The organism is Hominimerdicola intestinalis (assembly GCF_054655215.1).
Genome location: NZ_BAAHNZ010000004.1, coordinates 57672 through 142410 on the forward strand (window position 1 = coordinate 57672; position 84739 = coordinate 142410).

At 41.4% G+C, this 84739-nt stretch carries 82 protein-coding genes, 1 other RNA gene and 1 other annotated feature (1 of these 84 running past the window's edge); of the genes, 49 read left to right on the forward strand and 34 right to left on the reverse strand.

From position 1 onward, the window contains the following. From hydG to ACYQ0H_RS05785, 11 genes are all read right to left on the reverse strand, one after another. Positions 1–364 carry the beginning of a [FeFe] hydrogenase H-cluster radical SAM maturase HydG gene (gene hydG / locus ACYQ0H_RS05735; protein ID WP_459811883.1) on the reverse strand. 1085 nt of this gene lie to the left of the window's left edge, so 364 of the gene's 1449 nt are visible here — the first part of the coding sequence; its start codon is at positions 362–364; its stop codon lies beyond the left edge, outside the window. 78 nt (positions 365–442) lie between these two features. Continuing rightward, positions 443–1519, reverse strand: coding sequence for a [FeFe] hydrogenase H-cluster radical SAM maturase HydE (hydE, locus tag ACYQ0H_RS05740; protein WP_459811884.1), 1077 nt, complete (start codon positions 1517–1519; stop codon positions 443–445). Next, entirely contained in the window at positions 1510–1761 is a 252-nt protein-coding gene (locus tag ACYQ0H_RS05745; RefSeq protein ID WP_459811885.1) for a TM1266 family iron-only hydrogenase system putative regulator, read from the reverse strand. The genes hydE and ACYQ0H_RS05745 overlap by 10 nt, the downstream gene beginning before the upstream one ends. A gap of 246 nt (positions 1762–2007) precedes the next feature. Then, positions 2008–2769 carry a pyruvate formate-lyase-activating protein gene (pflA, locus tag ACYQ0H_RS05750; protein ID WP_459811886.1) on the reverse strand — a complete coding sequence of 254 codons (762 nt, stop codon included), beginning with the start codon at positions 2767–2769 and terminating at the stop codon, positions 2008–2010. A 116-nt stretch (positions 2770–2885) separates the two neighbouring features. Beyond that, entirely contained in the window at positions 2886–3137 is a 252-nt protein-coding gene (grcA3, locus tag ACYQ0H_RS05755; RefSeq protein WP_459811887.1) for an autonomous glycyl radical cofactor GrcA3, read from the reverse strand. Positions 3138–3336: 199 nt separating this feature from the next. Further along, positions 3337–3549 (reverse strand): hypothetical protein, encoded by a 213-nt coding sequence (locus ACYQ0H_RS05760; protein WP_459811888.1) that lies wholly within the window; start codon positions 3547–3549, stop codon positions 3337–3339. Next, positions 3539–5617 carry a formate C-acetyltransferase gene (gene pflB, locus ACYQ0H_RS05765; RefSeq protein ID WP_459811889.1) on the reverse strand — a complete coding sequence of 693 codons (2079 nt, stop codon included), beginning with the start codon at positions 5615–5617 and terminating at the stop codon, positions 3539–3541. The genes ACYQ0H_RS05760 and pflB overlap by 11 nt, the downstream gene beginning before the upstream one ends. Positions 5618–5990: 373 nt before the next feature. Continuing rightward, positions 5991–7274 (reverse strand): phosphopyruvate hydratase, encoded by a 1284-nt coding sequence (eno, locus tag ACYQ0H_RS05770; RefSeq protein ID WP_459811890.1) that lies wholly within the window; start codon positions 7272–7274, stop codon positions 5991–5993. 111 nt (positions 7275–7385) lie between these two features. Further along, positions 7386–8090, reverse strand: a complete 705-nt coding sequence (locus ACYQ0H_RS05775; RefSeq protein WP_459811891.1) for a TVP38/TMEM64 family protein — start codon at positions 8088–8090, stop codon at positions 7386–7388. Between the two features lie 170 nt (positions 8091–8260). Then, on the reverse strand, positions 8261–9505 hold the full coding sequence (gene hflX / locus ACYQ0H_RS05780) for a GTPase HflX (protein ID WP_459811892.1): 1245 nt from the start codon (positions 9503–9505) through the stop codon (positions 8261–8263). A 60-nt stretch (positions 9506–9565) separates the two neighbouring features. After that, positions 9566–10345 carry a methyltransferase domain-containing protein gene (locus ACYQ0H_RS05785; protein ID WP_459811893.1) on the reverse strand — a complete coding sequence of 260 codons (780 nt, stop codon included), beginning with the start codon at positions 10343–10345 and terminating at the stop codon, positions 9566–9568. A 238-nt stretch (positions 10346–10583) separates the two neighbouring features. On the opposite strand from ACYQ0H_RS05785, the gene ACYQ0H_RS05790 reads away from it, so the two are divergent. Further along, complete coding sequence (locus ACYQ0H_RS05790) at positions 10584–11306, forward strand: N-acetylmuramoyl-L-alanine amidase (RefSeq protein WP_459811894.1); 723 nt, start codon at positions 10584–10586, stop codon at positions 11304–11306. A gap of 114 nt (positions 11307–11420) precedes the next feature. Then, entirely contained in the window at positions 11421–12236 is an 816-nt protein-coding gene (locus ACYQ0H_RS05795) for a helix-turn-helix domain-containing protein (protein ID WP_459811895.1), read from the forward strand. A 75-nt stretch (positions 12237–12311) separates the two neighbouring features. Here the strand turns inward: ACYQ0H_RS05795 and ACYQ0H_RS05800 are convergent, their stop codons facing one another. From ACYQ0H_RS05800 to ACYQ0H_RS05815, 4 genes are all read right to left on the reverse strand, one after another. After that, entirely contained in the window at positions 12312–12947 is a 636-nt protein-coding gene (locus tag ACYQ0H_RS05800; protein WP_459811896.1) for a peptidylprolyl isomerase, read from the reverse strand. A gap of 83 nt (positions 12948–13030) precedes the next feature. Further along, positions 13031–14383: a hemolysin family protein gene (locus ACYQ0H_RS05805; RefSeq protein WP_459811897.1), complete on the reverse strand. Its 1353-nt coding sequence runs from the start codon at positions 14381–14383 to the stop codon at positions 13031–13033. Between the two features lie 227 nt (positions 14384–14610). After that, entirely contained in the window at positions 14611–15828 is a 1218-nt protein-coding gene (locus ACYQ0H_RS05810) for a pyridoxal phosphate-dependent aminotransferase (protein WP_459811898.1), read from the reverse strand. A gap of 188 nt (positions 15829–16016) precedes the next feature. After that, the gene (locus tag ACYQ0H_RS05815; RefSeq protein WP_459811899.1) at positions 16017–16565 is read right to left on the reverse strand and encodes a GNAT family N-acetyltransferase; all 549 of its coding nucleotides are present in this window, start codon (positions 16563–16565) and stop codon (positions 16017–16019) included. Between the two features lie 115 nt (positions 16566–16680). Here ACYQ0H_RS05815 and ACYQ0H_RS05820 point away from each other — a divergent pair, with 115 nt between their 5' ends. Next, positions 16681–17154, forward strand: a complete 474-nt coding sequence (locus ACYQ0H_RS05820; RefSeq protein ID WP_459811900.1) for a TspO/MBR family protein — start codon at positions 16681–16683, stop codon at positions 17152–17154. 95 nt (positions 17155–17249) lie between these two features. Here ACYQ0H_RS05820 and mgtE read toward each other — a convergent pair whose 3' ends face one another. Both mgtE and ACYQ0H_RS05830 read right to left on the reverse strand, forming a co-directional pair. After that, entirely contained in the window at positions 17250–18629 is a 1380-nt protein-coding gene (gene mgtE / locus ACYQ0H_RS05825) for a magnesium transporter (protein ID WP_459811901.1), read from the reverse strand. A 448-nt stretch (positions 18630–19077) separates the two neighbouring features. Beyond that, on the reverse strand, positions 19078–19836 hold the full coding sequence (locus ACYQ0H_RS05830) for a phosphotransferase family protein (protein WP_459811902.1): 759 nt from the start codon (positions 19834–19836) through the stop codon (positions 19078–19080). 493 nt (positions 19837–20329) lie between these two features. Between ACYQ0H_RS05830 and adhE the strand changes: the two genes are divergently transcribed. From adhE to recR, 5 genes are all read left to right on the forward strand, one after another. Then, positions 20330–22939 (forward strand): bifunctional acetaldehyde-CoA/alcohol dehydrogenase, encoded by a 2610-nt coding sequence (gene adhE / locus ACYQ0H_RS05835; RefSeq protein WP_459811903.1) that lies wholly within the window; start codon positions 20330–20332, stop codon positions 22937–22939. A gap of 325 nt (positions 22940–23264) precedes the next feature. Further along, an RNA gene (ffs, locus tag ACYQ0H_RS05840) (signal recognition particle sRNA small type) lies at positions 23265–23364 on the forward strand. A 46-nt stretch (positions 23365–23410) separates the two neighbouring features. After that, positions 23411–25024 carry a DNA polymerase III subunit gamma/tau gene (gene dnaX / locus ACYQ0H_RS05845; protein WP_459811904.1) on the forward strand — a complete coding sequence of 538 codons (1614 nt, stop codon included), beginning with the start codon at positions 23411–23413 and terminating at the stop codon, positions 25022–25024. Positions 25025–25039: 15 nt separating this feature from the next. Then, a complete protein-coding gene (locus tag ACYQ0H_RS05850; RefSeq protein ID WP_459811963.1) occupies positions 25040–25393 on the forward strand; it encodes a YbaB/EbfC family nucleoid-associated protein in 354 nt (117 codons plus the stop codon). 4 nt (positions 25394–25397) lie between these two features. Further along, the gene (gene recR / locus ACYQ0H_RS05855; protein WP_459811905.1) at positions 25398–26000 is read left to right on the forward strand and encodes a recombination mediator RecR; all 603 of its coding nucleotides are present in this window, start codon (positions 25398–25400) and stop codon (positions 25998–26000) included. Between the two features lie 24 nt (positions 26001–26024). Here recR and tadA read toward each other — a convergent pair whose 3' ends face one another. The 9 genes from tadA to ACYQ0H_RS05900 all read right to left on the reverse strand — a co-directional run bounded on the left by tadA (position 26025) and on the right by ACYQ0H_RS05900 (position 38571). Next, positions 26025–26516, reverse strand: a complete 492-nt coding sequence (gene tadA / locus ACYQ0H_RS05860; RefSeq protein ID WP_459811906.1) for a tRNA adenosine(34) deaminase TadA — start codon at positions 26514–26516, stop codon at positions 26025–26027. Positions 26517–26535: 19 nt separating this feature from the next. Continuing rightward, positions 26536–27747 (reverse strand): CPBP family intramembrane glutamic endopeptidase, encoded by a 1212-nt coding sequence (locus ACYQ0H_RS05865; protein ID WP_459811907.1) that lies wholly within the window; start codon positions 27745–27747, stop codon positions 26536–26538. Positions 27748–27846: 99 nt separating this feature from the next. Continuing rightward, complete coding sequence (gene tuf, locus ACYQ0H_RS05870; RefSeq protein ID WP_459811908.1) at positions 27847–29046, reverse strand: elongation factor Tu; 1200 nt, start codon at positions 29044–29046, stop codon at positions 27847–27849. 111 nt (positions 29047–29157) lie between these two features. Continuing rightward, on the reverse strand, positions 29158–31236 hold the full coding sequence (gene fusA / locus ACYQ0H_RS05875) for an elongation factor G (RefSeq protein WP_459811909.1): 2079 nt from the start codon (positions 31234–31236) through the stop codon (positions 29158–29160). Positions 31237–31260: 24 nt separating this feature from the next. Beyond that, the gene (gene rpsG, locus ACYQ0H_RS05880; RefSeq protein WP_459811910.1) at positions 31261–31731 is read right to left on the reverse strand and encodes a 30S ribosomal protein S7; all 471 of its coding nucleotides are present in this window, start codon (positions 31729–31731) and stop codon (positions 31261–31263) included. A gap of 212 nt (positions 31732–31943) precedes the next feature. Further along, positions 31944–32369 carry a 30S ribosomal protein S12 gene (rpsL, locus tag ACYQ0H_RS05885; protein ID WP_124101028.1) on the reverse strand — a complete coding sequence of 142 codons (426 nt, stop codon included), beginning with the start codon at positions 32367–32369 and terminating at the stop codon, positions 31944–31946. Positions 32370–32636: 267 nt separating this feature from the next. Next, a complete protein-coding gene (locus ACYQ0H_RS05890) occupies positions 32637–33821 on the reverse strand; it encodes a hypothetical protein (protein ID WP_459811911.1) in 1185 nt (394 codons plus the stop codon). Positions 33822–33832: 11 nt separating this feature from the next. Beyond that, complete coding sequence (locus tag ACYQ0H_RS05895) at positions 33833–34312, reverse strand: RNA polymerase sigma factor (RefSeq protein ID WP_459811912.1); 480 nt, start codon at positions 34310–34312, stop codon at positions 33833–33835. 206 nt (positions 34313–34518) lie between these two features. Continuing rightward, positions 34519–38571: a cellulase family glycosylhydrolase gene (locus ACYQ0H_RS05900; RefSeq protein ID WP_459811913.1), complete on the reverse strand. Its 4053-nt coding sequence runs from the start codon at positions 38569–38571 to the stop codon at positions 34519–34521. Between the two features lie 467 nt (positions 38572–39038). On the opposite strand from ACYQ0H_RS05900, the gene iorA reads away from it, so the two are divergent. The 8 genes from iorA (at position 39039) to ACYQ0H_RS05940 (ending at position 46707) form a co-directional block, all read left to right on the forward strand. Beyond that, on the forward strand, positions 39039–40826 hold the full coding sequence (gene iorA / locus ACYQ0H_RS05905; RefSeq protein WP_459811914.1) for an indolepyruvate ferredoxin oxidoreductase subunit alpha: 1788 nt from the start codon (positions 39039–39041) through the stop codon (positions 40824–40826). Positions 40827–40829: 3 nt separating this feature from the next. Further along, a complete protein-coding gene (locus ACYQ0H_RS05910) occupies positions 40830–41456 on the forward strand; it encodes an alpha/beta fold hydrolase (RefSeq protein WP_459811915.1) in 627 nt (208 codons plus the stop codon). A gap of 30 nt (positions 41457–41486) precedes the next feature. After that, positions 41487–42062 carry an indolepyruvate oxidoreductase subunit beta gene (locus ACYQ0H_RS05915; protein WP_459811916.1) on the forward strand — a complete coding sequence of 192 codons (576 nt, stop codon included), beginning with the start codon at positions 41487–41489 and terminating at the stop codon, positions 42060–42062. Between the two features lie 126 nt (positions 42063–42188). Further along, positions 42189–42426 (forward strand) — a binding site (T-box leader). 66 nt (positions 42427–42492) lie between these two features. Further along, positions 42493–43725 carry a phenylacetate--CoA ligase family protein gene (locus tag ACYQ0H_RS05920; protein ID WP_459811917.1) on the forward strand — a complete coding sequence of 411 codons (1233 nt, stop codon included), beginning with the start codon at positions 42493–42495 and terminating at the stop codon, positions 43723–43725. 280 nt (positions 43726–44005) lie between these two features. Then, a complete protein-coding gene (locus ACYQ0H_RS05925; protein ID WP_459811918.1) occupies positions 44006–44773 on the forward strand; it encodes a TIGR00282 family metallophosphoesterase in 768 nt (255 codons plus the stop codon). A 148-nt stretch (positions 44774–44921) separates the two neighbouring features. Continuing rightward, a complete protein-coding gene (locus ACYQ0H_RS05930) occupies positions 44922–45182 on the forward strand; it encodes a stage V sporulation protein S (RefSeq protein WP_459811919.1) in 261 nt (86 codons plus the stop codon). Between the two features lie 59 nt (positions 45183–45241). Further along, entirely contained in the window at positions 45242–45943 is a 702-nt protein-coding gene (locus ACYQ0H_RS05935; protein WP_459811920.1) for an ABC transporter ATP-binding protein, read from the forward strand. After that, positions 45937–46707: a hypothetical protein gene (locus ACYQ0H_RS05940; RefSeq protein WP_459811921.1), complete on the forward strand. Its 771-nt coding sequence runs from the start codon at positions 45937–45939 to the stop codon at positions 46705–46707. Before ACYQ0H_RS05935 ends, ACYQ0H_RS05940 begins: the two co-directional genes overlap by 7 nt. Before the next feature lie 194 nt (positions 46708–46901). On the opposite strand, the gene ACYQ0H_RS05945 is transcribed toward ACYQ0H_RS05940, so the two are convergent. From ACYQ0H_RS05945 to ACYQ0H_RS05965, 5 genes are all read right to left on the reverse strand, one after another. Continuing rightward, positions 46902–47129, reverse strand: coding sequence for a hypothetical protein (locus ACYQ0H_RS05945; RefSeq protein WP_459811922.1), 228 nt, complete (start codon positions 47127–47129; stop codon positions 46902–46904). Between the two features lie 645 nt (positions 47130–47774). Beyond that, positions 47775–48920: a zinc dependent phospholipase C family protein gene (locus ACYQ0H_RS05950; protein ID WP_459811923.1), complete on the reverse strand. Its 1146-nt coding sequence runs from the start codon at positions 48918–48920 to the stop codon at positions 47775–47777. Then, on the reverse strand, positions 48917–49534 hold the full coding sequence (locus ACYQ0H_RS05955; RefSeq protein ID WP_459811924.1) for a flavin reductase family protein: 618 nt from the start codon (positions 49532–49534) through the stop codon (positions 48917–48919). The genes ACYQ0H_RS05950 and ACYQ0H_RS05955 overlap by 4 nt, the downstream gene beginning before the upstream one ends. A gap of 3 nt (positions 49535–49537) precedes the next feature. Beyond that, positions 49538–49891, reverse strand: a complete 354-nt coding sequence (locus ACYQ0H_RS05960; protein ID WP_459811925.1) for a hypothetical protein — start codon at positions 49889–49891, stop codon at positions 49538–49540. Between the two features lie 63 nt (positions 49892–49954). Beyond that, positions 49955–50233 carry a hypothetical protein gene (locus ACYQ0H_RS05965; protein ID WP_459811926.1) on the reverse strand — a complete coding sequence of 93 codons (279 nt, stop codon included), beginning with the start codon at positions 50231–50233 and terminating at the stop codon, positions 49955–49957. Between the two features lie 446 nt (positions 50234–50679). On the opposite strand from ACYQ0H_RS05965, the gene ACYQ0H_RS05970 reads away from it, so the two are divergent. The 3 genes from ACYQ0H_RS05970 to ACYQ0H_RS05980 all read left to right on the forward strand — a co-directional run bounded on the left by ACYQ0H_RS05970 (position 50680) and on the right by ACYQ0H_RS05980 (position 53861). Then, the gene (locus ACYQ0H_RS05970; protein WP_459811927.1) at positions 50680–51372 is read left to right on the forward strand and encodes an iron-sulfur cluster assembly scaffold protein; all 693 of its coding nucleotides are present in this window, start codon (positions 50680–50682) and stop codon (positions 51370–51372) included. Between the two features lie 14 nt (positions 51373–51386). After that, positions 51387–52388, forward strand: a complete 1002-nt coding sequence (locus tag ACYQ0H_RS05975) for a GGGtGRT protein (protein WP_459811928.1) — start codon at positions 51387–51389, stop codon at positions 52386–52388. A gap of 495 nt (positions 52389–52883) precedes the next feature. Then, positions 52884–53861 carry a helix-turn-helix domain-containing protein gene (locus tag ACYQ0H_RS05980; RefSeq protein WP_459811964.1) on the forward strand — a complete coding sequence of 326 codons (978 nt, stop codon included), beginning with the start codon at positions 52884–52886 and terminating at the stop codon, positions 53859–53861. 128 nt (positions 53862–53989) lie between these two features. Here ACYQ0H_RS05980 and ACYQ0H_RS05985 read toward each other — a convergent pair whose 3' ends face one another. Together ACYQ0H_RS05985 and ACYQ0H_RS05990 are read right to left on the reverse strand one after the other, a co-directional pair. Beyond that, positions 53990–54196: a hypothetical protein gene (locus ACYQ0H_RS05985; RefSeq protein ID WP_459811929.1), complete on the reverse strand. Its 207-nt coding sequence runs from the start codon at positions 54194–54196 to the stop codon at positions 53990–53992. Between the two features lie 68 nt (positions 54197–54264). Beyond that, positions 54265–56028: a L,D-transpeptidase family protein gene (locus ACYQ0H_RS05990; RefSeq protein ID WP_459811930.1), complete on the reverse strand. Its 1764-nt coding sequence runs from the start codon at positions 56026–56028 to the stop codon at positions 54265–54267. A 352-nt stretch (positions 56029–56380) separates the two neighbouring features. Between ACYQ0H_RS05990 and ACYQ0H_RS05995 the strand changes: the two genes are divergently transcribed. The 4 genes from ACYQ0H_RS05995 (at position 56381) to ACYQ0H_RS06010 (ending at position 61717) form a co-directional block, all read left to right on the forward strand. Next, a complete protein-coding gene (locus ACYQ0H_RS05995) occupies positions 56381–59185 on the forward strand; it encodes an ATP-binding cassette domain-containing protein (protein ID WP_459811931.1) in 2805 nt (934 codons plus the stop codon). A 291-nt stretch (positions 59186–59476) separates the two neighbouring features. After that, the gene (locus tag ACYQ0H_RS06000; RefSeq protein ID WP_459811932.1) at positions 59477–60088 is read left to right on the forward strand and encodes a hypothetical protein; all 612 of its coding nucleotides are present in this window, start codon (positions 59477–59479) and stop codon (positions 60086–60088) included. A 112-nt stretch (positions 60089–60200) separates the two neighbouring features. Beyond that, positions 60201–60827 (forward strand): class D sortase, encoded by a 627-nt coding sequence (locus ACYQ0H_RS06005; protein WP_459811933.1) that lies wholly within the window; start codon positions 60201–60203, stop codon positions 60825–60827. Further along, the gene (locus ACYQ0H_RS06010; RefSeq protein WP_459811934.1) at positions 60824–61717 is read left to right on the forward strand and encodes a hypothetical protein; all 894 of its coding nucleotides are present in this window, start codon (positions 60824–60826) and stop codon (positions 61715–61717) included. The genes ACYQ0H_RS06005 and ACYQ0H_RS06010 overlap by 4 nt, the downstream gene beginning before the upstream one ends. 338 nt (positions 61718–62055) lie before the next feature. Here ACYQ0H_RS06010 and ACYQ0H_RS06015 read toward each other — a convergent pair whose 3' ends face one another. After that, a complete protein-coding gene (locus ACYQ0H_RS06015) occupies positions 62056–63198 on the reverse strand; it encodes a hypothetical protein (protein ID WP_459811935.1) in 1143 nt (380 codons plus the stop codon). Between the two features lie 366 nt (positions 63199–63564). Between ACYQ0H_RS06015 and ACYQ0H_RS06020 the strand changes: the two genes are divergently transcribed. The 26 genes from ACYQ0H_RS06020 to ACYQ0H_RS06145 all read left to right on the forward strand — a co-directional run bounded on the left by ACYQ0H_RS06020 (position 63565) and on the right by ACYQ0H_RS06145 (position 84325). Continuing rightward, complete coding sequence (locus tag ACYQ0H_RS06020; RefSeq protein ID WP_459811936.1) at positions 63565–63885, forward strand: PadR family transcriptional regulator; 321 nt, start codon at positions 63565–63567, stop codon at positions 63883–63885. Further along, positions 63882–64529 (forward strand): DUF1700 domain-containing protein, encoded by a 648-nt coding sequence (locus ACYQ0H_RS06025; RefSeq protein ID WP_459811937.1) that lies wholly within the window; start codon positions 63882–63884, stop codon positions 64527–64529. The genes ACYQ0H_RS06020 and ACYQ0H_RS06025 overlap by 4 nt, the downstream gene beginning before the upstream one ends. Continuing rightward, positions 64530–65378 carry a hypothetical protein gene (locus ACYQ0H_RS06030; RefSeq protein ID WP_459811938.1) on the forward strand — a complete coding sequence of 283 codons (849 nt, stop codon included), beginning with the start codon at positions 64530–64532 and terminating at the stop codon, positions 65376–65378. A gap of 19 nt (positions 65379–65397) precedes the next feature. After that, positions 65398–65577 (forward strand): PspC domain-containing protein, encoded by a 180-nt coding sequence (locus ACYQ0H_RS06035; protein ID WP_459811939.1) that lies wholly within the window; start codon positions 65398–65400, stop codon positions 65575–65577. 149 nt (positions 65578–65726) lie between these two features. Then, positions 65727–67028 (forward strand): FAD-dependent oxidoreductase, encoded by a 1302-nt coding sequence (locus ACYQ0H_RS06040; protein ID WP_459811940.1) that lies wholly within the window; start codon positions 65727–65729, stop codon positions 67026–67028. A 453-nt stretch (positions 67029–67481) separates the two neighbouring features. Further along, a complete protein-coding gene (locus ACYQ0H_RS06045) occupies positions 67482–67886 on the forward strand; it encodes a hypothetical protein (RefSeq protein ID WP_459811941.1) in 405 nt (134 codons plus the stop codon). 212 nt (positions 67887–68098) lie between these two features. Next, positions 68099–68941: a ParA family protein gene (locus ACYQ0H_RS06050; RefSeq protein ID WP_459811942.1), complete on the forward strand. Its 843-nt coding sequence runs from the start codon at positions 68099–68101 to the stop codon at positions 68939–68941. Next, positions 68942–69850, forward strand: coding sequence for a ParB/RepB/Spo0J family partition protein (locus ACYQ0H_RS06055; protein ID WP_459811943.1), 909 nt, complete (start codon positions 68942–68944; stop codon positions 69848–69850). Between the two features lie 149 nt (positions 69851–69999). Continuing rightward, positions 70000–70302, forward strand: coding sequence for a type II toxin-antitoxin system RelB/DinJ family antitoxin (locus ACYQ0H_RS06060; protein ID WP_459811944.1), 303 nt, complete (start codon positions 70000–70002; stop codon positions 70300–70302). Then, on the forward strand, positions 70286–70597 hold the full coding sequence (locus ACYQ0H_RS06065; RefSeq protein ID WP_459811945.1) for a type II toxin-antitoxin system RelE/ParE family toxin: 312 nt from the start codon (positions 70286–70288) through the stop codon (positions 70595–70597). Before ACYQ0H_RS06060 ends, ACYQ0H_RS06065 begins: the two co-directional genes overlap by 17 nt. A gap of 65 nt (positions 70598–70662) precedes the next feature. After that, on the forward strand, positions 70663–72648 hold the full coding sequence (locus ACYQ0H_RS06070) for a hypothetical protein (RefSeq protein WP_459811946.1): 1986 nt from the start codon (positions 70663–70665) through the stop codon (positions 72646–72648). A 5-nt stretch (positions 72649–72653) separates the two neighbouring features. Continuing rightward, complete coding sequence (locus tag ACYQ0H_RS06075; protein WP_459811947.1) at positions 72654–73727, forward strand: ParB N-terminal domain-containing protein; 1074 nt, start codon at positions 72654–72656, stop codon at positions 73725–73727. 188 nt (positions 73728–73915) lie between these two features. Then, entirely contained in the window at positions 73916–74119 is a 204-nt protein-coding gene (locus ACYQ0H_RS06080) for a hypothetical protein (RefSeq protein WP_459811948.1), read from the forward strand. A 1-nt stretch (position 74120) separates the two neighbouring features. Beyond that, the gene (locus tag ACYQ0H_RS06085; RefSeq protein ID WP_459811949.1) at positions 74121–75209 is read left to right on the forward strand and encodes an ImmA/IrrE family metallo-endopeptidase; all 1089 of its coding nucleotides are present in this window, start codon (positions 74121–74123) and stop codon (positions 75207–75209) included. 93 nt (positions 75210–75302) lie between these two features. Then, complete coding sequence (locus tag ACYQ0H_RS06090; protein ID WP_459811950.1) at positions 75303–75599, forward strand: hypothetical protein; 297 nt, start codon at positions 75303–75305, stop codon at positions 75597–75599. A gap of 86 nt (positions 75600–75685) precedes the next feature. Beyond that, positions 75686–76081: a type II toxin-antitoxin system PemK/MazF family toxin gene (locus tag ACYQ0H_RS06095; protein WP_459811951.1), complete on the forward strand. Its 396-nt coding sequence runs from the start codon at positions 75686–75688 to the stop codon at positions 76079–76081. Positions 76082–76104: 23 nt separating this feature from the next. Further along, positions 76105–77199, forward strand: a complete 1095-nt coding sequence (locus tag ACYQ0H_RS06100; RefSeq protein WP_459811952.1) for a DUF3991 domain-containing protein — start codon at positions 76105–76107, stop codon at positions 77197–77199. A gap of 226 nt (positions 77200–77425) precedes the next feature. Continuing rightward, a complete protein-coding gene (locus tag ACYQ0H_RS06105) occupies positions 77426–77914 on the forward strand; it encodes a ribbon-helix-helix protein, CopG family (RefSeq protein ID WP_459811953.1) in 489 nt (162 codons plus the stop codon). Further along, the gene (mobP3, locus tag ACYQ0H_RS06110; protein WP_459811954.1) at positions 77907–79145 is read left to right on the forward strand and encodes a MobP3 family relaxase; all 1239 of its coding nucleotides are present in this window, start codon (positions 77907–77909) and stop codon (positions 79143–79145) included. The genes ACYQ0H_RS06105 and mobP3 overlap by 8 nt, the downstream gene beginning before the upstream one ends. Next, the gene (locus ACYQ0H_RS06115; protein ID WP_459811955.1) at positions 79142–81235 is read left to right on the forward strand and encodes a VirD4-like conjugal transfer protein, CD1115 family; all 2094 of its coding nucleotides are present in this window, start codon (positions 79142–79144) and stop codon (positions 81233–81235) included. The genes mobP3 and ACYQ0H_RS06115 overlap by 4 nt, the downstream gene beginning before the upstream one ends. Positions 81236–81248: 13 nt before the next feature. Beyond that, positions 81249–81581, forward strand: coding sequence for a hypothetical protein (locus tag ACYQ0H_RS06120; RefSeq protein ID WP_459811956.1), 333 nt, complete (start codon positions 81249–81251; stop codon positions 81579–81581). Between the two features lie 10 nt (positions 81582–81591). Continuing rightward, positions 81592–82020, forward strand: a complete 429-nt coding sequence (locus ACYQ0H_RS06125) for a septation protein SpoVG family protein (protein WP_459811957.1) — start codon at positions 81592–81594, stop codon at positions 82018–82020. Positions 82021–82025: 5 nt separating this feature from the next. Further along, a complete protein-coding gene (locus ACYQ0H_RS06130; RefSeq protein WP_459811958.1) occupies positions 82026–82931 on the forward strand; it encodes a conjugal transfer protein TrbL family protein in 906 nt (301 codons plus the stop codon). 15 nt (positions 82932–82946) lie between these two features. After that, positions 82947–83153: a hypothetical protein gene (locus ACYQ0H_RS06135; RefSeq protein WP_459811959.1), complete on the forward strand. Its 207-nt coding sequence runs from the start codon at positions 82947–82949 to the stop codon at positions 83151–83153. 40 nt (positions 83154–83193) lie between these two features. Further along, positions 83194–83511 (forward strand): hypothetical protein, encoded by a 318-nt coding sequence (locus ACYQ0H_RS06140; protein ID WP_459811960.1) that lies wholly within the window; start codon positions 83194–83196, stop codon positions 83509–83511. Positions 83512–83515: 4 nt separating this feature from the next. Beyond that, a complete protein-coding gene (locus ACYQ0H_RS06145) occupies positions 83516–84325 on the forward strand; it encodes a hypothetical protein (protein WP_459811961.1) in 810 nt (269 codons plus the stop codon). Positions 84326–84739 lie beyond the last annotated feature (414 nt).

Consider the following 84739-nt stretch of genomic DNA (forward strand, 5'->3'; position numbering starts at 1 on the left):
TTGCAATATGCTTGTTCTTGCAGTGATAAGGACAGTATACGCAGCTGTTTATACAATAGTTTGAAAGATAAAGAGGCGCAAACATAACTATTCTGTTGCCGTAAAAGGCCTGCTTTATCTCCCTTGCAAGCTCATACATTTTCTCAGTCATTTCAGGGATATCGCAGGCAAGCAGAACGCTTGCTTCACGGTGAGTCAGACCTGCGCATTCCACTCCGCGTCCAGTCTTTCTCGGTTTAGCCTTTTCAAGTATTCCCTCAATGAGCTCACGGTTATGCTTGTTTTTTTCAGCATAATCCAACGTTTCGAGAATTTCCTCATGATCAATGAATTCTTCCGCTTTTAATGATTTTGGATCGTACATATCTATTCTTCTTTCTTATAAAATTAATTTACTTAGTTTTTACCGTTATTTGTTTATCTGCCTTAAAACAGAAGCCGGTCAAACAAACCCGACAGCGTCTCCCCTGTCAACAGCTATCCTGTACCCTATGCTTTCAATTCTCTTCTCCAAACATTTCCTGCATTGAGCGGATTCATCTCCGGTACATATTTTGTTGTCGTACAGCAGATATTTTTTCCTTACAGAAACAGGTGATAAATTCGGCATTACTACGTTTGCTCCCGCAAGAATCCCCTTTTCCCTGCCCTCCGGATCAATCGTTCCCAGAGCGGTAGTGGACGGGATCAGCGCCGACGGCAGAGTAAGCCTTATCAATCCCAGCATAAACAGCGTAAGCTCAAGTGAACCTGCTTTTTCGTTTCCGAAAGGAGTATCCTTGTGAGGGATAAACGGGCCTATACCGACCATATGCGGCTGAAGCTGCTTTATAAAAGCCATATCCTGCGCCAGATCTTCTGCCGTCTGATACGGAGAGCCTACCATAAAACCTGTGCCGACCTGATAACCTATTTCCTTCAGATCATTCAGACAGCGCCGGCGGTTTTCGGCAGACAGCTCAGGAGGATGAAGCCTTGAATAGTGAGAATTATCAGCCGTTTCATGCCTGAGAAGGTATCTGTCAGCTCCTGCATCAAAATATGCCTGATAGCTTTCATGTGTTTTTTCCCCAATAGAAAGCGTTACTGCACAGCCGGGGTAAAGCGACTTGATCTCTGAAACAATACCGCATATCATATCGTCTGAATAAAATCCGTCCTCTCCGCCCTGAAGCACAAATGTGCGGAAGCCCAGATTCCAGCCCTCTTTACAGCAGTCCAGAATTTCGGACTTATCAAGGCGGTATCTGTCTGCGGCGCTGTTGCTCCTGCGTATTCCGCAGTAAAAGCAGTCGTTTTTGCAGAAGTTTGTAAATTCTATCAGTCCTCTGATAAAAACGTTCTTCCCGTAATACTTTTCCCGAACCTCTCTTGCAAGAGAAAAAAGATATTCTGCCAAGCTCTCATTACGCTCCCTGATAAGAAAAGCATACTCCTCATTAGTAAGAAAAGAAGTTTTATAAAGCTTATCTATCAGTTCAAAAGACCTGCTTATAATAACTCCCCCTTTTAAGCGCATCCGCTTTTTGAATATATTGTTTTGGTCGATACGCCGTTAAGCTGTCCGAGCTTACCCGAAACTGTACTTATTATATCTGCAGGCGCGTCAAGCACTACGCTGATAACGCTCAGATTTTCCTTAGCGTGAGGAATACCCATTCTTCCGATTATATATTTGCCGTAATCGTGAAGAATCCCGTTTATCTTCAGCGCTGCGGAATTGTCCTCGACCATAATTCCAATAAGTGCGATTCTGTTCATACTTATCCTTTCAAAATAAAAATCCCCGCCGTGAAAAGACAGGGATATACAGACGGACTTCTCCGCCGAATATTCATTTAAAGCCTTTTCCGTCAGAACTGATCTTTCGGTCAGAATAGTTTTAATTTGGTTTACAGTCAGAATACTCTTTCTGCTTACCAATGATTCTAGTATACTACGCTTTCAGCTTAATGTCAAGAAATATTATTAAAACTGCACAAATTATTGATACTTACAGAAAAAAGACTAATTCGCACTTTTATGCGCTTTCAGTCTGTCTTTAAGACCTTCCATTATTATATTCTTAGCTTTCAGCGCAAGAGCCTTATCGGCGGGAGGAGTATCCCCCAGAGGATATTCAAGTCCCAGCTGTTCATACTTAGCCTTTCCCATTGTATGGTACGGCAGAACGTCCAGCGCCTTCAGATTTTTAAGTCCTCCAAGAAACCAACCGAGTTGGTGAAGATATTTCTCGTTGTCTGTAATTCCGGGAACAACCACGTGCCTTACCCAAAGCTCTACCGCCTCGGAACATAAAAACTCAGCGAACGCCAGAATATTTTTATTGCCGTGACCGGTCAGCTTTTTATGCTCTTCATTATCTATATGCTTTATATCCAGCATTACAAGGTCTGTAGCTTTCATAAGCCGCCTGAATTTTTCCACAACCTGTTCGTTTTCAGGCATAAAGGTAATTCCCGAGGTATCAAGACAGGTATGGATCCCACGCCGTTTTGCCTTTTCAAAAAGCTCGGTAACAAAATCAAGCTGTAAAAGCGGTTCTCCTCCCGTACAGGTTATCCCGCCGTTTTTCATAAACTCCTTGTACGATTCATATTCCTCCAGAAGACTTTCTGCAGTCCTGCGCTCTCCCCTTCCGATCTCCCAGGTATCGGGATTATGGCAGTATTTACACCTCATGGGACAGCCCTGCATAAAAATAACGAATCTTATTCCCGGACCGTCTACCGTTCCGAAGCTCTCAGTCGAATGAATATAGCCTTCCAATTATCAGCGCCTCGTTTCATAACCTTTTTATTTTAGTATACCATATTTGCTTAAAAAACACAACTGATAGATTAATATAAAACGGGACGCTTTTACACGTCCCGCATTAAGTTAGGTCATATCTGATTATGGAAAGTCCTTGCAATAATATCGTCCTGCTGTTCTTTTGTCAGCTTTACAAAATTCACCGCATAACCAGATACCCTTACGGTAAGCTGCGGATATTTTTCAGGGTGCTTCTGAGCGTCTATAAGCGTTTCTCTTGTAAATACGTTTACGTTGAGGTGATGTCCGCCTTTTTCTACATATCCGTCAAGCAATTCAACCAGATTTTCAACCTGTTTTTCGTTGGGTTCAACATTTGCCATATATATCTATCCTTTCTGAAGATCATTATTTGAAATAAGATAAGCCAAGAGCTATTCAACGGAAATCAACTTTAAGGTTTGAACAAGTATCAATCAATTTCAGTCTTGCCGAATGCATCAGAGTTACCTTTTGCCCGCCGTACGAATATTTATAAAGATAATTTTATTCTAACTGAAATTTCAATTGATTTCCTTTGAGCTATTCCTCGTCATCTGTCTTTTCGTTCGGCTGACAGCAGGCTCCCTTTGCGCCGCAGTCGTTGGAACGGAAGGTTTTTACCTTTATCCCCTCTTCCGTTTCGTCAGCGTTTATAGTAAGGTGTCCGTCGCCGTTTTCCATAAGAAGATCAATCATTTCTACAAGCTCGTCAAGCTCTCCGTTATCCTCGTCCTTTGTTACGTTATACCCCATCAGAATCCAGCTCCTTTGCAATGCTTTCAATATCAAGATCTCCTACGAATACCTGAGAATCCTTTCCGAGTGCGTCGGGAATAATAGAAAACGTATTTGAGATTCCGTCCTGAGCGTGTCTGAACGGAAGCTTTGCTACAGACGATAACGAAGCCGCAGCGCCGTGAGTATCGCGTCCGTGCATAGGATTGGCTCCCGGAGCAAGCGGAACGCCCATTTTTCTTCCGTCGGGCGTATTTCCGGTTTTTTTGCCGTATACTACATTTGAAGTGATCGTCAGGATAGACATTGTCGGAACTCCGTCGCGGTAGGTATGGTGCTTTCTTATCTTATTCATGAATCTTGTAACAATATCGACCGCAATACTATCCGCTCTGTCATCGTTGTTTCCGTATTTCGGGAAATCTCCCTCAACCTCATAATCTGTAACTATACCGTTTTCATCTCTTACACACTTGACCTTTGCATACTTAATAGCCGAAAGAGAGTCGGCTACAACAGAAAGTCCTGCTATTCCTGTAGCAAAATATCTCTTTACATCTCTGTCGTGAAGCGCCATCTGAAGCTTTTCATAGCAGTATTTATCATGCATATAGTGAATTACATTCAGCGTATTTACATAAAGTCCGGCGAGCCATTCCATCATATCGTCGTACTTTTCCATTACGTCGTCATAATCAAGATAATCTCCCTCAACCGGACGGTACTTAGGTCCGACCTGAATTTTAAGCCTTTCGTCAACTCCGCCGTTTATAGCGTACAGCAGACACTTAGCAAGATTGGCTCTTGCACCGAAGAACTGCATTTCCTTTCCTATCCTCATAGATGAAACACAGCAGGCTATAGCGTAATCATCTCCGTGGGTGACCCTCATCATATCGTCGTTTTCATATTGGATAGACGAAGTCATGATAGACATTTTAGCACAGAACCTCTTAAAATTCTGAGGAAGCTTCTGCGACCACAGAACTGTCATATTAGGCTCAGGCGCCGGTCCGAGATTATCAAGTGTATGCAGATACCTGAAAGACGTTTTAGTCACCATAGGAACGCCGTCAATTGAAACTCCTCCGATCGATTCAGTTACCCATGTTGGGTCACCGGAGAAAAGCTGGTTATATTCAGGAGTCCTTGCAAACTTTACAAGACGAAGCTTCATAATAAAATGATCGATATACTCCTGTGCCTGTTCCTCGGTAATAAGACCCCTGTCAATATCCCTCTGGATATAAATATCAATAAAGGTAGAAGTCCTGCCCAGTGACATTGCGGCGCCGTTCTGCTCCTTTACCGCTGCAAGATAACCGAAGTAGAGCCATTGAATAGCCTCTTTGGCATTCTTCGCCGGACGAGAAATGTCAAAGCCGTAGATCTCTCCCAGCTTCTTCAGATCTTCAAGCGCTCTCAGCTGCTCCGCAAGCTCCTCCCTAAGACGTATATTTTTCGACGTCATTCTTACAAGCGAAGTATCAAGCTGGTTTTTCTTATCCTTTATCAGCAGATCAACTCCGTAAAGAGCAACTCTTCTGTAATCTCCGATAATTCTTCCTCTGCCGTAAGCGTCGGGCAGTCCGGTAATTATGGCGGCGTGTCTTGCCAGCTTCATTTCCGGAGTATATGCGTCAAAAACTCCCTGATTATGAGTTTTTCTATATTCTGTAAATATTTTTACTATCTCAGGATCGACCTCATAGCCGTTTTCCTTACAGGCGTTTACCGCCATTCTGATTCCGCCGAAGGGCTGAAGGGAACGCTTAAAAGGCTTATCAGTCTGAAAACCGACGATCTGCTCCAGCTCTTTATTAAGATAACCCGCTCCGTGCGAAGTGATCGTAGATACTATTTTCGTATCCATATCCAAAACTCCGCCCGCCTCACGCTCTTTTTCAGTCAGATCCATAACCTGCTCCCAAAGCTTTTCTGTAGCTTCGGTAGGGCCTGTCAGAAAACTGTCGTCACCATCATAAGGAGTAAAATTCTTCTGTATAAAGTCACGGACATTTACAGAGGTGCTGCTCCATCTTCCGGGTCTGAAGCCTTCCCATTCCTCTAAAAATTCCTTTGCCATTTAGTAAACCATTCCTTTCAGTGCCTGCCGTACAGCAAGCTGAAAATTAAACAATTTGTACAAATTATATGTTCAGAAATATACATATCAAACATATAACAATCTATATAGCTGATATAAATTAAAATATATCAGCCGTTAAATTCATAATATCACACTTTATAATTCAAGTCAAGGAAAAGCCCGAAAAATTAACACAGGTCAATAAATAACTATACACTTTCGCAATACTTTTGCTTTTTACAAACAAAATATTGAAAATAGTCTTCCATATATGATTTTATTTTACATATATAAGGTATAAAACGTCAACTGGTTGTATCTCCAAAAAAGTGTAATACAACATTTGGTATGTGCTGTTTTAATACAAATATCAGAAGCAGCTTCCGTATCTGTCGTCAGGATTGCAGCAGATACCCTCTTCAATTCTCAAAAGCTGATTATATTTTGCCGTTCTTTCGCTTCTGCTGGGAGCGCCTGTTTTTATCTGTCCAACATTTAGAGCTACAGCAAGATCTGCTATAACTGTACTTTCGGTTTCACCGGAGCGATGTGACATAACGGCGTTATAACCGTGATTTTTTGCTAATTTAACAGCCTCAATAGTTTCAGAAAGAGTTCCTATCTGATTCAGCTTGATAAGGATCGCATTCGCTGCGCCCTCGGAAATACCCTTTGAGAGGCGTTTTGTATTGGTTACAAAAAGATCATCTCCGACAAGCTGTATCCTTTTTCCCAGCCTTGACGTAAGCAGTTTCCAGCCTGCCCAATCCTCCTCGTCAAGTGCATCCTCTATAGACCGTATCGGATACTTTTCGCACAGCATTTCCCAGTGATCTATAAGCTGCTTTGAATCAAACTGCTCTCCGCTTTTCGGAAGCTTATAGCGTCCTTTATCACTGGTTTTCCATTCGCTTGACGCAGCGTCCAGCGCAAGTACAAAATCCTCTGAGGGAGTAAATCCCGCAGACTTTATTGCTTCTGTTATCAGATCGAGAGCCTCAATATCTGAGCTGATCTCAGGCGCAAAGCCTCCCTCATCTCCTACAGATGTTGCAAGACCTTTATTTTTTAATATTTTAGCAAGAGTATGAAATACCTCTGCACACCACTGAAGGCCCTGAGAGAAGTTTTTTGCTCCGACCGGCATTATCATGAATTCCTGAACGTCAAGACCGTTAGAGGAATGAGCTCCTCCGTTTAAAATATTCATCATAGGAACAGGCATTCTTGTAGCTGATACTCCGCCTATGAATCTGTAAAGCGGCATTTTCAGCGATCTCGCCGCTGCGTCCGCACACGCAAGAGAAACCGCCAGAATAGCGTTTGCACCAAGCTTAGACTTATCTTTTGTTCCGTCAAGCGCTATCATTGTTCTGTCGGCCGCATAAATATCAGAAGCGTCGGTCCCGGCTAGTATCGGAGCGATCTTGCTGTTGATATTTTCAACTGCGCTTCTTACGCCCTTTCCCATATAACGGGATTTATCATTGTCCCTCAGCTCGCAGGCCTCGTAAATTCCGGTAGACGCACCGCTGGGAGCCTGACCTCTTCCTGTTGTACCGTCAGCAAGAAAAACCTCTGCTTCAACTGTCGGATTTCCTCTTGAATCAAGTATCTCTCTTCCGTGGATCCTTATAATCTCAGTATTGTTCATAATGCACCCTCCATAAATTCAGGATAAATCTATGGAATTAATTTGCCCGTAAATTCTCTGGTTATACACAAAAAAGCGTATATCCGCATTTGTTCGGATATACGCCGAGGTTCACTCATAAAAATCTTCTTTATCAGTCTGACGTCCCATTTTGCTGACCTTTTTATTCAGTGCAATGCTTACAGCAAGCGTCAGCAGAATAAGTCCTATCATTACCAAAACCGATTTCAGGGTAAGCTGATTAAGCTGCCCGCCGATATAAGTCTGTACCGCCATTTCAGGAAACACTCCGAAAAGAGAACCGATCAGATACGGTCTGTAAGGCATTTTCAGCGCCCCGTGCAGAATACTTACTATATCCCCCGGAACAACGACTACCGCTCTTGAAATATACGACGCAAACAGATTATTATCATGACCGTAATTAATTATCTTGCGGGCCTTCGGATATTTCCGGGATACTGTATCAACTATTCCTGAGCCTGATATTCTTCCCACAAGGTACGGAATCGTAAAGCTGACGCACAAACCGACTATATTTACAAGCATAGCCGCCCAGAACGGATAAAGATGCCCGACCGAAATAAACAATGCCGTAAGGGGAAACACTACAGACATGGATTTCAGACCGTAAAAACCCCAGAATACAGCCGCCGCCAGCCAAAGATTTTCGGGAGTATAGCTAAGTATATCGTCAAAATCATTTCTAACCACAAATACAACGCAGAAAATTATAATCAAAACGCTTAAAACAAACGGAATATATTTCAGAAATTTAACGCCTTTTTCCTTAACGTCAATATTAGTTATATGCACAGCGTCACCAGCTTTTCTGTTATTATTGATATTGCTGTATTTATTATAGCATATAAATATTATTATATTGTGAAAACCGACAAAATTTTACCCGATATAAAAAATTTTATTGTATAAATAGAAATTCCACAGAGAATTTTGTTGATTTTATACAAATATCGACATAACTTTTAAGGCTGCTTATAGACAGCCGCTTTGGGGTATATCTTAACGTCCACCAATGCGTCGCACAGGATTCCGTCAGCGGTATATTCCTCTGAAAAGATCTTTCCGTCAATGCGTATCTCGTTAAGCAGTCCGCCCTCTGAAAACGGAATAAGCAGCTTTGTCCTTACAGCAGACTGCGGCAGAGCTTTTGCAACAGCGTCCAGCAGCCTGTCTATACCCTCTCCGGTTTTAGCGGAGATCTTTACAACGCCCTCCTCATTTCCGATATCGTCTATATAAGGGACCTTATCACACTTGTTTAAAACTGTAACTACAGGTATACCCTCACATCCAAGCTCCCCTAGCAGTTCAAGCGTAACCTTTGCCTGCTCTTTGCAGTCATCGGCGGAAGCGTCGCAGATATGGAGTATAACGTCAGCATTAGCCGCTTCCTCAAGCGTTGACTTGAATGCCTCAACAAGATGATGGGGCAGACGTCTTATCAGCCCTACCGTATCCACCAGCATTACGCTTCGTCCGTCAGGCAGCTCGATAGCTCTTGAGGTCGTTTCAAGCGTTGCAAACAGCTTATTCTCCGCCAAAACTCCGGCTTCCGTCAGGGTATTGAGCAGCGTTGATTTTCCGACATTGGTATAGCCGACTATTGCACAGACAAGAACGCCGTCCTTTTTTCGCCTTGCCCGTTGATGAGTGCGGCGTTTTTCAATTTCCTTAAGTTCTGCACTAAGAGCGGCTATTCTGGTTCTTATATGGCGCTTATCGGTTTCAAGCTTTGATTCTCCCGGGCCTCTCGTACCTATTCCTGCGCCGAGTCTGGAAAGCTTTACTCCCATTCCTGCTAATCTGGGCAGACGGTAGCGGTGCTGAGCTATTTCTACCTGAAGCCTGCCCTCCCTTGTAGTAGCTCTCTGAGCGAAAATGTCCAGAATAAGCATAGTACGGTCTATAGTATGGACCTTACAGACGTCCTCTATATTTCGTATTTGAGTTGCAGTAAGCTCGTGGTCAAAGATTATCTGGTCTATATCATCCCTCTCGCATATCTCCGCCATTTCCTCCAGTCTTCCCGAGCCTATACAAGTCCCGGGTTCAAAAGAGGGCCTTTTCTGAACTATCCGCACTGCCGTTTCCGCCCCTGCGGTACTAGCCAGCTCCTCCAGCTCGTCCAGCGAACGCTCAACGTCATATTCACCGACATCAACCGCGCATAACATTACCCTGGGAATATTGATTTCATTTTCTATCATTTTAACGACCTTTCAGTTTTTAACGAATCTAAAACTGAACCGCTTTTGAAAGCAGTCAGCTTAATTTTTTACCGCGGTAAAGAAAAATCTCGGAAAGCGGAAGATTATCTGTCCGTTTTTCTGTACAGGATAAGCTTTCTTGACCTTTTCAAGCACCTCGTTTTCAAACTCAGCAAGCTCATTCACGTCTTGAAGCTGCTCAAGCCACGGTTTAAGTCCTGTTGCTTTATACCATTCCATAATATCATTATGGCTGTTCATAACGTGAAAATACGTCGTACTCCATAGGCTGAAATCCTTGGAGAGCGAACTTAGAATATCGAAATATTCCTCCTGGGTAAGATTGTAAAATATACGGCTGTGTGCGAAACGGTTTTTCCACCTGCTTTCGCCAACGGTTTCATTTATTATTTTATGAATAGGCTCATCATAATTCATAGGGGTCTGAACTGCAAGCATTCCCCCGCTTTTAAGACAGCTCAGCATATTTCCGAGCAGTACTTCGTGATCGGGTATCCATTGAATACAGGCGTTTGAAAATACAAGATCAAAATCCCTGCCAAGTTCTGAGATATCGTTTTCAGCGTTAAACAAGCAAAAGTCTATGCCGCAGCAGCTGCTTCTTGCTTCGTCTATCATGTTTTCAGAGCTGTCTATTCCTAACACATATGCGTTCGGAAATGCCTTTTTCAGCTCTGCTGAAGAATTTCCCGGTCCGCAGCCTATATCAAGTATTTTACATGGCGAAGCTGAAAGCTTTATCCTGCTTATCAAATCTACCGACGGCAAGGTCCTCTCACTCTTGAATTTCAGATACTGTGATGAATTCCAATCTGCCATAAATAACCACACCCATCCTTTTTTAATATTATAACGTATAACTCTTTTGTTGTCAATTGATCCTTGATTATAAATAAAAACAATAAACTTAAAACAAACAGGTACTGCATAAAAGCCAATCATTTTCTTCTTGTTCAGCCGACGCTTCAATTAAAAAGACAGTGGTATTTTAACAAGGAAAGACGCATATATTGTACAAACTGTAAGTTGTACGATAAGTTCAAAGGAGTGTTTGTTTATGAAGAAAAAACAGATCTGGACGATTATTTGCTTTGCTCTGATACTAGGAATATCTATTGTCGGAGGAAGCCTGACTGAAAAGCGCATTGCGGTCGAAACCGCTTCGGGCAAGATCGGAACTTCCTTGGAGCGTCCGGTTATAGTTATTGACGCAGGACACGGCGGAATGGACGGAGGCTGCGTTTCTATCGACGGAGTTCCCGAAAAAGGAATAAATCTTAACATTGCAATGTCGCTGAAAGATATGCTTACTGTAATGGGCTACCAGCCTGTCTGTACCAGAGAAAGCGATGTATCAATTCATAACGAGGGTATCGAGGGACTTTCTAAGCAGAAAAAATCAGATATGGATAACCGTCTTGCCCTATTCAACAAGTACGACGGAGCGATCGCCGTATCAATTCACCAGAATCAGTTTACAGACAGCAAATACAGCGGTGCGCAAATGTTCTATAGTGAAAAAAGCTCAGACAGCGAAAGACTTGCAGGAATAATGAAAGAGCAGTTTGTTTCGTTTCTTCAGCCTGAAAACGAGCGTGAAACAAAACCTGTAGGCGACGAGCTGTATCTGCTGAACAACGCTTCCTGTCCGGCAGTCATGATCGAGTGCGGATTTTTGTCAAATCAGGAAGAATCACTGAAGCTTCAGGACGAAAATTATCAAAAGCAGATCGCTTTTACGGTTTTTACAGGCATATGCCGCTATAAATCGGAAGCATAGCCGAAACTGAAAATGCGTCTTTACACACCGATGTAAAGGCGCTGTTCCATATTATGAAACTTTGCAGATCAATTTTATTTTGAACTGTCATTGACAAATCGTTTCCTGCGGGTTATGATATATAAAAAAGCTACGGCAAGGAGCGATATAATGTTTTCCGTATACAAGGCGTGCTTTGATTCACGTCACAGCCCGGATTTCAGCGTAAATCGAAGCGTAGGTTATCCCTGTTATCTTCTGCTGTTTGCAAGGACATCAGCTTATTTTACCTTTGAAGAAACAGAAATGCTTATTAAGCCGGGTACAATCATAATTTTCAGCAAACATTCTCCTTATATATGCCGTTCCTGCGGTACCGAATACACAGATGACTGGGTTCAGTTTGACGGAAGCCGTATTTTAATGGACAGCTGGAATATTCCCTTTGACAAACCTGTAGAAACCTCCGGCGTATTCAACGCTTCCGAATATATAAAGCTTATATCCGACAGCCTTAACAGTGACGATTCGTCAAAACTTCAGACCTGTTCTCTGCTGCTGCAGGCGCTGCTGATCAAGCTTTCTGATTTTGTCAATAAAGAGCTTCCCGCATATCCCCACCGCAGGGAGCTTATAGGACTGAGAGAAGAGATTTATGCTTTTCCTGAAAAGGACTGGCGTATTGAAACGCTGAGCGATAGATTGAATCTCAGCCCTGTCTATTTTCAGAAGCTTTATAAAAAGCAGTTCGGGATAACCTGCGGCACAGATATTATAGTAAGCCGTGTAGAGTCGGGAAAAAGATTATTATGCGAAAGCAGTATGAATATATACGAAATAGCGTTCGCCTGCGGCTACAACAGCGACGTTCACTTTTCAAGACAATTCAAACAGGTCACAGGAATTACTCCGTCAGAATACCGCAGGCTCATGAAAAACGGCAGGTACTGAACAAAAACCCTTACGGCAGAAACGAAAGCATTAAAATGCCTGCGTTTCAAGCTGTAAGGGTTTTATTAGGACTTATTATTCACCTACAGAAACATAAAACTTTACTCTATGGTTTCCGTCGCTGTCATCGTCCGTCATCTCAGCCTTAATTATTTTTACAGGCTTAACTGGCGAGGAAACAGCGCCGTCATTCCCGAGCTTTCTTTCAACATCAAGAAAGCTGTCAATAATTTCCATACCCTCGGTCACCTTTCCGAAAGCCGCATACTGACCGTCTAGGAAAGAGCAGCTATCGGAATAGCAGATAAAGAACTGACTGGAAGCGCTGTCATAGCTTTGAGATCTTGCCATTGAAACAACGCCCCTGGTATGAGAGAGCTTGTTATCAACGCCGTTCTGCGAAAACTCGCCCTTTATAGTCTGCCCGCTTCCTCCTGTTCCGTCGCCCTTAGGATCTCCTCCCTGAGCCATAAAATCATCAACTATTCTGTGAAAGGTCAGGCCGTCATAAAACCCGTCCTTTACAAGCTTTTCAAAGTTTTCACAGGTTAACGGAGCGTATTCGGGGTAAAGAGTAATAATAAAGCTTTTATCATTCGGCGCAGCTGCTCCTGTATCAGAGCTATCAGACGTATCGCCGCATGAAGTCATAATTCCTATGGATAAAGCGCCGCATATCAGCAGGGCCAGCCTTTTCATCATTTTTTTCATTACAATATCTCCTTTTCATTATAATTCAATATAATTATAACATATATCCATCTGTTTTACAAGCTTTTGCCCGCAGAAGACTGTTACACCGTCTGACCTTTCTCAGACATCTTCTGCTGCTCATTAGGTATCCTGTTCATTCGCACTATAGCCTTAGAAACACAGTGTCTGCTGACATTCAGCACCTGAATATGCATATCCTCCGTATCAATTTCGGCTTTTGTTCCGTCATGAGGTATCTCCCCGAGCAGTCCTATAACATATCCGCTGAAGGTATCATAATCGTCTACAGGAAGAGCAGTTTCCAGAGCTGCAGCAACGTCGTCAAGCGAAGCAGTTCCTAGAACCTTCCATGTACGGGAATCAAGACGTTCTATTTCCAGCTCCGCTTCCCTAAACTCATCGTCTCCGAAATCGCCTACAAGCTGCTCAACAAGATCGGTAATAGTTATTATACCGCACATTCCGCCGTATTCGTCAAGAACTACCGCAAAATGCGAAGCGTTCTTTTTCATTTTTGTAAAAAGCTTATCCGCCTTCATATTTTCATGAACAAAATACGGCTCCCTTACAGCGTTTTTCATCACGCTTTCACGGGATCTATCCGTAAGACGGAAATAATCCTTGGCGTTCAGGACTCCCACAATATTATCAACGCTGTCTCCGCATATGGGATAAAGAGAATGCCTTGACTGATGGATCGTCTTTTCCCATTCTTCTACGCTTTCGTCAAGCCAGAGTACGGCTACCTCTCGCCTGTGCGTACATATCTCCTCTACCGTCAGATCGTCAAATTCAAACACGTTTTTGATAAGCTCGCTTTCGTCTTCGTCTATCGTTCCGCTTTTATGTCCCTGCTCCGTCATAAGAAGGATCTCCTCCTCAGTAACGGTATCTCCGCCGCTTTCAGGGTCAACTCCCAGAAGCCTTAAAAGTCCGTTGGTCGAAACCGTAAGCAGCCACACTATCGGAGCAAAAAGCTTAGATATAAAACCGATAAGCGCAGACATCCCAAGCGCAAGCTTCTCTGAATTTTTCATAGCAAGACGCTTAGGAACAAGTTCTCCGAAAACCAGTGTAAAATACGAAAGGATAAGCGTAATAACAATTACCGCTATTGTATCGAGAGTCTTTGCGGGGATAGTTACTCCTGTCTTAACAAGAACGCTTACCAGCTTTTCCGAAAAGTTATCCGCAGCGAAAGCCGAGCCTAAAAATCCCGAAAGAGTTATTGCGACCTGTATCGTAGCAAGAAACTTAGCAGGATTCGATTTCAGCTCAAAAAGCCTGACAGCCTTTTTGCTGCCCTCGTCTGCCATTTTCTCCAGCTTGCTATCGTTTACAGATATGACCGCTATCTCAGCGCAGGCAAATACAGCATTAAGTCCTATAAGTACAGCCTGAAGCAGAAGCTGCCAAACTACTGAATTCTCCATAAAATATTCCTCCTTTTCAATTCAAAACACACAAAAAGGCACAGCCATGCACCTGAAAAATGCAGACTATGCCCGTATATTCTCTATGTAATTTATATTCGCATTACAGCAATCGGCGTCATCAGCCATTAAAAAATCTCACCTCCGGATAAATTGAATATATTATATCCTATTATCCCGAGGTTGTCAATAGTCCGGCAATAATTTTTTCGGCAGGATTTCTTATATTAAGACTGCCTGTAATCTCTGAGAAAGTCAGACATTTCATCAGCGGCCTTTCTGAGCATACCTACCTCAGGAAGATAAACGATCCTGAAATGATCCGGCTGTTCCCAATGAAAACCGCCGCCGTGAACAAGAAGTATTTTCTTTTTACGCAGCAGATCAAGAACAAACTTCTCATCATCTGTTATATTGAATTTTCCTGCGTCTATCTTAGGAAAGATATAAAATGCGGCCTGCGGCTTTACGGCTGAAAGTCCGTCAATTTGATTTATGGCGTTGTAAATAAACTCTCTCTGCTCATAAATTCTTCCCCCGGGCAGCAGTAGCTCGTCAGTTTTGTCAAAGTCCTTTAAAGCAGTCTTGATAATAAACTGAGAGGGAACATTTGAACAAAGCCTCATTGACGAGAGCATATTAAGACCCTCAATATAACCTCTGACTCTGCTTTTATCTCCGCTCAGAACCATCCAGCCGCATCGGAAGCCGGCAACCCTATGGGATTTTGATAAACCGTTAAAGGTAATAGTAAATATATCCGGAGCAACCGAGGCTATAGAGGTATGCTTCACTCCGTCCATAAGCAGACGGTCGTAGATCTCGTCAGAAAAAAGGATAAGTTCGTTTTCTCTCGCAAGCTGAGCGATCTGCTCAAGGATCTCCTTTGGATAAACTGCACCTGTAGGATTATTCGGATTTATTATTACTATCGCCTTTGTCTTATCTGTTATCTTTTTTCTCATATCCTCAATGTCCGGATACCAACAGGAGCTTTCATCACATATATAATGAACCGCATTTCCTCCTGCAAGAGTAACGGAAGCCGTCCACAAAGGATAATCCGGCGAGGGAACAAGCACCTCGTCACCGTCGTTTAGAAGCCCCTGCATAACCATAACGATAAGCTCTGAAACGCCGTTTCCGGTATATATATCATCAATACACACGCCGGAAATATTTTTATATTCACAGTAATCCTTTATAGCAGCACGGGCGTCCTCGATCCCTTTAGAGTCCGAGTAACCCTCTGCGCAGCGCAGATTTTCCGTCATATTCTTTATTACAGCATCCGGAGCGCTGAAAGCGAACGGCGCAGGATTTCCTATATTTAATTTAAGTATTTTTTCTCCCTCGGCAATCATTCTGTTCGCCTCATCCATAACCGGGCCTCTTATATCATAGCATACGTTATCAAGCTTTGAGGATTTTGAATAAACTTTCATAAAAAGCTCTCCTTAAACATAAATTCAGATTTTATTATACTACTTTCATTTTTAAAATGCAACAGCAAATTGCACAAAAGCCATAGTTTTTAAACAAGTTAGTTTATATTTAATAATAAATAACGGCACTTCTTAAAATCTGAGATCAAGAAATGCCGCCGTTTTTATTGCAATTTTTATCCGATGTATCATTCAATTATTTTCATAGTTACAAGTCTTTTCAAAAGTCTGCCAGCATATGCGCCTATAAGAAGGTCATATTCCTGTGCCGTTACAGTTCCGCCTATTCCCATCAGTTCGTAAACGACAGAGGCTTCCTTAAGTTTCAGGTCAAGAGCCACAAAGCCGTTCTTTCGGTAAAAACGCTTGCGCTTAACGCGAATATCATAATTTTCTGAATCTTCATCAAGCTGTTCGATCGCAAGAAAGATCCTGCGGTTCTGATACTTTTGCTTTACAGCCTCCAGAACCTTGCTTCCGTAGCCCTTTCCTCTTTCAGAATCCAAAACAGCAAAATAGAAAATATAAGACAAATCAGCATAATTTACTATATAGATAAGCCCGACAAACTTATGAGAATCGTAAATAGCCCAGAAATCTACATTTTCTTTCTTTGCCTTTGCGGACAGCAGCCAAAACGGAGCACGTTCTTCTATAGGAAACGCTTTTTTATACAACTGCTTTAAAAGCTTATGATCCGAAAACCTGCGGGTGACTTTTTTTAATGTAACGTCCATACTTACCTCCTGAATTTTTATTTATGGTCTTTTTTACCGAAGAGCTTAAAATAACACATAAACCTGATAAAACAAGCATAGGATATAGCAAAATGAAATTGAACGGAGTATGTATATGAAAAAAGCAAACGCAACAGAACTACTGATTTTTATAATAGGAACGGAATTAGCAGGTACTTTATCAGCATTGCTTTCCGGAAGCTTCCTGCCTTTTTATTTAAAGCTGCATAAGCCTGCGTTATCCCCTCCGGGATGGGTATTTCCCGTAGTCTGGACCCTGCTGTATGCGCTGATGGGAATCTCAGCTTATCTTATTAAATCTTCTGACTCAGACAGAAAAAAAATAAGATCCGCCCTGTCAATATACATAATACAGCTGTCATTAAATTTTATGTGGAGTATTATATTTTTCAGATTCAGATCTATTGGATCGGCGGCGGCAGTTATCGTTCTTCTGCTGGCCGCAGCAGTATATATGACTTTGCGTTTTTACAGAATAAGACCTTCTGCCGCATACCTGAACCTTCCCTATATTGCATGGATCGCTTTTGCCGTATATCTCAACTTCGGGATACTGTTTTTAAACTGAGCCTGATCTCCCAAAATCAAAAAAGTTAATCAGACGAACCTGTCGGACCCGGATCGGTATATCGCCGAACCGGGTCCTTTTATATATGCCGAAACTTATATATGAATATTGAATATCATCATCGAGATATTAAAGAAAACCAAGGTCGTACAGGTATCTACAATAGTTGTTATAAGCGGAGCAGCCATTATAGCAGGATCAAGCTTCAGCTTTTTTGCCGCCATAGGGAGCATACAGCCTATCAGCTTAGACATTATTACCGTTGATATGATCGCCAGACTTACCGTAACCGCAAGCTTCAGCGGATCTGCATTTGAACCGGAATAAAAATAGGTATAGGTAATATAAATACGTATTCCGTTGACTACCGCAAGAATAACGCTGACGATCAGCGCTATCCTGAACTCTTTGAAAACGACCTTGAAAAAGTCTTTCAGCCTTATCTCTCCCAGCGACATACCTCTGATTATCATAGTCGAAGTCTGAGAGCCGCAGTTTCCTCCTGTTCCCGTAAGCATTGGAATAAACGAAACCAGCAACGGTACAGCCGCAAAAGCCGCTTCGTATTTTGTAATGATTGAACCTGTTATCGTTGCGGACAGCATAAGTATAAGCAGCCACATTATTCTGTTCTTGGCATGGGTTATTACAGGGGTTTTAAAATACGAATCCTCACTGGGCGACATAGCCGCCATACGCGAAAAGTCCTCTGTATTTTCTTCCTGAATAACGTCCATAGCGTCATCGAAGGTCACGATTCCTACAATTCTAAATTCCTTATCCACAACCGGCAGCGCAAGAAAATCATACTTTGCAAACTGCGCCGCAACAAGTTCCTTATCCTCCAACGTATCGACAGTAATAACATTGGTATCCATTATATCCTCGATAAGGTCGCCGTCGTCAGCCGTAAGAATATCCAGCACCGACAAAACGCCTATAAGCCGGCGGTTTTCAGTTACATACAGCGTATATACGGTTTCCTTTACCATTCCTATATGTCGTATCTTCTGAAGAGCCTCGCTTACCGTCATATCCTTATTGAGATAAATATACTCGGTGGTCATGATCGAACCGGCGCTGTCCTTGGGATACTGTAAAATCTGATTGATCTGTTTTCTGGTTTCATTGTCAGCATTTTTTAGGATACGCGAAACAACGTTTGCAGGCATTTCCTCTATAAGATCAACCGTATCGTCGATAAACAGATCGTCGATAACCTCGGCAAGTTCCTTATCTGTAAAGGAATTAATAAGCATCATCTGCATATCGCTGTCCATATACGAAAATACGTCAGCCGCAACATCCTTGGGCAGAAGCCTGAACAAAAGCGGCAGATCCTTTTTATCTACGTCGGAATCGTCGTGAAAATGCTGAAAAATATCGGCGATATCCGCCTCGTTCATATTTAGGAAAATCTCCTTTAGCACCTTGAAATTTCTTTTTTCAAGCAGCTTGATAATTGTGTTGTACATTGTTAAAACCCCCTTTTTGCGCACAAAAAAAGAACGCAAAATCAGCGTGCCAAGCCAACTGTACTATTTTATGTACAGCAGACAGGCGTATAGCTTCACGTCCAGACACAGATCACCCTTTATTCGCTTAAAGTATTAAAGCTAAATAAAAATACAAGCGGGCAAACGCCGCCGTATTCGGGGGGCAATCTTGTTCTGACTGACATCGTCCACTTGTATCTCATCTCCTCAAAAATAAATAGCGTAAAACCGCATTAATAATGATACTACTTTAACGGCGTATTGTCAAGAGAATAAAAGTAAAGAAATTGCACGATCAGGATTTTTTATGTATTTATCATTTGCGGCAAAAATCATTGCATACATATAAATTGACTTTATAAAGACAAGCCGTTTTTATAATGCAAAAGGAATCCCGTATAAAGCGAGATTCCTTTTATAATTAATATTAATCGTAGTCTACAACGTCTATCCACTTCAGGAGGAATTCCTTTTCGGATTCGATTCCCTTATCAAGCTGAGCTGCCGCAACGATAGGCAGCCATGCCTGAACGTATTTCTTTGACGTTCCGCTCTTCATGCAATAGCGGTCTAGATACTTGTCTGCGATCTCGGGTCTGTTCAGACTTAACAGCAGATACGTTTTAGCTACATCGGCAGAAGCGTTGCCCTGTCTTGCAGAACCCCAGTTTATTACATATGTACCCTCATCATTTATAATAATATTTTTCGGCTCAAAGCTGTTATGACACAGCTTTATGTGCTTAGGCATGGAATCAAGTCTGGTAAGAAGCTCATACTTCTTTATCTCGTCGATCTGACCGAGCGACTTTATCTGTCTTGCCATTTTGTCCTTAAGCTTTGAAAGCAGCGGCATATACTGAGCGTGGATCTCGGTCTGTATATCAATAAACTGGTTGAGATATGTATCCATCTTATCGGGATTTTCATTCATAAGCTGCTCAAGCGTTTTTCCCTTGATCCAGTCCATTGAGATCGCCCATTTTCCGTCGATAACTGTGACCTCATGCAGAACCGGCATTTTTATAGCTGAATTTACAAGGGTAGTTTCAACTCTTGCATGCGTCAGCGCAGCGTACAAACATTTTTCCTTATACTCCGGTTTCTTGTATACTCTTATTGCAAGTCCGTCACTTTCGTATACGTCGTAAATATCACTTCCGGCGATAAAATTTTTAAGCTCCATAATTCATTTCTCCTTTTATGAAATAATATTAATTGATACGTTCAAAGCAAAGAAGCTAAATCCTTGGCGTTTTTTGTATAAATTGACGTCTTATATAATTTATTTTCTTTACTGTTTATATTGTACCACATCTTTTAAAAAAGTCAAGTGATTTTCGTAATTTTCACCAATGTTTACTATTGATATATATTGTATTCATTATATATTAATATAAATAGATCTGCACCTCCCATCACAAATTTAAAATGTATAAAGCTTGAAGATTTTCTTTGTGCATTTTGCCGAACACAATTTGTTTATATTACATAAAACAATTTTCATTATTTGTGTATAATGAATAATAATGATGTCAAAAATACTAGAAAAGCTGTAAGAAAAACAGATTGACAAAAAAATAACAAACAGCTATAATATAAATAAGATGAAACGAGCATACTGTTAGTCGGTTTCATCGTTAAACACATTAACGCTAATTTTTATTGGAGGTTTATTTATGGCAAAGAATGAAACACCGGTATTGGTAGACAGCGTAGAAGCTCTTGAGGCAAAGATCGCCGAAGTAAGAGAAGCTCAGAAAATTTTCGCTACCTATACTCAGGAGCAGGTTGATAAGATTTTCAAGGCTGCCGCTATTGCCGCTAACAAAGCAAGAATTCCTCTTGCAAAAATGGCTGTTGAGGAAACAGGCATGGGCGTAGTCGAGGATAAGGTCATCAAAAACAATTATGCCGCTGAATACATTTATAATGCATACAAGAACGTTCAGACCTGCGGAATCATTGAAGAAGATTCGGCGTATGGTACAAAAAAGATCTATGAGCCTATCGGCGTAATTGCCGCAGTTATTCCTACAACCAACCCGACATCTACCGCTATATTTAAGACAATGATCTGTCTTAAAACAAGAAACGGTATTATAATCAGCCCTCACCCGAGAGCTAAGAAGTGCACTATTGAGGCTGCTAAAATCGTACTTGACGCAGCTGTAGAGGCAGGCGCTCCTAAGGGAATTATCGGCTGGATCGACGTTCCGTCCCTTGATCTTACTAATACAGTAATGAAAGAAGCTGACTGCATTCTCGCTACTGGCGGCCCGGGAATGGTTAAGGCTGCATATTCGAGCGGCAAGCCTGCCCTTGGTGTAGGAGCGGGAAATACTCCTGCCGTGATCGACGCTTCTGCTGATATCAAGCTTGCGGTAAGCTCGATTATTCACTCAAAAACTTTTGACAACGGTATGATATGCGCTTCTGAGCAGTCAGTTATTGTTGACAAGTCTATTTACGACGAAGTTAAAAAAGAATTTAAAAACCGCGGCTGCTATATCCTTAATAAGGAAGAAACCGAAAAGGTAAGAAAAACTATTATCATTAACGGCGCACTCAATGCAAAGATAGTAGGACAGTCTGCTCATACTATTGCTAAGCTTGCCGATGTTGAAGTCCCTGAGGACGCTAAGATCCTTATTGGAGAAGTTTCCTCTGTTGAACTTGATGAAGAGTTTGCTCACGAAAAGCTATCCCCTGTTCTTGCTATGTATAAAGCTAAGGATTTTGACGACGCTATTGAAAAGGCCGACAGACTTGTTCAGGACGGCGGTTACGGTCACACCTCCTCGCTTTATGTCAACGCTTCATCTGAAAAGGAAAAGATCAATAAGTTCGGCGCAAGAATGAAAACCTGCCGTATCCTTGTAAATACTCCTTCTTCACACGGCGGTATCGGCGACCTTTATAACTTTAACCTTGCTCCTTCCCTTACTCTCGGATGCGGTTCATGGGGCGGAAATTCCGTTTCAGAGAATGTAGGTATCAAGCATCTTTTGAACGTCAAGACAGTCGCTGAGAGGAGAGAGAATATGCTTTGGTTCAGAGCGCCTGAAAAGGTATACTTCAAGAGGGGCTGCCTCCCTGTTGCACTCGACGAACTTAAAAACGTAATGGGCAAGAAAAAGGCGTTTATCGTTACAGACCAGTTCCTTTACAAGAACGGATATACAAAGCCTATCACAGATAAGCTTGATTCTATGGGCATTGTTCATGAAACATTCTTTGACGTAGCTCCTGACCCGACGCTTGGCTGCGCTCTTGAAGGCGTAAAGGCTATCAGAGCTTTCGAGCCTGATACTATTATCGCTATCGGCGGAGGTTCTGCAATGGACGCCGCTAAGATCATGTGGGTTCTTTACGAGCATCCGGACGCTGACTTCTTCGATATGGCTATGAGATTTATTGATATCCGCAAGAGAGTCTATACATTCCCGAAGATGGGTGAAAAGGCTTACTTTATCGCTATTCCTACTTCCTCCGGTACAGGTTCTGAGGTTACTCCTTTCGCTGTTATTACAGACGAAAAGACCGGAACTAAGTATCCTCTTGCCGACTATGAGCTTATGCCTAATATGGCTATCGTTGATACAGATATGATGATGAGCGCTCCTAAGGGACTTACCTCGGCTTCAGGTATTGACGCTCTTACTCACGCACTTGAGGCTTACGCTTCGGTTATGGCTACCGATTATTCAGATGGTATCGCTATAAGAGCAATGCAGCTTATATTTAAATATCTGCCGGCCGCTTATGAAAACGGACAGACAGACGTTAAGGCTCGTGAGGAAATGGCTACAGCTTCTACAATGGCAGGTATGGCATTTGCTAACGCTTTCCTTGGAGTTTGTCATTCAATGGCTCACAAGCTTGGCGCATATCACCATCTGCCACACGGCGTAGCTAACGCTCTGCTTATAACCTATGTAATGAGATTCAACGCAGATCCTACTCCTCGTAAGATGGGTACCTTCTCACAGTATCAGTATCCTCATACTCTTGAAAGATACTGCGAATGCGCTAACGCTCTCGGAATTACCGGAAAGAACGATGAGGACACTCTTAATAAATTTATCAGCGCTATCGAAGAGCTGAAAGCTAAGGTAGGAATCAAGAAAACTATCGCTGAATACGGCGTTGACGAGCAGAAATTCCTTGAATCCCTCGATCAGATGGTTGAGGACGCATTTGACGACCAGTGTACTGGCGCTAACCCAAGATATCCGCTTATGAGCGAGATCAAGGAAATGTACCTCAAGGCTTACTACGGCAAGTAATTAATTTTGATTGATTTTCTTCTATAAACCTCTAATATAAAAGAAAGACACTTTTGACGCTATGTCAGGAGTGTCTTTCCTTTTAATGCGTTGACTTCCCCGATGGAAAAGAAATGTCCGGTAAACAGCTGTAATAGATTATTTGTGGAGTATCTAGATAAATATTCCTGTTTTTTGTTTTAAATTCAGTTACCTTTAAAAACGCAGTTGATAAAAAAATATAAAAAACCCTTGCATTTTTTCTGTATATGTGTTATAATAATTAAGTAATGGAGTTAAGATTGAGTTGTTTCAGAAATGTTCCTCATCAATCCGAGATATAGGTGTGCGGGTCCTGTGCAATGAAACGCTGTGAACCATGTCAGGCGGGGAACCGAGCAGCATTAAGCGGTCTGTTTCGTGTGACACAGTTTCGCCTGCACGCCTATATGTCGGATTGATTTTTTATGCTGAACGAGGGAGGCAGGATTGATGTATCAGGCGTTATATAGAAAATGGCGTCCTATGTCCTTTGACGATGTTGTTTCTCAGCCTCATATTACCGAAACGCTTAAAAATCAGATTGCTATGGATAAAACCGCTCATGCCTACCTTTTTACCGGCTCAAGAGGAACGGGAAAAACTACCTGTGCGAGAATTTTTGCAAAGACGGTCAACTGCCTTGATCCCCGTAACGGAGAACCCTGCCTTGAATGCGAAATATGCAGAAGCGCGGATAAGGGTTCACTTTCGGATATTATTGAGATCGACGCAGCGTCAAATTCAAAGGTAGACGACATAAGGGAGCTGAGAGAGGGAGTAGTTTATACTCCTGAAATGTGCAGGTATAAGGTCTATATAATAGACGAGGTCCATATGCTTTCAGCCGGCGCGTTCAACGCCCTGCTTAAAACTATGGAAGAACCTCCGGAGCACGTTAAATTTATACTTGCCACCACTGAGGTCCATAAGGTACCGGCTACAATCGTATCCAGATGTCAGCATTTTGATTTTCACCGTATCAGAACTCAGGATATTGTGGACAGGCTTTCATATATTGCTTCTCAGGAAAACCTTGTGCTTGACCCTGACGCCGCAGGACTTATTGCGGGACTGTCGGACGGAGGAATGAGAGATGCTCTTTCACTGCTTGATCAATGCGCCGCTTATTCAGATAATATCACAGCAGAGGTCGTTTCTAATGCGGCAGGAATAGCCGGACGCGGCTATCTGTTCGATATACTCGAAGCCGTATGCAGGCATGACGCCGCAGAAGCAATACGAATGATCGACGATTTATATGCAATGTCCAAGGATCTGGCGGTTTTATGCTCTGAGCTTATTGCTCAGATGAGAAATATAATGATCATAAAGTCCGCCGATAACAGCAGAGAGCTTATAGTATGTATGCCTGACGAGTTTGAAAGATTGAAAAGGCTTGCAGATTCTATTGATCTCGATACTATATTAGGCTATATCTCAATATTGCAGGAATGCTCCGAGCATTTTGCGAGAAGCTCCAATAAGTGTATTGAGCTTGAAATGTGCGCGGTTAGATTATGCACATATTCGCCTGATCTGCCAAAACCCAGTACAGCTGCACCCAGAGAGAATACTCAGATAAGCAGTTCACAGGTCAGCGCACTTATAAGCCGTATCAGCCAGCTCGAACAGGCTTTAAAGAGCGTAGGAGAAAGTTCAGCTTCTGCTATGCAGGCCGTTAAGCCTGAAGCAAAGAAAGAACCTACCGCTCCCCTTAAAAAGTTTGACCCGAACAATTTTACTCCGCTAGACGAATGGAAAAAGATACTGGAACGGGTCAATGAACAGGCTCCGGCAATAGGCGCTTTTCTGGCAAATTCAATGGCGTGTATAGAGGGAAATGTTTTCAACGTAGTTGTTAACAGCGAATTTCTTTTGAAAAAGTTCAAAGCCTCCGACGATAAGGCGCTTTTGAAAAAGATAGTAAACGAATATTACGGAAAAGACTTCGGCTTTATGCTTTATTCTTCTAAAACCGTTGATATAGAGGATAAAGACAATCCTATCAACGAACTGATAAAGCGTGCCCGAGAGGCTGAGATCGAAGTTGAAATAAAAAAGTAAATTTAAGGAGTTTTTATTATGAAAGCAAGACTACCTCAGGGCATGGGTAAAGGCCCTTCAAACAACATGAATCAGATGCTGAAGCAGGCACAGAAAATGCAGGACGAGATAACGGCTTTGCAGGCTGACCTTGAGCAGCGGGAATTCTCAGCTTCTGTCGGCGGCGGAGCTGTGGATATTACGATAAACGGCAAAAGACAGGTGCTCAAGCTCAACATCAAGCCGGAGGTCGTAGATCCGGACGATGTAGAAATGCTTCAGGATCTTATTATGAGCGCATTCAACGAAGCTGTAAGAACTCTCGATGAAACAAGTGACGAGGAAATGCAGAAGCTTACCGGCGGAGTTTCCTTCCCCGGACTGTTCTGATAAAATGGCTGATTCTAATGCTCTGCCCCTTGTAATTCTGTCGGAGCAGTTTGCTAAGCTTCCGGGAATAGGAATGAAATCAGCTCAAAGGCTTGCATATCATGTAATGGAAATGTCAGAGGCTGAGGTAAAAGAGTTTGCTCAGGCCGTTCTCAATGCCAAAAAAACAGTGCATACCTGCAAGGTATGTCAGAATTTCACTGAGAATGAGCTTTGCACCTTCTGTTCAGATCAAAGGCGTGATCAATCTACTATCTGCGTTGTTGAAACGCCTAAGGATATTTCAGCATTTGAGCGTACTAAGGAATACAAGGGAGTTTATCATGTTCTTCACGGACTTATATCTCCGATCGACGGAATTACGCCAGATAAAATAAGGATAAAAGAATTGCTGTCCAGAATTTCGGATAGCAATATCGCCGAGGTCATAATGGCTACAAACCCTACGGTCGAGGGCGAAGCTACCGCTATGTACATATCCAAGCTTTTAAAGCCTTTCGGAGTTAAGGTTACCAGACTGGCTTTCGGACTTCCTATCGGAGGAATGCTCGAATACGCCGACGAAGTAACGCTTTATAAGGCTCTTGAAAACAGAAATGAAATATAATAAAAAAACAAGACGCTGATAAGTTTAAACAGCGTCTTGTTTATTTTTATTAACTGATTTCCGGCTCTTCCTCAGATCTGCAAAAAATTCCGAAAGGATCACGGAACAGCTTTCATGCAGTACGCCGGATGTTATCTCGGGCTTATGATTAAACGGATATTCAAAGAGATTAATTACCGAGCCGCATGAACCTGCCTTGTGATCAGAAGCGCCGAATACTACCCGCTCCAGACGTGAATTAATTATTGCTCCCGCACACATAGGACACGGCTCTAAGGTTACAAACAGCTCGCAGTCAATAAGCCTCCAGCCGCCAAGTCTCTGACTTGCCTGACTGATCGCAATAATTTCAGCATGAGCCAAAGGGGATCTGCCGTTCTCCCGTCGGTTATAACCCTCACCTACTATTTCTCCCGTGGACTTTTTTACTACTACAGCCCCAACCGGAACTTCTCCTATTTCCATAGCCTTTTTCGCAAGTTCAAGCGACTTTTCCATATAAAATTCATCATTCATATCCTATCACCATAAAGCCTTACAGAAATTTAATACAAAAAACCGTCAAAACTACTGACACCAGTATCCAAGAAGCAAGAACTGTACTTGTAACGGAAGTCTTGATCTTTTCCCCGAGAGTCATATGGGAGTCGTCATTTCTGATGTTAAAATTCCATTCTCCCTTGCTTATCAAACGGGAATATACAATGATAGAGCCTGCAAATATAGCAAGACATACAATAGTCTCAAATATTTTTCCTTCAATATAGCCTAAATGAAAAGAAATATACGTCATAACAAAAGTAAGTACTCTTCCGCTTATCCGCATTGCAAAGGCGGTATAAATAGAGCCTGTCCTTATTGTGAACAGTCCCACAACAACTGAAGCGCAGAAAATATAACCGATCTGAGCTATATCATAATAGCATAAGCAGTTTATAACGCTTGTTATCAGTATTGCAAACAGATCTCCGAACTGACGGAAGGTCTGTAAAATAAGACCTCTGAACAAGATCTCCATAAGAATCGGAGTAATTATGAACTGACCAATAAAGAAAAAAAGCATTGCGGTTCGGTTATCTGTATAAATATAGTCATAATATACCGAATCAATATTTGCAAGACCCATCAGGTAAGCAAGAAAATAGTTGCCGATACGGCCTATAGCCGTAACGACCAGCATAAGCAGAACTCCGCTGGCTCCAAGTCTGAATGAACCTCTTGCGGTAGGCAGCATGACCTTTGCGGGTATACGTGACACAAATTTGAAAACAGCTATCGGAACAATATATTTCAGCATATTGCACACAGCAGCAAAATATACGATTTCCGAGCTTAAAGGCTTATAATCATTAAGCTCGGAATAATATACATTGGCTCCGCCGCTAAGCTTAAAATAATATTTTATGACCAGCATTTTGCCTAGATCGACCGCCAGCATAAATATCATTGTTATCCCAAGCAGAAAACAGCATTTCAGAAGCGATTTTTTCTCAGCCTGAGCCGGCTTCTTTTCAACATAACCTTCTCCGTCTATATAGGTATGCTCACGCTTATCGTGGACAAATTTATAACCGTAAGGATTTTTCTTATTCGTTCTCCATTTCAGAAAGGCCTCGCAGTATTCGCGGCTTTGATTCTGATACTTATGCTCTTTGGCTACGTCTATCATATAATCATCGTCGAGATTATCCAAAGCTTCACCCCCTATATGAATAATTATATCATATTTTGATCTGTAATTCCACATTTTTTTAATCTGTTTACCAGATATTCATATCAGTTTAAATAAAAAGCTCCGAATCATTAGATCCGGAGCTTACAATAGCAATTAAGCTGATATTTTTAATTAGTCCTTAACAGCTGTAACAACGCCTGAACCTACAGTTCTGCCGCCCTCACGGATAGCAAAACGAAGTCCTTCTTCAATAGCGATAGGAGTGATAAGCTCAACATCCATTGTTACATTATCGCCGGGCATACACATTTCCTTATCAGCAGGAAGTGTGATAACGCCTGTAACGTCTGTTGTTCTGAAATAGAACTGAGGTCTGTAGTTGTTGAAGAAAGGAGTATGACGTCCGCCCTCTTCCTTCTTCAGAACGTAAACCTGACCTGTGAACTTAGTCAGCGGATGAATGCTGCCCGGCTTACAAAGAACCTGACCTCTTTCAATGTCTGTTCTCTGGATACCACGGAGAAGCGCACCGATGTTATCGCCTGCCTCAGCGTAATCAAGGATCTTTCTGAACATTTCGATACCTGTTACAACTGTCTTAGCTCTCTCCTCAGTAAGACCGATGATCTCAACTTCATCACCTGTGTTGAGCTGTCCTCTTTCAACTCTTCCTGTAGCAACTGTACCACGGCCTGTGATGGTGAATACGTCCTCAACAGGCATAAGGAAAGGAAGATCTGCCTTACGGTCAGGAGTAGGGATAAATTCGTCAACTGCATTCATAAGCTCAATAATAGGAGCATATGCAGGATCTGAAAGATCGTCGGGAGCGTTAAGAGCAGCAAGAGCTGAACCCTTGATGATAGGAGTATCATCGCCGGGGAACTCATACTTGTCAAGAAGCTCTCTGATGTCCATTTCAACCAGCTCAAGAAGCTCTTCGTCGTCAACCTGATCAGCCTTGTTCATGAATACAACGATTGCAGGAACGCCAACCTGACGAGCAAGCAGAAGGTGCTCTCTTGTCTGAGCCATAGGACCGTCGGAAGCAGCTACTACAAGGATAGCTCCGTCCATCTGAGCAGCGCCGGTGATCATGTTCTTAACGTAGTCAGCATGACCCGGGCAGTCAACGTGAGCATAGTGACGCTTGTCTGTTTCATACTCAACGTGAGCAGTATTGATAGTAATACCACGCTCTCTCTCTTCAGGAGCCTTGTCGATCATATCATAAGCCTCATACTGAGCCTGACCCTTAAGAGCAAGAGTCTTTGTGATAGCAGCAGTAAGAGTAGTCTTACCATGGTCAACGTGTCCGATAGTACCAATGTTAACGTGGGGTTTTGTTCTTTCGAAATGTGCCTTTGCCATAGGAATTTTTCCTCCTTAAAATTTATAGTTTCTAAAATACCGTACTATATTGTAATTATATCAGATATCTTAAAATATTGCAATAGGTTAAATAAATATTTTTGAATAAAATTAACCCTTGCTTCTCGAAGTAATGATCTTCTCTGAAATCGACTTAGGAACTTCAATATAGCTGTCAGGCTCCATTGAATACTGTCCTCTTCCCTGTGTCTTTGAACGCAGGTCGTTGGAATAGCCGAACATTTCAGAAAGCGGAACAAGACAGTCGACCTGAACTGCGCCGGGTCTTGTTTCCTGACCGAGGATCTGTCCTCTTCTTGAGTTAAGGTCTCCGATTACAGTTCCTAAATAATCATCCGGAGCAATAACCGTTACCTTCATAATAGGCTCAAGTATTACAGGATCAGCCTTTCTCATAGCTTCCTTGAACGCCATTGATCCGGCGATCTTAAATGCCATTTCAGACGAGTCAACTTCATGATATGATCCGTCATAAAGCTCAACCTTTACGTCAACGACCTGGAAGCCGGCAAGAACTCCGGTTTCCATTGCGCCCTTGATACCGGCATCAACCGCAGGAATGTATTCCTTAGGAATAGAGCCGCCGACAACATGGTTGATAAACTCATAACCCTTGCCTGACTCATTGGGTTCGATATTGATCTTAACGTGACCGTACTGACCCTTACCGCCCGACTGCTTAGCGTACTTATAGTCAACGTTAGCGTTCTTTCTGATAGTTTCCTTATAAGAAACCTGAGGAGCGCCTACGTTAGCCTCTACCTTAAATTCACGGAGAAGTCTGTCAACAATGATCTCAAGGTGAAGCTCGCCCATTCCGGCAATGATCGTCTGTCCGGTTTCCTCTGAAGTCCAGGTTCTGAAAGTAGGATCCTCTTCTGCAAGCTTAGCAAGAGCGATACCCATCTTTTCCTGACCGGCCTTGGTCTTAGGCTCGATAGCGAGCTGAATAACTGGCTCCGGGAACTCCATGGATTCAAGAATAACAGGATTTTTTTCATCGCAGAGAGTATCGCCTGTAGTAGTGACCTTAAGTCCAACTGCAGCGGCAATATCTCCCGCATAAACCTCGCTGATATCCTTACGGTGATTTGAATGCATCTGAAGAATACGTCCGATCCTCTCGGTCTTGTCCTTAGAAGCATTATATACGTTTGAACCTGCCTTCAAAACTCCTGAATAAACTCTGAAGAAGCATAGCTTACCAACAAACGGGTCGGTAGCGATCTTAAATGCAAGCGCTGAAAACGGCTCTTCATCGGAAGAAGGCCTCTCAAGCTCCTCGCCTGTTTCAGGATTTACGCCCTTGATATGTGCAATATCAGTAGGCGCCGGCATATAGTCAACAATAGCGTCAAGAAGCTTCTGTACGCCCTTGTTCTTATATGAAGTACCGCAGGTTACAGGAACTATTGTGTTTGCAATAGTACCCTTTCTTATGCACATTTTCATTTCCTCTATAGTGAGCTCTTCACCGTCGAGGTATTTCATCATAACTTCCTCGTCCTGCTCAGCAATAGCGTCCATCATAGTAGCACGGTATTCCTCAGCCTTGTCCTTCATATCATCAGGTATATCTGTTACCTGAATATCAGTTCCGAGGTCGTTAGTGTAAATATACGCCTTCATTTCAAGCAGATCAATGATTCCCTCGAAATCCTCCTCAGCTCCGATAGGAAGCTGAATAGCTACGGCGTTTGTTTTGAGTCTTGTATGAAGCATATCAAGAACTCTGTAGAAATCGGCTCCCATAATGTCCATCTTATTAACGTAAACCATTCTGGGGACCTTGTAATTATCAGCCTGACGCCATACGGTCTCAGTCTGAGGCTCAACGCCTCCCTTAGCGCAGAGAACCGTTACAGAACCGTCGAGAACACGCAGTGAACGCTCAACCTCGACTGTAAAGTCAACGTGGCCCGGGGTATCGATAATATTAAGTCTATGACCCTTCCAGTAACAGGTCGTAGCAGCCGAAGTAATTGTAATACCTCTCTCCTGCTCCTGCGCCATCCAGTCCATAGTTGCCGCACCCTCGTGAGTTTCTCCGATTTTATGGTTTACACCGGTATAAAACAGGATACGCTCGGTCGTTGTTGTCTTACCGGCGTCGATATGAGCCATGATACCAATATTTCTGGTATCCTGCAAAGAACAATCTCTTGCCATAATATCCTCCTATTTATACTGTGTTTACCATCTGAAATGAGCGAAAGCCTTATTAGCCTCAGCCATTTTATGTGTATCGTCGCGCTTCTTGCATGAACCGCCTACACCGTTGAGAGCGTCAAGGATCTCAGCAGCGAGCCTTTCTCTCATAGTAGCCTCGTTTCTTTCACGAGAATACTTTGTTATCCATCTGAGTCCGAGAGTCTGACGTCTTTCGGGTCTTACCTCCATAGGAACCTGATAGGTAGCTCCTCCTACACGGCGGGCCTTTACTTCGAGCTCAGGCATGATATTGTTCATAGCCTCTTCAAAAACTTCGAGAGCGGGACGTCCCGTTTTCTCCTCTACGATTTCAAATGCTCCGTAAACTATCTTCTGAGCAACGCCCTTCTTGCCGTCCAGCATGATATTGTTAACAAGACGCGTTACAAGCTTAGAATTGTATACAGGATCAAGAAGTACGTCTCTTTTAGCAACTTTACCTCTTCTTGGCACTTTAATTCCCTCCTTCACAAATAAATGAATTCATAGGTACTCGCTCTGCAGCCTTGAGCTGCAGCCCCGTCAGTCCAATGCAGAGGAAAAATAAAATTCCGCTTCTAAAGCAGATATATATAATCACTCTACACGCAACTGTGGTCTTCGCAGTATGCGACAATGAGTCTAACCTTATTTAATGAGTTTTAAGCAGTAAAGCCTGAGCTTTATTACTTGGCAGCTCCTGCCTTAGGCTTCTTAGCGCCGTATTTTGAGCGAGCCTGCATTCTCTTGGCAACGCCCTGAGCGTCAAGAGTTCCTCTGATGATGTGGTAACGCACACCTGGGAGATCCTTTACACGTCCGCCTCTGATGAGAACAACGCTGTGCTCCTGCAGATTGTGACCGATACCCGGAATATAAGCTGTTACTTCGTTTCCGTTTGTAAGCTTAACTCTGGCGATTTTTCTCATAGCTGAGTTAGGCTTCTTAGGTGTAGCGGTTCTTACTGCTGTACATACGCCTCTCTTCTGAGGACAGCTCTGATCGATAGCTACTTTCTTCTTTGAGTTATAACCCTTCTGAAGCGCAGGAGCAGTCGACTTTGTTTCAAGAACGTCTCTTCCCTTTCTTACTAACTGGTTAAAGGTTGGCATAATTTCTCTCCTTTCATTAAAATACTATACGACTGATTACAATTCATCAGCATACTTTAATATTATACACCGCAAAAACGCGGCTGTCAAGCATTTTCTTCAATTTTACCTGTTATAAATTCCTACAAAATTTTCATCTGTGCCTATATAATTATTGCCTGTTTTCTACAAAACATACGAAAGGCGGAGAAATTATCCATTTCCCCGCACAAAATCCTGTAGTTCACAATCATCTCCGCCGTTGAACGCTTAATTCACCGGGTATTTTCAATGATCTTGTGATATTTCATCAAGCAGCCTCAGTATATCGGCAGCGCTGCTCTCCTCCTTAGATATTTCAAGATCTCCCATGTCTGTACTGAAATATATATTCTCGCCGGTTTCATAAAGCAGATATTCGGCTGACGTATCATCAGATCCCTTCCTGACAGAAAATTCACGCAAAGGCATTAGATCATAGGCTTTTTTATAGGGATCTGCTTTTATCTTCTCAACATAATCGTTAATTATAGTATCCAGCAGCAGCCTTTCCTGCTCGTTTTCTATTTTTGCTTCAAAGAGCAGACTGCCGTTTTCCACGGCATACTCTCTTATAGTAAATTCCGCTTCAGCTTCAGGCTGATAAACAGGGTCGGCAGTGAACGCATCGGATACCTGAATAATATCCGAATTGATCACATCAATATCATACATCTCCGGAGGCTGTGCGCATTTTACTCTTATCTGCATTCCGGTCTTTATATTCTCCGTAGATATTATACGATTGCTGCCGTCATAAATATATCCGAAGTCATTCCTGACCGAATAATAACATGACAAGCCGTTCTTCACCGTTTCTACCGTAATAGCTTCTTCCGATATTTCATAAACCTTACCGCTGAAATAAGTACCTGTAAGATCGGTTATATATTCACCTTCTTTTAAGCTTCCGATCGTCTGGAGTATTCCGCAGGAATTTATTATTTCTGGATAAGTTTCCATTATAGTTCCGTCGAAGTTTACAACAACTGTATCTCCTGTTTTAAAACTGCTGAAATCCGTTTTGCTGTTATCTGAGCCGAAAAATTCACAGCTATCCGCAAAGGATACGCTGATAAGACCCTCTCCCTCTTTACAGATCATAACGCCGTTTTCCCTGACCTGAACGATTACTGCTCTGAAATGTTCTCCTTTTCGTTCCGCAGCGTAATCTATATTACGGCTGTCCTCATCACCGTCATTTCCTTCATCGACGCTTTCCTGCAATATCCCGTTTATCCTTGGATAATCTTTACGAACCGAATAACCCAGCGCATATATCCCTGCACAGATCAGCACGACCGCACAAATCACCGCTGTAAAATAACGGCGTTTCAAAAACACTCGGGTATTTGTTTTATCCTGTCTCATAATTACTGCTTCCTTCCACTTAGGGGGTGCGGAATACTTATCAAAAATTCTAAGCTGTTTCATTAACTCCACCTCTATTCAGTCAGATACTTCTTTAACTGCTCCCTGCCTCGTTTTAGATGTGATTTAACAGTATTTTCTTTAATTCCTGTTATTTCAGAAATTTCCCTTACCGAATATTCCTCGTAGTAATAAAGGTATATCGAATCTCTTTGATCGGGAGCAAGTCTGAAAATAAGCTCTGTCATTTCAATATCTTTTTTATCCTCAAACGGTATCATAAGCTCATTAAGATCAACGGTATTCTTCCGCAATCTGTACCTCATAACACTTCTGCACTCGTTGAGCGCAACCGTAATGAGCCATGCTTTTGCGTTAGGAGGCCCGCCCTTTTTCAGTTCTCTGAAAAGCTTGAAAAATACGTTTTGAAAACAATCCTCCGCGTCAGAATAATTTCCGGTATGTACGATACAGAGCCTTGATACCAAATCCGAGTATTCCTCTACATAACGGCGGAATAAAACGTTCAGCTCAGTATCTGTAATATTTTTCATGCCTTTCACCCCCTTTATAAATTAAAACGCCGTATATGCTTATATGGTTGCAGTCTTATTGATTTTTTATACCATAAAATAATTACTCTGATATGAACGCCGCTGAGCAGAGATCATATTAATAAAACAGCCGCTTCGGTCTGAAAGATCAAAACCGAAGCGGCTGTAATTTTTTTAATTTCAGCAAAACTTATTACTGAACTGTTTTATTTCTTCTTTTTAACAACGATCAGAGCTGCCGCCGAGAGAAGCACTCCTGTAAGAGCAGCTGCCTTAGCTCCCGTATTCGGATTGCTGCCTGCGCCTGAATTACCGTTTCCGGAATCGGAGGACGGTGAAGAAGCCGTACCGCTGTCTGACGAAGAACTCTGTGAAGAGGAGTCCTGTGTGTTGGAATCGTTGGAATCTGCTGAAGATGAATCGCTGTCGCTTGACTCCGATCCCTGAGAAGAGGAATCAATATCCGATGAATTTTCAGATGAACTGTCCTCACTTGAAGGATCGTCATAGATATCCTCTCCTACTATTACGGTAAACTCAACTGTTAATCCGTTTTCAGTCATTGCCGTAACAGTAGCCTTGCCCTCGTTCATTGCCGTAACTGTAATTCTAACCTCACCTGTTTCAGGATCGGTCGCCAATGCAGTATTATCGACAGAAACGATATTTGCATTATCAGAAGTGAATGTTACCAGAGAATCGGTATTTCTCGGTATGATCTTTACTGCCAGCTCAGCAGTATCTCCGATATTGTCAAGAACGATCTTCTTATCTGTAACCGCTGTCATTTTCAGCGCTTCATTCTTTTTATCGGAAGCTGACTGCTTAAATTCAACATTCTGAAGAGTAAATGTAACTTCAATAGTAGTAGGATTTGAAACTGTTGTAAACCTAGCTACATGATCGGCTGCGGAAACCTCGTCTACAATAGAGCCGTCCCAAGCATTGATAGGCCTTCCGCTGTCAAATACCTCAGAATTAAGTGCGGAAGCAAAATCACTGTTGTTTATAGTAAGCTCTGTTCCGTTTACCTTAACGCTGTCATATCTTATTTCAGCGCTGTTAAGAGGTGATTTCTTTGCGTTTCCGCTTGTTATGTCAGAATCCTTGATATAAACAGCCGTAAGATTGTTTATTTCGGTTATACCAGCCTTTTTACCTGCTGATGAAAGCTGGCTGTTAAGATCGAATGATACTGTATACTGTCCGTCGCCCGTTGCCTTTACAGCATCTCCGAGCTCAGTTCCGTAATAATTCTTTGCCGTATCGTTATAAAGAACGTGAAGCGCCAGATTTACTTCTTCCTTAGCAGCGCTGTCAAGAACCTCGATCTTTACAGTTTTGGTAACTCCGCTTGAAGCTGTCATAGTTACATAAGCAACTCCGTTTTTAACGCCTACAGCCTTGCCCAGCGAGTTAACTGTTACAATATTTGTATTCGACGATTTATAGGTAATATAATCGTCTGCGCCGGCAGGCTCGACCGACGGATTGAGATAAACGTATTTACCTGAAATAATAGTATAGGAATCCTCTGCGCTGATAGCGGTCGCCGCATTTTCAGAAGCCTTCGGAGAAACCTTTACAGTTATGGTCTTTTCAATGCTTCCGCTCTGTGAATATGCTCTTACCGTCGTAATTCCTATTCCTCTTGCCCTTATTTTGCCCTGTGATACAGTCGCAATAGTTTCATCGTCCGTACTCCAGATAACAACATCATTTGAACCGGATGGAGAAACTTCAGCCGTTACCGTATAATTATCGCCCAGCTCTACGCTGACATTTTCATCGCTGAGAGCTATATCGGTTATCGGGTCAACAGACGGACCCTGAACAACGTCCTTGAAATCATAGCTGTTGTTCTTGGACGTATTAGGCAGATACGTTCCTCTCATCATTGCGTCTGTAATTGTTTTGAACAGAGGTTCGCATTTTGTTCTGTTCCAGTAGGAATACAAGCCGGTTTCATATTCGCCCTTTGTACCGTATCCCTGATCCCATACTACAGGAACAGCTCCGGCAGCCTGACAGGCGCGGTGAACTATCTCGGAGAAATAAGCTCTGGCTACGTCGTTGTATCCGCTCTCGGTTCCCGCCTGAGTATAGGTTCTTGTTCCGTACTCTCCGAGTATTATCGGAACTTTATGCTTTGCTGCACACTTTTTGAGTGCGTCAGCTACCTGATATACTTCGCTGTAAGTCCATGTTACGTTTGTTGATGCCTTGTAAATATGAAGCGCAAACATGATCCTGTTTTCTGTATTGTAGCTGTCGTCTGCAAGAACGAAGCCTGACTGAGTTCCTCCGTTTGCATAGTGCGAAACTACCGAAAGCCATCTCTTAGCATTGTTCGAGCCTGTAGAACGTACTACGTTTACAAATATCTGATTGAGATTAACTATAACAGGGGTATCGTATGCGATAGCCTCAGCCGAATTTTTGGCGTCGCCTTCCATGCAGGTGATCTCATTCATAGACTCGAAAATAAGATGCTCGTCGTAATTCTTGAAATACTCTGCAATATTTCTCCATACCTTTTCAAATTTATCATAAACCTGATCAATATCCTCCGCAGCTACTCTGAGCCAGCCCGACTGCTCTGCGCCGTCGTGGTGAACATTGATGATAGCGTACATATCCTGAGATACGCAGTAATCCACGATGTCCTGAACTCTGCTTATCCATGTATCGTTTATCGAATAGCCATTTTCGTCGTCGATCATCGTTCCCCAGGTTACAGGGATACGCACCGTATTATATCCGGCGTCATGAAGCGCCTTTATATAAGCCTTTGTAGTCTCAACCGACTGCCATGAGGTCTCGCTTGGAGTAAAGCCGGAATGTCCGTCCATAGTATTTCCGAGGTTTGTTCCTACGCCCATTTCCTTAACTATCTCATCGTCTGTAAGATCACGGTAAGGAAGAGGAGCAGCCTGTGTTCCCGTATCCTTGAAAAGCATATTTGCTTTTACCTTTTCAAGACTTGCTCTCGCGTTGACAAGCTCCGTATCAGAAGCTGACTGGTTTTCATAAACTGTCTTTGCCTTAGCAAGCTCAGTCTGGAATTTATCCCATGAAGCGTCCTGATATTTTGACGAGTCCATCGTATCGCAGTAATCAAGCGTCATCTTCATAAGCTCACGCTTGCTTGTCTGCTCTACCGGAGGTGCGTCGTAGGTCGTGCTTTCAACTGCCGGAGCCTTGAAGCCTGAGGGATATGCAGCTCCGTTATTGAATATGATACCGAGAAATTCACAGTTTGTATTATCGGTATATGCCTTAACGGTAATAGTTATTTCATTGGCATAACTTGAATCCCATGTACTGCCGTCCTGCATTGATTTATTTATATTGACATCAGGGAATTTGTAATTACCCGTACCGGCGTTTCCGATCAGATTATCCTGAATTGCGTTACCGCTCTTTCCGTATGTTGCAGAAGCGTTCTGTCCTACCAGATATTTGCTTGAAGCCTTTCCTACCGGCTGACCGTCGGCTCCGTCCGGGCCAAGCTTGATCTGAGTATTAAGCATTGAATCGGTTCCGCCCTCTGTCATTTTAACATATATGACAGCCTTTGAAGCAGCCTTCCAGTTAACGCCGTCTGCGTCCAACTCTTCTTCTGTGATAGTATACAGAGTCAGAGGATTTTCAGGAGTAACGTCTCCCGAAGGCGGATTTGCCGAGATCTTAACGTTATAGTACCCGGTAAGTGTTACTACGGGAGCGTCGGCGTTTACCTTATCTCCGTTTTCATCGTAAGGACTGATATCGCTTCCGAAGGAAAGATTTATTCCCTTAAGTGTCTTGCCTGTACCCAGAGAAGCCTTGATCGAATCCGTACTGATATAAGCCGAATATGTCCCCGACGCAGAATCGTACTCGCCGTCGCCAGCGGTTAGGAAGTTATCCTGCCAGCCTCCCCAGCCTGAGTCGAACGGCTGGAAGTTAAAGAGCTTTGCTGTATCATCAATTTCTCCGTCAACAGTATAAGTAACCTTTAGGTATTCACCCGTAGGGACCTTGCTGTCAGAATTGGTCTGAAGATAGCCCCATGTGTATTTGCCGGGATTATTGCCGTCTTCCTGAAGCAAGGACTCATCTGATGATACCCTTTTCTTTTCAAGTATGCTGGTTTCCGCTGCTCCGTCCCATGGATTCGCCGCACTTACGCTCGCAGGAGCAAGCGCAGACAGACCAAGAGAGGAAAATCCGACCACAGCGGATAGGAAACCTGCCATGGTTCTTTTCAATTTCATAATTTACCTCCATCAAGTTTAAAAATTATACCCCCATGTTTTTATTGTAAAGGATTACATAAAGTATTTCAATAGGCTTTTGTCCCAAACTTTTCTTCGTTTTTTAGGACATTTACACAATCCGCAAGTTGTTTATACTTATACACAATTCCGACATTTCAATACATTTTTCAGTACATATAAAATATTATCATCAGAAATTTTTTCTACAGAATCTTGGTCAAATACCAGTTGTTATACGGTTATCCATTTCTATATTTCTGATATATAACCATACTTTTGAAGCCTGATAATGTGCAGAAATAAAATTTTTTTGTCTTGACAGTTTTCAAGGCAATTTATGTACCGTTCTGCGAATTTCAATCAATTGACTTTTTCATATAATATGATATAATATATAGTATAGTCAAAGCTTGATTTCCGAACGGAATTAAGACCAAGGTATTAAATTAAAAGGGTGTGTTATTTTGTCAGTTGAATTCTTGATGGGAAACGAGGCTATTGCTCTGGGCGCTCTTCATGCCGACGTAAATGTCGTTTCGGGCTATCCCGGAACTCCCTCTACCGAAATCCTTGAAACTATAGCAAAAAACAATGACGGAAGCGTTTATGTTGAATGGTCTGTCAATGAAAAAGCGGCTTTGGAGGTCGGCGCAGGTGCGGCTTACTCAGGAGCAAGAGCGCTTGTTACTATGAAGCAGGTAGGACTTAACGTTGCTTCCGACCCGCTTATGAGCCTTGCTTATGTCGGGGTAAAGGGCGGAATGGTAATAGTTTCAGCAGACGACCCGGGACCTATTTCCTCACAGACCGAGCAGGATACAAGGCATTTTGCACAATTTGCAAAGCTTCCCGTTTTTGACCCGTCCTCTCCGGAGGAAGCCTACGAAATGATAAAGGACGCTTTTGAGTATTCTGAAAAATATTCTACTCCCGTACTTTTCAGACCTACCACAAGAGTATGCCACGGCTGCGCTTCAGTTGAAATTGCAGACAGCTACGAAAAGCACATTCCTGACGGCTTCGTAAAGGACACTATGCGCTGGGTTATTTTCCCGAGAACTTCTTACCTAAATCACTGCAAAATAGAAAAGCGCAATCCTGAAATGGGATCGGAGCTTTCCTCCTACCGATTCAATTTTATATCAGGCTGCAAAACTGCGAAAAAGGGAATAGCATCTCACGGGATAAGCTGGGCGTATACCAGAGAGGCTCTCGGCGAAGACGCTTCATGCAGGCTTATGAAAATATCCACTCCGAATCCATTTCCAGAAAAGCTTGCGCTGGAATTTCTCAGCGGACTTGACGAAGTTTTGTGCATTGAGGAGCTTGATCCGGTCATTGAGAAAGAACTTACATATATCTGCGGAAAATACAATCTGAATATCAGGATACACGGAAAGCTTGACGGCTCGGTTCAGCCTGCCGGCGAAAACACCGTGGAATCTGTAAGAAAAGTCCTGAGCGGTTTTCTGGGACTAAACTGTCAGGAGGCTGAAATATCTGAAGCTCCCGAGCTTCCGGTCAGACCTCCCGTACTCTGTGCGGGCTGTCCGCACAGAGCAAGCTTTTATGCCGTAAAGCAGGCAGTAAAGGGCAAAAAAGCTGTATTCAGCGGTGATATAGGCTGTTATACCCTCGGAAACGCAAAGCCTCTTGATATGGTAGATACCTGTCTCTGCATGGGTGCTGACGTTACGATCGCTCAGGGAATACACAGAGTTGAGCCGGATACGGTAAACTTCTCTTTTATCGGCGATTCAACATTTTTTGCGTCCGGAATCACGGGCGTTGTCAATGCTGTTTATAACCGAACTGATATTACGGTTATAGTTCTTGATAATTCAACTACCGCTATGACAGGACATCAGCCGCACCCCGGAACAGGCGTAACAATGATGGGCGATGTATGCGAAAAGGTATCTATAGAAAAAATACTGAAGGCTATAGGTCTGACCTCCGTTGAAACGGTCAACGCTCTCGATCTTGACGCAGGAATAAAAGCCGTGAGATCGGCGGTAAGCAAAACGGGAGTAAAGGCTGTAATAATGAAATCTCCCTGTATTGCGGTAACCAAGCCCTCAAAGCATTTTACTGTAAATAAAGACAAATGCGTTAACTGCAAAAAATGCATAAAAGAGCTTGGCTGTCCGGCTATCGTTCTGGAGAACGGCAGCGTTAAAATTGAAAAAAGTCTATGCTACGGCTGCGGAGTATGCGCTCAGATCTGCCCCTGCAAGGCTATAGGAGATTAAAGCATGAGCCTGATCTTGCTTCACGGATTAGGGCAGGATAGATCGGCATGGGACGGCGTTCTCAGCTCTGAAAAATATCCCATAGAGGCACAATGCCCGCTTCTTTCCAGCTTAGCCGACGATAGCTGTACATACAGCAGCCTATATGACGGATTAAAAAAACACCTCAGTAAAACCGCCCTTCCGATTTGTCTGTGCGGATTATCGCTGGGCGCTGTGCTTGCTCTTAATTATGCCGCTGACTTTCCTGACAGGGTTAAGGCTCTGGTGCTTATTGCTCCTCAGTTTAAAATGCCTAAGCTTCTCTTAAAGCTTCAAAGCGTGATCTTCAGATTTATGCCGAAAAAGGCTTTTAAAAGCGCAGGATTCTCAAAAAAAGATTTTATAAGCCTTACCGGCTCAATGACTAAGCTTGATCTCAGCAGCAGTATCAGAAATATAACGTGCCCCGTACTTATACTGACAGGTGAAAAGGATACGGTAAACAAAAAGGCGGCGGTACTGCTTAATGCCGCTATTCCGAATTCGGGATATAAATCAATAGAAGCTTCGGGACATGAGGTAAATACAGATAATCCGGAGAAACTGGCAGAGATCATATACCGGTTTTTAAATAGCGTATTACATTAATTCAATACATCGAAACGAGGTAGACCTGAAATGACAAAGAACTGTTTATTGTGCGGAGTAGGCGGTCAGGGAACCGTACTTGCTTCAAAGCTTATTGCTTTTTCCGCAATGGAAAAAGGAGAAAGCGTGCGTACTAGCGAAACTATAGGAATGTCCCAGAGGGGCGGCTGCGTCGTATCCCATGTACGGACAGGAGATAAAATAGATTCTCCGATGATACCCAAAGGCTCAGCCGACGTTATTATCGCATTTGAACCCGCAGAAGCTGTCAGAAATATAGCATACCTAAAAAAAGGCGGAACGGTTATAGTAAATAAAAAGGCAGTAAAACCGGTTACGGCTTCCCTTTCCGGCTCGGATTACGACGGCTCTGAGGCGCTTGATTATCTGAAATCAAACGTCGAAAGCCTTGCAGTTATCGACGGAGAAGAGATATGTGAAAAATGCGGTTCTCCAAAGGTATTGAATATCGCTCTTTTGGCGGCGGCTGCCAAATCAGGCGCACTGGGTATTACTGTGGACGAACTGAGATCTGCAATAGCAAAGCGTATTCCGGAAAAATTTCACGAGCTTAATTATAAAGCTGTTGAGATCGCCACTGCTTGACTTTTTTGAAACTGCATTTACTCTTGAAAAGCCGTTTTTGATATATACGCAAATTATTGGTTCAGCGGCAAAAAAGCCTTGACAAATTTTAATAGCAGTGATATTATATAAAGTATTAATAATCACCATAAACCTATGATTGAGAGTAGTAGCCGCCGTAAAGGCGTTTAAGAGAGCCGCAGATGGTGGGATCGCGGCAGCGCAGACTCCGGCGAATGGACTCATGAGGGCAAACCGAGGGGAATTTTCCGTTAGGGACGACGTTATCCGCGTTAAGGAAAAGGCATATGTCAGTATGCCGATAAGCGGCGGATTTATCCGCAATTTGGGTGGTACCGCAGGAATCATATGTCCTGTCCCATATTCTGGGGCAGGATTTTTTATTTTCAGTTTAACAGCAACCATATAATACAGATAAGGAGCGATCACCATGAAAATGACCGAAACACAATTTGAGCTGATCAAAAAACAGCTGAAAAAGCTGACCTCTCAGGACTGCTTCTATAAGCGTAAGCTTGAAGGCATCGACATTGATTCCATCAAGTCGCAGGAGGATTTCGAGAAGCTGCCTTTTACCTGGAAGGGCGACCTAAGGGAGGCTTATCCTCTGGGGCTTCAGGCTGTACCCGACGAAGAAATAGTTCGTATTCATTCCTCCTCCGGAACTACAGGAACTCCGGTCATAATTCCCTATACTGCTCAGGACGTTTCGGACTGGGCGGATATGTTCGCACGCTGCTACAGAATGGCCGGAATAACCAATCTTGACAGAATACATATTACTCCCGGATACGGTCTATGGACAGCAGGAATAGGCTTTCAGCTCGGCGCGGAAAGACTGGGTGCAATGACTATACCTATGGGACCGGGAAATACCGACAAGCAGCTGAGAATGATGACTGATCTGAGATCCACTGTTCTGTGCGCTACTTCTTCATATGCTCTGCTGCTTGCGGAGGAAATTGAAAAACGCGGTATCGGCGATAAGATATGCCTGAGAAAAGGCGTGATCGGCTCCGAGCGCTGGGGAGAAAAAATGAGAAAGAGGATCGCTAATGAGCTAGGGGTCCAGCTTTACGATATTTACGGGCTGACCGAGGTATACGGTCCCGGAATAGGCGTAAGCTGCGACTATGAATGCGGTATGCATATGTGGAACGACTTTATTTATTTTGAAATAGTTGATCCGAAAACCGGCGAGGTCCTTCCGGACGGAGAGGTCGGAGAGCTTGTTATAACAACACTGAAAAAGCAGGGTGCACCTCTTATCAGATACCGCACTCACGACCTGACCAGAGTTATTACCGGCGACTGTCCCTGCGGATCAAAATATCCGAGGATAGATACGATACTGGGACGTACCGACGATATGGTCAAGGTAAAGGGTGTTAATATATTCCCCAGCCAGATTGATGAAATGCTTTCGGGAATACCCGGAGCCTCCAGTGAATATCAGTTTATGATTGACCATCTTTACGGAAAGGACATCTGTACTTTATTTGTAGAGGTCGACGGAGGTGCAGACAAGACTGCAATGGAAGCGGCTATAGGAGCAGGCTTCAAGACTAAGATAGGAATTACGGTTATAGTAAAGCCTGTTGATATCGGAGAGCTTCCGAGAAGCGAAAAGAAGTCCACCAGAGTTTTCGACAATCGTTACTGAACAAAAAATGCGTTCCTGCGGTTCAAACCTCGGGAACGCATTTTTATGCCTTTTAATCTTATAACACCCTTGGCTTTACTCCCGCCCTGATCAGCTTCTGAAATATATAACAAAAAACGATCAGATCATCTCTGCAACAGCTGTACAAAGACAGCTCAACTTCATAAATTCGTCAAAATATCAGATGAAGTTCTATTTGTTAATGCGTTTTTTTCCTTGACTAAAAAAGGAATTAAGTATATAATATAAAATATAATTTATACAGAAAAGAGAATCGGCAATGAATTTATTATTTGTAGGCGACGTTGTAGGAAAAGCAGGCTGCGATTTTTTAAGCGACAATATTTACAGCATAAAAAAAGAATACGATATTGACTTTACGGTTATCAACGGAGAAAACTCGGCTCAGGGCAACGGAATTACCCCTAAGTCATTTGAAGAACTGATCCGTATAGGCGCCGACGTTGTTACAACGGGAAACCATTCCTTTAAAAGACGGGAAAGCACAAGTCTTTACGACGAGCAGGAAATTCTTCTCCGTCCGGTAAATTATCCGAAGGGCGTCGCAGGACACGGAGTTGCCGTCATAGATCTATGCTTTGTTAAAATAGCCGTCGTAAACCTTATGGGAACTATATATCTTGATTCTCTTGAAAATCCCTTTTTTTATATGGATAAAGTGCTGGAAAGCATAGATACTCCTAATATCATCGTTGATTTCCATGCGGAAGCAACATCCGAAAAGAAAGCTATGGGCCATTACCTTGCAGGAAAGTGCACTGCCGTACTCGGTACTCATACTCATGTCCAGACTGCGGACGAGACTATTCTGAAAGATCATACAGCATATATAACCGATGTAGGAATGACCGGTCCGGAAATGTCCGTACTGGGAGTCGATACTCAAATAGCGGTCGATAAAATGAAATACCATTTTCCTGTTATGTTCAAGGAAAGCTCCAGTCCCTGCTTTATAAATGCCGTAGCAGTAAGCTTTGATGAAAAATTGGGCAAAGCAACTAAAATTGAGAGAATTATTAAGCGATAATACACAAAAAATTTAAATTGGCTTGCAATATACAAAACAATAGTGTATAATGTAATATGTTTATAAATGGGTGAGCCGTCAGTAATATTACGGTCAGCTCAGATTCTTGCTGATAATTTATAATAAATCTAATAATGGAGGTTATAGTGTGGAAATTCTAAAGGTTTCATCAAAATCCGTACCAAATTCAGTAGCCGGAGCTATTTCCGGAGTTATCAGGGAAAACGGAGCGGTTGAGGTTCAGGCTGTAGGCGCCGGAGCGGCAAATCAGGCAATTAAGGCTGTAGCCATTGCAAGAGGTTACCTTGCTCCCCTCGGGATTGATATGATCTGCATACCTGCTTTTGCAAACGTACTTATCGATAATGAGGAAAGAACCGCTATAAAGCTTATCTGCGAAGAAAGATAGTTAAAATATACAGCAGAAAGAAATCTCTTTTTGCTGTTTTTTTAATAGGGGGTATAAAATTGAACGATACGATCATAAGCTGCACAGGTCTAACAAAATGCTACGGAAGATTTCAGGCTCTGGGCAATATCAATCTTGAAATTAAAAAAGGCAGGATCGTAGGCCTGCTAGGACCTAACGGAAGCGGAAAAACGACTTTTATAAAGCTTGCCTGCAGTCTTTTGAAGCCGACCTACGGACAGATACTTATCAATGGATATCCTGTTGGTACCGAAACAAAAAAGATCGTTTCGTATCTGCCTGACAGAGATTTTCTTCCAAATGGAATGAAAGTAAAAGAGCTGCTTGATTTTTACAGAACCTTTTACAGTGATTTTAATTACAGCAAATCAGTCGATATGTTTATGCGGCTGAATGTAGATATGAATCAGAAATTCAAGCATATGTCAAAGGGAACCAGAGAAAAAGTTCAGCTTGCTCTGGTAATGAGCAGAGAAGCAGAGGTATATCTGCTTGACGAGCCTATCGCTGCGGTAGACCCTGCCGCAAGAGAGTATATACTTAACACAATAATTTCAAACTACAATGAAAATGCCGCAGTAATAATATCAACTCACCTTATCGCTGATATCGAGCCGGTGCTGGACGACGCTATTATGATACAGAACGGTACTTTAAGGCTTTTTAAATCCGTCGAACAGATAAAGGCGGAAACAAATATGACTGTCGATCAGCTTTTCAGGGAGGTGTACAGATGTTAGGAAAAATATTTAGATATGAATTCCGATGCTTTTCAAAGGCTCTGCTGCCTATAACTATATTTTTTGCAGCCTTTTCCGTGATTGGATTTTTCGCTTTCAGAAACGGTTTCGACTATTACTATAATTCAATAGACCGGACCGGTATCATATATTTGCTATTCGTAACGATCCTTATGCCGATTTATGTTATCAGCTGCTTTGTAAGTATAACGGTATCCTTTCTGTACGGGCCGGTAAGATTCAGCAAGTCAATGTTCACCAATGAAGGCTACCTTCTGAGAATGATACCCGTTAAAACGTCGTATCATATCCTTTCAAAGCTTATGGCGGGTTTTATCTGGTTCATTATATCAATGATCTGTTTTTTCGTTTTGTTCTCAATGCCCTTTTTTGATGATAAGGATTTGCCGACAATATTAACGTATTATTATAATAATCAGTCGGTATCTGATATTGCACTTTCTTTTGCGAGTATGATTATCACCTATGTTTTCTCCCAGCTTGCTCTATTTTTAGCTATTACCTTAGCTAATATATATTTTCGTAAGTTGAGGGTGATCGGAATCATTATGTTCCTGATAGGCGAACAGACCATATTTTCAATAATTCTGGGATTATCTATTGATATAGTCGGATCGTTTTCCGATATTACAAGATACAGCTCCGCTTACAATACCGTTCAGATAGTAGTACAACTTATACTGTCAGTGCCGCTGTTCTTCTTTACCTGCTTACTTATTGATAAAAAAGGAGAGATCGAATGATCTCAAAAGCATAAGACCTGTGAATTTTTACAGCATAAGTTTTCTCGGTTTGACGTCAAAGCTATAGCTTCAAATCGACCTGAGATTTACGCTGCACAAATAAGGATCTATCTTAATTCTAAAGCAATAAAGTCCGCAGAGAAATAAAAATCTCTGCGGACTTTTTCATATTAAACTACCCTATAAATCGGAAGTTATCGCTCTGACATATATTTCTGTATTTCGTCAGAAGTCAATCTTCGTATCTGTGTATTTGCATATTCTCTGTATTCTTCAACAATAAAAACAGGCTTCGTATCTTCACAGGTTTTTCCTTTGTTCCTTTTTAGATATAACTGCAAATCCTTGCTGTCCGCAAAGATCTTGTATGAAACTCTGCCGTTTTCACCTTTCATCTTATAAATACCACATGGCTTTTTCATACTATGATCTGCAGTACGCAAATACAACTTTGCAGTTTCTAACGACTTAAAAGGGAAATTCCACCGCTGCGATCCACGATGGGGTTCATGTTCAATGCAAATGCACCGACCACAAGTCCCGCAAATATATTGTGTGTGGTTTTCCAAACAATCCAATGTATTTAATAGCGGCGTTTTTCTGTTTTCGTCAACATAGCATTCCATGCACACTTCAATTTCACACCCCATGCAAATTACGTTTTTTCAAAGTTCTTATAATAAATAACCTACAAAATCAATGACAAAAGTAACTCAAGGACACTTTTAATGTATACGTTAAAAGTGTCCTTGTAATACTTCTTTATCGCCGCCCTACTTGTAAGGTTTTATAATTTTTAGATTTGCTCCGATCTTATAATGAACCGTTATTCATCAGCCAAAACAGCCATAATGATTTATGTTGTAAATATTTCAAATCGCCATATTAATATGAATGCAACTATGTAGAAATAATTTATTCATTGCTTTTCCCTTTTGTGCAAAAAAGAGATCTGCCGTTTTTACTTTGTAAATATGTTCCACGTGGAACATTTCTGTATTTTCTCGTTTTACAGCAGTCAGATCAGACCTTTTCACTCCTGATATAGATCCGACGTCTTAAATTTCTCAGTTGATTATCCAGATCTGCGCCGGGTTTTCAGGTTCAAATTCCGAAACCGCAAGTCCTCCGGATTTTGTACAGGACAGCACCTTTTCAAAGCCTGTTCCTCCTGCTGTTATTCTGAAGCGCTTTTTACCGTAACCGGCAAATCTGAACAGAGCAGGCACAGAGCCAAGCTTCAGATAGTCGTAGCTTCTGCAATTTCCGCTAACAAACCCGCCGTCACCTATCTTCAGACCGAACGTCCCGTTTTCGTATATGCAAAACTGCAGCTTCTGTTCAAGTTCTTTATTCGGATCTTCTAAAGTCAGACCCTTAGGCGAAACGGTTATAACTAATCCAGACGCTTCGTTTCTCAGCGTATATGACTTCTGATCGCAGAGAAAATTTCCGTTGTCGCCGATACAGTCATCATAAAATTTCAGGAGCAGCGCCGCAGCATTTTGCTGAACAACGGGAATTGTTGCCTTTGCCGCGTCATCAAACGCTTTAGGATCAAGATGAGAGATAGGCTCGCAGAACCTTGAAGAAAGTTTTACAAGCTTATTCAGACCCTGAGTAAAGCTTCCGCTGTATGCTTTCTGTAGCCTTTTATCGCATTTATCTGCACCGTACTGCTTGCATAACGTATTTATGTGCTTTTCATAGGCGTAATGAGCATTCGCCGGCTTGTCCTGATACTTCATATTTGCCGTATGAACGGTACAGCCCATATCCTCCATAAAATGCAAAGCACGTCCAAGAGTATGCATGGCTTCAGCAGTTTTTCCGCTTTTATATAATGAAAGTGCGCAGGTATAATTTTCTTCAAGCATAGTCCTTGCACTTTTGGAGAATTTACCAAGACGGTTTTTATAATAACCGTTAGTATCGCTTAATTCCCTGCCCTTACTGTTTGAGCAGGAGTAATAGTGAGTTCCCAGACCCTTGTCTATATCACCGTCGTTATCAGGCTCTTTGCTTCCTGAGATAAGTTCATTGATATATCCCTTATAGAAACCGTGCTGCTTCAGCTTATTGTCCCTTTCAATAAGAGCAACGGCTTTTTCGGTTATATCCGAATGAGTTTCCGAAAACCACGCTTCTGCTTTTTTTCCTCCAAAAACGCAGTACGATCCTGCGGCAGCCAGAACAGCTATAATTTTTTTCATGTCCTTCTTTTTCCTTTTCCTTGTTTATTTGGTCTTCCCTTTTTCTTTTTTACAGAATACCCGAAACTTCCGAGCTTTCTGCCGAGAGCAAAATACTCTCCATGAGCATAAGCCAGCAGTCCTGCTTTGTCCAGCGCCAACCTGCCGTTTTCGTCAATAAGCTCCTTTGCTGCGTCAAGACGGACAATATCTGCAATAAACATATCATGCGTTCCGAGAGAAACAATTTCCCTTACCCTGCATTCGATATTGACCGGCGACTGTACCAGTATCGGACACCGAAGCTCGCACGCCTCCTGAACCGAAAGTCCGGTATCTTTGAATTTATCCGTATTTCTTCCGGATTTTACACCGCAGTAATCCACTGCTCTTACCAGCTGCTCCGTAGCAAGATTTACCGCAAACTCTCCGCTCTCCTTTATCAATCCGTAGGAATATCTCTCAGGCCTGACAGAAATATATGTAACCGGCGGCTGAGTATTTAAAATACCGGTCCAGGCTACAGTAAAAACATTAGGCTTTTCCATAGTTCCGCAGGTAACCAGAGTAGGCGGTAAAGGTGCGGTTATTACGCTTCCCTTCCAGCTTTCCTTAGTATAATCTGTATAACTCATAGGTTATTTATTCTCCGTATTTTTATCCGAAGCCTTATCGGCTATCTCGTCATAGTCCTTATACAGCTCCTGAGTCTGATTTTCAAGAAAGTAATAGTGCTTTATGTATGGAATGAGCAGTACAAGAAAAAGAATAGCCAGCGGAACAAGAATTACTTTTTCAGTACAGACAATAACAATAAAGCAGGCTACCGTCAGCAACGCAAACAAAACTGTAACTATAAGATGTATAAGCCTTTCATGCATAAAAAACTCAATATGCTTCATATGATATTCAAGCAGCTGTGAAAAATCAATATTGCCGTTTTCAAGGCATTTTCTTATACAGGCTCTGTATTCCCTGAGATATTTTTTCATATTCCCCGCTCCGTATCCAATAAAATTACCTCTGCCGAACAACTGATCAGACGACACTTATCATTACAGATCAATAAATTCGCCCTTTTCTATTATGATATTTTCAAGAACAGGACTTTCATAATGCTCCTGTTTATTGTAAAGCTCCTTAGCTGCAGTGCGTTTCAGCAGATCGTCTATCTTCCGATAGTTAGCGGCGGTTCTCTTAGGAAAGCTTTTATACTTTTCAGGATGTTTCTTCTTTTTTTTACTTCCGTCAAATAATATTGCCAGAACTACGGAAGCGGTAAGCGCCGCAATTGTTTTTTCAGGCTTAGAGCTGAATTTATAATTAAATTTCATAAATACCTGCCTCCGTTAAAAACATATATATTTATTATACAGCAAGCTTTGGCTTTTTTCAAGAGCTTTGGCAAAAAAACTCACGGATCTCAGTTTAGCATACAGATCATACATCCTATTTAAGCTGTTTATTTATTACAGCCTCTTCATTTTGATACTGAAAATAAAGTCTAATTCATAATTACCGTTTGACCTACAAGCAAATAAGAGCATATACTTCTGTACGTTTAATCTACATTAACATTACAGAATCTTTATTCTGCGGTTTGTGTGAATTGACGAAAATAATAACGAAATATAACGTTTTTTATCCTTCTTAAAGCTGTGTGTTCAAAAATGTAAAAAAAGAATATATTTTTGTATAAACCGCTTGAAATGAACGGGGAAATGTTATATAATATATTCGTATGTAAAAATACATCATATTATTGAGAGGAGTATTTTGAATGATCTATTCACATGAAGTTGAAACAATGTGCCCTATTGCTCAGGGCGCTGCTCACGGCGCTGCTCCGATTCCGGAGGAAGCAAAATGGGTAAAGGCTAAGGAGATAAAGGATATTTCGGGCTTTACTCACGGTGTGGGCTGGTGTGCGCCTCAGCAGGGTACTTGTAAGCTTACTCTTAACGTTAAAGAGGGCGTTATTCAGGAATGTCTGGTTGAAACTATCGGCTGCTCGGGTATGACTCATTCCGCCGCTATGGCAAGTGAGATCCTTCCCGGAAGAACTATTCTTGAAGCGCTAAATACAGATTTGGTATGCGATGCAATCAATACAGCTATGAGAGAGCTGTTTCTTCAGATCGTTTACGGACGTTCACAGAGCGCATTCTCCGAGGACGGTCTTGTTATAGGAGCCGGACTTGAGGACCTCGGAAAGGGTCTTCGTTCACAGGTAGGAACAATGTACGGTACACTTGCAAAAGGCCCACGTTACCTTGAAATGACAGACGGCTATGTAACGGGTCTTGCTCTTAACGAGGAGGACGAGATCATCGGCTATCAGTTCGTTAACTTCGGCAAGATGATGGACTTTATCAAGGCGGGCGACGACGCTAACACCGCTTTTGAAAAGGCTAAGGGTCAGTACGGAAGAGTTTCCGACGCCGTTAAAATTGTTGACCCGAGAAAAGAATAAGGAGGATAACGATAATGGCTTTATTTGAATCATATGAGAGAAGAGAAAAGCAGATCCTTGCTGTAATCAAGGAATATGGAATCAATTCTATCGAAGAATGCGCTGAGATCTGCAAGGATAAGGGACTTGACATCTACAAGCTCGTTGAGGGAATCCAGCCTATTTGCTTTGAAAATGCAAAGTGGGCATATACAGTAGGCTGCGCTATCGCCATCAAAAAGAACTGCACAAGAGCTGCGGACGCTGCTGCTGCTATCGGAGAAGGTCTTCAGGCTTTCTGTATTCCCGGTTCTGTTGCCGATCAGAGAAAAGTTGGTCTTGGACACGGTAATCTCGGAAAAATGCTTCTCGAAGAGGATACCGAGTGCTTCGCATTTCTTGCAGGTCATGAGTCATTCGCTGCAGCCGAGGGCGCTATAGGAATTGCCGAAAAGGCTAACAAGGTTCGTAAGAATCCGCTTAGAGTAATTCTTAACGGTCTTGGAAAAGACGCCGCTCAGATAATTGCCAGAATCAACGGCTTTACATATGTTGAAACTGAAATGGATTATCATACAGGCGAAGTCAAGGAAGTATTCCGCAAGGCTTATTCGGAGGGTCTTCGTTCAAAAGTAAACTGCTACGGAGCTAACGACGTTACTGAAGGCGTTGCTATAATGTGGAAGGAAAATGTTGACGTATCTATTACAGGTAACTCAACCAATCCTACAAGATTCCAGCACCCTGTTGCAGGAACATATAAGAAAGAACGTCTTGAGGCAGGCAAGAAATACTTCTCAGTAGCTTCAGGCGGCGGTACAGGAAGAACTCTTCATCCTGACAACATGGCTGCCGGCCCTGCTTCCTACGGTATGACTGATACAATGGGAAGAATGCACAGTGACGCACAGTTTGCCGGATCATCATCTGTTCCGGCTCACGTTGAAATGATGGGACTTATCGGCATGGGTAACAACCCTATGGTTGGAGCTACAGTAGCCTGCGCAGTTGCCGTTGAGGAAGCCCTTAAAGCCTGAAAATACGCTGTTTGCGGAGATTCAGGAATTTAGAAAAAATTTGAATTATTGGCACGAAATAGGAGGAAATTGCTGTTTGTCCTCCATTTGTCCACCAAAACACTGAGTGGTGGACAAATTTTTCACACGCAAATGTGGACAAAACTGAATAACAGAGTAAAACCGGGTAGCATTTATCATGTTATCCGGTTTTTGTTATAAGTCTGTTTATGCAGAAGCTATAAACTTTGCAAACTGCAGATATTTTTTCTTTTAGAAGGGCAGACTCTAAATTTTTCCGTATAGCATTCTCTTCCGGCAAAAGTCTGCTCATTTAAAAATTCCTTCAGCTTTTATTGATTATAAAGAATAGGTATGTTATACTGAAACTATAAGTCGATGATAAAATTAATGTGGTAAATATAATTTTGTGCAAGTGAAATCAAGAAAATTTCTTCAAGCTATTATATAATTATTGCAGAGCAGTTGAAAAGAGGAATGTACGGAATGTATGGAATGTATGAATGGCATAGGCAGGTGCAAATAATTGTAGACGAAATAGATAAGTGTATAAAAAACCATAATGATGAAACGATGGCACTATCTTATCTTGCTCGCAAGCTTGGGTACTCAGAATTTTATATTTCAAGAAAGTTCAGGGAAATTTCCGGAATGCATTTTCGTGATTACTTACGTCATCGGACGCTTGCTTTTGCACTGAAAGAAGTTCGTGATACGTCAAAAGGTCTTTTAGACATTGCGCTGGATTATGGCTTTTCCACTCATGAAGCATTTTCCCGTGCATTTAAAAGAACATACGGCATAACGCCCAGTGAATACCGCCGTAATCCTATACCTGTTATCCTACGTACCGTCATTAAGCCGTTTGACTGCTACTTAATTAGCATCGGAGGAATAAATATGACAAATTCAGCAAATGATGTAAAGGTGTATTTTGTGACAATACCAGCGCATAAATATCTGCACATAAGAAATTATGAAAGCATCGGATATTGGGATTTCTGGCAAAAGCAAAGCCAGATACCGGGACAGGACTGCGAAACAATCTGCGGACTGCTTGACAGTATAAAAGGAAAGCTGGATGACATCGGCGGATCAGACAATAACAGCGGAAGCGGTCAGATTATGGCGTTTATAAATGAACCAACCGGCAGAATATGCAGCTGGGGTATTCCGCTTGCAGAAAGCTACGGCGTAAGACTTCCTTTGGATTATAACGGCGAGATCCCTAAACAAATGCTTATCATGGATGTTCCGGAAGGAACTTATATTGTATTCGAACACGGACCGTTTGATTATAAAACCCAGAATCAAAGCGTTGAGCAGAAAATAGAGGAGTCGATGAAAAGCTTCGATTATGAAGCAGCCGGATACTGTCTTGATACCACACCCGGCAGAGTATTCTATTTCTATCATGATTGCAAACGATTTTGGAAGTATATCAGACCGGTTCGAAAACTTTCGAAAACATAAAAGAATTTATTTCTGATAAAATATAGAAAAATACCCGCACAGGAAAATTTTACCTGCGCGGGTATTATATATACTTAATAATTTTATAAAGCAGCTTTTGACTGAACATAAATATAAAAATTAAGCATTTACTTTTTCTTTCCGTTATATTTTTCAAAAGCTTCGCCTACATCGCCGTCAAAAACTATCTTTCCGCCATTTAAATATATTGCCCTGCTGCATGTGTCGCTCATGCTTGCCATGGAATGACTTACAAATAAAACGGTTATGCCTGAATCCCGCAGATCTCTTATTCTGCCCTCGTTCTTCAGCCTTTCTGCTGACTTTCCCGACAAAATGAAACAGCCTGAAAGATCAGGCTGTTTTTATTATAATTCGTTTTTAAATTGAAACGGCAGAACTTCTACCAGTACATTACTACAGGAGTTCCCAGATCAATATTCTCATAAACATACTTTGCTGCGTCGTAAGGCATATTTATACAACCGTGAGAACCGTTTGTTTTATACCTGTTTCCGCCGAAATACGGATGCCAGGTCGCGTCGTGAAGACCAACTCCGAAAGTGCTGATGTTATTCCAGAAGGTTACCGGGGTCTCCCATTTTTCTCCGGTTGACAGACTTCCCTTCAGCACCTTGTCCTTTTCCTTGATCCAAAGCTTATAAACTCCTCCAGGAGTATTTCTCTCCTCTGTCGGCAAGCCTGAAACAATATCGCATTCATATTTGAGCTTTCCGTTTTTGTAATACCAGAAATGCTGCTTTGCCAGATCGACCTCGCAGTAAGTATCTCCTATATCGGATTCGGCGGTTCTCCATTCCGGATTGCACACATATTCATAAGCGGAATATGGATTCTTATAATAAATAGGCTCGATATTTGCGGACTTTCCCTCTTCAATTATTTCAACAAGCTGATCGCAGGTTTGCTGCTGGTCTATCCACCAGCCGTAGCAGCCCTCGCCCTTTTCAACTGTGATCTCACCTCTGCTGGTGGATTTAAACTTCCTGTCCTTGCCGTATGTATCATACTTATCAGCAAGCTTTTCCACATATTCCATAGCTTTATCCTCATCAACGGTATAGCCGTCGGTCGGATCAGCGTTCTCAAAGGTTATCCAGTCAAGTATCTCGCTTCCGTGCAGAGTTTCAGTAGTATAGGTAAAATCATAATTTATCTCAATATCGTAAAGAGAATTAAGCTGATCCAGCTGATCGGTGAGATCTTCTTCCGTTACCTCAGGATCCTCGTAGCAGTCAACAGCGCTAAGATCTATCAGATATTCGCCCGAATCAACATAGCCGATTATATAATCAAATAAATCGTCAAGCTTATCCTCGTCGACCTTATCTCCCCTTACCTCCTTAACGATCGCAAAGCCGTCGTCTGTTTTCTCAATATAAGCGTCCTGCGGCTCGGCAGTTCCCGGAGAATCAACGATCTTCCGCTTCACCTCACTGTATAGCTTATCCTTATCATAGGTAAATGTAGAATGGAAATTATACTCAGTCTTATTCCATAGATTCCTGAACCATGTATAATGATTCTGCTGTGTAAAATACTGTGAAACCGTTACCTTTATATTATCCTTATAGCCTATTTTATCAAGTGAGATCGTAAGATCAGTACCGTCAAGCTTAGTAAGGGTTATATTTTCAGGAATTACCGAATTCTGAAGTACAAGTTCGTAGGCTTCTTTCTCGGTCTTTCCGCTAACGTCGATACCGTTTATCGTAGTATTCGCAAGAAACTTTCCGTCAGCCTTGTTCATTCCATAAAAATAAACTCCCGTAACCGCAGCCGCTGCCGCAATTACGATACAAGCTGATAAAATACCTATAACTTTTGCTCTTGATCTCTTTTTCTTCTTTCGGCCCTTTGACTTAGTGGTGGAAGCGGCGCTGTTTTTTTTATGTACGCCTTCTGAAGCTTTTTTTTCGGTTCTTACCGCAGTTTTAACGGCTGCGGAAGTACCCTCAGAAGTTAAGTCGGCGCTTCCTACGTTTCTATCCGCCTGCTCTGCTTGTGAATTACCGTTATCATCGCCGCTTACGGAAAACAAGTCCGTATCGTCAGAAAAAATCTCTTCTCCGTTTTTAATTGCCATATTTCTTGCTATCTGCCTTGCAAGCTCTTCCTTGGACGGCTTATTAAAGTCTTTTTCCATAGAAGCACATACCTTTCCTTAATCAAGTTCCGCTGCTTTTACTTTTTATTATACACCACCAAACGACAAATTGCAATCAGAAATTTTCACAATATACAAAGCTTGATTGCATAATATATTGGAGAATTTCCTATATTGTCACTGTGATATATAATTGTACGTTTTTTGTTACAGTTTTATTTTATAATAAAATACGTCTGTGAAAACTTTGTGACAGATTGGGGGTAAAACAAAATATTTTACAGGCTTATACCGCCTGACAAAATTCACATAAACTTTATGGTAAAGTTTAAACGCAGTTTATATTCAGGCATTATAATTATTATGTAATACAATTAAAGGAGATAAGCAGATGCTAAGCTTAAAAGGTATAGTAAAAAACTATGTTTCCGGAGACGAAACGGTTCAGGCTCTAAAAGGGATCGATATAGAATTCCGAGAAAGCGAATTTGTTTCAGTTCTCGGTCCGTCCGGCTGCGGAAAAACAACTCTGCTGAACATAATCGGCGGTCTTGACCGATATACAAGCGGAGATCTTGTAATAAACGGAAAATCAACAAAGGAATTTAGGGACAGCGACTGGGATACCTACAGAAACCATTCTATAGGCTTTGTATTTCAGAGCTACAACCTGATACCTCACCAGACCGTTCTTTCAAATGTAGAGCTTGCCCTTACCCTTTCCGGAGTTTCTAAATCGGAAAGACGAAAAAGGGCCGTGGACGTTCTTACTCAGGTAGGCCTTGGCGACCAGCTTCATAAAAAGCCTAACCAGATGTCCGGCGGTCAGATGCAGAGAGTTGCTATAGCCAGAGCGCTTATAAACGATCCTGACATACTTCTCGCTGATGAACCTACCGGCGCTTTGGATTCTGCAACAAGCGTTCAGATAATGGAGATACTCAAGGACATTTCCAAGGATAAACTTATTATAATGGTAACTCATAACCCGGAGCTTGCCGAAAAGTATTCCTCCAGAATAATTAAACTGCTTGACGGCAAGGTCACCGATGATTCTGACCCGTACTCTGCCAGCATAGTTGAACCTATAAAAAAAGAAGAAAAGCCAAAAGGAGAAAAGAAAAAAGCCAGAAAGACCTCTATGTCTTTCCTTACAGCGCTTTCGCTTTCCAAAAACAATCTGCTTACCAAGAAAGCAAGGACTATTCTTACTTCCTTTGCCGGAAGTATAGGAATAATAGGAATAGCTCTGATACTGTCGCTATCTAACGGTGTCCAGACATATATATCCTCTGTTCAGGAGGATACTCTCTCCACATATCCGCTGACTATAGACGAGACCTCCACGAACCTTGAATCAATGATGAAGGTTATGGCAGAAGCTGCTCAGCCTGATGAAAACAGACCTGCCGATAAGATCTATTCAAGAAATTCTACCGGTAAAATGCTCAACGCAATGATGACTGAATCGACCCATAACAATCTGAAGGACTTCAAAACTTACCTTGACAGCCGAAAGGGAGATCTTGAAAATTATACTAGCGATATTAAATATTCCTACAGTACGGTAATGAATATTTATAAGGAAAACCCGAATAACGATATTATACAGGTAAATCCCTCGCAGGTATACGAGGCAATGGGCATGAGCTCGCAGATAACCGAAATGCAGTCTTCGTCAATTGCTTCAATGTCACCTATAATGGCGACTACCGCAAATATGTGGTCCGAAATGATAGATAATCAGGAAATACTAGACGCTCAGTATGATGTTATAGCAGGACATATGCCGAAAAACTATAATGAGATCGTAGTCGTAGTAAATAAGTATAACGAAATAGACGACTTTGCTCTTTATTCATTGGGTTTAAAGGACGTAAGCGAGCTTTCTGATATGATGGACGCTATGCAGAATATGGAGACTGTAGACGAGTCGGTCACAGAATATTCTTACGACGATATCCTGGGGCTTAAATACAGACTTATACTCAATACCGATTATTACAAAAAAGAAGGCAGCAGATGGGTAAATATGTCCGAGGATGAGGACTATATGAGATCCGTTATAGAAAACGGAATAGATCTGAAGGTTGTGGGCATACTTAAACCGAACGAAGAAGCCTCGGCTCAGTCTATAGGAGGCGTTATAGGTTACCGTTCCGATCTTATGAAAACGCTTATTGACAGAATAAACGAAACAGAGATAGTAAAGGAGCAGAAAGCCGACCCGGAGACTGACGTATTTACAGGGCTTAAATTTGATACCAATGATAAAGAGGACAAAACCGCAGAGCGCAGCGAACTGCTTGCAAAGATCGGATACGATAAGCTTTCGGAAGCTGAAAAAGCACAGGTCGACGCGCTTTCAGACGAGCAGCTAGCTAAGATGGCGGCAAGTATGGAAGCTATGAGCTCCGAGCCTGAGATGAGCCGTGAAGAAATGCTGGCGGTTATAAAATACAGCGAAATGTCCGACGAGGAAAAGGCACAGATAGATTCGCTTTCCGATCAGCAGCTTTCGGCTATGATAGAGATGATGAAGCAGAACGAGAAGCTTCCCGAAAAGCCGGAAACTACCTATACCGAAAATCTTTCGCTTCTCGGCGTAGCCAGCCTTGATACCCCCAGCAGCATAAATATTTATCCTAAGGATTTTGCTTCAAAGGAAGAAATTGAAAATATAATCAAAGAATATAACGACAAGGCGGAAGCTGACGGACATGAGGAGAATATAATACAGTATACCGATATGGTAGGACTTATGATGTCGTCTGTTACCTCGATAATTGATGCTATAAGCTATGTTCTTATTGCATTCGTTGCTATTTCGCTGATAGTTTCTTCAATAATGATAGGAATAATAACCTATATTTCAGTTCTTGAAAGAACCAAGGAAATAGGAATACTGAGAAGTATAGGCGCTTCTAAAAAGGATATTTCCAGAGTTTTTAACGCTGAAACGATTATCGTAGGATTTACTGCCGGAGCAATAGGTATAGCGATCTCCTATCTGCTGACAGTACCAATAAATATGATCATTTCGCATCTTACAGACGCTCCCGTCAGAGCTGCCGTTCCGGCCGCAGGAGCTGTAATACTGATAATTATCAGTATGCTTCTTACCTTTATTGCAGGACTTATCCCTTCAAGGATCGCAGCTAAGAAAGATCCTGTAGTCGCATTGAGAACAGAATAAAAATATATACGGAGGTAGATAAAATGAAAAAAATATCTGCTGAAACTAAAGACAAAATTTACGGCTTAGCAAGCTGCCTTACCGCCGGTCTGGCTCTTATGGCGCTTATAAGCATGAGCTTTTTGCATTAAGCATTTATTATTTAAGGTCAGAGAAGATCGGTTCTCTGACCTTATTTATGTTTGAAGTTAAATAAATAAAACAAGATTCATATTTTTTCAAAAAGTGCTTGCTTTTTTTAGGAAGATATGATATAATGCAATTAGGTAAAATTGAATGGAGGAATACAAAATGAACAAATTTATAAGATCAATAATAACTGCCGCCGCTGCCGGAGCTATTGCCTGCACCGCAGTACTTTCTGCGTCTGCCGCAACTTCTCAGGACGCAATAAATGCAGCAAAGTCAGCAGGAGTTCCCGGTATTTATGTTCAGCAGCTTGAAAATTATCTGAAAACGGCTTCGTTTACATCTGACCAGTATCAGCTCATGGTTGATACAGTTTCTAACGTATCGGATACATATATTTCAGAGCTTGCTCAGAGTATGTACGGAAAAACTCCGGCAGAGCTTACTGAGGAAGAAAAAACCGCTGTCGGAAAAAAGCTGACCGGAGATCAGAAACAGGCTATAATTAACGCTTTCGTAAATCTCGGAGATAAAGTCGGAGTAAAAATAAACGTTGATCATATCAGCAAGGGCAACTATAATATTGAGGTTGCCGCTCCTTCCGACAATTCTTCGGGAAGCGGTAATACTACAATAGTTGTAGATACTGATCCTGTTGCCAATACCGGTGAAAATGAAACTGAGAGTTCTGCCGCAGCAGCAATCGCTGCAGGGTCTTTACTTCTTACAGCTTCCGGAGCCGTTGTTATTCTTGCTAAAAAGAATAAAGCTTAATAAACAAAATTTATTTGGAGTGTAATTATTTGTGAACAGTAAAAGCCGAAATTCACACACTTCATCAAAAAGGGCGATGAGAACAACTTTATTTGTGCTCACGCCCCTTTTGATGTTATTGATAATTCTTTCCGCCGCAGTTCTTTTGTTTCTAAAACCATATAATTATTTTAAGCCTTACGCCAATATAGTGTTCAGAGATACTGCTCCGTCTTCCTCCCTTAGAACTCTTAATTCGTATAGGGACGACGATGCTCCTGACCTCAGCGCAACTATAACTGTAGACGAAAAACAGCATGATATAGTTTACCCGTATTACGGCGACTGCTATGCAGCGCTTAATTGTGAAAATGCAGGACTGAACGATATACCAGTATTCTGGGGCGACAGTCCAGATCTGCTTGAAAAGGGAGCGGGACAGTTTAACGGTTCCGTATATATCGGTGAAAAAGGCAATGTAGTTATTTCAGGACATAATCATACATACTTTTATAATCTGAAAAACTGTAAGACAGGCGATATTATTACTCTGGAGACCTCTTACGGTGTCTTTACCTATAAGGTTTCGGAGCTGGTATATTTTAAGGACAGCGACCTGACATATATCTATCCTTCCGAAGAGGACAGGCTTACGCTTTACACCTGCTGGAACAACGGAATGCTTGGAATGTCCGATACAAGACTCGGAGTTATATGCGAGCTTATAAGCAAAGAATTTAATCAGGAGGACGGGAAATGAACCATAAGCTTTATCACTATCTTCCCTGTTTCGTACTTAGTCTTGTCATCTCTGTACTGCTGATCTGCTTTCAGCTGACTTATTTTACAGCTCAGGTGATCTTAAAGCCCTCGCTATATTCAGAGGCACTTTCAAAAAACAGTATTACCAATCTTATTTATGATGATCTTGAAACTTACTTTACCCGTATATCTGCAGCAACGGGAGTTCCGGCGGAAGTATATATGAAAAGCGTAACAAAAGCAAACCTTTCCTCAGCAGTCAATTCTCTTATACAGGATTCTCTTAATTACCTTAAAAGCAAAGACTCACCGAAACCTGAAATAAAATACAGCTTTGAACAGCTTGAACAGGATATCGCAGATTACTTTGAAAGCTACGCAAATGAAAACAATATAGAAAAAAACGAGGAATATAAAAAGCTTCTGAATTCAACAATTGAAACCGCGGAAAGCCAGATCTCAGGCAAGCTGGACGTACTTTTCTTAAAGCGGCTCTCCGATACTTCTTTGGCTTCGGAAGTCCACGTTTATGCAGGTTTTATAAATGCAGCAATGTATATATGTGCGGCAGCTGCAATCGCCCTTTGGGCGCTGATGTTTTATATTATCAGACATCATAAGCTGAATATGCTGTACTGGGTCGGGATCTCGGTTTTCGTTTCCTCTGCGGCGATCCTGATTCCTTCAGCTTATCTGCATTTCAGTAATTATTTCAGCAATTTTTTTGTAAAAACGCCTTATATTCAGAAATCTGTGACCGGACTGATCAATACAGTGCTTGCAAAAACAGTTACCTTTGAATTTGTTATGACAGCGCTTGGAATTATACTGATATGCTCTTATGCCATACTTAAAAGCGGATTACTTAAAATAAACAGAAAAAAATAAATCTCAGCCTGTTTTCTGGTAGACACTGCTCCACTTTGTGCAGACAGCAAAACCTATGGTAATTGAATAAAAATTCAAAATCAAACTGATTACGCAATTTAAGCGGAGTCAGTTTTGTTTTAAGCTACGCTGATTTCATAAAAGTTATGGATCACCCATATGTTACCTGTACATAACTGCGCCTCCTATGGTTTTTATTATACCATAGGAGGCGCTTTTTGTCATTGCCTGTTTTTATAGTTCGGTGCAGTAATCACCGTTAAAGACAAGCTTTTATATATTATCAATTAAATCGGTACGTTATGTACATACGGGATCTCAAACTATACATTAAATAGCTATACAAGGAAATCCTGATAGCCGTCGTTTTCTTCCCTGAGGCTCTTGATCTGCATGGCTATCTCCTCGCTGTCTGCTTCAATTTTAGCCTTTATATCGTTGACTGCGTTCTGCTTCTCAGCAAGTTCAGCCTGTGCAGCTGATTTTTCATTGTCAAGAGCGTCAAGAAGGTTCTTTGAGCTTTCCTCATATTCCTTAAGCTTCTGATTAGCCGCTGCGGTAGCATTTTTATACTCAGCGTCTATCTCCTCAAGTTTTCTTCTGTACTCCTCATCAGCTCTGGCGATCGCTTCACGATGCTCTTCTCTTGCCTTTTCCATATCAGCATAAGCCTCGTCAGCCTTAGCTTCAGCCTTTTCAAAGTTCTCTTGACATACCGTTAGAGCTCCGTCGGCAGCCTCAAGCTGAGGAGCATACTCGCTGTCAAGCTTCGCAGCCTTTTCTTCAAGCTCAGCTATTCTGGCATTATTGGCTTCGATCTGGCTCATTGCAAAGGCCTTCATCTTACTGAGAGCCTTGCTTGCCTTTTCAGCAGCAGTTTCCTCCGCCGAATCAGCAGAGTCGTCAGCCTCTTCATTCTTCTCAGATAATTCTTCTGGCTTATTATCAGCGACGATTTCTATAGATTGCCCGGAAGAAACTGAATCAGGCTCATCGGCTTTAGATCCTTCGCTTACATTAGGCGGAGATATCTCATCCATCATATTTTCAGCAGCCGGAATGCTTTCATTGCCTGACGATGAAATAACTGAAGAACCTCCGTTGTGACTTACATAGTCATCTACCAGACTTACAGTCCTCTCCTCAGAATCTCCCGAAGCGGCAGCAAATTCCTCCTGCTGCTTTTTCTTTTTCTCAAGCATATATCTTTCAAGCTTGCTTAAATTTTCATAATTCTCATCTTCGACGCTATCCTGTACATCTTCCTGAACTGCTTCAGGCTCGGCAGGCTTGGGTCTTGCGGTCACTACAGTTTCGGGAATACTGTCTTCACCCAGTTTTCTTCTTATTACGCCTACAACAATATCGTTTCTTAACTCAGTTTCAGCGCAGATTTCTTCAACAGATCTGCCTTCCTGAAACAATCTGACAATTTTTTCATTAGTGGATTCTTCTTTTTTCTTTTTCAATGCTAAAGCCATATTAATCAATCCTTTCGTCAAGCTTGGTCAGTATATAATATTCAAAAAGATTTATATAAATGACCGTATATTTGTATTATATCACAATTCATTTTGTAAAGCAATAGAGAATTAAAAATTCTATCAAAAAATAATGCACGATTTATGCTGTTGATTTTAGTGAAATGTTAACATAAGCTCAATAGTTGTATTTTATAACATAAGCATTTCTGCAATTTGTGTATTTCTAAGCTATTATTACAAAAAACACAAAACAAATTTGTATATATCGTCAAATTTATATTATTGTATTGACAAATAATATTATACGATATATAATATAGTTAAGAGAACAATATTGTTTCAAAAACAGAAAGGAGCAGAAATATGAGTTTTCCTATAAGCGCCGGCTTACTGGACGCAATGGTGCTTTCGGTTGTCGACAGAGGCGATACCTACGGATATGAAATAACCCAGTTTATCCGAGGAGCGGTCGATGTATCTGAATCCACTCTATATCCTGTTTTAAGACGGCTTCAAAAGGGCGATCTGCTTGAAACCTACGATATGGAATATATGGGCAGAAACAGGCGTTACTATCGTGTTACCAGCAAGGGTGAATCAGCTCTAACTCAATACCGAAGCGACTGGTATGAGCATAAAGCAAAAATCGACAGTATTTTATTGAACGAGGTGGAGAAAAAATGAAAAGAAAAGAATTCCTTGAACAGCTGCAAAGCCGTCTGAACCGTCTTCCGGACGACGAGCTTAACAATGTTCTTGATTATTATAACGAGATCTTTCTTGACGCCGGAGAGGAAAATGAAGAAGAAACTGCTGAAAATCTCGGAAATATTGACGATATAGCACGTCAGATATATGCCGATAATAATATTGCGCCGGACGGAAAGCCTGAATTTATAATGGACGAAGCCGCCTATAGAAAATACGGAGAAAACAGCAGTAACGACAGCCGAACAGCTACTAACTCACAGGTCGGTTCAGGTATGTCGGTATCCGGAAAAATACTGCTGGTAATTTTACTGTTTCCGATATGGTTTCCGATCCTTGCGGCAGTAAGTGCAGTGCTTTTTTCCGTTGCAGTTACGTTTATTGCTCTTGGCTTTACTTTAGGTATTTCTGGAGCGGCTTTAACTGCGGCGGGAATCGTAACTGTTTTTACAGCTCCTCCTATAGGTCTTATTACCGCCGGAACAGGTCTGGTAATTCTTTCCTTAGGTCTGTTTATAGCCAAACCTCTGTTCAAAAGCGTATGGAGAGGTTTTGCTTCGTTCCTGAATTGGCTCGTTTCAAAGGCTCACGGAATTTTTGCTGACAGGAGGTCTGTATAAATGGATAACGCTAAGAAAAGAAAGCTCACTTTGCCGCTGATACTTCTTATATCCGGAGTTTTACTGCTTTTGCTGGGAATAATTATTATGAGCTTTACAGATTCCGATAAATACTTTCCGAGAGAAGATATTTCCGAAAACTTCCCTGCCGACAAAATTCAGTATCTGGATATTGATATAGGTATCGGACATTTTGATCTTGAAACCTACGACGGAGATAAAATAATCATTGAAGCTCAGAATCTACCTGAGGGGAGATACTTATTCAACTGCTCAGATGATAAATTCAGTATAAAATACAAAAACTACAAATGGTATGAATGGTATAAGAACACCAACTTTTATATTGGGCCTTTCAGCTGGGGTAACAGCGATGAACCCGAATTTAAGATCTTGATCCCAGACAAGGAATATACTTCAGCAAAGCTTAACGGAGGAGTAGGCGAATATACCGTAAGCGGTCTTAAATGCGTAAACGTCGATATAGACGCAGGAGTGGGCAATGGCAGATTTACCGGCTGCATAATAAGCGGTAAGGCTGACATAGATATGGGAGTAGGAGAATGCCGTTTTGAAAACTGTTCTGTTAACGAAGGAGATATCGACTGCGGTATAGGAGAATTCAGCTACAGCGGAAAAATCCTGGGCAGACTTGATTTAGACTGCGGTATCGGCGAATGCAGACTGGACATAGACGGATATTATTCAGACTATGACATAAAAAAAGACACGGGAATCGGAGAAATAAATATTGAACGAAATTCCGACAATCCGAACGGCAGCGCTCCGATAAAAATACCTATAGATATTGACGGCGGAATAGGAGAAGTAAATATAAAATTCAAATGATTGAAAGGGGTTATATCTTATGAATAAAAGACTGTATAGATTAAGGGACAACAGAATGATATGCGGCGTCTGCGGCGGTATCGGTGAATACTTTAATATTGATCCCAATCTGGTAAGGATCGGCTTTGTGCTTCTAGGCTGCGGAGGAGTAGGAATAATAGCCTATATAGTAGCAGCGGTAATTCTCCCTGAAAAATAAACTTTAAATACAGCTGCATCGTCTTTGCTTCCGGCAAGGACGATGTTTTTTCTCAAAGGCTCTGTACAATTCCCTCCGTAATATTTTCAAAAAAGCATAACGTTCCTTTTTTATGGCATAATATAAAAAAACGAAACGGAGATACAGAAATGAGATCAGTATGGAGCGCAGAATCTGCCTTTCCTCAGTTTCCGAGGCTTGAAAGAGATATTAAAACAGACATACTTATAATAGGCGGCGGAATTGCAGGAATTTTAACCGCATATCGTCTTCAGCAGCAGGGAGTAAACTATATTCTTGTCGAAAAGGAACGCATATGCGGCGGTACGACCTGTAATACAACGGCAAAAATAACCTACCAGCACGCATTTATATACAATAAGATTCTTAAAAGCAGCGGTCCAGAAAAAGCCAAAGCATACCTTTCGGCAAATATGGCGGCTTTTGATGAATATGCCGCACTATGCCGCAATATCGACTGCGATTATGAAATCAAGGACAACTACGTTTATACTTCCGACGAGTACAAACTGGAAAAAGAACTCAGCGCTTTAAGCAGGATAGGCTATAATGCCGAGCTGTGCCGAAAGCTTCCTATACCCGTTTCAGCTGTAGGAGCGATTAAATTTGCGGATCAGGCTCAGTTTAACCCGCTTAAATTTCTTTCAGCTATATCAAAGGATCTGAATATTTACGAAAATACATTTGTAAGAGAAATGATAGAAAATACCGCAGTTACAGACCTCGGAAAAATAAGCGCAGAAAAAGTGATAGTGACTACTCACTTCCCCTTTATCAACAAGCACGGCAGCTATTTTCTAAAGCTTTACCAGCACCGTTCATATGTTATCGCATTGGAAAACGCTCAGAATGTTCACGGAATGTACGTTGACGAGAGCAAAAAAGGGTACTCATTCAGAAACTATAATGATCTTCTGATTTTAGGCGGCGGCTCTCACAGAACCGGCAAAAAAGGCGGCAACTGGGATGAACTGCGAAACTTTGCAAAAGAACATTATCCCGAAGCTAAGGAGAAATATCACTGGGCGGCTCAAGACTGCATGAGTCTTGACAGCATTCCATATATAGGTCATTATTCAAAAAACACTCCGAATCTGTACACTGCAAGCGGCTTTAATAAATGGGGCATAACCGGAGCAATGACAGCGGCAATGGTACTGAGTGATATTGTAACAGAAAAAAACAATGAATATGCCGACGTATTCGATCCCTCACGAAGCATATTAAAGCCTCAGCTGTTTTTAAATGGCATTGAAGCAACAGCCAATCTTCTTAAATTTTCAAAGAAAAGATGTCCTCATCTTGGCTGCGCTCTTAAATGGAACAGCGCTGAGCATTCATGGGACTGCCCCTGTCACGGCTCACGTTTCTCAGAAAACGGAAAGGTACTTGAAAACCCAGCTAACGGAGATCTGAAAGAAAAAAATTGATTTTTAAAACTTTGAACAGCCGCCTAATTTGTATAAAAAAGAACCACGCAATTGCGTGGTTCTTATACTATATGGTGCCGGTGACCGGGGTCGAACCGGTACGGTATCACTACCACAGGATTTTGAGGATAATTCCAATAGAATATTTCAAAATCTTTTGCAATGATTAAAATCCAGATATATTGTGTAAATTTTATTTTCAAGAAAACAAAGAATCGACCAATGAAATGGAACGAGAAGCAGCTATGTTTATGATTAGAATATATACATATTTAGCTTTTTGTGAAAAAATGAGAGCCAAACGGTCACACCGCTAATCTCTCTCCAATAGCATAAAACAGCGATTGCAACGCTGATGAGGACGGCTATCCCCCAATCAACCCTGCCGTCCTCTTTTTTATGCTCAAAATTATATAAAATGGGTTGATAATAATTGAAAGAGGGTTGACTTTTATGACAAACTACATGGGCAAAAGCAGACTAATAAAAATACTGTATCAGTATTTAAAAGATACGTCGTCAGATAAGCTAATGAAGCTTGAAGAGGAACGAAAAGAATGGAGAAAACAGAATCATGATATAATTTATTACAGAAAATATCGTGGTTCGGAATGGCTTGAAGTAAGTATTTCATTTGATGATACATCATATAGTTTCATACTGTATAGTTGTGCAAATAATGAGGGACAGCGAAGACTTGAATTGACGGAAAAAAGAAACCGTTGGAACGAAAAAACTCAAGATGATGAAAACTCCCAGATCTTTTACGGTAACGCCTTTTATGACGCTCAATTCAATCCTTCAGGCGGCAATGCCGAATTAAAATGCTTTGAGATCAGAAAGGGGCAGATCATATGAAGATTTCAATAACACTTGATGTTGACGCAAAAGCTTCCGGCTACGTAAATGATGATGATCTTAAAGATAATATCATGAACTGTGCTGGTGATCCTGATCGCCGGCATACTTGATGATATATTATCATCAGCATAGACAAGGTCGCTCCTTGAGCAGCAGGTTGTGTTCTTCCCTGCTGCTTTTTCTATGCGTAGACGAAGAACGAAGTAAATTTGAAAGGACTTGAAACCATGATGAAGAACACAAAAGTAATCGCAGTTGCGAACCAGAAAGGCGGCGTTGCGAAAACAACGTCAGCATTTAACATTGCCGCTATTTTAAGAAAAGAAGGCTATGATGTATTAGCAATTGACTTTGATCCGCAGAGCAGTCTTTCAAACTCATGCTTAAAGTATGAGTATCATAACAATGATATTACTATTACAGATTTGATGAAAAGTATTATTGAAAGAAAAACAATTGATTTTAAGACTGCGGTACATCGTAATGAAATCAATAATTTTGATTATATACCTTCAACTATAACACTATCCGGAGTGGAAATTGATCTATGTAAAACCCATTGCCGAGAAATGGTACTAAAGCGTGTCATAAACAATTATACAGACTATGATTATATCATAATCGACTGTCCTCCCGCTTTGGGAAATCTGCTGTTTAATGCATTAGCTGCAGCGGACTATGTTCTGATCCCCGTGCTTGCTCAGGAAATGGCGGTAGGGGGCATTCCCTTGCTGCTGGACAGTATAGAAGAAATTCATGAATTTGCAAATCCTAAGCTTGAAATACTAGGCGTATTTGCAACATGGGTTGAAAAAAATAATAATATGTCATTTGACGTTACTGAAGCTGTCAGCTCTGTATTTAAAGATAAATTTTTAGGAGGTATAAGTAAATCTAAATCTGCACAGGAAAGCTGCCAATCCGGAATTGCTTTGTGTAATTATGACCGTAAAAAAGTTAACGAGTATAAAAATAAGCTTGCCGATGAATATAAGATGATAGTTGAAAAAATAAAGGAGTGTCACCGTGACACAAAAAAAGGAGGGTTTTAAATGCCTATTGATTTAAAACTATCTTCTGATAGACCGAAGGCGAATTTTTCAAGCAATTTTGAAGAAATGCTTATAGATAAGGAAACTGTAGTTAGTTTACCAATGTCCCAGATCTCTTTTTTCAATTATAAGGGTAAATTACAGCCATTTTCAATTGCCGAAAGCGAATTGCTGGCTTTAAAACAATCTATTGAAAAACAAGGCCTTATATCACCAATTATCGTTCGGATGATTGATAATAACAAGTATCAGATCCTCAGCGGTCATAAGCGATATACAGCGTGTCAGCAATTGTATTTCAAAACAATAGACGCAGTCGTTATAGATGTTGCAGATGATGACATTGCATTTGATATTCTATGTCAGGCGAATATTCAACGCAAGGAGCCGAAGCCAAGCGAATTGTCTGAAATGTTCAATACATATTTGAACATGAGAAAAGAACAGGCGTTTTCAAGAGAAAAAACCATAAAGGATATATGCGATATGTTTAACATATCTAAAAAGTCAATGTACCGGTACGCAAATATTGCTCGCTTACACCCCGGCTTTGCATCTTTGATTGATAACAAGGCGATAAATATCAGATTCATTGAAACATTATTAAAATTAAATGATGAACAGCAGAAAGCAATTATTGATTATTATAACAGGAACGACAAGCTATCTGCAAAAGTCTTAAACTTCGTTATCAGTTATATGCTTACCAACGGATCTACAGATGTATACAGAGCCGTTTTGTTTGCAGATCAGGAAAGAGAAAATCACACAAAAGAAAATAGCATATATGACATTCTCAGAAATAAAAATGCAAAGTATGCTGATTTCACGGATGAGCAGTTTAATGAAATAATTTTAGCTGTATTTGATAAAATTGAAAATGACAGGAACTCATTTAAAGCTGTATAAAGTGTCACGGTGACACAAAATTAGATGTGTATAAAAAGACGATTGAATTAATGCCGCATTATGTATAATTGATATGTGCGCACAATGTATTGACAACAGCTTGATATAATGATATAATAAAGATAAGAAAATAAAAGGAGCTGTTAGACATGGAAAAAACAACGATTAACGTTCGCATTGATAAACAGGATAAGGATAATGCTAAAATGATATTCGACAGTCTGGGGCTTGATATGTCAACGGCAATAAATATGTTTATCCGCCAGACGATAATTGAAAACGGACTTCCGTTCAGACCAACTCTCGACGCACCGAAAAGACTTCAGGCCGCCAGTTATAATGAACTGCTTGAAAAGCTTGCTGAGGGAGAGCGTTCTTTAAAAGAGGGAAATACAGTATCGGCAGATGAATTTTTCAAAAAAATGAGTGACAAATATGATTACAAATTATAAAGTAGTAATTTCAGAGGAGGCGCAGGAAGACATTGATTGCTTGTTTGAATATATCTGCAATGTTTTGACCGCAGAAAGATCCGCTGAGAGAATCATTCAGCAAATAAGCAAATCAATTTTAGGTTTGAGCAGCTTTCCTCTGAAAGGGGTTGAAACAAAAATCAAAGCCTGTGACGGCAGTATGTACCGGAAGCTGATCGTAGACAACTATATTGTTTTCTATTTAGTTTACGATACGGAAAAAACCGTTAAGATAGTAAGGATTATAGACGGAAGAACAAATTATCATATGTAGAGAAAAGACGATTGAATTATCAATCGTCTTTTTATTATGCGATATAAAAATAAGGAGTGAAAAGAATGGCGATTGAAACCGGAATTTACGGCGAAGTCACAATACGACACGAGCTAGCGCACGGAATATATCAGCTTGTGCTTGCAGCCGGAAAAGGATTGAGGGCTTTGATTATCGGTAAGGATTTTGCAAAACAGGTATTAACTCAGGCGGCGTTGGCAAAAGCTGATGACTACGATGAAAACTATCTGGGCTATCCTGAGCAGGACGGAAGAATGTCAATACCGCTCTATGAGCTTAATCAGAAGGGATTGCTTAATCTTCCCCTGCAGGAAGCGAAAGCGCATTTTAATAATCTTATACACCTTATCCCTGACTATCTGAGGAACAGAGGAATATTGAAAGAAAAACCTCTGCCTGATATTCGTACTAAGCTTGCCGACGAAACTCGTCAACTTGAAAAACAACTCTCCGGCAGATCCAAAAAGGAACTGATAGCCTCAGCAGAAGAAATAGTAAATTTCAATAAAATTAAAGATATTATTGGCAGTAGTGAATTCCCATTGAGAAATCAAGGACTAATGATAGCTGCACCAAATCTCGTAAAGTCTGTACAAAAAACTTTGCGGGAACTGAAACTTGAAATAAATACTGAAAATGTACAGAAGGTATGCGGAAGCTATGACGAAGCGGTAAAAATCGACAATAAGGTTATTGAGGACGCTCTGAGTGACATCACAAATGAGCTAAAGCACACACAGATGTCAAGAGTGAAAACTGTAGTGATGCAAATGACGGCTGACGGGAAAACACACGATTTTGCGCTTTCCGTTGAAGATTTTGAAAATATGCTACTTACCGATGAGATCAAAGCAGAGTTTGCAAAAACATATATGCCGGATTTCCCCGTTCCCGATTATTACGGTCAGGAATATAAATGGCTTTACGAATCGCTATTTATAAAAAGGTTCGGCGAAAATGTACAGGAAAACTGGGAGAGATTCGCTCTGCAAGGAGAAAAATTGCAGCTGCACCTAAAATCATTGTCAACGGAAATAATAGCAGCTGACAGCTATACTGATCTACGGAACATTGCTCAGATAAAAGGTTATTTGCAATCCGCATATAAAAATCCGGAGAAATATATAGAAAGGCTGGTGAGATCAGATGAGATTGAAGACCATAAGAAAACCATTAATGAAATACAGCAACTTATATATAAAGCTGAACAGCAGGCAGATCAGTCTACATCTGCTGAACAGCAAGTAGATCAGACTACATCTGCTGAACAGCAAGTAGATCAGACTACATCTGCTGAACAGCAGGCAGATCAGACTACATCTGCGGGTAACGATCAATCAGAGGTTAAAAAGCCGGAAGCCGCTGCACATTTGCAGTCCAATAAGCAGTCTGATATAGAATTTGTGAAAAAAGAAGTGAAAAGGCGTAAACCTACACCGGAAAGCCGCAAAATGCTTAACAAAGCTAAAATAATAACGGCACAGGAGGCTGAAAACCTATCAGATACGCTGGTAAGGGAGCGTATAGAGCGTCCCGACTCCAACCGTGTTATGTATGTACTTAACAAACAAAAGCCGAATGAGGTCATAAGGCTATATACAAATTATGACGAAAAGACCAAATCTGCGGATATTGTTATACAGTCGTATGATAACGATCAATTGCACAATATGCATGATATTACTCCCCTGTCTAAATCAGATTTTAAGGATTATCTGGCACATCTGACTAAGCCCATAGTTATGACCGAGGCGGCTTACAAAGCCTACAGCGATCAAAGGGTGCTGGAACAGGCGACGAAATTTGAAGAAGAAGTTAAACCATTTATTCCAAAGGAGCAGCTGTCTCAGGAAGCGGTCGGAGTTATAGTTTCTGACATTGCCATTGATTCGGTTGAAGAGATAATAAATGAATCAATTGAAAATAGGAACGAAGCTGAAATATCAGCTGAAGCAAATGTTTCTGATATTCAGCCGGAGGAGCAGATCGAAGAAATAATTGAAGAAGAAATAGAAATTGAAATAGGGTGATAATTATGAACAGTATCCAATATATAGATCCGGCAAAACTGAAAAGCTACAGGGATCATATTTTCCCGCTGTACAGCGGAGACCGGCTTGACCGGCTTGTTGAATCCATCAAAGCTCTGGGAGTATTAACTCCGATCATAGTTCGTGCGCTGGACTTCAAGGGCAACAACTACGAGATACTTGCCGGACACAATCGTGTACATGCTTGTCAGCTGGCCGGAGTAAAAGAAGTACCGTCAATTGTAGTCATTCCGAAATCGGAAGAAGAAGCAAAGCTTATAGCAATCGAAACAAATATGTGCCAGAGGTCGCTGGAGGAAATACCTTTATCAGTAAAAGCCAGGGCAATAGCACAGTGGTACAGCTGTATAAAAGCTCAGGGCATGAGAACGGATCTGCTTGACGAGATAGCACAGCTGGAACGCCTTGAACAGCTCGATTATTCCATTCCTGAAAATGCAAAAAATTTCACTGAAAAAAGTAACGCAAACAGCGATAAAACCGAAGAAAATTTGACTTCTGTTCAAATTGAACAGAAGTCTGAAGCACGAGAATATATTTCTGAAAAAACAGGTATGTCTGCGGCAGAAATCCAACGCCTGATCCGCATATCAAAGCTGTCCGATCAGCTGCTTGAAAAGGTTGATAACGGCACAATTCCATACACCGCCGCATATGAGCTGTCGTTTGTGCCGGCTGACACTCTTTTTGCTCTTAACATTATATACGACAGTCATAAAACTTTATCAATAACGATCAAAGCAGCTCAGAGGCTGCGTTATGCAACCAAAAACGGAAAGAATATAACTAACGGAAACGAGATTTTAAAAATCATTTCAGGCGATGAAAAATTGAAAAAAGAAAAGCAAATGTCCGTTACGCTGAAACCAAAGGTGCTAACCAAATATTTTGGTGACATAAAGAGTAAAAAATCTGTGACTGAAAAAGTGGAGAAATCACTTGAACTTACTGAGGTTGTAATACCTCAAATACTTCGAAAGCATAATGTTTCTGCTGTTGCTGATTATGATAGCATACTAACCGAAGCGCTGGATATGTATTTTAAGGCAAAGGAGTGAATATGGTGAACAAGAATGACAGAAATTTGATTGAGAAAGCTTTGATCAACTTTATAGTCAGGGTTGCAGACGGAAAGCAACCTGTGACGCAGAAATCGCAGTGCTGCCGCAGATCGTTGAAGCATTGATAAAAAACGAATGTTTTTCAAATGCCATTGAAGATTTCAACATATTTAGAGGTGAATAAAATGCTAAAGGACAATGAAATAATCGGCTGGTACAACGGAAAGGCTCTGACAGTCGATGAAAATAACGAGATCAGCTATTATGAAATGCCGGAAGAATACGCGGTCAAAGGAGAGATTCTGGATTGTGATGATCTGAAGCATATATCTGAGCTTCCGGCAGATGAAGTCATAGCGATAATGGATCATCTTGCACAGGAGGCATAGCATGAAGGTCTCAAATGAAAAAAGAATGCAGCATTCCAAGGATATACAGCTTCAGAAAGAAAAACTGCAAAAGGAAATTGAGAATATCGCTCTTAACTATACCGACAGTCCGGAAAAGCTTGCTGAGCTTGCCGAGTTCCGTTCCAGGTTCCATAATTACAGTGTCAGAAACACCATGCTTATTTATGCTCAGAATCCAGCCGCTTCTTTTATCGGAAGCTATGCGCGGTTCAAAGAGCTGGGAAAGGAAATAGCAGTTGAAAACGGCGAGTTTGACGATAAAGGCAATATTCCGTATTTCGGAGTAAAGGCCGGTCAGACGGGTATGAAGATTTTGGTGCCGGCTGAAATAACGTATATCTGTGTAGATAAAGTCAATAACGAATGGATCAGAATGTCCGAAGCGACAGCACAGCAAAAAAGCGCGGCCAAAATAGGGACGCTTGAAACAAAAACAGGGCTTACGTTCAGGCTGGGAACTGTCTTTGATATTTCTCAGACGGCGATACCGTCAAAGTATTATCCGCAGATCTATTCTATGGGCTACAGCTCAGAGCAGCACGCTGAAATATTTGAGGGACTAAAAGCATATATCGAAAATGAGCTTGACTGTCCGATAAAAATTGAAATAGATAATTCAATAACGCTTCGCGGCTTCTGCTATACCTCGGAAATAAAGGGTATAGGTTTAAATAACAGGCTGGAGGATACCCAGAGGCTTTCTACTTTATGCCATGAGCTTGGGCATTTTCTTATGCACAGAACAAAAGAAGCCGAAAATAAGCTTTCCGCTCAGCGCGAGGTTGAAGCGGACATATATAACATAATGCTTAATTCTCATTTTGATATAGAAACAAACGATATACGCAAGGCGCATCTTGCAGACAGCTATCGTCAATATACAGAGGCTATATCAGAAACGGGGTCGAAGGCAAACGGAGATAAGAACGCATTTGAAAATCTTGAAACAATTTTTTCAAATGCCGGCAGGGCTTTTAACGAATCAATTCAGGAGATCGACAGCTATGTTAATCTGTATGTGTCTGAAATGAAAGCTGAAACGGCGGAAGAATATTCAATTGAGGCTTGACAATGTATAATTTTTGATACATAATATATACATATAACGCCTCAGTTTTTTGGACGGAGCAAGGCTCCGAATAAATTCAAGGAGGAAATATTTATGAGTAAGTACATTGAGGCGGTCAAAAAGGTTCGAGGCGGGCTTCCACTTTCAGAAGATGAAAAGGAAGTGCTGGAGAACGGCGCAAATATACTCGAAAGCGTACCTGAAATATATAAGGCTCCGGCGCTGCTTGCAAAACAGCAGAAAGGCTATGAACTGAGCAAGGTTGAAAAAGAATATCTTAGTATGCAGCTTATGCTTTTGTCAGAGTCAGAAGATGATGAAACTGCTGATGAAGCGGCAGCAAATGATACGCTCGTTGAAGAACTGCTGAAAGACCGGACGCAGAATTAACTTGTCAGCGTCACTGTAAACTTAAAATTTATTTTTAAAGGAAGAACATTTTTGGTGTTCTTCCTTTTTTGTTTGGAGGAAAAACAATGGAAATAGGAGATGTATATTTAGTCAATTTTCACTATGAGGAAAATGAGAGGTTCGCCAAACTGCGTCCTGCGGTTTGTATTCTGATTAATTCAAACAATGATGAATTTGCGGCGCTGAAAGTAACGTCGAAAGAACGTGCTTACGATAAATGCAGTATTAGGCTTACCGAAAGCAAAGCAGCCGGATTAAAGGTTCAATCGTTTGTCCGCTGTAATAAGATTGAGTTCTTTAAAAGTTCTGATATAATCGCTAAGCGCGGAAATTTATCAGAACATGATTTAAGATCCGTTATAAGCGGCTTCAATGACTACTATTCAAGGCTTTCGCAAATTAGTCAGAGCATAAAACAATTCCAAGAAGAACCGGAGCAGCCTGATCTGGAAATGGAGTGATAAAAGAAATGGAGTGATAAAAATTGAAAAGAAACAATTATCCTTTTACTCAAGACGAAATGAAAGCGGCGTATGAAACATCGGTTATAGATCTGGCACAGCAGTACGGATATGAGCTTAAAGCAGAGCGTGATGTTTTTCACATCAAGGGATTTGGTGGATTATATATCTGGCAGAATGGTTTAGGGTGGTATCAACACAGTACTCAAGATCGGGGTAACAATGTTGATTTTTTGATGAAATTCTGCGGCGTCGATCGTAAGATTGATGCCATAAGAATGCTGCTGACAACAGCGAGGATTACTCCTGCCGCTGAACTGCGCATAAATAATGAGCCGCCGAAGCCAAAAGGAAAAATAAAGCTGCCGGAAACATTCAGCGGCACATACGGAAATCTATATTGGTATCTGATGACTAAACGATGCATTGATAAAGACGTGGTATATAAATGCCTGTACGACCGCAATATATATCAGGATATACACCGTAATGTGGTTTTCTGCGGCAAGGATAACAGCGGCAACATTAAATATGCAAGCGTGCGCGGAACGGTTGAAATTGAAGGTAAAGAGCCATTTAAAGGAGAGGTTTTCAACAGCGATAAAAAATACGGCTTCAGGATAGACGGTACAAGCGACCGTCTTTTTGTATTTGAGGCACCCATCGACGCAATGAGCCATGCAACCTTGTGTAAGCTGTCAGGTCTTGATTGGCAAATGGACACACGGCTTGCGCTCGGCGGCACATCCGATCTGGCTCTTAAGCAGTATCTTGCCGACAATCCGCAGATTAAGCAAATAGTTTTCTGTTTGGATAACGATTTCTACAAATGGGATAAAAATTTGCGATGTTGGAACAACGTAGGACAGAATGTGATATTAAAATACGTTGAAAAATATAAGGAGAAATACATCATCGGCCGTTCCAGACCTCCGATTCCGTTCAAGGATTTCAACGAATATTTGACCGGATCGCTACACCCGGAATTTGCGCAGCAATGCAAAGTAAAAGCTTGTCAATGCTTTATACAGCATGATTCGCCTGAAAAGATCGAGGAGTATTTCCCTGAAGAGCAGGCGGAAATCCAATCAGAGCCGATCCCTGCCCCGGAAGCCTGAGCTTTTTTCTTTTCAAATTTTTCAGCTGCGGAGCAGCGTACCGAAAGGGCAAAAATCGAAGTGAAACGAGATTTTAACCCAGAAGGGCAGGAATAGCTGTCATACGACAGCTTAGCACATCTCGCAGGCAAAGCCTGCGAAGCGTATTACAGCACACAAAAATGTATTACAAACATAATACACAAGTGTCAAAGCATAAGCCTTGACGAAAAGGAGGGAAAACAAATTGAAAAGTACGCCTTTAGTTATTCGTGTGCCGGACGAATTGAAAGAACAGCTTGAGGTAAAAGCCTCCGCCGAACACATTACCGTGTCAGACCTTGTAAGACGGTATATAGACAAGGGTCTGAACCTTGAGGGGTACAAGTCAGAGATTGATTTTCTTTCAGAAATCATGCAGACGGTTTTATCCGGCGTGCTTGATCCTCAGATTGAAAGAATTATCAAGCTTATCATTAAGCTCGGTAAGATTAATGGTGCAGGATATTTTCTTCAGCTTGCCAATCTTTTAAGTGAGGATAACAAATCGGACATCGGGGATATATCTGAAATCGTAAACCGCTGTAATCGTTTGGCTGTAAAATATATGTCACAGAAGGACAGCGATGTTGAAAGATTTTTGCTTAATAACACAGAGCTGCTAAAAGAAGCTCTAAGGCTTAAGAATGATCCTTACGGGTTTGATTTTAATGCAATAGGAGGAAGCGATGAGTAGCGCCGTATTAATATATAAGGCGAGAGGATATAACAAACGGACGGACGGAAACCGAACAGTAAAAAATAAGGCTCATGTAGAATACATAGCTACCCGACCCGGGGCATGGAAAGAGCCGGAACAAGACAGCGCACTGTTCGGCAGCTTTAACCGGCAATATCTAGACGTTATATCGGTTGATGAAGGTATGCAAAAGATAGCTGAGGTTACGGATAGGTATAAGACGACATACCGTGATGTGATTTCCTTTACCTCAGAGCAGGCTGCTCATCTTGGACTTAATACTCTTGCAGACTGGAAAAAATACGTTAAGGAGCAGGTTCTGGTTATAGCTAAGGAGAGAGGGATCAAATATGAAAACCTTGAATGGGAGGCGGCAGTTCACGATAAAAAAGGACAGCCTCATACTCACATAATAATGTGGGATAACTCAAACGCAGTTCAGCCGAACAAGCTTCCCCCTGAGCTTTACAAGAAAACTCGTGAAAAGCTGATACAGAATACCTACAAGGAAGAGTTTCAGGAATTTTTCAAGGCACAGAACGAGGCGAAAAACGCCCTCCGAGCCGACAGCCGTGAAATTCTCAAGGGCTTTGAAGAATACTTAACTCTACAGAGGATAAATACCTATGATGTGAATGATTATCTTGACGGAGTAATTCAATTTGATGTTTCCGGCTTAAGCAGCTTTGATATTCTCGACACGCCTAATATCGAAGATATTCTGAAGGAATATCTTCGAGTGAGAATGGAAGTGCTGAATCACAAAGGTAGACTGGCGTATGAGGATCTTGCGCCGGAGCGCAAACTCATGGTTGATAATTTTGTAAAAATGCTACTTAACAGCAATGATAAGCTTAAAGCGTTGGTTGATAATTTTGTATTATCGCATATAGAGGTTTTTAAGTTTTACTCGGCGAAGGAAAATGAGTTGAAATATCAATCTGGAAAATATTCCAATATCGCAGTCAAAATGATTGCAAACGCTCTTCTGCAAACCATGAAAGACTATCAATTTGAAGATTCCCTTCAGACCGGAGTAGACGGACAGCGACAGGCGGAATATATAACCGGAGGAATCCTGGCGGCGTTTGCGAATCTGGCTCGGCTTACAAGGCAGAATAATATAAAGTGTGCGGAATATAACGCTATGGCTAAGAGCGGAGACTTATCCAAGGAAGCTATAAGAGAACTGATAAAGCAAAGAAAGGACAGGGGGCTGGAAATTTGAAAAACAAAAGCAAAATACCACTGCTGGTCATATTGTTTGGTATCGCCTGCGCCGTAGGCTTCTTCACAGCGCCAGGCATTTTTTTACTTATATCAAAGCAAGCCGACAGGTTCGGATATTACCCTCCGGGGTATTGCATTGAAATACTAAAAGCTGAAAAGGACGCTCAGACCACATTCATTTGCACGGTTTTCATTGTAGTGGCTATGGGTTACTTATTATTCTTTTCCGACACAAAGGACGATTATCGGGCAGAGCTTTACAGCGTTACTCCTGACATTCAGATACCTCAGCCATTAGGTCAGTATCAGCATGGATCCGCATGGTTCCTTTCAGACAAAAAATTTTGTGGGGATTATCCGGTCGTAAGGATCAACTTAAAAGCTCCTGTTTTCCGCTATCTTTTACAGCAGGGAAAACAGGATATAAATGAAGTAAAGAAATACCGCATATCTAACGGAGAACTCAGGCAAAGAAAGCTTTTTCAGAATCTGCCGCACAGGATGATATATATCAAATATAATCACTCGAAGCTATATCTTAAAAGGCAGGCAAACATGCGGAAAAGACTTGATACCGAACCGCTGAAAAAAACAGGCGGAGGCTTGGTTGTTAGCTATAAGAAAAGAGGACACAAAGAATATATCAATGTTCTTACCGACGATATTCATTCAATGGTTTTAGGTTCAACCGGCTCGGGGAAATCACGTTATCTGGTTATACAGTCGATAATCTGTCAGCTGCTTGCCGGAGAATCGGTTTTTGTATCTGACCCAAAGGGAGAGCTATATCAATATTTGTGCAGGCTGCTTAAGCGTCTTGGAGTAAATACAATAGTGCTTGATTACCGTGATATGAGCAAATCAATGGGATATAACTTTTTACAACCTATTATTGACAAGCTTAAAGCAGGAGATCTTAACAAGGCAATGCAGCTGTGCCGCGATTACGCTACAATGATCGCCGGCAAGAAAAACGAACAGACTGAGCCTTTGTGGCACGACGGCAAGGTTGCTGTACTGGCAGCCGGTATTATGGCCTGTACATATGACAATATGGATAAGCCTCAGAACCAGAATCTATGTTATGTCTACGAATGGCTTACAAGGATGTGCGCTGAACGTCCGGGAGGAAAGGGGTTGCTGCTTAATGAATATCTGAAGGTTGCAGGTGAAGATCATCCGGCAAACCTTATCTTTGCTCAGGCAAACGTTGCGCCGAGCAAAACCCGAGGAAGCTTTTACACATCTGCGTGTACGGCTCTTACGGTATTTACCGACCGCCAGCTCTATCACATTTGCAGTAATTCGGATTTCAAGCTTACCGACCTTGCGACAAAAAGGACAGCTATGTTTGTAATCCTGCCGGAGAGCAAAACAACGTTTTATCCGCTCGTATCTCTACTCGTTGCGCAAATATATGAAGCGCTGGACGATTACAGCAACAACGTTTTAGGATCCGGTCGACTGCCTCGCAGAGTTCACTTTGATCTGGACGAGTTCGGTAATTTTTCGGCATTTCCTGATTTTAATATGATGTTAACGGTAGGACGATCCAAGGGCATTATATACAATCTGTTCCTACAGAGCTATGCTCAGCTGAAAGAGAAGTACAACGATAACATCTGCGAAATAATCAAGGGCAACTGTACAAATCAGATATACCTAAAATCCACAGACGATTCCGGAACCAACAAGCCAATATCGGACAGCTTAGGCAAATACACGACATCAAGCTATTCACTGTCCTCCAACAGCGGCAAGTACAGCGGCGGCTCATCGTCAATGAACCTATCGGAACGCAATCTGCTTTTCCCGGACGAACTAAAACGGCTGAAAAGACCGTATATGCTTGTTATCGGAGAAAATGGCTGCAAGATCACAAACTCGCCTGATCTAAGTAAATGGGCTTTTAACACAATGCTCGGCTTGGGAAATAAGAAGCATAACGAAAAAGTCAGGGCTTTGCGGCAGTCGCAGAGACCTAAGCTTAAAGATGTAGACAAACCGCCGGAGTATGACGGTATGTGGGTAACCGCAAACTTCAATAAATTTAAAATACAAAGCTTGAAAAAACAAAAAAGATTATAAAGGAGTAACTATTATGAAGAAAAACAAATTGAAAAGAACGCTTTTATCATTTGTCCTGACCGCTTTTTCAGCGGTGATTTTCGCTCAGTCTGCATTCGCTTCGTTCCAGGATTCCAAAATCGCAACAGGTACTGAAAAGCTTATAGATGACGTGCTTAAATGGATACAGATACTGGCTATACCTATTGGTACGGTTTTTATAATATACTTTCAGATCCGTAAAAGCGGAGCTGATCAGCAGGACAAAAAAGAATGGTCGGAAAGAACAAAAACGACAATAATCAGTGTCGTTATTGCAGAGGTCGCAAGTACGCTGATAAATCTGGTGCTTGCCTACTATAAGTAAGGAGCTTTATATGAAAATAAAGGTATCTATAGACCGCTGTTTTAATAAACCGGATATGAACCTGAAGGCTCTTGCCAGAATTACGATAGACAATGTTTTTACAATCGAGGGCTTCAAGATAATGCCGGACAAAAATGGTGAACTTAAGGCTATTATGCCGCAGCAGTCTTATGTGGACAAAGATGGAAAAACCCAGTATAGGGATATTGCACATCCGATAACTCCGGAGGCAAGGAGCATAATATGCAGCACTATACTTAAAGCGTATTATGCTCATGTACAGCGGGCTGAGGCAGAGAAAATGTCGGCGGTTAAAACTCAGAGCAGCGCTAATGATCAGGGTAACAGCGCTGAATTAAAACCGCAGCTTGATCAGAATTACAATTATCAGAGTTGGGACAGCTTGCTTCAGCAAGAGCCTGATATGGAAATGGGGTGAACGCTTTGGCTGGATTAGTTTCTATAGCTATATGTTTTATACTCGGACTTATAGCTCCGGTACTGCTTGAAAATTTACAGAACTGCCTTGAAGATCTTGCATATAATTCATTTAGAGTTGACGCATTTATTTCCGAAACTACAAATTCTTCAGTAACGGAATCTCTAATGAATGTATTTGCTTCAATAGGGATCTCCCTGCTAATGCTTCTCTTTTTAGTAAAGGGATTCCAAACATATGTATTATACACAGACGGTGACGCAGAAAGCGATCCTATCAATTTTCTGGCACTTTTTATAAAAGGCTTGGTAATAGCTGTCTGCGGTAACACTGTTTTGAATTGGTTTGCAGAAATTATATCAGATCTCTCCGGTAAGGCTCTGACAGCAGTTCAAAGCTCTTTAGGAACAGATTATGATTGGGATGGATTTGTAGATTACTTTTCGACATGGACAGAAGAATCGCTGGCAGAAGAACTGACGAGCTTTGCTATAGTAGTAATTTTCACTATTTTCTTCTGGATAATATATATTAAATGTCTGGGCTATGGATTTGAACTATGGATCTTAAAAATTGCAATGCCTATATGCTCAATAGGACTTATTAACTCAGATAAAGGCATTTTCAAATCATATGTTATGAGTATCTCAAAGGTCATGGTAACTATACTTGTACAGATAACGCTTACACAACTTGGTTTTTCAATATTAATATCAGGATTTCACAACAATAACCTTTTAAGTGCGGCATTTCTTGGGACTATCTGCCTTTGGACGAGTTTAAGAAGTCCAAAAATGCTGGGTGACTTTATGATCCCGTCACAGGGAGGAGGTAATCTTATGATGAAGGCATATTATGGCGGTAATATGATCCGCAGTATTAAAAGCGTATTTAGACACTTTAAAAAGTAGTAAGGCGATGTGCATATGACTATATCAAATATAATAAACGGAATACTGATACTTATTCCTATAGGGTCAGCGCTAAGAATTGCGATACTTGCAATTTCTATGATCTCTAACAAAGATGATGAAAGAGCTATTAAGGGTAAGATCGTTAATACGATCAAGTTCGCAGTCTTAGCGTCCTGCGTGGGTATAATTAAGGATCTTGTCCTGCGTTACTATAACTAATTAATGGTGCGGCATTATGCCGCACCCGGAGGTGAAAAAATTGAATGAAAATAAATGCTATTTTCCGGTTGACGTATCCGTTGAAAAAGAATACACTCCCGGCTTAGGTAAAAAAGAAATGCGCCGAACAATTAAAGGAAGTTTTGTTGTACTGGTTTTATCGATCGTACTGTATATTTACTTCAATAACCTGTTGGCTTCAATGGTCGTTTTTATAGTAGGTTCAGCAGCCTGCGGGATATTTTGTATACGCAGTCCAGGTACTAATATATCATTTGTAGACGAGATTAAGAATCTTGCGTCTTACATAAAAGCTCAGAAAGTTTTTCTTTTTCAATATTCAGATGAATGGAGATAACCGAATGAAAACGATAATTGACGGGTTTAAATACGATACGGAAACCGCAGTAATGGTTATGTCTTATATGCTTAACGAATACGAAAAAGGAGAGCTTTACCGCAACCGCAAGTATAAATTCTTTTGCCTGCATATGCTGCAGCGGGAGAAAAAGCTTGAATATGAATACAAGATAATACCGCTAACAAAACAGCAGGCAATGAATCTGCTTATAGATTATGAGCAAATTGATGAGTATGAAAAGCTGTTCGGCGAAATACCCGAAGCTGAGGGAGAGGACTTTATACCGGAACCTGAAGAAGATGTAACAACAGCTGAGAAGGTATATATAACGGCTGAGATCCCGGAACCAGCCGAGCCTGGCGAACCCGAGGCGGTCATTTCAAGTAATGTTCCCGATGACGGCAAAAGTAGTGAAATTAAAAAGAAAACAAAGCCGCTGCGCAGGGTTCAGAAAAAGCTTCTTGCAGCCTGCCTAAATAATGATATTAAGACTGTACAGGCTTGTATTACCTGCGGAGCTGTACCAGGTGCGGCACATATACGGCGGGCGATTCTTTATGACGGCAGAGATATACTTAGATTGCTTTTTGCCGATTTCCCAGGCTTGAAAATCGGCAAAAAAGAAATACGTCTTGCAATCTTAAAACGCGATATTGAGATGTTTAAGTTAATCTTACTAAAGTGTCCGAAGTTGGAAGAGTATGCTTTGAAAGTAAGTAAAAAATATCTTATTGCTGAAATTGTGGAATATTTAAAAAATGATTTCAATGAGGATAAGATTAAACAATCGGTACATAAGGCAGAAGAATAAGTGTGTCACTGTGACACTTTTCAGACAACGATAAAAAAATCGTACATATCTTGAATGGACTTAAAGCCTTAGAAATAATTGATGATTGTGACTATAACGGTGATGTAAGTCCTATGAAAGAACTCAAAATTCTTAAAAATGAACCGCCCTTTTGACAAATTTTTAAGCAACAAACGAGGACGAAATAAGAGCTTTATTTTGTAAATTTTCGGTAAATAGATTAAAAGCCCCGTTTGACTTTCAGATAAAATATCAAAATCATGTCAAATTATACAATTAACGCATTCCTCTTTTATCCATAAGCAACAAATTAATAATGCCGTTTTAATAATTTGTTTCGGCTGAAAATTATCTACTTTTTGACAAGTTTGCTTCTGTATTATACAATATATGTATATTGCAGATACGGAGGCT

What these genes read in the sequence shown, in the direction of transcription:
- ACYQ0H_RS06055 (WP_459811943.1), top strand. Translation starts at nt 68,942, where the DNA reads ATGCCTATTGATTTAAAACTATCTTCTGATAGACCGAAGGCGAATTTT.
- ACYQ0H_RS05910 (WP_459811915.1), top strand. Translation starts at nt 40,830, where the DNA reads ATGAGCCTGATCTTGCTTCACGGATTAGGGCAGGATAGATCGGCATGG.
- adhE (WP_459811903.1), top strand. Translation starts at nt 20,330, where the DNA reads ATGGCAAAGAATGAAACACCGGTATTGGTAGACAGCGTAGAAGCTCTT.
- ACYQ0H_RS06045 (WP_459811941.1), top strand. Translation starts at nt 67,482, where the DNA reads ATGACAAACTACATGGGCAAAAGCAGACTAATAAAAATACTGTATCAG.
- ACYQ0H_RS05810 (WP_459811898.1), bottom strand. Translation starts at nt 15,828, where the DNA reads ATGAAAGTTTATTCAAAATCCTCAAAGCTTGATAACGTATGCTATGAT.
- ACYQ0H_RS06010 (WP_459811934.1), top strand. Translation starts at nt 60,824, where the DNA reads ATGAACCATAAGCTTTATCACTATCTTCCCTGTTTCGTACTTAGTCTT.
- ACYQ0H_RS05965 (WP_459811926.1), bottom strand. Translation starts at nt 50,233, where the DNA reads ATGAAATTTAATTATAAATTCAGCTCTAAGCCTGAAAAAACAATTGCG.
- ACYQ0H_RS05830 (WP_459811902.1), bottom strand. Translation starts at nt 19,836, where the DNA reads ATGGAGCTTAAAAATTTTATCGCCGGAAGTGATATTTACGACGTATAC.
- ACYQ0H_RS05865 (WP_459811907.1), bottom strand. Translation starts at nt 27,747, where the DNA reads ATGTGGAATTACAGATCAAAATATGATATAATTATTCATATAGGGGGT.
- ACYQ0H_RS05925 (WP_459811918.1), top strand. Translation starts at nt 44,006, where the DNA reads ATGAATTTATTATTTGTAGGCGACGTTGTAGGAAAAGCAGGCTGCGAT.
- ACYQ0H_RS06065 (WP_459811945.1), top strand. Translation starts at nt 70,286, where the DNA reads ATGATTACAAATTATAAAGTAGTAATTTCAGAGGAGGCGCAGGAAGAC.
- ACYQ0H_RS05970 (WP_459811927.1), top strand. Translation starts at nt 50,680, where the DNA reads ATGATCTATTCACATGAAGTTGAAACAATGTGCCCTATTGCTCAGGGC.
- ACYQ0H_RS06035 (WP_459811939.1), top strand. Translation starts at nt 65,398, where the DNA reads ATGAATAAAAGACTGTATAGATTAAGGGACAACAGAATGATATGCGGC.
- ACYQ0H_RS05745 (WP_459811885.1), bottom strand. Translation starts at nt 1,761, where the DNA reads ATGAACAGAATCGCACTTATTGGAATTATGGTCGAGGACAATTCCGCA.
- ACYQ0H_RS05945 (WP_459811922.1), bottom strand. Translation starts at nt 47,129, where the DNA reads ATGAAAAAGCCATGTGGTATTTATAAGATGAAAGGTGAAAACGGCAGA.
- ACYQ0H_RS05980 (WP_459811964.1), top strand. Translation starts at nt 52,884, where the DNA reads ATGTATGAATGGCATAGGCAGGTGCAAATAATTGTAGACGAAATAGAT.
- ACYQ0H_RS06095 (WP_459811951.1), top strand. Translation starts at nt 75,686, where the DNA reads ATGGAAATAGGAGATGTATATTTAGTCAATTTTCACTATGAGGAAAAT.
- ACYQ0H_RS05760 (WP_459811888.1), bottom strand. Translation starts at nt 3,549, where the DNA reads ATGGGGTATAACGTAACAAAGGACGAGGATAACGGAGAGCTTGACGAG.
- ACYQ0H_RS05895 (WP_459811912.1), bottom strand. Translation starts at nt 34,312, where the DNA reads ATGAAAAATATTACAGATACTGAGCTGAACGTTTTATTCCGCCGTTAT.
- ACYQ0H_RS06040 (WP_459811940.1), top strand. Translation starts at nt 65,727, where the DNA reads ATGAGATCAGTATGGAGCGCAGAATCTGCCTTTCCTCAGTTTCCGAGG.
- ACYQ0H_RS05795 (WP_459811895.1), top strand. Translation starts at nt 11,421, where the DNA reads ATGATATATAAAAAAGCTACGGCAAGGAGCGATATAATGTTTTCCGTA.
- hydE (WP_459811884.1), bottom strand. Translation starts at nt 1,519, where the DNA reads ATGCGCTTAAAAGGGGGAGTTATTATAAGCAGGTCTTTTGAACTGATA.
- ACYQ0H_RS05920 (WP_459811917.1), top strand. Translation starts at nt 42,493, where the DNA reads ATGAAAATGACCGAAACACAATTTGAGCTGATCAAAAAACAGCTGAAA.
- ACYQ0H_RS06080 (WP_459811948.1), top strand. Translation starts at nt 73,916, where the DNA reads ATGCTAAAGGACAATGAAATAATCGGCTGGTACAACGGAAAGGCTCTG.
- rpsL (WP_124101028.1), bottom strand. Translation starts at nt 32,369, where the DNA reads ATGCCAACCTTTAACCAGTTAGTAAGAAAGGGAAGAGACGTTCTTGAA.
- ACYQ0H_RS06135 (WP_459811959.1), top strand. Translation starts at nt 82,947, where the DNA reads ATGACTATATCAAATATAATAAACGGAATACTGATACTTATTCCTATA.
- ACYQ0H_RS05820 (WP_459811900.1), top strand. Translation starts at nt 16,681, where the DNA reads ATGAAAAAAGCAAACGCAACAGAACTACTGATTTTTATAATAGGAACG.
- ACYQ0H_RS06020 (WP_459811936.1), top strand. Translation starts at nt 63,565, where the DNA reads ATGAGTTTTCCTATAAGCGCCGGCTTACTGGACGCAATGGTGCTTTCG.
- ACYQ0H_RS05890 (WP_459811911.1), bottom strand. Translation starts at nt 33,821, where the DNA reads ATGAAACAGCTTAGAATTTTTGATAAGTATTCCGCACCCCCTAAGTGG.
- grcA3 (WP_459811887.1), bottom strand. Translation starts at nt 3,137, where the DNA reads ATGGCAAATGTTGAACCCAACGAAAAACAGGTTGAAAATCTGGTTGAA.
- ACYQ0H_RS05790 (WP_459811894.1), top strand. Translation starts at nt 10,584, where the DNA reads ATGAAGAAAAAACAGATCTGGACGATTATTTGCTTTGCTCTGATACTA.
- ACYQ0H_RS06090 (WP_459811950.1), top strand. Translation starts at nt 75,303, where the DNA reads ATGAGTAAGTACATTGAGGCGGTCAAAAAGGTTCGAGGCGGGCTTCCA.
- ACYQ0H_RS06005 (WP_459811933.1), top strand. Translation starts at nt 60,201, where the DNA reads ATGTTATTGATAATTCTTTCCGCCGCAGTTCTTTTGTTTCTAAAACCA.
- ACYQ0H_RS05940 (WP_459811921.1), top strand. Translation starts at nt 45,937, where the DNA reads ATGTTAGGAAAAATATTTAGATATGAATTCCGATGCTTTTCAAAGGCT.
- eno (WP_459811890.1), bottom strand. Translation starts at nt 7,274, where the DNA reads ATGAACAATACTGAGATTATAAGGATCCACGGAAGAGAGATACTTGAT.
- mobP3 (WP_459811954.1), top strand. Translation starts at nt 77,907, where the DNA reads ATGAGTAGCGCCGTATTAATATATAAGGCGAGAGGATATAACAAACGG.
- pflB (WP_459811889.1), bottom strand. Translation starts at nt 5,617, where the DNA reads ATGGCAAAGGAATTTTTAGAGGAATGGGAAGGCTTCAGACCCGGAAGA.
- ACYQ0H_RS06145 (WP_459811961.1), top strand. Translation starts at nt 83,516, where the DNA reads ATGAAAACGATAATTGACGGGTTTAAATACGATACGGAAACCGCAGTA.
- ACYQ0H_RS06070 (WP_459811946.1), top strand. Translation starts at nt 70,663, where the DNA reads ATGGCGATTGAAACCGGAATTTACGGCGAAGTCACAATACGACACGAG.
- ACYQ0H_RS06075 (WP_459811947.1), top strand. Translation starts at nt 72,654, where the DNA reads ATGAACAGTATCCAATATATAGATCCGGCAAAACTGAAAAGCTACAGG.
- ACYQ0H_RS06000 (WP_459811932.1), top strand. Translation starts at nt 59,477, where the DNA reads ATGAACAAATTTATAAGATCAATAATAACTGCCGCCGCTGCCGGAGCT.
- ACYQ0H_RS06125 (WP_459811957.1), top strand. Translation starts at nt 81,592, where the DNA reads ATGAAAATAAAGGTATCTATAGACCGCTGTTTTAATAAACCGGATATG.
- ACYQ0H_RS05975 (WP_459811928.1), top strand. Translation starts at nt 51,387, where the DNA reads ATGGCTTTATTTGAATCATATGAGAGAAGAGAAAAGCAGATCCTTGCT.
- ACYQ0H_RS05815 (WP_459811899.1), bottom strand. Translation starts at nt 16,565, where the DNA reads ATGGACGTTACATTAAAAAAAGTCACCCGCAGGTTTTCGGATCATAAG.
- ACYQ0H_RS06120 (WP_459811956.1), top strand. Translation starts at nt 81,249, where the DNA reads ATGAAGAAAAACAAATTGAAAAGAACGCTTTTATCATTTGTCCTGACC.
- dnaX (WP_459811904.1), top strand. Translation starts at nt 23,411, where the DNA reads ATGTATCAGGCGTTATATAGAAAATGGCGTCCTATGTCCTTTGACGAT.
- ACYQ0H_RS06025 (WP_459811937.1), top strand. Translation starts at nt 63,882, where the DNA reads ATGAAAAGAAAAGAATTCCTTGAACAGCTGCAAAGCCGTCTGAACCGT.
- ACYQ0H_RS05990 (WP_459811930.1), bottom strand. Translation starts at nt 56,028, where the DNA reads ATGGAAAAAGACTTTAATAAGCCGTCCAAGGAAGAGCTTGCAAGGCAG.
- ACYQ0H_RS06030 (WP_459811938.1), top strand. Translation starts at nt 64,530, where the DNA reads ATGGATAACGCTAAGAAAAGAAAGCTCACTTTGCCGCTGATACTTCTT.
- ACYQ0H_RS05915 (WP_459811916.1), top strand. Translation starts at nt 41,487, where the DNA reads ATGACAAAGAACTGTTTATTGTGCGGAGTAGGCGGTCAGGGAACCGTA.
- ACYQ0H_RS06085 (WP_459811949.1), top strand. Translation starts at nt 74,121, where the DNA reads ATGAAGGTCTCAAATGAAAAAAGAATGCAGCATTCCAAGGATATACAG.
- hflX (WP_459811892.1), bottom strand. Translation starts at nt 9,505, where the DNA reads ATGATAGAAAATGAAATCAATATTCCCAGGGTAATGTTATGCGCGGTT.
- mgtE (WP_459811901.1), bottom strand. Translation starts at nt 18,629, where the DNA reads ATGTACAACACAATTATCAAGCTGCTTGAAAAAAGAAATTTCAAGGTG.
- tadA (WP_459811906.1), bottom strand. Translation starts at nt 26,516, where the DNA reads ATGAATGATGAATTTTATATGGAAAAGTCGCTTGAACTTGCGAAAAAG.
- ACYQ0H_RS05995 (WP_459811931.1), top strand. Translation starts at nt 56,381, where the DNA reads ATGCTAAGCTTAAAAGGTATAGTAAAAAACTATGTTTCCGGAGACGAA.
- ACYQ0H_RS05950 (WP_459811923.1), bottom strand. Translation starts at nt 48,920, where the DNA reads ATGAAAAAAATTATAGCTGTTCTGGCTGCCGCAGGATCGTACTGCGTT.
- ACYQ0H_RS05960 (WP_459811925.1), bottom strand. Translation starts at nt 49,891, where the DNA reads ATGAAAAAATATCTCAGGGAATACAGAGCCTGTATAAGAAAATGCCTT.
- ACYQ0H_RS05955 (WP_459811924.1), bottom strand. Translation starts at nt 49,534, where the DNA reads ATGAGTTATACAGATTATACTAAGGAAAGCTGGAAGGGAAGCGTAATA.
- ACYQ0H_RS05805 (WP_459811897.1), bottom strand. Translation starts at nt 14,383, where the DNA reads ATGGAGAATTCAGTAGTTTGGCAGCTTCTGCTTCAGGCTGTACTTATA.
- ACYQ0H_RS05785 (WP_459811893.1), bottom strand. Translation starts at nt 10,345, where the DNA reads ATGGCAGATTGGAATTCATCACAGTATCTGAAATTCAAGAGTGAGAGG.
- ACYQ0H_RS06015 (WP_459811935.1), bottom strand. Translation starts at nt 63,198, where the DNA reads ATGGCTTTAGCATTGAAAAAGAAAAAAGAAGAATCCACTAATGAAAAA.
- ACYQ0H_RS06060 (WP_459811944.1), top strand. Translation starts at nt 70,000, where the DNA reads ATGGAAAAAACAACGATTAACGTTCGCATTGATAAACAGGATAAGGAT.
- ACYQ0H_RS05800 (WP_459811896.1), bottom strand. Translation starts at nt 12,947, where the DNA reads ATGAAAAAAATGATGAAAAGGCTGGCCCTGCTGATATGCGGCGCTTTA.
- recR (WP_459811905.1), top strand. Translation starts at nt 25,398, where the DNA reads ATGGCTGATTCTAATGCTCTGCCCCTTGTAATTCTGTCGGAGCAGTTT.
- fusA (WP_459811909.1), bottom strand. Translation starts at nt 31,236, where the DNA reads ATGGCAAGAGATTGTTCTTTGCAGGATACCAGAAATATTGGTATCATG.
- tuf (WP_459811908.1), bottom strand. Translation starts at nt 29,046, where the DNA reads ATGGCAAAGGCACATTTCGAAAGAACAAAACCCCACGTTAACATTGGT.
- ACYQ0H_RS05900 (WP_459811913.1), bottom strand. Translation starts at nt 38,571, where the DNA reads ATGAAATTGAAAAGAACCATGGCAGGTTTCCTATCCGCTGTGGTCGGA.